Origin of the sequence: Glycomyces sp. NPDC047010, assembly GCF_040644205.1 — a bacterium.
Lineage (GTDB): Bacteria > Actinomycetota > Actinomycetes > Mycobacteriales > Micromonosporaceae > Glycomyces.
Map to the genome: position 1 here is coordinate 113743 of NZ_JBEYVY010000012.1, position 114609 is coordinate 228351.

Consider the following 114609-nt stretch of genomic DNA (forward strand, 5'->3'; position numbering starts at 1 on the left):
GGGGCGGTGAAGCCGACGGTGCGCTTCCCGATGCGGCTCTTGATGATCTCCTCGATCCCGGCGAACGCGCCGCCGCAGATGAAGAGGATGTTCGTGGTGTCGATCTGGATGTGGTCCTGCTGGGGGTGCTTGCGCCCGCCCTGCGGGGGGACCGAGGAGATCGTGCCTTCGAGGATCTTCAGGAGGGCCTGCTGGACGCCCTCGCCGGAGACGTCGCGGGTGATCGACGGGTTGTCGGCCTTGCGTCCGGCCTTGTCGATCTCGTCGATGTAGATGATGCCGGTCTCGGCGCGCTTGACGTCGAAGTCCGCGGCCTGGATGAGCTTGAGGAGGATGTTCTCCACGTCGTCGCCGACGTACCCGGCCTCGGTGAGGGCCGTGGCGTCCGCGATGGCGAACGGGACGTCGAGCATCCGGGCGAGGGTCTGCGCGAGGTGGGTCTTGCCGGAGCCGGTGGGGCCGACCATGAGGATGTTCGACTTCTGGAGCTCGACGTGGTCGCCGCCGCGGACCGAGCCGAGCTCGTCGAGCTGGACCCGCTTGTAGTGGTTGTAGACCGCGACCGCGAGCGCGCGCTTCGCGTGGTCCTGGCCGATCACCCACTGGTCGAGGAACTCGACGATCTCCTTGGGCTTCGGCAGGTCCTCCCAGACCACCTCGGCGTCCTCGGCGAACTCCTCTTCGATGATCTCGTTGCACAGGTCGATGCACTCGTCGCAGATGTACACGTTGTTCGGACCCGCGATGAGCTTGCGCACCTGCCGCTGCGACTTCGAGCAGAACGAGCACTTCAAGATCTCGCTGTCACCCAGGCGTGGGGCCATCGCGGTAACTCCCTCCCTCGGCGGCATGCGATCCAGGGCCGCCGAGCGTGCGTGCATTGCTCCGTTGATTCAGGACGAACCGGTGTCTCGATCCAGTATTTCGCATTTGCGGCCACGGCGCCAGGGCAGTCTCAGACCGTGATGGCGGGTCCGGTACCGGGCGGCGGGTGCGCCAGCGCCACGGTATCGCGGACGGGCAGGGCTCGGGGGCGATCGGCGGGAGACGGGGGTCCGGGGCCGCGGGGAGGCGCGGCGGGCCGGGCGGGCCCGCCGCGCGCTTCCTGCGGATGCGCGTCCTACGCGGCGGCTTCGGCCGGCAGGGCGTTCTTCTTGCGGTAGGTCAGGACGTTGTCGACGATGCCGTACGCGACGGCGTCCTCGGCGGTGAAGATCTTGTCGCGCTCGATGTCGCGGCGGACCTTCGTGACGTCCTGGCCGGTGTGGCGGGCGAGGATCTTCTCCAGCTGGTCGCGCATGCGCATGATCTCGCGGGCCTGGATCTCCATGTCGGACGCCTGGCCGAAGGTGCCTTCGGTGGCGGGCTGGTGGATGATCACGCGGGAGTTCGGCAGCGCGGTGCGCTTGCCGGGGGTCCCGGCGGCGAGGAGCACGGCGGCCGCGGAGGCGGCCTGGCCCATGCACACGGTCTGGATGTCCGGGCGCACGTACTGCATGGTGTCGTAGATGGCCATGAGCGCGGTGAGCGAGCCGCCGGGCGAGTTGATGTACATGATGATGTCCCGGTCGGGGTCGTTGCCCTCCAGGACGATCAGCTGGCTCATGATGTCGTTCGCCGAGGTGTCGTCCACGGGGGACCCGAGGAAGATGATGCGGTCCTCGAACATCTTGTTGTACGGGTTCATCTCCTTGATCCCGTACGAGGTCTTCTCGGTGAACGACGGGACGATGTAGCGGGCCCGCGGGTCGAACGCTCCGGACTGGGCGTGGATGTCCATCATCAGGTTCCCCTCCTGGTTGGTCTAGTTGCCCTCGGCGGGGACTTCGGAAACCCGCTGGACGACGTGGTCGATGAAGCCGTAGTCCTTCGCCTCGGCGGCGGTGAACCAGCGGTCGCGGTCGGAGTCGCGCTCGATCTCCTCGATCGTGCGGCCGGTGTGGTGGGCGACGCGCTCCTGGAACATCTGCTTGGTGTAGAGCATCTGCTCGGCGAGGATCGCCACGTCGGAGGCGGTGCCGCCGATGCCGCCGGAGGGCTGGTGCATCATGATGCGCGCGTGCGGGAGCGCGTAGCGCTTGCCCGAGGTGCCGGCGCACAGGAGCAGCTGGCCCATGGAGGCGGCCATGCCCATGGCGATGGTCTGGACGTCGTTCTTGATGAACTGCATGGTGTCGTAGATGGCCATGCCGTCGTAGACCGAGCCGCCGGGCGAGTTGATGTAGAGCTTGATGTCGCGCTCGTCGTCTTCGGCCTCCAGCAGGATGAGCTGGGCGCAGAGGCGGTTGGCGAGCTCGGAGGTGACCTCGGAGCCGAGGAAGATGATGCGCTCCTTGAGCAACCGGTCGAAGACCATGGCGTCCAGACCGGGCTCGGCGGCGCCGCCACCGCCGCGGCGGGCGATCGCGTTGACGACGTCCTTCTCCAGCTGCGAGGAGAATGGAATCGAATGCTCCATGTCTTTGCACCTTCATTCTGTCTCGGCGATATGGGCTCGGCGTTGCTGCCAATCCAGACCTTAGCCCGTCCGGGCGACGATCGGACGCGCCTGGGCTCCGTGTTCGCTTCCAGCGGAGCGCGGCGGAGGACCAGTGTGGGGCATCGATGCGAGCGGATGCGCGGACCGGGTGTCCGTCGCGGCGGAGGGCGGAAACGCGTAGGACCCGGCGCGGGGCCGGGTCCTACTGGTCGTGCGGCTAGGCGGTGACGCGGAGCAGCAGGTTCGGGCTGCCCTGGACGTCGGTGACGGCGCCGGTCGTGGCGGCGCCGGTGAGGGCGGCGGCGACTTGCGCGGGGGTGGCGGTCGGGTGGGCGGAGAGGTAGACGGCGGCGGCTCCGGCGACGTGCGGGGAGGCCATGGAGGTGCCGCTCAGGGAGGACGGGGTGCCGAGGAGGTAGGGCGAGGTGATGTCCTGGCCGGGGGCGAAGAGGTCGACGCAGGAGCCGAAGTTGGAGAAGTCGGCGCGGGCGTCGGCGTCGGTGGAGGCCGCGACGGTGATCGCGGCGGGGGTGCGGGCGGGCGAGACGCCGCAGGCGTCGGCGGTCTCGTTGCCCGCGGCGACGGCGTAGGTTACGCCGGAGGCGATGGAGGCGGCGACGGCCGCGTCGAGGGCGTCGGAGAGGCCGCCGCCGAGGCTCATGTTGGCGACGGCGGGCTTGACGGCGTTGGCGGTGACCCAGTCGACGCCTTGGACGACGCCGGCGGTGGTGCCGGAGCCGAGGCAGTTGAGGACCTGGACGGGGACGATGGTGACCTGCTTGGCGACCCCGTAGGTCGTGCCGCCGACGGTCCCGGCGACGTGGGTGCCGTGGCCGTTGCAGTCGAGGCCCTGGAGGCCGGGGAGGATCGCGGAGTAGCCGGTGGCGGTGCGGCCGGAGAAGTCGGCGGTGGCGGCCCAGATGCCGGTGTCGATGATGTAGGCGTGGACGCCCGCTCCGGCGTTGGGATAGGTGTAGGACGCGTCGAGCGGGAGGGCGGCCTGGTCGATGCGGTCGAGGCCCCAGGACGGCGGGTCCGCTTGGGTCGCTTGGGTCTCGATGACCTGGTTCTGCTCGACGTAGGCGACGTCCGGGTCGGCGGCGAGGCGTTCGGCCTCGCGCTCGGTCATGGTGGCGAGGACGGCGTCGACGGAGTCGAAGGCGGTCACGACGTCGCCGCCGAACTCGTCGACGACCTGGGCGGAGGCGCCGTCCTCGAAGGCGACGATGTAGGAGCCGGGGATGGCGTCGGGGCTGTCGGCGCCGAGGATCTCGGCGGTCTGGGCGGAGGCGGGGGCCGCGGCGAACCCGGCGGCGCCGAGGGCGGCGGCCGCGGCGGTGACGAGGAGGCGCCGGACGGGGGAATGCATCACCATGAAAGGTCACCCTTCAGGAGAAAACGGGCTATGGCATCTGTCACAAGGTACCAAAATATTGATAGATTTGGTTACCCCGTGGTAACGGATTTCCGACGATCCCTCATACGTCCCCAATGGAGTCAATTGTGTCCGGTTCCCCTACCGCCCGTTTGCGTCTGCTCGGCATCCTCTTCTGGCTGGCCGGCGGCGCGGTCCTCACCTTCGGCTGGATGGGCATGGCCGAGCTGGCCTACGTCGACGGCCAGATGCCCTTCCTCGTCTCCGGCGGCGCCGCCGGGCTCGCGCTGGTGCTCATCGGCTCGACGCTCGTCGTCATGTCCGCGCTCTTCGAGGCCGCCGAGCGCACCGCCCAGCGCACGGCCGAGCTGCTGACGCGGGCGGCCGACGAGGCCGTGGAGGCCGCCGCGGCGGCCGAGCGGGCCGCGAGGCCCGAGCCCGCGAAGGCCGCGGAGGAGGCGGTCGCCGCGAAGGGCGACTGACACCAGGGCTTTCATTCGAGTACCCAAGCGCCGCAACGATGCCCGCAGGCCCCGGAAGGACGTGTCCGGGGCCTGCAAAAGCACTGGTGGGGACCTACTGTCGCGCGCTAGTCGAAAGTCTGGTAGTTTCGGGCAAGCGCTTGACCGAGTGACCTGTGGCACTCGCATCCCCTTACTCGAAATGAGAGCTCAATGAAGAGAAGACTCGTCCTCAGCGCCGGCACCGCCGGTGCGGCGGCCCTCCCCCTCAGCGCCTGCGGGTTCATCGGCGGCGACGACGACGAAGGCGGCGCCGACAAGCTCAAGTTCTGGCTGTCGGGCGACGCCAACCAGGGCGGCGGCTTCCAGAAGATGGCCGACAAGTACTTCGAGGAGACCGGCGTCGAGATCGACATCGACGACATCCCCTACGACGACTTCGGCACCCGCCTGCGCAACGCGGCCCAGGCCGACGGCCTCCCCGACCTCGCCCGCGTCACCGCGATCGACCCGATCTGGATGAACCGGCTCGAAGACCTCTCGGACCTCGCCGCCGAGCGCGGCGTCATGGAGAGCCTCCTCGCCGAGAACGAGGACGGCGCCGTCCCGACCTTCCTCACCGACCTCACCGCCGTGGGCCTCTACGTCAACAAGAGCCTCTTCGACCAGGCCGGCGTCACCTACCCGACCACCGCGGACCAGCTGTGGACGTGGGACTCATTTCTCGCCGCGGTCAAGGAGGTGAAGGCCGCGACTGGAGCGCGCTACGGGCTCGTCATGGACCCGTCCTCGCACCGCCTGCGCTCCTTCATGTACCAGTTCGGGTCCGACGGGTTCACCCTCGGCGACGACTGCACGTACTCGACCAAGGAAGCCGAGACCACCGCGGCGCTCCAGTTCTTCGCCGACATCAACGACGACGACGTCATGCCCCGCTCCGTGTGGGTCTCCGGCGACGACGCGAACGCCCTCTTCAAGTCCGGCCAGGTCGCCGCCTACTACTCCGGGTCGTGGCAGGTCGCCGACTTCCAGGCGAACATCGCCGACTTCGAGTGGGCCTCGGCCCTCATGCCCGCCCAGACCCGCCGCGCCACCAACCTCGGCGGCGGCTACATCGTGGTCTACAGCGGCGACAGGTCCAAGGCCGCCCTGGACTTCCTGAACTGGCTGTTCGCCCCCGAGAACTACACCGAGATCTCCGAGATCTCCGGGTTCCTCCCCGTCGTCCAGGGCCTCGACATCGATTACGGCGACGCCCAGGCGAGCTTCGACCTATACAACGACGAGATCGCCAACTCCGCCGACGCCGCCGCCGCGCAGGAGCGCACCGCCCTGGAGATGGTCTACAAGGGCCAGACCTCCGGCTCCGACGCCGACCCCCTCAAGGACGAGGCCGTCAAACTCGCCAACGGGGAGCAGGACGTCGCCGCCACCATCGCGAACATCCTCGCTTCGCTCAACGAGAACATCATCTGCGAGTAGACCTTGACGGCCACCGCCATCGCGGACGAGCGCCGTACCGGACCGCGCAAGCGGCCCGGTACGGCCCCCCGCCGCCCCCGCTACCGGTCCGCGCCCCTGGTGCTCGCCGGCCTCAACATCGTCCTGTTCGGAGTGTTCTTCGTCTGGCCCGGCAGCCTGGGCCTGATCTACTCCTTCACCGACTACACCGGGATCGGGACCTACGACTTCATCGGCCTCGCCAACTACGAGAAGCTCTTCGGCGACCCCACCTTCTACCAGGCGCTCGTCAGGTCCCTGCTGTACACCGTGCTGTCCGTGCCGCTCGTGTACGCCATGTCGCTGACCGTCGCCTCGCTCCTGGTCTCCAAGTACGCCAAGGGCGGATCGGTCGCGAAGATCGTGTTCTTCTTCCCGTGGCTCATCTCCCCCATCGTCGCGGGCGTCGTGTGGCGGTGGATGTTCGGCGAGAGCTTCGGCTTCGTCAACTACGTCGTCACCGAGCTCGGCAACGACCCCCTCGCGTGGCAGACGAACGCCGACCTCGCCCTCATGGTCGTCGTCATGGCCGCCACCTGGGGCGGCACCGCGTTCAACATGCTCATCTTCATCGCGGCCCTCAAGAACGTGCCCCGCGCGTACTACGAGGCCGCCGAGATCGACGGCGCCAACGCCTGGCAGCGGTTCCGCCACATCACGCTCCCGTCCATCGCCCCCACCTCGTTCCTCGTGGTGCTCCTGTCCTCCCTCGGCGCCATGAAGGAGTTCGCGATGGTCCAGGCCCTCAACGGCGGCGGACCCGGCACCTCCAACGTCATGCTCACCCAGTACATCTACGAGACCGGCTTCAAACGGGCCGACGTCGGATACGCCAGCGCCGTGTCCATGGTCCTCATGGTCATCCTGCTGTCCATCGCGCTGCTCCAGATGTGGGTCAACCGGAGGCGAGCCGTATGAGCACCCTGACGACCGGCCGCCCGGACACCCGCCGCGCCAAGAGGACCCGCGAGCTCGGCGCCTCCGTGCCGCTGACCGCGTTCCTGTGGCTCCTCGCCGCCGTGTACGCGTTCCCGATGCTGTGGTTCCTGCTCAGCGCCTTCAAACCCGGCTCCGAGCTGTTCCAGTACCCGCTGTCGTTCCTCCCCGAGGACCCCACGGTCGCGGGGTTCGAGAAGGCGTGGGGCCGCTTCGACTTCATGCTGTACTTCTCGAACACGCTCGCCGTCGCCCTGACCACCACGGTCCTGACGGTCATGGCGAGCGCGATGTGCGGGTACGCGCTCGCGAAGTACCGGGAGCAGCGGTGGGTGCGGGTCTTCTTCATCTGCATCCTCGCGACGACGATGCTCCCCACGGAGGTCATCCTCTCGCCGACGTTCATCGTCATCCGCGACCTCGGCATGTACGACTCGTTCGCGGGCCTCGTGGTGCCCTCGATCCTCACGGCCACCGGCGTGTTCATGTTCCGGCAGTTCTTCCTGTCGGTGCCCGACGACATCGTGGAGGCCGCGCGCATCGACGGCGCCCGCGAGGCCGGGATCTTCTTCCGGATCATGCTGCCGATGTCGCGGCCGATCATCATGACGCTCGCGATCTTCTCGTTCCAGTGGCGCTGGAACGACTACGTGTGGCCGCTCATCGTCGTCGGCGACGAGCGGAAGTTCACGCTCCAGATCGCGCTGCGCAGCATCGTGGGCGCCGAGAACATCGACTGGCCGCTGCTGCTCGCCGCGTCGGTGATGTCGATCCTGCCGCTCGTGCTCATCTTCATCGTGTTCCAGAAGTACGTCATGAACGAGGACATCAATGCCGGACTCAAGGACTGACTTCGCGGCGGCCGTCACCGCGGCCGCCGACGCGCTCGCACGGGAGGTCCTCGCCGGGGCCGACGCCCTGGCGGCGTCCGACCCGCACCACCGGCAGGTCATGGGCGCCGCGCGGACCCTGGTGGCGTGCGCGGTGAACCCGGCGTCCGAGTTCTACGGATCGGCGCAGGCGCAGACGGCCGCGCTGCGGCTCGTGGAGCACCTGGCCGGGATGCAGGCGGACAACGGCCTGTTCGACGGGGAGAACTTCGCGTCCCCGCCCGACACGGCGTTCACGGTCAACGACCTGTGCGACACGTACGCGCTCTTGGCGATCGCCCCGGAGGGCCTGCCGGACCTGAAGGACGCGCTGGAGCGGATCGCGCTGGCCGCGGCCGGGCCGCTGCGCCTGGGCGGGCTCCACACGCCGAACCACCGGTGGGAGCTGTCGTCGGCACTCGCGAAGCTCAACCGGCACTGGCCCGACGGGCGGATCGCCGCGCGGATCGAGGAATGGCTGGCCGAGGGCGTCGACATCGACGCCGACGGCTGGTATTCGGAGCGGAGCCCGAACTACGCGCTGTGGGTGTCGAACCCGGCGCTCATCGCCCTCGGTGAGCACCTTGGCCGCCCGGCGCTGCTCGACCTGGTCGAGCGGAGCCTGAAGGCGGTCGCGGCGGCGGCGCTGCCGGACGGGACCGTGGAGACGGTCCACTCGCGGCGGCAGGACCAGAAGGGGACGATCCCCTTGGCGCCGTTCCTGACGCAGTTCCGGCGCTTCGCGATCCGGCGCGGCCGCGGCGACTTCGCGGCCGTCGCCGAAGGCATCGGGGGGATCGCGGACCCGGCTGCGGCGCTGACGGAGATCCTCCTCGAACCGGACCTGGCCGGGCCGCTCCCCGCGGCCGAGCCCCGGAAGGCCGGGACCGTGGTGTCCCCCGGGTCGGGCCTGGCCGTGGCGCGCGACGGGGACTTCGCGGTGACGGTGTACGGCGGTTCGGACTACGCCGCGCACGGGCGCATCCGCTCGGGGCTGGCGACGAACCCGACGTTCCTGCGGGTGTTCGCGGGCGCGGCGGTCCTGGACTCGGTGCGGCTCTCGCGGGACTTCTTCGGGCTCGGGCCGTTCCGGGCCGACGGGCTCGCCGCGGACGGCAACACGTTCCTCCTGCGGGAGAAGGCGAGTGCGGCGTACTACGGGCCGCTGCCGGACGGGTTCCGGCGGGAGGACGCGGTGTACGACCTGGCCGACGAGGGCCGGTTCTCGGCGTCGATGGACTTCGCGCACCGGCCCGCCGAACCGGTCGCCCTGGAGACCAGGATCGAGGTCACCGTGGGGGAACGTGAGGTGGCCGTGAAGATCGAGGCCGATCCGGGGCGGGTGCGGCAGGTCCTGGAGCTGGCGTTCCGCGACGGGGGCGGACTCGAAGGCGTGCGCCCCGTCGAGGGCGGTTTCGAGCCCGAGGGGACCGCGGCGGTCTACCGGCACGGGGCGGACCGGATCTCGGTCGAAGTGGACGCCAGGGGCGCCTTCACCCGCGGCTACCACCCCGGGGAGGACTACACGCACCTCGGCGGTACCGATGCGGCCCAGGGGATTCGTCTGTACGTGCCGCTCCCCCGCTCGGGCCGGTGCACGCTGGTCCTGCGGGCCGGATGACGACGACGTGAAGCGGCGCCCTCCCGGTCGGGAGGGCGCCGCTCGCGTGCTGCGGGCTCACATGAGGCCGGTCATGTAGGCGGTGGTGCCGACGACGGTCATCAGGAGCGCCGAGCCCGGGTGCATCCAGATGGAGGCGCGGATGTCGTGCTTGCCCCAGACGAACCAGACGCCCGGGAGCAGGAAGAGGATCTTCGAGGGGACCGTCCAGATCGCCCAGAAGTGGTAGATCGAGAACAGCGCGGTGTTGAACAGCGGCGCCCAGCGGCCGAGCTGCGGGAGGCGGGGCAGGAGGAAGCCGCGGAAGTAGTACTCCTCGATCAGCGGCAGGAGGAACCCGGTGAAGCCGCCGAAGATGAGCATGGTGGTGACGATGGTGCCCTTGTCGTACGCGTCGAGGTAGGTGGTGCCGGAGCTCCCGGAGCCCTCGAAGGTCACCCAGGTGAAGAAGGTGTCGTAGGTCCAGGCGTCGAGCGGCGCCAGCGAGAGCGACACGACGGTCATGTAGAGCAGGAACCCGATGCCGATCAGCGTGATCTTGCCGCGCGAGAAGGGCTTGTCGCGGTAGCGGACCACGCCGCCGCGCATCGTGTACTTGCCGGTCTTCTGCTTGCCCAGCCAGAACAGGCCGAACCAGAGCGGGAGGAGCACGACCATGAGGCCGATGGCCCAGGCCGCGAAGATCGGGAGTCCGGCGGCCCTGCTGATGGGCGCGCCGATCCAGGCGTAGGCGGCGACGATGAGGGCGCCGGGGACGAGGTGGAGGGCGATGGACAGGGGGATGGAGTGCTTGTCGGCGAGGAGCTTCGCGACGAAGCCGTTGGTCTGCTGCGCGGCGGGGGCGCTGTGCGTTTCGTTCATGACAGGAATGTTCGGGGGCGGCGCTGACACGCCCCTGACACGACGCTGACGGCGTTCTCTTTGAGATGTAACCCGTTGCGGTGCAACGGAATGTGAATCAGGTGCCGAAGTAGGCCGCTCTGACGGCGTCGTCGTTGAGGGTGTCGGCTCCGGAGCCGGAGACGGTGATGCGGCCCTGCTGCATGACGAACGCGGTGTCGGCCTGGGCGAGGACGCCGGCGTTCTGCTCGACCATGAGGACGGTGGTGCCGCGCTGGTTGATGAGCTTGACGGCGGCGAAGACCTGCTCGGTGAGCTTGGGAGAGAGGCCGAGCGACGCCTCGTCGATGAGGAGGAGACGCGGGGAGGACATCATGCCGCGTCCGATGGCGAGCATCTGCTGCTCGCCGCCGGAGAGGGTCCCGGCGAGCTGGTCGGCGCGCTCTTCGAGGCGCGGGAAGATCGCGTAGACCTCGCGGAGGTTCTCGCGCAGGCGGCGGGCGTCGCGGCGGATCGTCCAGGCGCCGAGGCGGAGGTTCTGCTTGACGGTGAGCGCCGGGAACACATGGCGCCCTTCGGGGACGAGGACGATCCCGGCCCGCACCCGCGCACCGGGCGGTCCCTTGAGGACTTCGCCGTCGTAGCGGATCTCGCCGCCGGTGACGGGCAGGAGCCCGGCGAGGGTCATGAGGGTGGTGGACTTCCCGGCGCCGTTGAGGCCCAGGAGGACCGCGTTGGAGCCCTCCTCGACGGCGAGGTCCACGCCGTGGAGGACCGGGACGGAGCCGTACCCGGCGCGCAGGTCCGCGACCTCAAGCAGTGCCATTCGACTTGCCTTCCGCCATGAGGGGCCATTCGGGGGGCTCGGAGGCGAACTGGACCGTGTCGTCCTCGGCGCCTTCGGGTTCGGCGGCCCCGCCGAGGTAGGCTGCGATCACCTCGGGGTGGCGCTGGATGGCCTCGGGCTCGCCCTCGGTGAGCAGTTCGCCGAAGTTGAGGACGTACACGTAGTCGCAGACCTCGGCGACCAGCGGCACGTGGTGCTCGATCATGAGGATGGTGAGCCGCAGGCGGTCCCGCAGCTCGCGCAGGGTGGAGGCGAGGCCGAGGGCCTCCTCGGGGCTGAGGCCGGAGGCGGGCTCGTCGAGCATGAGGAGCTTCGGGTCGGTGGCGAGGGCCATCGCCATGTCGCAGGTCTTGCGCACGCCGTACGGGAGTTCGCCGGTGCGCTCGTGGGCGACGTCGTCGAGGCCGAAGTACTCGACGATCTCGGCGGCGTCGCGGCGCAGCTCGCGCTCGCGGTGCCAGGTCCCGGCGAGGCCGAGCATCCCGGCCAGCGCGGAGTACCCGGCCCGCTGGTGCTGGGCGAGCATGACGTTCTCAGTGACCGTCAGGGAGTCGATGACGCCGAGGTTCTGCCAGGTGCGGGCCATGCCGCGGCGGGCGCGGCGGTGGGTGGGCAGGTGGGAGACGTCGCGGCCGTCGAAGTAGACGCGGCCGCCCTGGGGCTGGTAGATCCCGGTGAGGCAGTTGAAGCAGGAGGTCTTGCCGGCACCGTTGGGGCCGATGAGGCCGACGATCTGGCCTTCGCGGACGGTGAGCGAGAGGTCGTTGAGGACTTGGAGCCCGCCGAAGCGCAGGTGCAGTCCGTCCACTTTGAGGAGTTGCTTCACCGGTTGCCTCCCTTGGTGAGCCAGCGCGTGGCGGGTCTGAGGAGCTGCCCGAGGCCGCCGGGGAAGAACCGGAGGACGAGCAGGAGCATCACGACGACGATGAACGGCGGCAGCACGTGGTAGACGGCCTCGTTGAGGAACGGGGGCTGCCAGGGGAGCCCGGCGAGGAAGTTCGGGAGGGTCAGGGGCAGGAGCGCGAAGAACGCGGAGGCGAGGATGACGCCGAGGCGCGAGCGCAGGCCGCCGACGACGGTCATGAGGACCCACACGAGGGCCACTTGGAACTCGAAGTCCATGGCCTGGACGACCTGGTTCCAGTGGGCGAAGAGGCCGCCCGCGAGGCCCGCGGCGAGGCCGGAGAGGCTGAACGCGGCGAGCTTGTAGCCGATGACGTTGATGCCGAGGGTGGAGGCGATGCGCTCGTCGTTGCGGACGGCGGCGAGCGCGCGGCCCGCTTTGGTGGCGACGAGGCGCCAGTCGGCGTAGAGGACGAGGGCGAGGACGCCGAGGCACAGGAGCGCGAACGCGTGGTCGGAGGCGACGAGCGCGGGCCGGGGCGCGAAGGCGCCCGCGCCGCCGCCGGTGAACTCGCGCCAGTTGAAGATCGTGGTCTCGGCGGTGAGTCCGAACGCGAGGGTGACGAGCGCGAGGTAGAGGCCGGTGACGCGGAGGGCGACCATGCCGACGGCGGCGGCGGTGACCATCCCGGCGAGGGCCCCGGCGGCGAGGCCGAAGCCGAGGGGCGCGCCGAGGCGGGAGGCCATGAAGGCCGCGGCGAACGCGCCGATGCCGACGAACGCCTGGTGGCCGAGGGAGATCTGCCCGGCGTGGCCGGTGAGGGTGTTGATGGAGAGGCCGATGATCGCGTAGATCGCGGCGCGGCTGATCCGCTGGGCCCAGACGTCGCCGCCGAGGAGCAGCGGGAGGGCGGCGAGGGCGAGGAGCGCGATCACGATGGTGATGCGCAGGGCGAGGCCGAAGCGGCGCGCGGTCTTGACGCGCCCGAAGGTCATTGTCGCCGTTGCCATGTCAGGCTTCCTTCCCGAGGAGGCCCTGCGGGCGGATGAGGAGGACGAGCATGAGGAGCGCGAAGACGCCGAGTTCGGCGGCGCCGGGGACCTTGAGCTGCTGTCCGAGGAGGTAGATGCCGAGGTTCTGGACGACGCCGATGGCGATGCCGCCGACGAACGCGCCGGGGAGGCTGGTCATGCCGCCGAGGACGGCGGCGGCGAAGGCGGGCACGAGCATCGTGAGGGTCATGAACCCGGGCGTGAAGATCCCGACGGGCGCGTAGAGGAGTCCGGCGATGCCGCCGAGGAGCGCGGCCATGCCCCACACGAGCCGCGAGATCGCGACGGGGCTGATGCCGACGACCTGCGCGGCGCGGGTGTCCTGTGAGGACGCGAGGACGGCGAGTCCGAGGTCGGTCTTGAAGAACCAGGCCATCGCGGCCGCGAGCACGGCGAGGACGGCGAGGAGGATGAGCTGCTGCGGGAGGATGCCGGCGCCGAGGATGTTCACGCCGGTGCCCGCCATGAGGGGCGGCATGACGCGCGGGATCGGCTGTCCGAGGAGGACGATGATCGCGATCGTGAAGAGCGCGACGCCGACGAGTGCGACGAGCATGATCGTGCGGGACGCGGACTCCAGGGGCCGCACGATGACGCGCTCCACGGCGAGGCCCGTGGCGACGGCGGCGGCGAGGCCACCGACGATGCCGACCCAGTACGGGAGCCCGAGGTTGACGACGAGGTAGAAGGCCGCGAACGCCGCGACGCCGCCGAACTCGCCCTGCGCGAAGTTGAAGACGCGCTTGGCCTTGTAGACGAGGACGATGCCCACGGCGAGCAGCCCGTAGACCGCGCCCTGGAAGATCCCCAGTGCGAAGAAGGCGCCCACGTCAGAACCCGTTCACGAAGGCGAAGTCGGTCTCGTAGTGGCCGCCGCCGGAGCAGACGTTCCGCAGGACGCTCACCTGCGTGGCGCCGAAGGGCCCGTCCTTGTAGTTCAGGTCCGGGAACACGCCCGTGGAGAACGAGGAGCCCGCGACGGCGTCGAGGAAGGCGCCCCGGTCGAGGTCCTCCCCCGCCTTCTCCAGCATCTGGTGCAGGACCTTCGACTGGCCCCACATCATCCACGTGACGTCGTCGGCCTCGATCCCGGCCGCGTCGACCGCGGCGAGGAACTCGGGGTCGTACTCGCTCGCGTCGGCGAACGCCGGGGTCGGGTTGAAGAACCGGGCGCCCTCGGTGGAACTCGCCGCGCTGCAACCGGTCGAGGCGACCTGGTCGAGGCCCATGGAGACGCCGACGCCCACGAACTGGGGGCGGCAGCCGGAGGCGGCGGCCATCTCCAGGTAGAACGTGGGGCTGGTGAGCACGAAGACCGCGTCGTAGTTGCCGACGGTGCCGGTGCAGAGGTTCCCGGCGGCGGAGGAGCCGCGCTCGTTCTTGTCGGGGCGGAAGACGTCCACATCGCCGAACGCGTCGGTGAACCCCTCGACGGCGTCGTCGAAGTTCGGGGTGTTGGTGACGACCGCGGCGACCCGGGACGGGTCGGTCACGCCGAGCTCGTTCTTGATGTACTCGGCGAGCATCGGGGTCTGCTGGTGGTAGGTCATCGAGGCCGCGAAGTACGTGTCGAGGGAGCCCATGCCGGTCTCGGTGACGCCGGTGGACAGGTACGGGACGTCCTCGCTGGCGGCGTACTGGGCGCACGCCTGGATCTGGTCGGTGCCGCCCGCGCCGATGAGCGCGAACGCCTTCTGCTCCTCGGCCATGGTCTGGCAGACCTGCCGGGCCGTGGAGGGCCGGTACTGGTCGTCGGCGAACACGGTCTCGACGGTGCGGCCGAAGACCTCGACGGGCTTGCCGTCGTTCCCGTACTGCCAGTACAGGTCCTTGCCGGTCTCGAAGGAGTCCTGGCGCAGCGGGGCGGCGCCCGTGAGGGGCGCGTGGATGCCGATGGTGATGGTGGAGTCGGTGACGCCGGTGGTGTCGCCGTTCCCGGCGTTGCCGTTGTCGTTCCCGCCGCCGCCACCGCCGCCTCCTCCCCCGCCGTCGTCGGCGTCGCCGCCGGTGCCCCCGCCCGAGCCGCCGCCCGAGGAGTCCGTCCCGCCGGTGCCGTCAGTTCCGGTGCCGTCCTCGCCGCCGAGGCCGGGGTTCTCGCCGCCCGCCTCCACGAAGTCGTCGTGGACGCCGTCGTACTGGCCGCACGCGGGCAGTGCGAGGAGCGCGGCGGCCGCGAGGGCCAGCGCGATGCGCTTGCGGCTCATGGGCGTTCACCCCGCCCGGTGAGGCGCTGCCAGAGTCCTGCGGGGACGGGCAGGGCCCAGCCGCGGCGGTCGAGGTTGTGGGCGCGGATGCGGTCGATGGCGCCGCCGCCGCCCGCGGCGGCCCCGGAGGCGCCCATGACGGCGTAGAGGAGGTAGGCGGCGACGAGGCCCGCAGGGATGAGCGTCCACACGTACCAGGGGGCAACGGGCTCGAACGGCTCGTACGCGGCCGGGGCCATCTCCTCCGCGGAGGTGGCCTCGGCGGTCGGGGACTCGTCGGCGCCTTCGCTGCCGCCGCCTCCCGAGCCGCCTCCGCCGCCGGAGGACCCGCCCCCGCCGGTGGTGCCGGAGCCGTCGGTGCCGCCGTCGTCCGCGGCGTCGTCCTCGGGGGTGCCGGGGATGTAGGAGAAGGCCGCGCCGAGGCGGTAGGCGGTGGCCTCGTACTCGTCCACGGGGGTCTCGGTGTCGTCGCGCAGCGGGAGCTTGAGGTTGACCTGCCACGTGTCGATGGGGGTGGCGTCGTCCATGACGGGCATGAACATGACGCCGTAGTTCGCGAACGGGTCCTGGCCCCAGTCCTTCGCCATGGCGGTGAGGTCGAACGTCCACGTGGGCAGCGGGACCTCGACGACCTCGGGGCTCTCGCCGCCGTTCTCGACGGCCTCCTGGGCGGCGGCGAGGAGCTCTTCGGCCTCGGCGACCGCGTCGGGGTCGGGCTCCTCGCGCACGCCGGCGACGCAGCCGTCGCCCACGGGCGGCTGCACGTCCCACATCTCGGCCTCGCCGGTGGACCACGCCTCGGTGACGGGACACGCCTGGATGAGCTTGGCGAGGGGGTTGAAGGTGGGCGAGTCGCCCGCGTCGTTGCCTTCGGCCACGGTGAGGGTGAACGCGGTGACCTCGGAGCCTTCGGGGACGCCGCGCTCGGCGAGGTTGAAGGAGAGCGAGGAGACCTTGGTGTTCTCGCCGAGCTCGACTGCCACGGGCATCGTGGTGGCGGCCTGGGGGTTCGGGAGTTCGACCTGCTGGGCGAGCGGGCCGAGTTCGAGGGTCTCGTCGATCTGGCGGGTCCAGTACCAGGAGACGGCGTCGGCGCCGTAATCGAACTGGAGGTCCTCGCCTCCGGTGGCCTCCTCCTGCGCGCCGGCCGGGGCGGGCCAGGCGAGGAGGGCGGCGGCGAGCACTGCTGCGCCGAGTCTGGCCGCGATGGAACCCGATCGGGTGGGAATCATGGGGGGCACTCCCAGGGACGTTGCGTCGTTGCATCGAAGAGGTTAGATACACACCATAGGCGAAAGTGACGATCGTCTCTACCCGCGAGTAGCAAAAAATTCCGGCCAGACCCCTACCAAGCCGGTCCAATCATCCCAAAAGGACAAGGGGCCCAACGCTTTCGCGTTGGGCCCCTTGTAAAACGGGTGCGGAGGTGCAGCTAGTTGCGGTCCTCGGCGTCGCGGTCCTCGGACTCGTCCGAGTCGCCCTCGTCCGTGGTGTCAGCCTCGGCCTCGGCGGCGGCGCGGCCCGGGAAGAGGTCCTCCTCGGTCAGCTCCTTGCCGGACGCGTCGACGACCGACGCCTCCTTCACGACCTCTTCGAGGGCCAGCTGCTGGCGCAGCGACGCGGCGATCTGCTGGAGGCCGCCGTTCGTGCGCAGCTCGTCCACGAAGCGCTGGAACTGGTCCTGCGGGACGCCGCGCTGCTGGGCCTGGCGCACGACCTCGGCGGTCATGAGCTCGCCCGAGACCTCAAGCTCGCGCTCGCGCGCGATCTGGCCCAGGACGATCGACTGGCGCAGGTTCGACTCGACGTCGTCGCGCAGCTCCTGGTCGAACTCCTCGGCCGACTTGCCGGTCATCTGGAGGTACTCCTCGAAACCGCCCGCGACCTGCGCGACCTGCTCAAGCAGGTGCCCGCGGGTGTGGTCGACCTCGTCGGAGACGGTCTTCTCCGGCAGCGGCAGCTCGACGGCCTCAAGGAGGACTTCGAGGGTCTTCGCGCGGGCCTCGTTCGCCTTCGCGGTCTTGCCCTGGTTCTCCAGGCGCTCGCGGGTCGCCCCGCGCAGCTCCTCCAGGGTGTCGAACGGGCTGGCCATCTCGGCGAAGTCGTCGTCCAGGTCGGGCAGCTCGCGCTCCTTGACCTGCGTGACCTTGACCTCGACCTGGGCGTTCTCGCCCTCCTGCTCGCCGGCGAGGGTCGACTCGATGGTCTTCTCGTCGCCCGCGGACATGCCGATCAGGGCCTCGTCCAGGCCGTCGAGCAGGTTGCCCGAGCCGACCTCGTGGCTCATGCCGGTGACGGAGCCGCCCTCGACCTCTTCACCGTTCTGGGTGGCGCGCAGGTCGATCTGCACGAAGTCGCCGTCCGCGGCGGCGCGCTCGACGGCCTTCAGCGACGAGAAGCGCAGGCGCTGGGACTCGATGTCCGCGTCCACGTCCTCCTCGGAGACGTCGCCGGCCTCGACGGTCACCTTGAGCGACGCGAAGTCGGGGAGCTCGAACGCGGGGGTGACGTCGGTCTCGACGGTGAACTCGAAGGGCTTGCCCTCCTCGATCGGCTTGACCTCGGTCAGCTCGGGACGGCCCAGCGCGTTCACCTCGTTCTCGGTGACGGCCTTGTTCAGGTTCGCCTGCACGGCCGGGTCCATCGCCTGGGCGTAGACCGAGTCGCGGCCGACGCGCTGGTCGATCACCTGGCGGGGCGCCTTGCCCGGACGGAAGCCGGGGACCCGGATCTGCTGCCCGACGCTCTTGTACGCCTCGTTGATGTAAGGCGCCAGCTCCTCGAACGGCACCTCGACCGACAGCCGCACCCTGGTCGGGCTCAGGGTCTCGACAGTGCTCTTCACAGACGTACTCCTCGATCAGATCTCACTCGATTGCTTTCGCGTCGGCCGGATGCCTGATCCGGACCGGTGGGCCGCCGGCAGCGCAGCACGAACCCCCGCTCCGACCGAGTCTAGGCCGCCGAGGGGTCGGGGCCCCGCCGGGTGTGGTCGATATCGCCGCGCGTCACTGTTGAGCTGCGGCGCGGCCGGCGCCGCCACGGGAGGCCGAGATCGCCTAGACTACGGCCTGCAATCGTTCTCCCGAGGAGCTCCCATGGCCACCCCTGCATCCGCCAAGACGTTCCTGGTCTTCACGAAGACGACCGGTTTCCGGCACGACTCCATACCCGCGGGCGTCGAGGCGCTGCGCGGGATCGCCGCCGCGCTCGGCGGGAAGGTCGAGCACACCGAGGACTCGGCCGTCCACGACCCGGCCGAGCTGGCGAAGTTCGCGGCCGTCGTGTGGCTGTCCACCTCCGGGGACGTCCTCGGGGAGCTGGAGCGGGCCGCGCTCGCCGACTACGTGACCGGGGGCGGCGGCTGGCTCGGCGTCCACGGCGCGTCCACGGCCGAGCGGTCGTGGCCGTTCTACAAGGAGCTCGTGGGCGCCCGCTTCATCGGCCACCCGCCGGGGTGTACTCCCGGCGAGGTCGACGTGGTCGTGACCGACCACCCCTCGACCGCGCACCTGCCGAAGCGGTGGGCGTGGACCGACGAGTGGTACAGCTTCGACGCGCGGCCCGAGGGCGTCGAGGTGCTCCTGGAGGCCGACGAGTCGACGTACGAGGCGGGCGACCTCGCCATGGGCGCGCCGCACCCGCTGGCGTGGCACCGGCGCCTCGAAGCGGGCCGGTGCTTCTACACGGCGCTGGGGCACGACGCGGCGGCGTACGAGGACCCGGACTTCCTGGCGCACCTCACGGGCGGCCTGGGGAGCGTCGTTCACGGCGAGTGATCCGGCCCACGCGAGGGGATGCGCTACACTTGTGCCCGTTCCGCTTCGCGCGGACGCGCGGGTGTAGCTCAATGGTAGAGTCTCAGTCTTCCAAACTGATTGCGCGGGTTCGATTCCCGTCACCCGCTCCATAGTCCCGAACACCCGGTGCCCGCCCGAGAGGCGGGCATTTCTCGTATTCCGGATTCGCGCATTTGGCGCGGCTCCTCCCCTATTCACCACTTCCCGGTTCCGCCTGGTGAAGGCCCTTGCCGACGCAGTGAAACAAGACCACTCTGGATATTGAATAAGTACGGAACTTCTTGTCGCGCAGCATTTCTCAATAGGGGAAATCGGTATTCTCCGAAGAGGAGCAAGTCGCTTCAACCCTCTCTGACGGGAGTCAGTACATGCGCACCAAGTTGTTCCAGGGCCTCGTCGGCGCCGCCGCGGTCGCGGCGGTCCTCGGCGCCGGGGCGGCGCCCGCGTACGCGGAGACCGCCGCCGTCGACACCAGCGCCGTGGAGGCGGCCGCCGCCGGGACGTACTCGCAGGTCGTCGGCACGAACACCCTCACCATCGACCCCACCACCGCCGCCGGGCTCTCCGCGCTCGGCATCGAGCACTACGGCCTGTTCGCGACCAAGACCGAGGCCGCCCTCACCACCTACCAGTTCAAGGTCGTGGGCGACCCGTCCGACGGGACGGTCGAGCTGCGCGGCGGCATCGTCTTCACCGGCGACTGCGAGTACGCCGTGATCACCGGCCTGGTGATCGACAGCGCCACCGGAACGGTCAGCGGCCGCGTCAACCTCGGGGGCCGGATCGACCTGTTCCGCCTGGGCGGCACCACCGCCCAGGGCGTGGCCTGGCACTTCACCGGCGCCGGGGCGACGGCGCTCAACGACGCCCTGGGCGTCGCGGCCGTGCGCACCAGCCGCATCCTCGGGTACGACGCCACTGTCCTCGCCTAGCGAGCGCCGCACCCGAGGCGCGGGCCCCGGCGGGATCGCCGGGGCCCGCGTCCGCGTCAGAGCAGGTTGGGCAGCAGGCGGAACGCGGCCTCGTACAGGTTCCACATGACGGCGGCGAGCGCCGGGAGGCCCATGATGAGGGCTTCGCGGCGGCCGAGCCGGTGCCGCGTCCACGACATCGCGACGAGGGCGACGACGAGGGCCTGGAGCCAGAGCACGAGCGTGAACCAGCCGCCGGGGTCGGCGGCCATCGCGGTCTCGTCGGCGCCGACCGCCTCCAGGGACGCGGCCTCGGTGACGGCCCCGGCGGCGAGTTCGCGGTCGGTGAGTGTGGCGTCCACATAGATCGACTTGGTGGGCCGGAACGGGTTCCCTTCGGCGGAGACGAGGACGAGCGCGGTGTCGCCTTCGGCGCGGGCGGGGAGCGGGTCGCCGTCGCGGCGGACGCCGTCCACGGTGAACGTGAACGACCCGTCGGGGGTGACCACGCCGATCTCGTCCCCGGCGCTCAGGCCCGCGAGGTCCGCGAACGGGGCGCCGAACATCGACTGGCGGCCGTAGAGGACCGAGACGCCGGTCTGGCCGGGCAGGACGGAGTCGCGCCGGTGGCCCAGGCCGGAGTCGAGGTCGGCGGAGGTGGTGCCCTGGACGACCACGGCCCCGTCGAGGCCGAGCTCCCCGATCGTGAGCTTCGCGAGGGGCGTGCCCGCGGGGATCGACTCCAGGACGGCGCCGGGGTCGGCGATCTCGGCGCTGATCGCGTCGTCGAGGACGGCCTGCTCGCGGTGGGCCTGAACCCAGGAGAGGCCCACGGCGAACACGACGAGGCCGAGCGCGCCGACCGAGATGCGAAGCAGCGCAGGGGTGAGCGATCGGGCGACGGCGCGGACCGCGGCCTTGCGGGAGCCGGGCACTAGCGCCTCCCCGCCAGGTTCGCGCCCGCGGCGGCGAGGCGCCGTACGGGCCAGGCGGCGGCGTGGACGAGGCGGCCGAGCCGGGAGGCCGGGTCGGCGCCGATCGCGCCGGAGGCCATCGCGGCGGCGAGCGTGCCCGCGCCGAGGGCCAGCGCCCCGGGCAGCGCCCAGGTCGCCCAGCCCGCGTCCTCCGCCTGGGTGGCGGTGGTCTGGAACGCGCCGTCGCCGGAGCCCGGCGGGGCCTCGGAGGTCGGGTCGGCGCTCGGGGCGGCCCCGGGGTTCGGGACGGCACTGGACGTGGCGTCGCCGGACGGGTTCCCGGTGGGGACCGATGCGGGCGGGGTGGTGGGCGAGCCGCCGATCGGGTCGTCGTCCACGCCGGGCGGCGGGTCGAGGTCGTCGGGGTCGTCGACCGGCGGCGGGACGACGACGGCGCCGTCCTGGGTGCGGATCGACTCGGCGGCCTGGACGGATTGGACGGCGAGCTGCGGCGGCAGGGACAGGTACCCGGTGGGCAGCCTCCCCTGCGACGCGCCGGGGACCTGGCCCGCGATGACGGCGTACTCCAGGAACTCGGCGTACCCGGCGGCGGTGGCGTCGTCGAGGCCGTCGGTGGGGGCGGCGCCGTAGACGAGCATCGTGCCCGGGTAGGCGCCGCGGGCGGCGACCTCGCCGTAGTCGATGCGGATCATCCCGGAGTCCTCGTCGATGACGCCGCCCTGGACGGCTTTGAACATGTTCGCGGTGGTCGGCGCCGCGAACACGGGCGCCCCGGCATCGTCGGCGCCGCCGGTGGACAGGGCCGCGAGGTTGAGGCCGTACCGGTCGGCGGTGGCGAGGTCGACGATGCCGATCATGTTGCGGAAGCCCATGTCCTGCGGGTCGGAGCGTTTGAGGACGAGGGGCTGGCCCGCGATCTCCTGGGTGGTGCTGAAGCGGGTCACCTGGAGGGACTGGGCGATGGCGAGGACGCGGGAGGCGATCGTGCGGATGCTCGCGCTGCTCTGCGAGAGGGCCTCGGGGAGGTTCACGCCGGTATAGGGGCAGTAGTTGAGGCCGCCGCCGCAGGTCTTCATGACCGCGTCGTAGGGCTTCGTGACGTCGGCGGCGTCGGCGGCGACGGTGTAGTTGTCGCGCCATTCGAAGCCGTCGACGGGGAGGGCCCAGCCGGTGAACAGCGGGTTGACGGTCATGCCGGACTCGTCGGGGGCGCCGGCGAGGAACGCGGCCGCGTCGTGGTCGGCGAGGATCCACTGGGTGACGGCGTCGGGGACGTCGCCGAGGCTCGACGGGAGCACGAGGGACGCCATCGGGTCGCCGCGGTCGAACGTGTCGAGGCCGCGGCCGTGGTTCCCGGACCGCTTGGTGACGTGCGGGTTGAGGGCCTGGAACTCGGGGTCGGCGAGCAGGTCGGTCGGGTTGCCCTCCAGGTGGCCGCAGAGCCACGGCTCGGAGCCGGAGCAGAACGTGCCCGTGTAGCTCTGCGTCAGGAGCTTCGCGACGAGCCGCGCGTTCAGGTGCAACTGCGTGACCTGCTTGCCGTCGCTGTCGTCGAGGACGAACGCGATGCCGAACCCGGAGATCGCGGCGGGGGCGTGGACGGTGGGCCGGTCGCCGCCGTCAGCGGGGCGGGAGCCGAGCACGAAGTCCTCTTCGCCGCCGGTGTACATCTGCCGGGCCAGGTTCTCGCCGCTGGACAGGTAGGTCATCTCCAGGGGGTCGTCGGCCCGGCACATCGCGGGGATCCAGCTGTAGAGGGCCTCGGCGGTGAGTTCGCTGCCCATGACGGGCAGGCGCGACTGCCCGGTGTCCTCGCAGTAGCCGTCGGGGGGCGCGAACTGAAGGGGGACCTCGATGCGGTTGCGCCAGTGGGAGCCCATGAGCGCGGACGTGTAGTTGTGGGTGGCGAGCGAGGAGTTGGAGGTCTGGTTGCACTTGAGCCGCTCGCGGGCTGAGGCGGCGGGGTCGCAGGTCATGGGTCGGACGGGGACGATGACGAGCGAGCATTCGGAGGCGGGTTCGCCGGCGGCGGGGCTGCGCCCGCAGCCGAGGGACGCGGGGCTCTCGTCGCCGGTGCGGATGGGGAAGTCGATGGCGCCGGTGCCGTCGGCGACGGTGAGGCCGACGCGCTCGCCGTACCCGTAGGTGAGCCAGTCGCTGGGCCCGTTGCTGCCGAACACGTCGGGGTAGGAGGTGCCCTCGATGTCGGTGAACGGGAGGACCGCGGAGGCCGGTTCGGGTGCGGTGGGCCAGGATTCGGCGAGGTCGGCCTGGGGGTGGACGGTGCGGTAGGTCGCCATGCAGTTCTCGCGCTGGGCGGCTTCGCCGGGGGCGTGGGCGCATTGGAGGATGAGCACGGGGTAGCGGGTCTGGGCGAGCGCGCCGTAGGACCCGGCGATGCCGCCGGTCTGCATGGAGGGCGTGAACCCGGACCATTCGACGCGGACGATCTCGTTGCGGAGGTCCTCGGTCTTGGAGACGGTGATCTCGCCGGTCGCGCCGTCGCTGAAGGTGACGTCCCTGGTGACGGCGCTGGTGCCGTCCTGCGCTCGGGCGGGTGCGGGGTGCAGGAGCGGGATGAGGAGGACCGCGGAGGCGGCGATGGTGAACGCGATCGCGGCGGCCAGGACCCTGCGGGGGCGGGCGCCGGGGCGGGTGGGGTTCATGTCCGGACTCCGGTGGAGGTCGAGGTGGCGCGCCGGGCGGCGCGGCCGGTGAGGTAGCGGGCGGCGACCGTGGGGACGACGAGGATCGCGAGGAGCTGGACGGCGGCGAGGACGATCGCGGTGAGCGGGATGGCTTCGGCGTCGGCGGACGCGAGGTTGGTGCCGCCGAGGCCGTCGCCGTCCCCGTCGGTGCCGATGGGGAGGCCCGTGTCGGGGTCGATCTCGACGCCTGACGTGCCGTCGGTGCCGGTGCCGCCGGGCCCGACGGTGCCGTCGGCGCCCCCGGTCCCGTCGCCCGTGCCGCCGGTGCCGTCCCCGGTGCCTCCGGTGCCGTCGCCGGAGCCGTCCCCGCCGCCGTCGGTGCCGCCGGGCCCGCCGGTGCCGTTGTCGGTCTCGCCGGTGCAGGGCCCTTCGTTCACCTTGTCGCAGTCGGGGATCGCGGGGGCGATCTCGGCGAGGAGGTTCCGGTTCGGGTCGGAGCCGTCGAACGTCGGGTTGTTGCAGTTCGCGGGGTCGGTGAGCTCGTCCCCGGCGTTCCCGGGGATGCGCTCGATCTGGTCGAACCCGGCCATGACGAGGTTGAGCGGCAGCGGCGAGTACCCGAGGGGCCCGGCCCGGTTCTGGCCCTCGCACAGGAAGTACCCGGCGAAGCGGCTGAGCGTCTCGCCCTTCGCGTCGGTCATGCCGTTGGACTTGTCGGTCGGGAGGATCATGTACGAGTAGGACGACAGCGGGTACGCGCGGGGGTCGGTGTGGTTGAAGACGCCGGTGAGGTCCTGCGTCAGGTACACGGCGGGGTCGGTGTCGTCGGTCTCGATCTCCGCCCTGGTGAGGGCGACGGCGACGTTGTACTGGGTCGGGAGTGTGTAATACCCGGCCTCGTTGAGGATCTTCGCGACGGGCCAGTCCCGTTCCAGCGCATAGGAGTACTCGACGTATCCGATGGCGCCGTCGCCGTAGTCGGCGCTGATGTACCGCTGCACGCCGTCGGACCCGTTCTGCGCGACGAACCCGGAGGCGGTCGGGTAGTAGGAGGTGAGCCCGGAGCGGCCGAAGAACGGGCGCCACAGGTCCGGGTACTGCTCGTCGAGGTAGGTGGTGAACTGGGCGGTCGTCCCGGAGCCGTCGGAGCGGACCACGGGGATGATCTTCTTGTCGGGCATCTCGACGCCGTTGTTGTCGCCGGTGATCTGCGGGTCGTTCCAGCGGGTGATCTCGCCGGTGAAGATCTTCGCGAGGGTGTCGCCGGAGAGGCGCAGGCCCTCGTAGTGCTCGCCGCGGACCTGGATGTTGTACATGAACGCGGTGCCGCCCGCGACGATCGGCATGTACCCGAAGCCGCGGGAGGGCAGGTCGTCCTGGTTGCCCGCGTCGTCGCGGCCGCCCTGGTAGGGGATCTCGGTGACGCCGAAGTCGGTGGTGCCGGACCGGAAGTCGGCGCGGCCGCGGGAGGAGCCGACGGGGTTGAAGTTGACGGTGAGGCCGTTGGAGTCGACGTCGCCGATCCACGTGTTGAGCGCGTTGAAGCTCCACGTGGAGCCGGAGCCGCTGATCGGGGGGAGGCTCTGGGCGTCCGCGGGGGCCGCGCCGCCGACGAGGGTGAGCGCGGCGGCCGTGAGCACGACGATTGCTCGCGAGATCCATTGGCGCGCTGGGGCTGCGGCGGTCATGACCGCCCTCCTTTGCGGTGCGAGGCGACGATGCGGGAGACGGTGAAGAGGACGAGCACGAGTGCGAGGAGCGCGGAGGCGGCGCCGAAGGCGCGGGCGATCATCTCCTCCTCGGGGAGGCGCGCGTTGTTGTAGATGAACGGCGGCAGGGAGGTCTGCCAGCCGGAGAACGGGTTGGCGTTGACGAAGTTCGAGTACCCGGCGGTGAGGACCACCGGGGAGGTCTCGCCGACGCCGCGGGCGACGCCGATGATGAGCGCGGTGGCGAGGCCGGGGCGGGCGGTCGGGAGGACCACGTGCCAGACGGTGCGCCACTGGGACGCGCCGAGCGCGAGGCTCGCCTCCCTGAGGCCGCCGGGGACGAGGCGCAGGACCACGTCGGAGGCGCGGGTGATGATGGGCAGCATCATGACCGCCAGCGCGAGGCTCGCGGCGAAGCCGCTCTGCTCCATGCCGAGCAGGAGGATCCCGGCGATGAGGATGAAGAGCCCCGCGCAGATCGAGGGGAGCGCGGTCATGGCCTCGACGATGGTGCGCACCCACTTCGAGAGCCGTCCGCCCACTTCGGACATGAAGACGGCGCAGGCGACGCCGAGCGGGAGCGCGACGGCGATGGACAGGAGCATCATCTCCAGGGTGCCGATGACGGCGTGGAGCATGCCTCCCTGCGTCAGGTCGGAGGAGTCGTCGAAGACGAGGGGCTCGGTGTAGAAGTTCCAGTGGGACAGGGCTTCGCGGCCGCGCCAGAACGTGGAGGCGATGACGGTGAGGAGCGCGGCGCCGACGACGACGGCGCCGGAGCGGATCACGGTGGCGGCGAGGCGGTCGGCGAGGACGACGCGCCCGTGCCGCTGGAGTGTGACGAGGACGTACATCGCTAGGAACGCCGCGTACCAGCAGAGCACGAACCCGAGGAGCCCCTCGGTGGGCAGGACCCGGTAGTAGAGGACCCAGACCAGGCCCAGCGACCCTGCGGCGCAGCCGATCTGGCTGATGCGGTCGTCGGTGTCGGCGGTGGCGACGCGGCGGGGCTCGTCGGGCGCCGAAGGCTCCGCCCGCTCCTCCTCCCCCACCGTCACCGTGGTCTCGGTTTCCTTTGTAGCCAGTGCAGTCACAGGGGGTCCTCAGATCTCGGTGGCGGCGCCGCTGCGGCTGCGGGCCACGACCATGGCCGCGAGGGTGTTCACGACCAGGGTGAAGGCGAACAGGACGAAGCCCGCGAGCATGAGCGCGGACAGCTGGACCGGCGAGGACTCGCCGAACCGGTTGATGATCTGGGCGGCGATGGTGATGGTGCCGTTCTCCAGGATGCGGACCTTGAGGTCGAAGGCGGGCACGATGATGAGGGCGACGGCGATGGTCTCGCCGAGGGCACGGCCGAGGCCGAGCATGGTGCCGCCGATGACGCCGCCCTTCCCGAAGGGCAGGACCACGGACCGGACGACGCCCCAGCGGGTGCCGCCGAGCGCCAGCGCCGACTCCCGTTCGCCCGCAGGGGCCTGGGAGAAAACCTCGCGCATGACGGAGGCGACGATCGGCAGGACCATGAGGGAGACGACGACGCCCGCGATGAACGCCGAGGACGTGTACTGGTACGCCTCGTTGTTCCACAGTGTCGTGTCGGGGTTCGCGCCGGGCACGTCGAGGACCGCGATCCAGCCGAAGAAGTCGTGGATCCAGCGGGCGACGTCCACGAGCGCGGGCTGGAGGACGATGAGGCCGACGAGCCCGTAGACGACCGACGGGACGGCGGCCATGAGGTCGACCATGGCGATGAGCGTGCGCTTGGACCGCAGGGGCGCGTACTCGGTGATGTACAGGGCCGTGGCGAGCGCGAACGGCACGGCGATGACGATCGCGACCCCGGCGACGGTGATCGTCCCCAGGAGCAGCGCGGAGACGCCGAGTTCGCCGGTCTCCATGTCCCACTTGTTCTCCGTGAAGAACGCGGGCCCGAACTCGTCGAGGGCGATCCCGGACTCGGAGAGCATGAACAGGCCGATCCCGGCCATGAGGGCGAGCACGAGCAGACCGGCGCCGCGGGCGCCGCCGCGGAAGACCCGGTCGGCCGCGGAGTGGCCGTGGTGGATCCGCCGCGGCGTGTCGACGCCGACGGCGGCCTGCCCGCTAGGCGTGGCGGAGGTCAACGGGGGTCCTTTCCGGGGTTCGCGTCATCTCCGGCGGGAGGGCCGGAACACGGCCTCGTCGGCCGTGCCGGGCTTGAACTCGCCGCACAGCTCGACGAAGCGGTCGATGGCGTGGAGGCAGTCGATGCGCCGCGAGTAGGAGGCGGCGGAGCGGGCGACGGGGTCCTCGCCGTCGTAGAGCGTCCACGACCAGGTGCCGTCGTCCTCGTGGACGAGGCGGGGCCGCTGCGCGCCCGCGGCCTCGGCGGCGCGGCGGAGGCTGTCGAGGCATTCGGCGCGGTCCTCGGCGAGGTGGGCGCCGGTCGCCATGGTGCGGTTGTTGTCGCTGAGGAGTCTCCAGAGGAACCCGCCGTGGTTCGCGGGGCGGATGTCGAAGCGGACCATCGGTATCCGATTCTCTTGTGGCGGCCTCGTGGGCCGCTGCGGCGTGCGCGGCGCGGGGCCGCGTCAGGGGGTGTCGCCATGGCCGGTCAGCCGAAGCGGCCGTGGATGTAGTCGGCGGTGCGGGGGTCGCTCGGGGAGCCGAACATGGTCTCGGTGCCGGCCTGCTCGACGACGACGCCGGGCTTCCCCTCCTCGGCGAGGAAGAACGCGCTGTACTGGGAGACGCGCGCGGCCTGCTGCATGTTGTGGGTGACGATGACGATGGTGACCTCGGTGCGCAGCTCCGCGATGGTCTCCTCGATGCGGCGCGTGGAGGTCGGGTCGAGCGCCGAGCACGGCTCGTCCATGAGGAGCACGTCCGGCCGCACGGCGAGGGACCTGGCGATGCACAGCCGCTGCTGCTGGCCGCCGGAGAGCGAGGACCCGGGCTGGGCGAGCCGGTCGCGGACCTCGCGCCACAGCCCGGCCTTGGTGAGGCACCGCTCGACGAGGTCGCGCTTCTCGGCGCGGGTGCGGCGCGTCCCGGTGAGCTTGAGCCCGGCGGTGACGTTGTCCTCGATCGACATGGCGGGGAACGGGTTCGGCTTCTGGAAGACCATGCCGATGCGGCGGCGGGTCTCGGTGATGCGCTGGCCCTGGTCGTATATGTCGGCGCCGTTGAGGCGGACCTCGCCGCCGAGGCCCGCGCCGGGGACGAGCTCGTGCATCCGGTTGAGGATGCGCAGGAACGTCGACTTCCCGCACCCGGAGGGTCCGATGAGGGCGGTGACGGTGCCGGGGCGCATGGCGAGCGAGACCCGTTCGAGGACTTTGTGGCTCCCGAACCAGGCGGAGACGCGGTCCGCTTCGAGCAGGGCGCCGCGGGCGTGCTCGTCGGCGGCGGGGAGCACGGCGGTGGCGTCGGGGGTGTGCGGGAGGACCGCGGTGGCACCGGGCGGGGGCTGCCCGTTCCCGGTGCGATGCGGGTCGAGGACGTTCACGGGGGGAGGCTCCTCACGGACGGGGGTGTTCCTTCACGCACTGCGATCCAACGGGCACGCCGTGACCAAGGGCCCACAAGGGAGTGAACCGGAGGTTCACGACGCATGGCCCGTGATCTGCCTCATACACAAGACAGTGCAAAATCGACATTCTGCGGATTTCCCAGCAGGCATTTCGCCGAGACGGGCCCGATCCTCCGGGCATGCCGTGCGAGCTGGCGGTGCAACGGCTCCTTAACCGGCTGGGCATGGCCAGTTGACGCGGTCTTGGCCGTGAGGTGGTAGTTCCGGGGCGCGCGGTCCTTCAGTCTCGTAGTTGCTTCGTTCCGAAGCGCAACCACCTGACTCGAATGGAGTTCCCATGCGGATCATGGCCAGGACCGCTGCCGCCGCTGCCGGCGTCGCGCTCGCCATCACCACCGGGATCGGTGCCGCGAACGCGGACCCGTCGTTCCAGCCCGTCGGCGCCGACATCGTCGGCGTCGGCTCGGACACCACCCAGTTCGCGCTCAACGACCTCGCGGTGTCGTACAACGCCGCGTTCACCGGCGGCGACCTCGCGTCCTGGGACGCGGTCAACCCGACCACGGGCCTGCCCGGCGACAGCATCTGGGTGGTGGACCAGGACACCGACGGCGTCCAGGACGCCAACAACGAGACCGTCGTCCGCCCCAACGGCTCCTCCGCGGGCATCAACCACCTGCGCCTGGACACCGCCTGCGACGGCACCCAGGACAGCTTCGTCGACTTCGCCCGCTCCTCGCGCGCCCGCCAGGCGTCCGACAGCCTCTGCAACGGCGTCGCGGGCGGCCCGCAGGTCCTGTTCCTGCCGTTCGCGCTCGACAACATGCGCTACGCGGTCAACCGCACCAACGGCGCGATCAACACGGACTTCCCGGCCGACGCGGTCGGCACCAACGCGCCGCTCAACCTGACGGCGGGCCAGCTCGCGTCGATCTACAACTGCTCCGTCGACCAGTGGAGCGACCTGAACGCGGCGTGGTCCACCGCGCTCATCGACGCGAAGATCCCCCAGGCCGGCTCCGGCACCCGCACCGCGTTCCTCGCCGCCATCGGCGTGACCTCCCCCGGCGCCTGCGTCGACGAGGTCCAGGAGCACGACGCGACCGCCGTCGACGGCAACGCGAACGCGATCGTCCCGTTCTCGGTCGGCCGCTTCAACACCCAGGTCCCGGTCGACGGCTCCAGCGTCAAGCCGGTCCAGCTGAACACCTCCGGCTTCTTCCTGTCCCGCCCGCTCTTCAACGTCGTCGTCGACACCACCCCGCTCGACGGCCCCGCCGCCGGCGGCATCCGCACCGACCTCCGGAACCTGTTCGGCGACAACGACGTCGACTGGGGCTGGATCTGCTCGGACGACGCCAAGGACGAGATCGAGGACGCCGGCTTCATCCAGCTCGACACCCTCGACGAGGGCGAAGAGGCCAACCCCTGCGGCCTCGCCCAGTAGCACCCCAGTAGGCACTCCCCACCGATGAGGAACGCCCCGGGCGCCGATCAGGCCCGGGGCGTTCCGCCCTGCCTACCCTTTCCGGAAGGCGGCGTTGCATTCGCGCTGGAGCGCCTCGTCCTCCCACATCGCGTGCTGCGGGGCCGCGTTCGAGCACACGATCGTCCCCCACGCGCCGACCCTCACCGAATGCGCGACGGCGTCCCGGCAGATCCCGGCCCCGACCGGGCCCTCCTCGAAGCGGCCGTCCCGGGGCGTGTACCCGACCCAGCCCTCCCCGAAGTAGAAGGGCACGCCGAGAAGCTTGGCGTGGTCGGCGGCGGCGTCGATCCAGTCGCGCAGGCGGTTCGCCATGGCGATGCGGTGCTCGCCGTAGTGGTCGTACAGGTAGCGGTCGAACAGTTCGGGGTCGCACCAGTCGTGGACGTAGATCTCGGCGGGCTGCATGATCGACGCCTTGAGCTTCCACGCGTTCGCCTCGGGCAGAGCCCATTCGCTGAGGGCCGGGGCGCCGGGGCGCAGCAGGCGGGCCGCGGCGTCCTCCTGGGGGAACTCGGCGGCGGGGCGGCGGAGGCCGAACTCGGCGATGAGGTCGTCGAGGACGCCGTAGACGTAGGGGTGGAAGCCGAGCGCGGTCGCGTTGCGGGGCAGGCCGCGCATGGAGCTGACGGGGACGCCGCCGTAGTTGGGGGCGCAGGGGACGTCGGGGTGCCGGGCGAGGAATGCGGCGATCCCGCGCTCAAGCCGGTCCCGAAGCTCGACGACCGAGTCCTCGACGCCGGGCAGCCCGGCGGTGAGGTGCCCGATCTGCACCTCGTTGTGCGGCTCGACGCAGGCGACGACATGGGCGAGCCCGTGCTGCTCCAGGTAATCCACCAGGTCGGCCTGGGCCTCGGCGAGCACCGTGAGCCGGTCCTCCGGCGCCACGGCATGAAGGGCCTCGTACCAGGCCGGGTCGTCGGCGAACGCCGGACTCTGCTGGTACTCCCAGGAGGAGACGATGACCTTGACGCCGTGCCGATCCGCCGCCCGGAAGAACGCCAGCAGATGCGCCTTCGCATCGATCACCGTGGGCTCGCGCACGTCGTACCAGCGGACCCGGCCCCCGTACTCCCCGCCGAGCGGTTCCAGCCGGAGCGCGGAAGTATCGACCCCCGACCTGAACAGCAGGATCGGCATCGCGCAGATACGAACGGCGTTGTACCCCAACTCCACCGCCCGCGCGAACGCCGCATCCAGGTCCTCGAACGGCTCGCCTGGCCCGGTCCGCACATACCAGGAGAAGTCCCAGAGCGTCATAGAGAGACGTTCGGGCAGGTCAACTACGTTCGCATCATTCATGAATCCTCCTCAATGGTGAGTCGGGTCTCTTTGACCCGGATTGCTGTCACAGATTCGACGGCTACCCCGTCCTCCCTCCGACGCAGGGCCGGATCGACCCAGACCCCGGTACTGCGGACCCAGGGAAGGAATTCGAGCCGAACAGAGCCAAGGGAGGTGACATCGATGTCCCAAGGGCGGCCATGCCAGAAGTGGTCACCGACGAGTCGGCCGCCCGAATAGGCACGCGCGACATCACCGGTCCACTCGATGCGCAACAGAGTCCGATCGGCACTCGGCTCGGGCAACTCGACATGGACGACGGCAGCACCGGAATAGTCCTCAGGAGCACTGAGACGCCCCATGGGCCCGCCACACCGTGGCACAGCCGCAGGCCCATGTCCGGGACGCAAGTCGGCAAGGAGCGGCTCCGAACCGGCGCCCGGAACCATGAGCGCATAAGCGCGCCAGGAACCATCAGGCCCATAGAGGATCGCGAGGTTCACTCGCTCCCGGTCGGAGTGAACAACGAGGTCATTGCCGTCGGCGTAGACCGGGGCGTCGGCGAGGACCAGGCGGTCGCGCCCGGCGAGGCGCAAGCGGTAGAGGCGATTCGCGCTCGCTTCGTCGAGCACCAGGAGCCGCACGCCGTCTAGGTCGATGAAGCAGTCCGGCCCGGGAGATCCGGGAAGCTCGACTGGCGTGCCGTCGCCTAGGACCAGTTCGACCGGCACACCGTCGATCGCCGCGAAGACGACGAGGTCTCGCGCGCCGACGGAAACATCAGGTGCGTCGAGGGCGGGTGGGCCGCCGCCGGTCCCGGCCGGAATGTCGGTCGTGGCGGGTACCGTCGCGGCGTACGTGCCGCCTTCGGCGGTTCCGCCGCCGCTGGCGGCGGGGTTGGTGAGGGGGAATCGGGTGAGGAGTTGGGCTGTGGCGCTTCGGAGTTCGAGGGCGTCGGTGAGGGGGTAGCGGAGGGGCCAGGCGAGGGAGCGGTCCGCGGGGAGGTCGATGGGGGTGGTCGGGACCGTGATCGTGGCGTCGTCGAAATGGACCGTGAACTGCACACCGGGCTGCGCGGGGAGCCGGTGGTGGCGCGGCTGGTAGGTCGTCGCGAAGAGGTAGCCGCTGGTGCCGTCGGAGCGCACCGACCAGCGGAGCCCGCCGGGATCGTCGCCGATGTGCGGCGCCATGCGCGCGAGGCGGTGGCCGTCGGCGTCGAGCCATAGGTGCTGGCGCCGCAGGAGATGGTGGTGCGGGCGGATCTGGCCGTGTTCGCCGATCGGGGCGTGGAAGTCGTACGTCAGGAGCGGCACGTCGTTCGGGTACCCGGTCGCCTGCGACTCCTGTTCCGTCCCTTGGGGTCCGGTGCGCTGCGTACCGCCCGCGTACATGTAGTAGCCCTGCCAGGCCGAGCCGGAGCCGAGCTTCGCGAGGGCGACCGCCGCGACGTCCTCGGGTTCGACCAGCGGGCGCCGGTGGTACGCCACGTGCATGCCGCCACCCAGCTCGCAGGTCACGAACGGCACGTCGTCGCGGTCGGCGGCCGGGCCCGCCGCGACGCCGTCGAGGGCCTCGCGGAGGTCGGCGCCGACGGTGAGGTCGTCGCGGGTGGTGCTGTACCGGAAGTGGACCGGCGCGAACGCGGGCCACTCGGTCGTCGCCTCCTCCCAGAAGCCGTCGGCGTACGCACCGAACACGGGCAGGAGCGTGTCCGGGACCTGCGCGCCGCCCCACCCGGTCGCCGTCCAGATCGGCACGCGCAGGCCGAGCTCCTCGGCCATGACCCGAAGGGTCGCAAGGTGACCGGGCTGGTCGTACAGCTCGTTGTCCACCTGGGCGGCGATGATCGGCCCGCCCTCGGCGTGCGTGAGGCCGCGGAGCTGCCCGATCGTCTCCGCGTAGAGCGCGCGCACGAGCGCGAGGTACGCCGGGTCGTCGGTGCGGGCCTTCAGGTCCCGTTCCAGGAGCCAGTCGGGAAACCCGCCGTTGCGGTACTCGCCGTGCGCCCACGGCCCGAGGCGGATCACGACGTCGAGCCCGTGCCCGGCCGCGAGTTCCACGAACGCGCGGAGGTCGAGGTTCCCGGTCCAGTCGAAACGGCCCGGCTCGGGCTCGTGCGCGGCCCAGAAGACATAGGTCGCAACGGAGTCGAGGCCGCCGGCGCGGGCGTGGCCGAGGGTCTCGCTCCACCGTTCGCGCGGGAGCCGCGAATAATGGATCTCGCCGGTCCGCGGGATCCACGGGCGGCCGCCGCGTTCGATCCAGCGGCTGGTGACCTCGATGTCGCCGCCACCGAACGGCAGATGGCCGCGGGTCGGGGGCGGCGGGGCGGGGACACGGATGCTTCGGGTCATTTCGACTCCTCGTCGAGCTGCGCGAGTTGGGCGCGGAGTGCGGCCGTGCGCTTGTCATGGGCGGCTTGGAGGTCGGTGGTGAAAAGGAGCATCTCGGGGAGTGAAGTCGCGAAGTAGTCCACTGTGGCGATATCTGAGGACTGGGTCTCTATGTGGTCGGCCAGGCCGTCTCGGAGCGCCTGGGCTGCGGCGGTATCGCCTAGGCGGCGGAGGGCCGTCACCGAGGCCGCGGTGTGCTCGGAGTACGCCTGGACTCGCATCCCCTGGAAGTCGCCTTCCTGTTGCGCCGCTTCGCGCCAGGCCGCGCGGGCGGCTTCGGCCTCGCCCGCGGCGGCGAGGGCGTCGCCGAGGGCCAGGTGCAGGTCGGCGGTGTTGGCGAGCGGGTGGCGGGCCTCGCCGAGGTTCGGGGCGGGACCGAGGGCGGCGCGTGCGTGGGTCACGGCGAGCGGGGCGTCTCCAGCGGCGAGTGCCGCGCGGGCGCATGACAAGTGGGCCTCCTCCCAGGCGGCCAGGACGCGGCCTTCGCCGCCTTCCCAGGGCTGGAACGCTCGGCCAGCGAGGACGTCGAGCGCGTCGGCGGGTCGACCGGTCAAGGTCAGGAGTTCCGCGAGCTGCACGGTGAGGTCGTCGCGGGTGTCGACCAGGTCGCGGCGGTCTTCCAGGACCGCAAGGCGTTTCGCGGGATCGACGCCGCGGCGGGCGTCGAGCTGGTCGGCTTCGTAGAGGAGGCGGGCGTCGTCAGGGGCGACAGCGCGGGCGCGCGCGTACCAGTCGGCGGCGCGCTCGGGGTCGCCCTGGACGTTGTGGGCGGCGACCCCGAGGTTGCGCAGCACCACCGGGTCGCCGGTGCCCGCGGCGGCCTCCCATGCGGCGATCGCCTCGTCGCGGCGGCCCGCGGCGTACAGGCGGTGTCCCGCCAGCGCGGCGATGACGGGGTCGCCGGGGCGGTGCTGGCGCAGGCGCGCGAGGGCGTCGTCTTCGGTGTGGGTGGGGAAGCACCAGGTGCGGTCGAGGTCATGGACCTGTTGCAGCGCTTGGTCGGCGGCGGTCTCGTCGCCGCGGGTGAAGGCGAGGTCGGCGCGGTGGAGCCAGGCGATGGGGGCGATGTTGACCTGGCCGGGGGCCGGGGTGAGGGTCGCGGCGGTGGCGAGGAGGTCGGTCGCGGTGCGGTCTTCGCGGATCGCGAGGTATTCGAGGGCGACGTCGAGGGCGATCGTGGGGTCGGTGGTGGGTTGGGCGTCGAGGCCGAGGCGGGTGGCGAGGTCGCGGGCCCAGGCGTCGAGCGGGTTGTCGCGGAGGGTGTCGGCGGTGATGGCGGCGGCGCGGTCGCGGTCGCCGCGGCGGAGGGCTGCGACGGTGAGGAGGTTGCGGGCCTGGGTGTGGCGGGGGCTGCGGGTGACGAGGTCGGTGAGGGCGGGTTCGGCGTCGAGGCCGGTCGCAGGGTTGGAAGCGAGGTCGAGGCGGGCGGTGGCGAGCGCTGCGGGGTCGGTCCAGGTCTGGTCCCAGGCGGCTTTTCCGAAGGCGGCCTTGGCTTCGGCGGTGCGGCCTTGGCGGGTGAGGACGAGGCCGAGGCGGTAGTGGGCTTCGCCGTCGCGGGGGTTGGGGTTGCGGCGGGTGAGGCGTGCGACGGCGGTGCGCAGGTGGGTCTCGGCGTCGGCCAGGCGGCCGGTGCGCATGAGGCGTGCGGCGAGTGCGGTGTTGCAGCGGGCGTCGCCGGGGTCGCGGCGCAGGGCTTCGCGCCAGTAGGGCTCGGGCGGGCGGGTGGCGTGGCGGTACTGGTCGAGGTGGAGGCCGGTGAGGTAGAGCTCGTCGGTGGAGGTGATCGCTTCGGGTGCAGGGGGTTCGGTCGCGGGGTCGGCGGTGGCGGGCTCCGTGGGAGAGGGCCGGGGACGCCAGGTCGCGAGGGTCTCGCCCTCGTGTTCGACCGTCAGTTCGAGTGCGGTCGCCTCGACGGGTTCCGCCAGGTGGAATTCCCCCACGTGCGGGGTTCCGGGGGCGAGGTCGGCGACTGCTTCGTGGAGTGTCCGGTCAGCGGTCCGCAGGAGGATTCGGGCGCCGGGCCGAGGAGCGGTCACGGCCGCGGCGATCCGGACGAGCGCGCCTTCGACGTCGAGGCGGACGGCGGCGTCCAGTGTGGCCTGGTGGACGGGGCCGGTGTCCTGGATCGGGTACCAGTACTGGGAGAAGGTGCGGGTCTCGCCGGGCCGGAGGTGGGAGAAGTCGGGCTGGTTGTCGGTGTGGACCCCGGCCATGAGCTCCACGTAGGGCCCGTTGGTGTCGGTGAGGTGGGCGTCCCAGGCACAACCGAAGGGGGCGTTGCCCCAGGTCCACTGCTTCTTGCCGGGGGCGACTCGGTGGTCGGCCCAGTGAACGAATCCGGCGCGGGCGGCGTGGTCGTAGCCGCCGAAGAAGTCGTCGTCGGTGTCGAGGCACATGTAGGAGGTGGGGACGGGGATGTTGCGGTACCAGTCGAGGCGGTCGCCGCCGGGGGCGCGGGACGGGTAGTCGACGCCGTAGTAGTGGCCTTGGGCGGCAGGGAAGGTGGTGGTGGCGCGCTTGGCGTGGTCGGCGACGACGCGGACGTCGGTAGGGAAGAACGACTGGTAGTCGTCTCCGGCGGCGGCGGCGACGTTGGCCCACCACAGGAACGTCTGCATGTCGTCGGTGCGGTTGGCGAGGTGGCCGCGCAGTTCGACGAGCGCGCTCCCGGGGCGGAGTCGGATGCCGTGCATGCCCTGCATGCGGGCGAAGGGGTCGTGGTCGGAGCACCAGGCGGTGGCGGCGCCGTCGGGCTCCTCTTCGATGAGGGTCTCGACGGGGAGGTGGGTGGCGGGGCGGTGGTGCTGGGGCCAGTTGAACTCGACGCCGCCGGAGACCCAGGGCCCGGCGAGGCCGACGAGGGCGGGTTTGATGACGTCGTTGCGGTAGAAGAAGTCGTGGCCGCGGGTCTTGTCGAGTCCGATGTGGATGCGTCCGCCGAGGCCGGGGAGGATCATGAGCCGCACGTACTCGTTCTCCAGGTGGATCGCGTCCCAGTCGCGCGGGGTCTTCTCGCGCGAGACGGCGTCGATGAACGGCAGCGGGTAGACCGCCCCGGAGGAGCCCTGGTAGACGCGCTGGTCGAGGTAGGCGGGGTAGCGGTCGGGGGCGGCGGGCGCGTAGGTGTCGATCGCGACGGGTTCGCGCCAGGCGCGCACGGGGCGGTCGGCGAGGGCGGCGGGGGCCTCGGGTAGGACGATCCTCGACTCTGGTGCGGGCATGGTCTCGACCGTACGGGGCCTTGACGTGGTCGTCCATGGCCGATTCAATGAAGCGCATGGACGAATCGACGGTCGGCATCCGCGAGGGGTTCGCGGGCCAGCGGATGCTGGTGGTGCCGCGCGGGACGGTGGCGAAGGCGCTGCGGCACCCGGTGGCGGGGAAGCTGCTGGTGACCGATGCGGGCTGCTACCCGCGCGCGGCCGGGCACCGGCGCTCGCGCCCGCACGGGGCGCGCGAGCACGTGCTGCTGGTGTGCACCGACGGCGCGGGCTGGTGCCGGGTGGGCGGCGAGGAGGTCGCGGTGGCGCGGGGCGGGACGGTGCTGCTCCCGGCGGACCGGAAGCACGTGTACGGTGCGGCGCCGGAGGACCCGTGGACGCTGTGGTGGTTCCACTTCACGGGTTCGGACGCGGCGGACCTGGTGCGGGCCGCGCACGCGGCGGCGGGCGGGCCGGTGACGCACCTGCGGGACCCGGCGCCGGTGGCGAGCCTGGTCTCGCAGGTCATCGACGCACTGGACGCGGGGTTGACGACGGCGGGCCTGATGCGCGCGGCGGGCGCGGCGTGGCATGCGCTCGCGCAGGTCGCGGCGACGGGCCGCCGCGAGCCGGGGCCGAGCCTGAGCCCGCTGGAGCGGGCCGTGGAGCACCTGCGGGAGACGGCGCCGCGGCGCACGTCGGTGACGGCCCTGGCGGCGATGGTGGGGTTGAGCGCGTCCCAGTTGAGCGCGCTGTTCCGGGAGCGGCTCGGCTTGTCGCCGTTGCGGTTCCAGGTGCAGTTGCGGATGGCGCTGGCGCGGGAGCTGCTGGACGGCACGTCGCTGCCGGTGGCCGCGGTGGCGCGGGAGGCCGGGTACGACGACCCGATGTACTTCTCGCGGCAGTTCGCGCGCCAGCACGGGTTGACGCCGACGGCGTTCAGGGAGCGCGGACCGGTCGGGTAGGCGGTCCCCGGAGGCCGGGCCTCCGGGGACCGGGCGGCTAGACGCCGAGCCAGGCTTGCGGGCCGGCGTACGTGTCGAGCAGCGCGGGCAGGGAGCTGGCGCTGTCGAGGGTGTACGAGTAGTAGTCGGACGGGTTGAACGCGGAGCCGCTGGTGACGCGGTCGCCGGTGCAGTCGACGCAGATGCTCCCGGACTGGCGCAGCTGCGCGGTCGCGTCGGGGTAGTACGGGTCGTTCACGTTGTCGAAGTAGGAGTTCTCCAGGACCATCTTGGTGGAGCCGCGCGAGTAGTTGCCGTACCCGCTGATGTCCTGGAGGTAGTTGTTGTACAGGTGGGCCAGCGCGACGTTGTCGGTGCTGGGGTTGCGCTGGTTGGTGCCGTGGATCCAGTTGTGGTGGATGGTGATCCGCGAGGTGACGTTGGTGGTCCAGCCGATGCCGAAGGACTTGTTGCCGGGGCCGAGCTCGTTCCAGGACACGGTGAGGTTGGTGGTGTCCTTGCGGGAGTCGATGATGCCGTCGTTCATGTTGTAGATGCGGTTGTGGTCGATCCAGACGTTGGACGCGGTGTCCATCTGGATGCCGTCGTAGTCGTAGTCCTTGTCGTCGGGGTCGTCTTCGGGCATGAGGGTGTCGCGGATGGTGAGGTTGCGGATGATGACGTTGCTGGTGCCGGTGCCGAGGAAGAATCCGCCGCCGACGATCTGGCCGGAGGTGCCGACGCCGATGACGGTCTTGTTGGAGCCGACGCTGATCTCCTTGCCCTTGGGGCTGATGTTGATGGTGGTGGCGACGCGGATGGTGTAGGCGCCGGAGGCGGCGGCGTAGCGTTCGAGGTCGGCTTGGGTGGTGACGGTGACGGTGGTGCCGCCCTGGCCGCCGGTGACGCCTTGGCCGAAGCCTTCGAGCCGGTCGACGTTGGCGGGGCGGGAGCCGACGGGGACGAGTTTGAACTGCTGATTGGTGGCGCCGGTGGCGGCGTACTGGGAGATCCTGCCGCCCTTGGCGGTGGACCATTCCCAGACGTCGAGTGCTTTGCCGGAGGCGCGGTTGACGAAGGTGGCGTAGCCGCCGCTCTCGGTGATGGTCCACTGCTGGTTGGCGGTGCCGGCGTCGCCCCATTGCTGGATCTTGGCGCCGTCGGCGGTGGAGCCGCCGTCGACGTCGAGGACCTTGCCGGAGAGGCGGACCTGGATCTTGTAGTAGCCGCTTCCGGCGTCGAGGAAGCGGAACTGCTGGTCCTGGGAGCCGTTGGAGTCCCATTGGACGAGTTCGGCGCCGTTGTCGAGGGAGGCGGCGCGGATGCCGAGGACGAGGCCGGAGCTGCGGGACTGGAGGTTGTACCAGGTGCCGGTCTCGAAGGCTTCGGCCCTGGCGGTCTGCCAGAAGTTGAGGGACGCGGCGGCGAGGGCGGCGGCGAGGAGTGCCGTCAGGGCGAGCACGAGGCGGCGCGGGCGCGCCGTGGATATCGTCATGCGGTTGTCCTTGTCGGAGTCGGGTTCACGGCCCGCGACATGCCGGGAATCGAAGGTCGTGAGTATTTACTTTCATCAATTTACATAACCGGGGCGCGGACGCGCAAGTGCGGGCCGCGGGACGGGGCCACTGTTGTGCAGGGCATGTTGCGAGGAGCGTTCACGCTGCTCTAAGGTAAGGCTTACCTAATGCAGAGGAGCCCGCCTTGACCCCCCGTACCACCCTGCGCCCCAGGGCCGCCGCGATCCTGGCGAGCGCCGCCGGGCTGATGATGGCCGCCTCCTGCACCACCGACGCGCCCGCCGCCGAGGAGGACGCCGCCGAGCGCGAGGCCCAGGTCAGCGAGCAGTGCCAGGACGCCGTGGTCCCCGAGCTGCCCGAGCTCCCGCCCGTCGCCGAGGGCACCGGCACGCAGACCGTCGCCAGCGGGTTCGGCGACGTGGACCTGCCCGTCGCCCCCGAGGCCGCGCTCGGCATGTACACCACCGACGTCGACATCCTCGTCTGGCTGCGCTACCCCCTCGCCGCGAGCCAGCCGATCCGCGGCGACGCCGGGTACACGACGTTCCCGTGCTTCTTCCCGCAGGAGGCGCTCGCCGACGTCGCCACGTTCGCGAACTACCCCGAGTACGACTACGAGTCCGTGCTCCTCGCCGAGCCCGATTTCATCCTCAACGGCCTCGGCTACGACCCCGACGTCGTCTCCCGCCTCCCCGAGATCGCCCCGACCTACAGCGTCGACGCGTTCGACGGCCGCCCCTGGATGGAGCACTTCGAGGAGACCGCCGCCGCCCTCGGCCGCACCCAGTACTTCGAGGAGTGGAAGACCCTCTACGACGAGCGCATCGCCGAGGTCCGCGCGAAACTGGACGACCCGGCCGGGATCACCGTCGCCCCCGTCGGCTACTGGGAGGACCAGTTCCAGACCGGCTGCTACGCGGGCGTCGAATGCCAGGTCTTCGAGGACCTCGGGCTCACCGTCGCCCCGACCTCCCTCGCGAACGACCGCGAAGGCGAGGCCCTCAGCGGCGAGACTATCGGGAAGATGGACGGCATCGACTACGCGTTCATGATCCGGAACACCGGCGAGGAGGGCGACGCGCAGTTCCAGCAGCTCCTGGACGACGCCGCGCAGAACCCCCTCTGGGCCGACCTCGACTTCGTGCCGGGCGACGGCATCGTCGGCTACGAGATGGAGATGACCTTCGGCTCCCCCAGCGGGCAGCTCGCGTTCCTCTCGGTCGTCGAGCAGGCGCTCCTCGGATGAGCGGCATGAGGGTCATGCACGCCGAGGTCGTCGCCGTCGAGGACCTCTCGCCCGTGCTGCGGCGCATCGTGTTCGGCGGGCCGGGCCTCGCCGGGTACCCGACCAGCGGCGTCGGCGACGAGTACGTGCGCGTCCTGTTCCCCCTCGGCGGCGAGGAGCGGCCCCCGCTCCCCGAGGTCGACGGGGACGACATCGATTACTCCACAGTGGACGGCGATCGGCTGCGCACCTACACGGTCCGCGGCGTCGGCGAAGGCACCGTCACCATCGACTTCGTCGTCCACGACGGCGGCCTCGCCGCCGGATGGGCCCGCGCCGCGACAGTCGGGGACGTCGTCGGGATCAACACGCCCAAGCCGCTCTACGACCCGCCCGCGGGCCTCGAATGGCAGGTCCTCGCCGCCGACAACGCCGGACTCCCCGCGGCCCTGCGGATCGTGGAGCTCACGCCCCCGCACGTCGCCACCAGGCTCGTCCTCGAAGTCGCCGACGAAGCCCACAAAGTGGACGTGCCCGAGCACCCGAAGCTGGAGACCACGTGGGTCCTCGGCGGCAACGGGCACGCCCCCAGCTGCCTCGACGAGGTCGTCCGCGGCCTCCCCCGCCCCGACGGCACCGGGTACGTCTGGGTCGCCGGGGAGACCAGGGCCCTCCGCGGCGCCCGCAAGCACCTGCGCCGCGAACTCGGCCTCCCCGCCACCGCCTACAAGGCCCTCGGGTACTGGACGGTCGACGCCGAGCGGTGGCGCGAGCGGTACGCCGCCCTCGACGACGCCACCCGTGAAGAGCTGCAAGCGATGTGGGCCACCGACGAGGACCCCGAGGCCGTCGCCGACGCCTACGAGGACCGCCTCACGGCGCTGGGGCTATGACCACCACTGAAGCGACAGTCGAAGCATCGCCGCGACGGCGGCGGCGGGCCCTCGGGCTCGCCGCCGCCGCGGCCGCACTCGCCCTCCTCGTCGTCCTCAGCCTCGTGTTCGGGTCGAAGCCGCTGCCGCTCACCGACGTCGTCACCGCCCTCGGCCGCGACAACGGCGACGCCCACGTCATCGTCGTCGGCCAGCGGATCCCGCGGACGGTCCTCGCGATCGTCGTCGGCATCGCCCTCGCGGTCGCCGGGGCCCTCATGCAGGGCCTCACCAGGAACCCCCTCGCCGACCCCGGGCTCCTCGGCGTGTCCGCGGGCGCGGCGCTCGGCGTGGTCCTGGTCGTGCGGGCCGTCCCCGGCGCCGACCACCTGCTCCAGACGTGGGCGGCGTTCCTCGGGGCCGTCGTCACCGCGTGCGCGGTGTTCGTCATCGGGTCGATGGGCGGGCGCGGCCGTTCGCCCGTGACGCTCGTCCTCGGCGGGGTCGCGCTCGGCGCGGTCCTCCAAGGGATCGCGTCCACAGTGGTGCTGCTGAACCGGGACGCGTTCCTGACGATGCGGTCCTGGCAGGCCGGGTCCGTGGCCGACCTGGGCTGGCCCGCGGTGGGGACGATCGCGCCGTTCGTCGCGGCCGGGCTGCTCCTCGCGGCCGTGGCCGCGCGGGGGCTCAACGCGACCGCGCTCGGCGAGGACCTCGCGACCGCGCTGGGCGGCAACCAGTGGCTGACGCGCATCGCCGTCGTCGGCGCCGTGACGCTGCTGTGCGGGTCGGCGACCGCCGCGGTCGGCGTCGTGTGGTTCCTCGGCATGATGGTCCCCCACATCGCCAGGTGGATCACGGGGCCGGACCAGCGGTGGATCCTCGCGTACAGCGTGCTCCTCGGGCCGTGCCTCATGGTCGCGGCCGACGTCCTCGGGCGGGTCGTGGTCATGCCCGACGAGATCCCCGCGGGCGTCGTCACCGCCGTCATCGGGGCGCCCGTGCTCATCAGTATGGTGCGCAGGAAGAAAGCGAGCGGCCTGTGAGGCGCTACGTCGTGCTCCGCGCGGGCGGGGCCTACTCGTCCCGGTCGCTCCTGCGGGTCGCCGCGGTCACCGCTGCCCTTGCGGCCGTGACGATCCTGGCCGCGGTGGTCGCGCTCGGGCTCGGCGAGATGCGGGTGTCCGCAGTGGACGTGGTCCGGGCGCTCGCAGGGGACGCCGGGACCGCGGTCGAGACGGTCGTCGTCCAGTGGCGGCTGCCGCGGGTGCTCCTCGGCGTCGTCTTCGGCGCCGCGCTCGGCCTCTCCGGCGCGATCTTCCAGTCCCTCACCAGGAACCCGCTGGGGAGTCCCGACGTGATCGGGTTCGACTCCGGCGCCTACACGGGCGCGGTCGTGTCGATCATCGCCGTCGGCGGCACCGCCCTCGTCATCCCCTCCGCGCTCGCCGGGGGCATCGCCACCGCGCTCGCGGTGTACCTCCTCGCGTACCGGCGCGGCGTCCACGGGTTCCGGCTCATCGTCGTCGGCATCGCCGTCACCGCGCTCCTCGGCTCGGTCAACACGTACCTGATCCTCAAGGCGAGCCTGTGGCAGGCGCAGATGGCCGCCGTGTGGGGCGCCGGGAGCCTCAACGGCCTCGACTGGGCCGACGCCCGCATCGGCACGGCCGTGGTGCTCGCGCTGGTCGTGCCGCTCCTGTGGCTCGGGCGGCGGCTGCGGATGCTCGAACTCGGCGACGACGCCGCCGCCGCGATGGGCGTCGCGGTCGAGCCGGTGCGGCTCGCGCTCGTCGTCGTCGGCGTGTCCCTCTCCGCGGTGGTCACGGCGCTCGCGGGTCCGATCCCGTTCGTCGCGCTCGTCGCGCCGCAGCTCGCGCGCCGCCTCGCCCGCGCGCCGGGCGTGCAGCTCGTGCCCTCCGCGGTCATGGGCGCGTTCCTGCTCGTCACCTGCGACATGGTCGCGCTCAACGTCCCGCCGATCGCGCTGCCGGTGGGGCTCATGACGATCATCCTCGGCGGCGCCTACCTCGTCTGGCTGCTCGTCGCGCAGTCGCGGAAGGAATTGCGATGACCCTCGAAGCCGCGAACGTCACGTTCGGCTACCGCGACCGGCCCGTCGGCACCGGCCTCGACCTGGCAGTCGAACCGGGCTCGTTCACCGCGATCGTCGGCCCCAACGCATGCGGGAAGTCCACGCTCCTGCGCGTCCTCTCCCGGCTCCTCAAACCCACCGAGGGCGCGGTCCTGCTGGACGGCAAGGCCATCGCGCACCAGCCGTCGAAGCAGGTCGCCAAGCGGCTGGGACTGCTCCCCCAGTCCTCGATCGCACCGGACGGGATCACCGCGCAGGACCTCGTCGCCCGCGGCCGCTACCCGCACCAGACCGCCCTGCGGCAGTGGAGCCGCGCCGACGAGGCCGCCGTCCGGGAGGCCATGGCCGCCACCGGGACCCGGGACCTCGCCGACCGGCTCGTGGACGAGCTCTCCGGCGGCCAGCGCCAGCGCGTGTGGGTCGCGATGGTCCTCGCGCAGCAGACGGAGCTGCTCCTGCTCGACGAGCCGACGACGTTCCTCGACATCGCCCACCAGATCGAGCTGCTCGACATCTTCGCGGGCCTGAACGACGAGGGCCGCACCGTGATCGCGGTCCTGCACGACCTGAACCAGGCCGCGCGGTACGCGTCGCGGATCGTCGCGATGCGCGACGGCGCGGTCTACGCGGAGGGGACCCCGGCGGAGGTCATCACCGAGGCGACCGTGGAGGCCGTGTTCGACCTGCCGTGCAAGGTGGTGCCGGACCCGGTGTCGGGGACGCCGCTGGTGATCCCGCTCGGGCGGGCGCGGCGGGGCGCTTGAGCGCGCTATACCGTTGAGGGGACCCGCCTCACGCCTGCCCGGAGGACCCCCATGGACGAGCCTGCCCTCGCCGACCTGCCCGGATCGACCCGTGCGGCCGTGCTGACGCTGTCGGGGCTGTGCGGGGTCGGGCTGGTGTGCGCGTTCGTCCTCGGGTTCGCGCTGGTGGCGCTCGCGCAGGCGCGGGCGGGCGGGACGGCGGTGCCCGCGGGGGCCGGGCCGGCGCTATACCGGTTCGCGGCGGGGACGGCGGCGTTCGCGGTGTGCCGGGGCGCGCTCGCGGCGATGATCGTGCGGCGCAGCAACACTGCGCGGAAGCTCGCGGGGCTGCTGGAGGCGGCGGCGATCGCTCTGGGGTTGTTGTCGTGGTACGGCGGGCCCGGGTTCGAGGGGCCGCGGGTCGGTTCGCTGGCGGTGACCGCGGACGCGGCGTCGTGGTTCGGGGCGACCGCGGGGATCGCGGTGTCGCTGGCGGTGGTGCTGCTGCTGTGGTCGCGCGGTTCAGAGGCGTGGTGCTCGGGTCAGGGGATGATCGAGTCGACGTAGCCGCCGTCGACGCGGACGGCCGCGCCGGTGGTGGCGGACGCGAGCGGCGAGGCGAGGTAGGCGACGAGGTTCGCGATCTCCTCGGGTTCGATGAGGCGGTGCAGGAGCGACTGGGGCCGGTGGACGCGCATGAACTCGCGCTGCGCCTCGTCCCACGGCAGGTCCTTGTCGACGAGCTGGTAGACGAAGTCCTCGACGCCGCCGGTGTGCGTGGGCCCTGCGATCACGGCGTTGACGGTGGTGCCGGTCCCGGCGGCGGTCTTCGCGAAGCCGCGTGAGACGGCGAGGAGCGCGGTCTTGCTGGTGCCGTAGTGGATCATCTCCTCGGGGATGACGATCGCGGAGTCCGAGGCGATGTTGAGGACGCGGCCCCAGCCGCGGTCGGTCATGCCGGGCAGGTAGGTGCGGATGAGGCGCACCGCGGAGAGGACGTTCACCTCCCAGTAGCGGCGCCATTCGTCGTCGGTGATCGCCAGTGCGGGCTGGGCGCCGAAGATCCCGAGGTTGTTGACGAGGACGTCGACGGCGGGGAGGGACTCGGCGAGGACGGCGGCGCCGTCCTCGGTGGCGAGGTCGCCGGGGGCGGCGAAGTAGTCGCCGCCGGTCTCGGCGGCGAGGCGCGCGACGGCCTGGTCGACGGTGGCGGGGTTGCGGCCGTTGACGCCGACGCGGGCGCCCGCGGCCGCGAGCCGTATGGCGATGGCCTCCCCGATGCCCTGGGTGGAGCCGGTGACGAGTGCGGTCCTGCCGTCGAGGTCGATCGCGATCATGGCGCCGACTCTACCGGCGGGCCGGTGGCCTTGGGCCGGTTCGGAGTCAGCGGCCGGGGTCCGGGAGGCCGGGGTCGGGGAGGCCCAGGTCGCGGAGCGGGTCGCCGACCATGGTCGCGGGGTCGACGATCCGGTCGAAGTCCGCGGCGTCCACGCCGAGGCCGATCGCGGCCTCGCGGAGCGTGGAGCCCTCGTGGTCGGCCTTGTGGGCGATCGCGGCGGCCTTGTCGTACCCGATGTGGGGGCTGAGGGCGGTGACGAGCATGAGCGAGCGGTCGACGTACTCGGCGACGGCCTTCCGGTCGAGCTCGATGCCCTCGACGGAGTGGAGACGGAGCGTCCCGCACACGTCGCCGAGGATGCGCGCCGAGTGGAGCACGTTCTGGATGACGATGGGCCGCATCGTGTTCAGCTCGAAGTTCCCCTGCGCGCCCGCGGCGGCGACGATGGAGTCCTCGCCGATGACCTGGAGGGCGACCATGACGGCGGCCTCCTGCTGGGTCGGGTTGACCTTCCCGGGCATGATCGAGGAGCCCGGCTCGTTCTCGGGCAGGCGCAGCTCGTGCAGGCCCGCGCGCGGGCCGGAGGAGAGCCAGCGCATGTCGTTGGCGGCCTTCATGAGGGCGACGGCGACGCCGCGGAGCGCGGCGCTGACGGCGACCATCCCGTCGAGGGAGCCCTGGGCGGCGAACTTGTTCGGGGCGGTGACGAGCGGGAGGCCGGTGAGCTCGGCGAGCTTCGCGGCGATGGCCTCCCCGAAGTCCTCGGGGGCGTTGATGCCGGTGCCGACGGCGGTGCCGCCCGCGGCGAGTTCGCATACGGCCGTGAGGGACTGCTCCAGGCGGGCGGCGGCGGCGCGGAGCTGCGCCTCCCAGCCGGACCACTCCTGGCCGACGGTGAGGGGCGTGGCGTCCTGGAGGTGGGTGCGGCCGATCTTGACGACGTCGGCCCAGCGGCGGGCCCGGTCGCCGATGGCGGCGGCGAGCGCGAGGACCTGCGGGAGGGTGCCGTCGCGGACTTCGAGGAGCGTGGCGACGTGCATCGCGGTCGGGAACGTGTCGTTCGTGGACTGCGCGAGGTTGACGTGGTCGTTGGGGTGGACGGTCCGGTCGCGGCCGAGACCGCCTGCGAGGAGCTGGCTGGCGCGGTTGGCGACGACCTCGTTGACGTTCATGTTCGACTGGGTGCCGGACCCGGACTGCCAGACGTACAGGGGGAACTCGTCGTCGAGGGCGCCTTCGGCGACCTCCTCGCAGGCGTGGACGATCGCGGCGGCGAGGTTCGGGTCGAGGCGCCCGGCCTCGGCGTTGACGAGCGCGGCGGCCTGCTTGACGATCCCGTAGGCGCGGTAGAGGGCGACGGGCATGCGGTCGTCGCCGATCGCGAAGTGCTGGAGGGCCCGCTGGGTCTGGGCGCCCCAGTAGTGCTCGGCGGGGACGTCGACCTCGCCCATGGCGTCGGTCTCGACGCGGGTGCCGGTGGCGCCGGTGCCGATCGGGAGGTCGTGGTCGGCCTTGGGGAACGGCATCGTGCACCTCGCGCTGACGGGTCGCCGCACGGGGCCCCGCACGGGGTGCCGATCCTACCCCGCGGAGCGGCCGCCGCACGTTGTGTATCGAAGTCGGTCAATGTATCCTGTTGGGACCCTCACGGAAGTTCCACTGGAAGTTTCGGCATGAGCGGTCCCCTGTTGACGCCGGCCCCCCGGGCCGCCCCACACCGTCGATGATGGACCCGCCCCTGGTCAGACAAGGACTGGCAATGGCATCATCGATCGCGCCCGGCTCCGCGCCGCCCTCCCCCGACCCGCTCGTCCCCGATCCGCACACCCGTCGCCCGGGGCGCTCCCGGCACCGCCGCAGGCTGCGGTTCGCACTCGTCGCCCTCGCGTCGGTCGCCCTCGCCTCGGCGCTCGCGCTCTCGACCCGGTTCAGCGCGGAGGCGCAGGTGCAGGCACTGTCCGAATGGGACGGCGAGAACTGCGCCGTCACGATCCCCGGCAGCTGGGCCTCCAGCTCCCTCCTCCCCGACCCGTTCACGAAGATCGACGGCACCCGCATCACCACCCGCGACCAGTGGGAGTGCCGCCGCTCCGAGATCAAGGAGCTCGCCGAGCGCACCGTCTACGGCGACAAGCCGCAGCCCGACTCGGTCACCGGCACCGTGACCTCCTCGCGGATCACCGTCAACGTCAGCGACAACGGCCGCTCCACCAGCTTCTCCGCGACGGTGCAGCTGCCCAGCGGGACCGGGCCGTTCCCGGCCGTCATCGTCTACGGCGGCTTCGGCGCGGACACCCAGACGATCCTGTCGTCCGGGGCCGCGGTCATCAACTACGACCCGGGCGCGGTCGGCGCCGAGGGCACGCCCCGCAGCAACAAGCAGGGCGCGTTCTACACGCTCTACGGCGCCACCAGCTCCACGGGCGTGCTCATGGCGCAGGCGTGGGGCGTCAGCCGCATCATCGACGTCATCGAGCAGTCCGGCGGGTCGATCCTCAACAACTCCACCGGCGTCACCGGGTGCTCCCGGTACGGCAAGGGCGCGTTCGTCGCCGGGGCGTTCGACCAGCGCATCGACCTGACGATGCCCATCGAGTCCGGCTCGGGCGGCGTCGGGGCCATGCGGTCCATCGCCCAGGAGTCCGGTTCGCAGCCGCTCAGCAGCGCCTACGGCGAGCAGCCGTGGCTCGGCGACGCGTTCAGCGCCTACACCGGCAACCCGGCCGGGCTCCCGGTCGACACCCACGAGATCGTCGGCATGATCGCCCCGCGCGGCCTGTTCATCATGGACAACCCGCACGTCGAATGGCTCGGCGCGCGGTCGGGCGCGGTCGCGGCCCTCGGCGGCGCCGAGGTGTACAAGGCGCTCGGCGCCGGGTCGAACATCTCGTACCACTCGAACGTCGCCGACGGCACCCACTGCGCCGTCCGCAGCGAATGGCGCACCCCGCTCCAGCAGTCCATCAACGCGTTCCTCAAGGGCTCCGGCACCCCGCCCGGCGTCATCACCATGCACCCCAACAAGTCCGCGAACCTCTCCCAGTGGCGCAGCTGGACCACCCCGACGCTCGGCAACGGCAACCCGGGCTCCACGACGACCCCGGCCGAGACCACGACCCCGCCGGAGACGACCCCGCCGCCGACCGGCTCGGGCTGCACCGCCCGCGTCGAGGTGGCGAGCACCTGGAACGGCGGCTGGCAGGGCAACGTCCACGTCACCGCCGGAGGCGCCGCGATCACCGGCTGGCGACTCACGTGGACGTGGGCCGGGAGCCAGCGCATCACCAGCTCCTGGAACGCCGCGGTCACCAGTTCCGGGGCCACCGTGACGGCCGACGACGTCGGCTGGAACGGCTCCATCGCCAGCGGCCAGACCCAGAACGCCTGGGGCTTCATAGCCTCAGGCACCAGCACCACCCCGACAGTGACCTGCACGGTCACCTGACCCGACACCCACCCGGCGGGGTCCGGGGCGCAACCGCCCAGGACCCCGCCCACCCACCCGCCCCACCGGGCGATGTCGTACCCGCCGGGCACTGTTGATCCGGGGGCGCCCGGCGGCGTCACCCGATCTGAGCTGCCCTCCGGCCGCCTCCCCGGCCCCGCGGCGGCTACTTACCGGCCGACCGGCTCGAATCCGTCACATCCGGCTCCCGCGATGTGAGCCGTGATCACCACTCCTTGGTACGTTCGCGAACGTGTCCGAGCCTGCCCAGTCGACGATCAGCATGCGGCGCCTGTTCGTGCCGATCTACGGCCCGACCGTCCTGATCTCCATCGGCATGGGGGCGGTCGTCCCGCTCATCGCGCTCTACGCGCTCGACCTCGGCGCCAGCCTCACCCAGGCCGCGATCATCGTCGGCCTCATCGGCTTCGGCCAGCTCACCGGCGACCTCCCCGCCGGGTCCCTCGCGCAGCGCTTCGGCGAGAAGCCCGTGCTCCTCGCCGCCTGCGTCGTCGAGGCCGGCGCGCTCCTCGTCGCCTCGCAGACCACGTCGCTGCTGGTCGTCTCCGCGTGCGTGTTCGCCATCGGCCTCGCCTCGGCCGTGTTCGGCCTCGCCCGCCACGCCTACCTCTCCGAGGCCGTCGCGATCGCCTACCGCGCCCGCGCGCTCTCGACCCTCGGCGGGACGTTCCGCATCGGCTCGTTCATCGGCCCGTTCGTGGCCGCGGCCCTCATCGCGCAGTTCTCGATCGGCGCGGCCTTCGCGTTCGCGGCCTGCACCAGCCTCGCGGGCGGCCTGCTCAGCCTCCTCCTCCCCGAACTCCCCGGGGACGGCGCCGGGCGCAAGCCCGCACCCGAGGCCGAACCCGAAGCGCGCCTGAGCCTCTGGCAGGTCATCCGCGACCACCGCAAGGTCCTCGCGCACCTCGGCTCCGGCGTCTTCCTCATCATGATCGCCCGCGCCTCGCGCACCGCGATCATCCCGCTCTGGGCCGCCTACCAGGGCCTCGACGCCACCACCACGAGCATCATCGTCGGCATCTCCGCGGGCGTCGACATCCTGCTGTTCTACCCCGGCGGCGCGATCATGGACCGCTTCGGCCGCATGTGGGTCGCCCTCCCCGCGATGCTCGTGATGGGCATCGGGTTCCTGGTCCTGCCGCTGGCGGACACGGCGGTCCTCATCGGCGTCGTCGCCTGCGTCATGGGCCTGGGCAACGGCGTCTCCTCCGGCATCGTCCTCACCCTCGGCTCCGACGTCGCCCCCGACCGGGGACGACGCCAGTTCCTCGGCGGCTGGCGCCTCTGCGCCGACCTCGGCAACGTCGCGGGCCCCGGCCTCATCAGCCTCGTCGCCCTCGCGTTCCCCCTCGGCGCCGCCGCGGTCGCCCTCGGCCTCATCTCCTGGTTCGGCGTCGGCTGGCTCGCCAAATGGGTCCCCGTCTACGACAGGTCCCGCGACGCCGTCCCCGCGAAGGTCTGAGGCCGGAAATCCGCTTGGGCCCGATGGGAGGATCGGGGCATGCTGACCGCACGCGCCAGATCGCTCTGGCAGACCGTCGCCTCTGCGCCCGTGACGTTCCCGGCGACCGGCGTCCAGGTCGTCGCCTCCCCCGGGTCGCGGATGTGCCCGCCCGGATGGGCCGGGATCGTGGCACTGGACGGCTCGGCGATCGCGACCGTCCCGGCAGCGCACGCGGTCGCGCCCGTGCAGCACGCACTCGACGGGATCGCCGCCGCATCGCTCACCGAGCCTGCGGCCCTGCGGGCGGTGCTGCCGGTCGGAACGGTGCTCGGCCCCGCGACGCTGGCGTACGTCTCGCCGGAGACCTTCATCCCGGCCGAAACCGGCGCCGTCGAGCGGCTCGCCCCCGGCCACCCCGATCTGAAGGCGCTGCTTGAGTCGGCGAACACCGACGACGCCGACGAGAGCGGCATCGACGAGATCACCTCCGCGGCGTTCACCGTGCGGGAGCACGGGAAGGTCGTCGCGGCCGCGGGCTACCGGAGCTGGCCCGCCGCGACCGCGCACCTGTGCGTGCTCACCGCCGAGGCCGCCCGCGGCCGCGGCCTCGCGAAACTCGTCGCCAGCGCCGCAGTGGACGACGCCCTCGCCGCCTCCCTCCTGCCGCAGTGGCGCGCCCGCCCGGCGGCCTCCCGCCGCGTCGCGCGGGCGCTCGGCTTCCGGGAACTGGGGAGCCAGCTGAGCGTCGCCCTGGACCTCGACCGGCTCACGGCCCCCGACCGGGCCTAGGTCCCGCTGCCGCCCAACGGTTTCGGTGCCGGGACGGCGTCGGCGATGCGCTGCTGCGCGTGCTCACACTCGTGGAAGTCGCGCGGGCACGACAGGGCGTGCTCGATCAGGTCCTTCGCGGCCTGCGCGCGGGCGATCCGCCGCTCAAGGGCGCGCACGTGCTCGCGCAGCAGCTCGGGCCGGTCCATCGGGTTGTCCGTGGCGAGCAGCTCGCGCAGCTGGCGGAGCGTGAACCCGGCGTCCTTCGCCATGACGATGAGCGCGACCTGCGTCAGGTGCCCGGGACGGTACCGGCGCTGCCCGAGGGCGTCGCGGTCCGGCGCGAGCAGGCCCTCGGACTCCCAGTGCCGCAGCACATGCGCGGCGAGGCCGAAGCGGTCCGCCAGTTCGCCGATGGAGAGATCCGCGCTTGACTTCATGTGTACATTAAGCCCCACGCTGGCCACATGAACGAGTCAGAGAACCCCGTCGTCGCCGTCACCCGAGTCGCCAACGCCTGCACGCTCATCGAGATCGGCGGCCGCCGCATCCTCACCGACCCGTGGTTCACCGAGCGCTGGTACCTGCGCCGCGGCGAGCCCCTCGGCCTGCGCATCGAGGAGGTCCCGCCGGTCGACGCGGTCGTCGTCACCAGCTTCGCCGCCAACCACTGGGACCTGCGGGCCCTGCGCGCCTACCCGCACAAGGCGACCACGCCGGTCCTCACCGCCGCCGACTTCATGGCCCGCCGCACCCGCGGGCTCGGCTACCCGCGCGCCGAGCGGATCGACTGGGGGACGGTCCGCGAGCTCGGCGACGGGCTGAGCATCGAGGCCGCGCCCGCGGGACGGCTCATGCGGTGGCGGCACAACGCCTACGTGATCTCCGCGGGCGGGCGCCGCGTCTACTTCGGCGGCGAGATCCGCGACGTCGCGCTGCTCCGCGAGTACCGGGCGCACCGGCCCGCGGTCGACGTGGCGCTCCTGCCGACCAACGGCCTCGCACCCGTGGTCGGGCCGCCGCTGGTCATGGGCCACCGGGAGGCCGTCGAGGGCGCGAAGGCGCTGGGCGCCAAGGCGCTCGTCGCCGTCCACGACGCCCACGCGCACGACCCGATGTCGCTGGTGTTCCGGCGCCACGGGTCCGCGGCCGAGGCCGAGCGGCTGGCGGCGCCGGGGCTCGACGTGGTCGTGCTCCCGCCCGGCCGGCGCTGGACGCTCGCGTAGCGGGTCAGCCGAAGCGGGCGGCCGTCCACTCGCCGATCGACTGCTCGGTGAGCACCACGTCGAAGGCCGCTTCGGCCGCGCCGAGGAGGAACGCGTCCGGGCCGAGTGCCGAGGCGATCAGCGCGGGCGGGTCGTCGCGGCGGAAGCCCATCAAGCCCGCCTCGAACGCGGCGGCGAAGGGGCCGGGGGCCGCGCGGCGCAGCTCGGGGGCGAGGCCGCCGAAGGAGACCACCTCGGGGTCGAGGATGTTCGCGAGGCCCGCGGCGCCGTGGCCCAGCGACGCGGAGCACTGCTCCACGGCCGCACGGGAACCGGGGTCCACGAGGGCGTCGATGAGGTAGGCGCGCGGGTCGTCGGGTTCGGGGCGGCCGAGCAGGCGGGCGACCGCTCGGCCGTCGACCGCGACGTCCCAGCAGCCGGTCGCCCCGCACGGGCACGGCACCGCCGGGTCGCCGAAGGGCGCGTGCCCGAACTCGCCGCCCGCGCCCGTCGCGCCGGTCACGGCGAACGCGTGGTCGACGAACACGCCGCCGATCCCGACCTCGATCGTCAGGTACAGGACGGACTTGCCGGGGTGGGCGAGGCGTGCCTCCGCGAGCCCGGCGAGGGTCGCGTCGTTGCCGATCACCTGGGGCACACCGGGAAGCAGCGGCGCGACCTCGACGTCGCGCCAGCCGAGCACGCTGGACTGGCCGATGCGCCCGCGCCGGACCGTGGCCGCCGCCGAGACCGAGACGGCCCGGATGCGCGAGCCGTGCCGCGCCGCGATGGCCTCCACGGCCTCGCGGACGGCGGCGAACACCGGTTCGGGACGCTTGGAGCCGTGGCGGCCGGTGGCCGGTTCGCTCAGGGTCCCTTCAAGATCGGCGACGGCGACGCGCCATTCGGCCTGGCGGATGTCGACGACCGCGACGAGCGGGCCGTCCGGGTGGGCGTGGAGCGTGCTCGTGGGTCGGCCCCGGCCCGTGGGCGGGGCGGGGTGCTCGGCGATGAGGTCGAGGGCGCGCAGGCGCGAGCTGATCTCGGTCGCGGTGCCGCTGCCGACCCCGAGGACGCGGGCGGCCTCGGCGCGGGTGACGCCGGGGCGGGCGCGCACCAGGCGCAGGAGGTCGAGCGCGCCGCTCCAGCGGGCGGCCTCGGCACGTCCCACTTTGATGGGTCCGGAGTCCGGGTCCGATGATCGGGCTTGCGCCATGCCACCTCCAGCGTTTATCCTCGCGCTACGAGTTTAAATGATCCCCGGAGGGCTTCATGCGAAGCTACAGCAACCCCGCGGCCGTCCTGTTCGACATGGACGGCACCCTCGTCGACTCCGACGGCGCCGTCGTGCGCGCCTGGGCGGCCTGGGCCGCCGAGTACGGCGTCGATCCGCAGGTCGCGCTCGCCGACCCGCACGGCAACCCGAGCCCGACCACGATCGCGCGCCTGCGCCCCGACCTCGACGCCGGCGGCATCGCGCGGGCCTCCGCATGGCTCGCCGACTACGAGAACACCGACCTCGGCGGCGTGGCGGCCGCGGTCGGCGCCCACCGGCTCCTCGCGGTCCTGGAGCGCTCCAGCACCCCGTGGGCGGTCGTCACCAGCGCCGACACCCGGCTCGCGAAGACGCGCCTGGCCGCGGCGGGCATCGAAGCACCCCTGCTGGTCTCGTTCGACGACGTCGAGAACGGCAAGCCCGACCCCGAGGGCTACCTGAAGGCCGCGAAGGCCCTCGGCACCGACCCCTCCGACTGCCTCGTGGTCGAGGACTCGGCCCCCGGCCTGGCCGCGGGCCGCGCCTCCGGCGCGATGACCGCGGCGCTCCGGGGCCTCGAAGGCGATGTGTCCCTTGCGGACCTGGGCGAACTCGCGGACCTGCTGGAACTGCGGGCCCTCGATGGGGACTGAGACCGGAACGCGCGCGACGGACCGCGCGGGCGAAGACGCGCACGGCGGTGCGGTCGTCGGGCCGACCGGCAGCGCAGGCGAGCTCGGCGTGGACGGCTCGACCGCCGGCGCCGGCACATCGGACGGCGCAGGCGACGGCACCTTCGACGACCCGGCCGACAGCTCTGCCGAGCGCCGCGCGGACGGCGCAGCCACCGGCCCCGGTGGCACCGACAGCGCACCCGAAGACCTCGCCGACAGCCCCGTCGACCCCGCAGTCGGCCGCGTCGTCGCGTTCGCGCAGATCGGGCTCGGGTTCCTCGTCTCCTCGTTCGGGCCCTACCTCGCCGGGATCGCCGTCGAGCTCGACCGCCCCCGCGGCGAGCTCGTGTGGCTGACGATGATGTTCGGCGCGGGCCTCGTGCTCGCCGCCGCGATCGGCCCCGCCGTGCTGCGCACGGGCGCCGGGCTGGTCATGCGGGTCGCGTGCGGGGTCATCACCGTGGGCGCGGTGGCGATGGCCGTGACGCCGGACCTGCGCATCGCCGGGCCCGGATCGGTGCTCGTCGGCGTCGGCTGCGCGGCCATCGCGCTCGCCACGCCCTCGCTGCTGCGCGGGCCGGGCGCCGCCAAGCGGATCGCGCTCGCGGTCGGCGTCTCCAGTGCGGCCGGGGTCCTCGCGCCGCTCGCGTTCGGGGCGTTGGAGACCGCGGGCGTGGCGGGCCGGTGGGCGCTGCTCGCGGCGGTCCCGGTGCTGCTGACGGGGGTCGTGCACCGCACGGTCCGGGGCGTCGGGGAGGCCGCGGTCGAACGCGGCCACGTGCCGGTCGGCCCGGCGTCGCTCGGATGGCTGCGGATCGTCCTCAGCGTCGGCTGCGAGTTCTGCTTCGTGGTGTGGGGCGTGGCGCGGCTGGTGGACACGGGCGTGCCGCTCGGCACGGCGTCGGCGCTCGGCGCGAGCTTCGGGATCGGCATGGCCGCCGGGCGGCTCGTCGGGACCAGGTTCGTGGACCGGTCCTGGGCCGTCGGTGCGGCGGTCGCGGTCACCATGGCGGGCACCGTGGTCGTGTACCTCGGGCAGGACCCGGTGACCGTGACGGTCGGCATCGCCGTGGCCAGCCTGGGCATCGCTCCGCTGTACCCGATCATGCTCGGGAGCCTGGTGAACATCCCGGGCCTGACGTCGCGCCACTCCGCGTCCATCGGATCGCTCGCCTCCGGCACGGCGATCCTCGCCGCACCCGCGGCGCTCGGATGGCTCGACGGCCAGATCGGGCTGCGGGAGGCGTTCCTCCTGCCGATCCCACTGCTGCTCGTACTGCTGCTGCTGACGAGACGCGCCCGCTGAAACGCGGAAGGCCCCGGATCGTGCATCCTATATCCTATAGGATGCACGATCCGGGGCCGTAAGTGTCCTTACTGCTCGGGTTCCTTCTTCTTGGTCGCCGAGAGCGATCCGGCGTGCGCCTTCTCGTCGGGGTTGCCGCGGGTCTTGAGGAGGCTCGCGACCGTGACGATCACGAGCACGCCGATCACGACGCCGAGGCTGACCGGGGTGGAGATCTCGGGGATCGACGTGTTCACGTCGACGTGCGCCCAGTGCATGATCAGCTTCGCGCCGATGAACAGCAGGATGAGCGAGAGCCCCAGCGACAGGTACACGAGGCGGTCGAGCAGGCCCTTCACGAGGAAGAACAGGGCGCGCAGGCCCAGGAGCGCGAACGCGTTCGCGGTGAAGACGATGTACGCCTCCTGCGTGACGCCGAAGACCGCGGGGATCGAGTCGAGCGCGAACAGCAGGTCGACCGAGCCGATCGCGATGAGCACGATGAACAGCGGCGTGACGACGCGGCGGGCGCCCTCCTTCGCGAAGAGCTTGCCGCCGATGTAGTCCGCGGAGACCGGCAGGAACCGGCGCGCGCCGCGGACCATGAGGTTCGACTCGACGTCGGGGTCCTCGTCTCTGTGGCGGAACAGCTGGATCGCGGTGTAGACCAGCAGCAGCCCGAAGATGAGGAACATGAACGAGAACGAGTTGATGAGCGCCGAGCCGAGCGCGATGAAGATGGCGCGCATGATGAGCGCGAGCACGATCCCGAACGTGAGGACCTTGTGCTGGTGGTGGTCGGGGACCGCGAACGTCGTCATGATGATGACGAACACGAACAGGTTGTCGACCGAGAGGCTCTTCTCGATGATGTAGCCGGCGAAGTACTCCGTCCCGGCGGTGTTGCCGTACTGCATGCCGAACCAGACGCCGAACAGCACGGCGATGGCGATGTAGATCACCGACCAGGCGGTGGCCTCCTTGAACCCGACGTGGTGCGGCCGCAGCGCTGCCAACAGCAGGTCCACCGCCAGCAGAACGACGATGAGTCCGATCGTCAATGCCCAGGTGAGTGGGCTGATATCGAGCACGCTACCTCCGTCAGATTGCCATCATCACGACTGCGGGTTGACATCACGCGCAGTGCCCCGAATCCTAACGGCAAACCTTGCCATCGGCCACGACTACCCCTCACGGGATGCGATCAGACGCGGTCGGTGCGGAACTCCTCCAGGGCGGCCGTCTGCTCGGCGGAGAGCGGGAAGTTCGCGTTGCGCGAGACGGGGTGGATCTCGGCCTGGTCCCAGTAGCGGGACGGGATGCCCGTGGCGACCCCGATGCGGCGCATCTCGGAGTGGAGCGTGTCGTACAGGCCCTGGGCGTCGAAGAGGTAGACGTGCTCGATGGACCAGGGCCGGTGGGCGCCCGCGGGGCCGCCGCGCGGGCCGGTCATGACCAGGTACGTGTCGAGGTCCTCGGCGTCGGTCATGTCGAGCATGCCCTGGTTGCGGGTGTAGTGCTTGATGTTGACGCTGCGCCCGGCGAGCGGGCCGGAGCGGAAGAACCCGTCGATGGCGCGGTCGGCGGTCGGTTCGAGCGCGATGTCGAAGACCTGCGCGGCGATCCAGTCGGAGAGGTGCCCGTGCGCGGCGGGGCGCCCGACCACGTCGGCGATGCGCTCGTCGATGGCGTTGCGCGCTCTGAGCAGCATGGCGATCGCTTTGATCTCGGCTGAGGACATCGGTGCTCCTTGTGACCCGTCCTCATCGTACCGAGCGCCCGCCGGGCCCGCCCGAATGCGGCCCCGGGACGATTGCCAGCGGGCGCTTCCCCTGGCAGGCTATGGCGATGAGCGACTCCGGCGGTGCGACACCGCCGACCCCCGACGGCGCTCCGCCCCCCGACGCGCCCGCGGGCCCGGCGGACCGGGCCTGGACGCTGTACTACATGACGGACCTCGAAGGGCTGGACCTCGCCCCCGCCGGCCCCGAGCCCCCCGCGCAGGGCCTCGACCGCCTCGCCGACGAGCTGAAGGACCTGCTCACCGCGTCCACCGAGCCCCTCGACGGGCACGGGCACCTGGGCCACTTCGCGAAGGCCGCCGAGGAGGCCGCGAACGTGGCCGGGAACCCGAACCTCGTCGCCGGGACCGTCAGGTGGATCGTGACGGCCGGGTTCATGGCCGCCGGTGCGCCCCAGCCGTTCCCGCAGCTCGCCGGGTACTGCACGTTCCGCACCGCCGAGCACCTCGCCGAGGCGCTCGCCACGGACGCGGAGACCATGCGCGCCAACGCGGTCGCGGCGTTCAACGAGTCGCTGCACGTCGCCGACGCGCTCAGCTGCGCCAGCCGCGGGCTGCTGGACACGTGCGAGTCGCTGCGGGTCCTCCAGCTGCGCTACGACGACGGGCAGCTCGACGCGCTCGTCGACGGGTTCACCCCCGACGGGCCGCCGGAGATCGACCTGCCGTTCGCCCCGCACGACCCGGCCCCGGCCGAGGAGGCGCCCGCGGAGCAGCCGTGGAGCCCGTTCCAGCGGCGCGCCGACGCGCCCTCGCGCGTCGTCAGGCCCGCTGCGCCGCAACCGGAGTACCAGGCGCCGAAGGAGGAGGCGGGGTTCCTGTTCTTCCGGGACCACGAGCGCAGCCGCGGCGGGCGGCTCGCGCCCGGGTGCCTCGACCAGTGGTGGCCCGCGCCGATCCGCGTGGGCGGCAGGCGGTTCGCGACCGCCGAGCACTACATGATGTGGTCCAAGGCGAAGCTCTTCGAGGACGAGCTGGCCGCGGCGGCGATCCTCGCCGAGGACGACCCCGAGCGGGCGCGGGCCCTGGGGCGCACCGTCACCGACTTCGACCTGCACGTGTGGGAGCGGCACCGGTTCCAGATCGCGGTGCGCGGCTCCATCGCCAAGTTCGGGCAGCGCGGCGAGCTGCGGAACTTCCTGCTGTCCACAGGGGATCGCGTGCTGGTGGGGGCGAGCCCGGACGACCCGGTGTGGGGCATCGGGCTTGCGGCCGATGATCCGCGCGCGGCCGACCCCAGGACCTGGCAGGGCCAGAACCTCCTGGGGTTCGCGCTCATGACGGCCCGGCGGCACCTGCGCACGGCCGGATAGCGGAACGCCCGCTCCGATGTGGTCGGAGCGGGCGTTCCGGTCGCGCTAGACGGCGTTCCAGCCGCCGTCGCTGGCGAGGACCACGCCGTTGGTGTTGCTGGAGTCGTCGCTGAGCAGCCAGGTGATGGCGGCGGCGAGCTGCTCGGGCTGGGCCGGGTTCCCCGCGTTGACGAAGTACGGCTGGAGGCGCTCGATGCCGAGCTGGGACTTCGGGGTCGCCTCGATGTTCGTGGCGACGCCGCCGGGCGCGACGGCGTTGGAGCGGATGCCGTCCTTGCCGTAGACGACGGCGACGTGGCGGGTGAGGCCGACGACCGCGTGCTTGGAGGCGGTGTAGGCGGCGCCCGCGGCGGAGCCGCGGATGCCCGCTTCGGAGGAGACGTTGACAATGGCGCCGCCGCCGGAGGCGATCATGACCGGGAGCGCGGCGCGGATGAGGCGCAGCGGGGCGGTGAGGTTGACACCGAAGACGCGGTCCCAGGTGGCGTCGTCGACCTCGCCCGCGGGAAGGAACCCGTCCATGATGCCCGCGACGTTGGCGAGGCCGTCGATGCGGCCGTCGGCGGCGGCGACGACCTGGTCGATGACGGGGGCCGAGGTGAGGTCGCCCGCGACGGCGCGGATCTCGATCTCGGAGCCGAGCTTGTCGAGGCTCTCCTGGTTGACGTCGGCCGCGACGACCGTGGCGCCCTCTCCGGCGAGCCGCAGCGCGGTGGCGCGGCCGATGCCCGATCCGGCGCCGGTGACGATGACGGTCTTGCCGGTGAAGCGGTCTTGCGTTCCCATGAGTCCCCCTATGGTCCCTGCCGCCCGGCGGGGCGGCCCGTGTCGCAGTATTCCTCCGGGCGGGGCCCGGAGGTGGCGTTTCACTCGATCCACTGTTTTAAGTCAAGTGACTGACTTAAGGTTAGCTCGGTCAGGACAGGGGGGCGCAAAGGGGGAAAGCTATGAAATCGGTCATCCTCGCGGGGCCGGTCCTCATGGTCCTGGGCTAGACCTCCGCGGGGACGGGTTCCGAGAGCGGGGCCCGGCGGCGCCTCAGGTGCAGGTAGCCGAGGGCGAGGGCCGCGATCCCCAAGGGCAGCAGGAGGTACCAGGTCAGGGCCGTGCCGATCAGGGCCGTGCAGGCCGTCGCGAAGACGGCGCGCTGCCGGGCCCGGCCCTGGAGGAGCCGCACCGCGGCGGCGCACGCGAGGACCGTGACCGCCGCGAGGACCGCCGACGTCGCGCGCATCTGCTGGTCCAGGCCCAGCCCGAGCGCGGTCGTCGTCGCGAACGCGGTCCCGGTGAACGCCGCGAGCAGGAGCAGCGCCCGGTGCGGCGTGCGGCCCGGCTCGTGGCCCTTCGCGAGCGGCGCGGGCATCGCCCCGTCCCGCGCGAGCGCCGCCCCCAGGCGCGAGGCCCCGGCGATGAACGTGTTCATCGCGCCGAGGCTCAGCAGCGCCGCGCAGACCGCGGTGAGCGGGGCCGCGGCCGGGCCGAACGCGTACGCGAGCAGGTCGGTGAGCGGCGTGGCGGACTCGCCCGCGGAGGAGCCGAGGACGCCCGCGGTCGCGGTGGCGAGTGCCAGGTAGATCGCGGCCACGACCGCCAGCGCGAGGGCCGTGACGCGGCGCAGCTGCCGTGCGGGGTCACGGAACTCGCCGGAGAGGTGGCTGGCGGCCTCCCAGCCGGAGAACGCGTAGAACAGGACCGCCGCGGCCGAGAGGATGCCCGGGATGCCGTTGGGCGCGAACGGGGTGAGGTTCGCGGTCGCGAAGTGCGGGAGCGCGGCGGCGCAGGCGGCGGCGAGGAGCGCGGCGAGGAGTCCCATGAGGACGAGCTGCGCGCCGCCGGAGAGGCGCAGGCCGATGTGGTTGGCGGCGAACGCGGTCGCGAGGAGGACGGCGGCGATGGCGATGACGGCGGTGTGGCCGAGGCCCGCGGCGTCGGCGATGTAGGCGGCGCCGACGAGCGCGGCGGAGCTGGCGCCGACGGGGATGACGCTGAAGAACCACCAGCCGCAGACGGCGGCGGCGCGGTCGCCGAAGGCGGCGCGGGTGAAGGTGGCGACGCCGCCGGCGTCGGGGCGGCGGGCGGCGAGTTCGGCGAACGTGGCGGCGACGGGGACGGAGAGCAGGAGGAGCGCGACCCAGGCGACGATCGCGGCGGGCCCGGCCGCGGCGGCGGCGAGGCCGGGGAGGGCGAGGACGCCGGGGCCGAGGATCGCGCCGAGGTAGAGGGCGGTCCCGCGGGCGGTGCCGAGGGACCCGGTGGAACGGGTGGTCATGTGGATCAACGCTAGACGCGCGGTCGGGGATTCGGGGGCGGCGCCGAACGGGCGGCCGGAATCGGGGTCATAATCCGTGGATGGACGAACTTGACGCGTCGATCGTGCGCCTCCTCCAGTCGGATGCGCGGCTGTCGAACCGGGAGCTGGCGCGGCGCCTGGGCGTGGCCCCGTCGACGGCGCTGGAGCGGGTGCGGGCGCTCACGCGCCGCGGGGTGATCCGCGGGTACGGGGCCGACGTGGACCTGAAGGCGCTGGGGCGCAACGCGGAGGCGCTGGTGTCGGTGCAGCTGGCGCGGCACCAGCGGTCGATCTACGAGACGTTCCGGGAGACCGTGGGGGCGTGGCCGGAGGTGGTGACGCTGTTCGTGGTCTCGGGCGGGAGCGACATCATGCTGCACGTCGCGGTGCGCGACACCGAGCAGCTGCACGCGTTCCTGGTGGACCGCTTGGCGACGCGGCCCGAGGTGGCGCGCTTCAACACGACGATGGTGTTCGACCGGCACCACAACCGGGTCCTGGAGCCGCTTGCGGAAGAGTGAGCACGCCCGGTCCAGAATGTGCCCCATGAGCGATCTCCTGCCGCATGAGGACCCCGACCCCGCCCGCCCCTGGCTCGACTACCGGGGGTCCCGGGCACTCGACCCGGCGCCGCGGCGCGGGTTCCCCTCCGCGAGGGCGTACGAGCCGGACCCGGCCATGCCGGGGCACTGGGCGACCCTGCGGGACGTCGCGGCCGGGGCGCTCCGGGTCGCGGTCGAGTCGCCGGTGACCGATCCGGGGATCGCGGCGGCGATGCGGTCCTATCTGGATGGTGAGGCGGACGCGCTCGGCGCGGCGGCCGCGCTGGAGACGGCTGCGGCCGTCATGAGCCTCTACGACGTGGCGCGGCGGTACACCCAGCTCGACGCCTGGATCGACGCGCACGGCGTCGTGTTCGCGACCGAGGCGCTCATGCGGCAGTGCGAGATCCGGGTCGTGAACCAGCACGGGAAGCACTACTCGCGGGTGGCCTGGCGGAACGAGACCCCCGCGGTGGTGTGGGCGCCCGCGAAGCCGCTCGGCGCCGAGTGGGGCCGGGGCACCGAGTGCCGCCAGCTGCGGACCGCGCTGTCGGCGATGCCGGAAGCGGAGTACCGGCGCTTCCGTGACGTGCTGGAGCCGTACGGGCGCAACCACAGGCAGCGTCTGGTCCGCGCCTACCTCATGCCGACCGAGCGGGACTGGGCCGCGGAGGCGCTCGCCGAGTGGCGGGAGCGGGACTCCAAGACGTGGTCGGACCAGAACCGCCTCGCCGGGATCGCGTCCTCTCTGGACGAACTGCGTGAGGCCGGGATGCTGCCGCTGTCGAACATCGGCGGCAACGCCCCCTCCGTCGCGACCCTCGTGGAGGCGTTCGGCGCCGAGTGCGCGCCGGAGTTCGTCGCCTCCGTGGAGGCCGGGACCCGCGAGTACCAGGGCAAGGCCACGATCCACGAGGTCATCGCCGGACTCCCCCACGACGCGGCCGTCGAATACCTGCTGAAGAACCTGGTGGCCGAGCGGACCGGGCCGCTCGTCCGCGCGGCCGCCGAGCGGTTCCCGCGCCGCACCCTGCGGGTGATCGCGCGGCTCGCGGCGGACGCGGAACCGTCGCTGCGGTCGCGGTTCGCGCACGTCGTCGCGTCGGTGCCCGCGCTCGGGGCCGCCCGCGAGGTCGCCCCCGCCGACGTCAAGGACGCGGCCGACCGACTCACCGACCTCACCGACGCCCCGCCCGAAGCCGCTGCGCTGCACGAGTTCCTGGCGAGTCCGCCGTGGACTCGAAAAGCGACCAAGCGCAAAAAGCTCGTCGTCGATATATCACCCGTCGGCGAGGACGGACTGCGGTGGCGCGAAGGCGAACGGGACCGGTGGCGCGAGAGCACCGACGCGGTGCGGCGGGGCCTCGCCGAGACCGAGAATCCTGCGGAAGCGCTTGCGGCACTGGTGAAGTCCGCGAACGGGCACCGGGCACTCCCGCCGCTCGCCGGGCCCGCGGCGGCCCGCATCGCCGCCGACTGGCTCGTGCGGCTGCGGTCCACGCGCCTCAGCGTCGGCGACTGGCTCGACCGCCACGGACTCGAAGCGGCCCTTTGGGTCGCGCCCGACGCGGTCGGCAAGGCTGGGAAGCCGCGCAAGGCCGCCGAGGCGGTGCTCCGCGACGTCGCGCGCCGCTTCGGCGACGCGGCGGTCCTGGAGGCGGTCGCGCCGTACGGGGAGGCGGCGGTCGCGTCGGTCGCGGAGATCCTCGCCGTCGACCCCCTGGACCTCGACGGCCGCAAGGCCCCCAAGGTCCCCGAGTGGGCCGAGCCGGTCCTCGGCATGCCCGTGCTCCTGCGCGGCAGGCGCGAACGGCTGCCGCGAGCATCGGTCGCACACGTCGTCGCCGCCATGGCCCTCGACTCGCCCGCGATTCCGTACGCGGGCTTGGACATCGTCAAGGAGCAGTGCGACCCGGCGAGCCTGGGCGCGTTCTCGTGGGCGGTCCTCGAATCCTGGGAGATCAACGACGCGCCCGCGAAGGACGCGTGGGCGCTGACGCAGCTCGCGCGCTTCGCCGACGCCGATGCCGTGGCGCGCCTCGAAGCGCTCGTGCGCGAATGGCCCGACCGGAACCACTCGAAGCGGGCCCTGAACGGCCTCGAAGTGCTCGGCGCCGTCGAGTCCGAGCACGCCCTGCGGGCCGTCCACCGCCTCACCCGCTTCCGCGGCTCCAAGGCGGTCAAGGCCGCCGCCGTCAACCAGCTGGAACTCGTCGCCGCGGGCCTCGGCCTCGACACCGAGCAGCTCGCCGACCGCCTCGTCCCCGACACGGGGACCGCGGCGGTCGCGGCCGAGCAGGCGACGCGCCTGGAGCGGGCCATGGCCGACGGCCGGACCTGGGCGGTGGACGAGTTCCGGGAGCACCTCCTCGCCCACCCGCTCCTCGGCGAGCTGGCGAGGCGGCTGGTCTGGCAGGCGGACGGCACCGCGTTCCGGATCGCCGAGGACGACACGTTCGCGAACGCAGAGGACGACGCGGTGGAGCTCCCAGAAGGGGCCGCGATCCGCCTCGCGCACCCCGTGCTCCTCGGCGACGCACTGGACGCCTGGGTGCGGCAGCTCGCCGACTACGAGGTCCTCCAGCCGTTCGACCAGCTCGGCAGGCCCGCGCACACCGCGGCCGGGCTCGCTCCGCTCGAAGGCCGCAAGGCCAGGACCGGGCCGCTCCACGGCCTTACAAAGAGCACCTGGCACGCCGTCCGCGACGGGTCCACGACCGTGGCGATCGAGCGGCGCTTCCGCACCGGCACCGTCCGCGCCGGCTTCTCCCCCGGCTACGGCGGCGGCCCGTACTTCGACGCCGACGCCGTCCAGGTCATCGACGCGGTCCGCTTCCCCGAGGGCCTCGACGCGGTCTCGTTCAGCGAAGCGGTCGCCGACCTCGGGAGGGCCGCGAAGGCGTAGCTACTCGGCGGCCTGCGCCGCGGCGCCCGGGAGGTGCTCCAGGGCGGCGCCGAGCAGGCCGCCGACCGCCGTGATCCGGTCGGCCATCGACTCCGGGTCGAGCGGGTCCTCCCCCTCGGTCACCCACAGGTACACCATCGCCCCGAACCCGCCGGTGATGAACGCCGCCAGGTCGTCGTCGAGCCTCCCCGGCAGCACGTCCCCGAACCTGGCCCGCATCGACTCGCTCCGCAGCGGCGACAGCAGCCCGCTCACCTCCCGGTTCAGCGCGAACGCGCTCGCCGAGTTGAACATCGCCCGGTAGAACCCCCGGTGCGCCGCGAAGTGCCGCGCCAGCGCGAGCGACCTGGCCCGTCCCGTCGCCGTCTCGGGCGCGGCCCGCCACGGCTCGAACAGCTCCCGGCGCGCCAGGTCGAGCGCCGCCTCCAGCAGCAGCCGGTCCCGGTCGCCGTAGTGGAGGTACACGAGCTGGCGGCTGACGCCCGCGGCGTCGGCGATGTCGGAGACCGGCACGTTCGCAGTGCCGCGCTCACTGACCAACGCGATGGCGGCGCCCAGCAGGGCGGCGCGGGTTCGTCGCACCCGGCGGTCTTTGGCGGGCGAGGGAGGGTCGAAACTCACCCGACGAGGGTAGACACGTGTTAACAAATCGACAAGTATTCGATGATTTGAGCAGCCGCCGGCCCCCGCTGTCGGACCCCCGACGGAGGCTTGCAGCCAGGGGCGCCACCGAACCCGAGGATCACTCACCGCCTACTCGAAGCCGAGGGCGTCCACGTAGAGCCAGGTGCCGCCGAGGCGCTCGAAGGCGCTGTTCTCGGTCTGGGAGCCGGGGCCGTCGGGGTCGGTGTAGCGGGCGCGGAAGCGGACGGTGCCGGTGGTGTGGAGCGGGGTGCCGCCGGTGGTGTCGAGGATGTCGAGGCCGGTCCAGGTGCGGGCGTCGGCGGCGAGGTCGAGGCGGTCGGGGCGCGTGCCGGGGTGCCAGGTGCGCAGGAGGTACGGCTCGTCGCCGACGGCGAAGGCGCTGTAGCGCGAGCGCATGAGTGCCTCGGCGGTGGGGGCCGCGGCGGCACCGGTGTGGAAGCGGCCGCAGCACGCGGCGTAGGCGTCGCCGGAGCCGCAGGGGCACGTGGTCGGGCGGGCGGGCTTGCGGGTGCGTCGCGGCATACCGGGATTGTCCCGGAGGCGCCGGACCGGCCCGGAGGCCGGTCCGGCGGGAGGTCTAGCAGTCCTCCAGGTAGGGGGTCACGACCTCGGCGTACGCGGCCTGGCCGGCGGCGTTCGCGTGGAAGGACTCCACATTGCCGGTGTAGCCGAGGATCCACGGGTCGGTGGTGCAGACCTCGTGCCCGGCGAAGGCGTCGCGGACGTCGGCGAACGCGAAGCCGTGGTCGTCGGCCGCACCCGCGGTCGTCTCGGCGAGCAGGTCGGCGGTCTCGTTCAGGAGCGCCTGCTCCGCCGGGGTGATCGCGAGCGACCCGGCGCAGGTCGCGCCGCTGAAGAGGCGCGGGTTGCCGACGACGGTGACGTCGGCGCGCGGCGCCAGGTCCTCGACCTGCGTGTACAGGTCGTCGAGTTCGGCGGGGAGCGAGGTGGTGATGATGTTCTGCGCGTTGGCGATCGCGGCCTCGCACAGGGCCGTGTCGGTGCCGGCGCAAGCGCCGAGGACCGAGGAGAAGCCCGCGTCGTTGCCGCCCACGCCGATGGTGACCTCGCTGGTGCGCCGGGTCAGGTTGCCGAGCTGGTCGGCGATGACGTCCTCGACGCGGGCGCCGGAGCAGGCGTCGAACGAGAGCCGCGCGCCGGTCGCCTCGGCGGCGAGCACCGGGTAGGCGTTCGCGGAGCGGTAGCAGGTGGTGTCCTCGTAGTCCCCGGCGCCGACGCCGGAGACGTAGGAGTCGCCGAGGGCGACGTACCGAGGGGTCCACCAGTCGGCCGAGGCCGGGCTCGCGAGCGCGGCGGCGCCGATGCCTGCGGCCGCGGCCACCGCCGCGGCGCGGACGAGGATGCCGCGGATCGTGCTGGGAGTTGCGGACATTGGTCTCCTTCTGGGTGCCTCGCGGCGGTTCACGGGTGGGGCCCCCGCCGCTGGTGCCGCCATTCTAAGGGCCGCGGTCCATTGTGTGTGTTCACGTTGGGGCGCAACGGGAACCGGCCCGCGGGGGTCTCCCGCGGGCCGGTCCGGTGGTGCGCTCTAATAGTCGAGCAGCGGGAGGACGACGCCGGTGTAGGCGTCCTGCCCGGCGGCGTTCGGGTGGAAGGACTCGACGTTGCCGGTGTAGCCGAGGATCCACGGGTCGGCCGAGCAGACGCCGTGGCCGTCGAAGGCGGCGCGCGGGTCGGCGAAGTCGAAGCCGTGGTCGGCCGCGACGGCGGCGGTGGTCTCGGCGAGGAGGTCGGCGGCGTCGTTCAGGAGCGCCTGCTCGGCCGGGGTGATCGCGAGCGCGCCCGCGCACGCGGTCTCGTTGAACAGGCGCGGGTTGCCCACGACGACGATGTCGGCGTCGGGGGCCTTGGTCTCGACCTGGGTGTAGAGGTCGTCGAGTTCGGCGGGGAGCGAGGTGGTGATGATGTTGCGCGCGTTGGCGATCGCGGCCTCGCACAGGGCCGTGTCGGTCCCGGCGCAGGCGCCGAGGACCGAGGAGAAGCCCGCGTCGTTGCCGCCCACGCCGATCGTGACGTGCTCGGTGTTGACCGGGCGGAGGTGGTTGAGCTGGTTCGCGACGACGTCCTCGACGCGGGCGCCCGAGCACGCCTCGAACCAGAGGCGCTCGCCGAGGGCGGTGGCCGACTGGCTGGCGTAGGCGTTGGCGGAGCGGTAGCAGCCGTCGTCGGCGAGGTAGTCGCCGGCGCCGACGCCCGAGGCGTACGAGTCGCCGAGTGCCGCGTACTGCTGGATCGTGACGTCGGCCGAGGCCGGGCCCGCGAGTCCGGCGACGCCGAGACCGGCGGCCGCCGCGACGGCGGCGATGCGGCCGAGCACGCGGAGGGACTTGCCTTCCTTGAAGGACACAGGGTCTCCTTGTTGTCGACAGGGCCGGCGGGGGGCGCCGTTCGGGCGGCCCCGCCGGAGGACCGCGTCATTATAAGCAGTGAAGTCCATTGTGTCGCAATAGAAACGGTGTGTGATGTGGCGTCCGGGAGGCGCACTCCAGGTGGGGACCGGGGGTCGAAACGGTTTCCTGTCGCCGGAAACTGTTTCCGGCGGGCGGCTATCATGTCGGTACACGACATGGACGAGGTGCACCACATGAGCGATCCGGCCCGCCCGCGCGCGACGCTGTCCGAGGTCGCCGCGCGCGCCGGCGTCTCGAAGGCCACGGCCTCGAAGGTGCTCAACGCCCGCCCCGGCGTCGCCGAGGAGACGCGGCGGCTCGTGCGCGAGGCGATCACCGAGCTCGGGTACGTGCCGACCACCGGGCCGCGCGAGACGCCCGGCGGGCAGTCGATCCACGTCGTGTTCGACACCATCCTGAACATGTACGCCGTGTACGTGCTCGACGGTATCCTCAGCGGCGCAAGGGACCTCGGCGTCACGGTGGTCACCAGCTCCCTTGAGGAGGGCGGCCCGGGGCACCCGGTGCCGCTGGGCGCGGACCGCATCAAGGAGATCGCCGCGCAGGGCGCCGCGGGCCTGGTCGTGGTCACCGCGGAGCTCATGGCAGAGGAGATGACCGCGTGCGAGCAGGCCGACCTGCCGCTGGTCGTCATCGACCCGGCGAACCCCCTCGACGAGCGCGTCACCAGCCTCGGCGCGACCAACTGGGCCGGGGGCGTGCAGGCGACCAGGCATCTGCTCGACTTGGGGCACAGGAGGATCGGCTTCGCGGGCGGGCCGGTGCAGTCGGTCCCGGCGCGCGAGCGCCTGCACGGCTACCGGGAGGCCCTGGAGTCGGCCGGGATCGAACTGGACCCGGCGCTCATGGGCTCGGGCAAGTTCGAGGAGTCCACGGGCGCGGTGCTCACCGACCGGATGCTGGGCCTGGACGAGCCGCCGACGGCGATCTTCGCGGCCAGCGACAGCATCGCGGTGGGGGTGCTTCGCAGCGCCCGGCGCCACGGCCTCGCGATCCCCGGGGACCTCAGCGTCGTCGGCTTCGACGACACCTACAACGCGATGTGGATGGAGCCCCCGCTCACCACCGTCAAGCAGCCGCTGCGCCAGATGGGCCGCGTCGCCGCCCGCACCGTCATCGACCTCGCGGCGGGCAAGGTCCCGGACTCCCACCACGTCCAACTCGCGACCACCCTGGTGGTCCGCGACTCGACCGCGCCGCCGAGTGACTAGGGCGGCCCGGCCGCACCGAACCACTAAAGCGGCCCCGGCCGCACCGCCGAACCGCTGAGGCGGCCACGGCCGCACCACCGCACCGAGGCCGCGGCGAACGCCGCCTTCGTCGGCGCCCGGCCCGCGGGCGCTAGTCGCCGTAGGAGTCTTCGAGCGCCTTCTCATACGCGGCAAGGGTCTCCACGAACACGACCAGCTCCGTCGCGGTCAACGGCGCCAGCGCCTTCCGCCAGGCCGCGGCGCTCCCCGAGAGCCACGACTCGATCTCCGGGCGCATCTCGGCGGTGATCGAGACGATGCGGCGGCGCCGGTCGGCCTCGTCCTCGCGCCGCTCCAGCACGCCCTTGCGGCTGAGGTCGCCGACCATCAGGCTCACGGTCGTGGGCGCGACTTCGAGCCGCGAGGCCAGGTCGTTCACCGTGGCGGGACCGTCGAAGAGCAGCAGCGCGAGCAGCGACAGATGGCGCGGGCTCAGATCGAGCGAGCGCACGCTCTCGGGCACCGGGAGGCGCTTCGCGCGTCCGACCATCCGCGGCATGAGCAGCAGCAGTTCCCGGATCGCGTCATCGACGCCCCAACGCGCGGCCACGGTCGCACCCCCGATTTCCCCTTGACGTCAAAATATCTTTGCTTTCAAAGCAAAGATGTATTACCTTTGCTTTGAAAGCAAACAGTTCCCCACGTCATGCTACCCGAGCGCGCGCCCCGCGCTCTGCGGTCGCATGCCCGAAACCAGGAGCGACACCCATGAACGACTTCGACGGCACCGTGCTCGTCACCGGCGCCCGCGGCAACATCGGCTCGCGCGTCGCCCGCGCCCTCGCCGGTGCGGGACACGCTGTGCGGGCCTCCGGGCGCAGCATCGACGGACTCGCGGTCCCCGAAGGGGCCGAGGCGGTCGCGCTCGACCTCATCGACGCCGCGGGCGCGGCGGCCGCGCTCGACGGCGTCCGTACCGTGTTCCTCTACCCGACGTTCGGCGACATCGATGGCTTCCTCACCGCCGCCGTCGCGGCCGGGGTCGAGCACGCGGTCCTGCTCTCCTCCCCCGCCGCGTACGACCCGGTCGAGCATGCCGGACCGATCGGCGCCGCGCACCAGGCGATCGAGGGCGCGGTGCGGGACTCGGGCCTGCCGCACACCGTGCTCTACCCGTCCTGGCTGGGCAGCAACGTCTTCCGCGACTGGGCCGGGCAGGTCCGCGCCGGACGCGTCCCGATCGCGTTCCCCGAATGGCAGATCAACCCGATCCACCTCGGCGACGTCGCCGAGGTCGCCGCCGACCTGCTGACGCGCCCGCAGTTCCGCGGGCGCAGCCTCGTCCTCACCGGACCCGAGTCACTGACGCAGCGCGAAGCGATCGCGGCCGTCGCTGCCGAGCTCGGGAAGCCGGTGGTGGTCGAGGAGCTGACACGCGAGCAGGCCCTCGCCGGGCGGCCCGAGTGGTTCCCGGAGGCCATGTTCGACTCGCTCCTGGACGTCGCGGCGAACTTCGGCGACACCCCGGCGACGGTGAACAACAACGTCGAGCGGGTGCTGGGACGCCCGGCACGCACGTTCGCGCAATGGCTCCGCGACGAGCGCGCCGCCTTCGACGCGAACTGACGAGCGCCCAGGCTCGACACAACGCTGCGAGGCAGGGGCCGGGCGGACCGCGACGGGGATTGACTTCCTTCGATCGGACTCTACGATGTGGGAATGATCCTGGTCGAACGCGAGATCCGCACGGCCCCTGCCGAAGTGTGGGCCGTCATGAGCGAACTCGACCGCTGGGCGGAACTCCTGCCCACGGTCAGCGGCGTCGAGCGGCTGAGCGACCCGGGCCCGATCGCCGCGGGCGCCCGGTTCCGGGTCGCCCAGCCGGGCCTGGCGACCGCCGTCTACGAGGTCACCGAGTGGCGGCCCGGCGAGGGCTTTACATGGGTCGCCTCGTCAGGGGGCGTACGGACCGAGGCGGTCCACGAGGCGCGCGCCGACGGGGAGGGCCGCACGCGGCTGGCCCTGAGCATCACGTGGACGGGCTCCGGGGCGTGGATCGCGCGGATCCTGTTCTCCGGCAAGGCCCGCCGCTACATGAACCGGGAGGCCGAAGCATTCGCAGCGCTCGCCGAGGGACGCTGAGCACTCACACGGCAGAAGCGGGACCGTCACGGCCGCTTCAGGAACGCCCCGAGGACCACGGCCGCCACGGGGACGACGCAGAGGACGGTGAAGACCCCTTCGGGCCCGCGGGCCTCCGCGATCAGCCCGTACGCGGGCGCGAACAGCCCGCCGACGCTCATCGCCAGCCCCAGCGTCACCCCGGCGGCGGTCCCCGGCCGGGTCGGCAGGTAGTCCTGCGCGAGCTTCACGAGCACCGCGAACGGGATGTTGATCGCGACCCCCACTGCCAGCGCCACCGCCAGCGCGGCGTACTGGTCGGGCACCACGCGCAGCAGGATCAGCAGCGGGATGACGAGCACCCCGCCGATCCTGGTGGTGCGCACGGCCCCGAACCGGTCGGCCAGGCGCCCGCCCAGCAGCGTCCCCACGACGCTGCCGAGCATGAACCCGGCCAGCGCGATCCCGGCGACGACGTGCCCGGAGCCGAGGTGCCGGATCCAGTACAGCTCGATGAACGTGATGATCCCGACCCACAGCAGCGAGCGCACCACCTCGATCCCCGTGAGGACCGAGAACGGCCCCCACCGGTCGGCGCCCTCCCGCGGCGCCGCCGAGGCGGCGGCGGCACGGGTGCGCTTGCGCAGCATCACGAACGCGATGAGCACCGCGGGCGGGATGAACAGCGCGGTCGCGCCCACGCCCATCGCCATGAGCGCCGGTGTCGCGAGCACGGGCGCCAGGAAGAACCCGACGCTGCCGCCCGCGGCGAAGACGCTCATCGCGGCGGCGCTGTTCCCGGCGGTCTCGCGCGCGCCCTTCCCGGCGGCCGGGTGGAACGCGGCCACGCCGAGGCCGGACAGGAAGATCAGCGCGAGCACCAGCGGGTAGGGCCCGGCGACCCCGGCCAGCCCGATGCCGAGCCCGGCGAGCGCGACCCCGGCGGGTGCGAGCCAGTACAGGCGGCGCCGGTCCACGGCGAGGCCGATGAACGGCTGCGGGATCGAGCTGCCGAGTGCGGCGGCGAGCGTCAGCCCGGTGGCGGCGACGTACCCGTAGCCGCGGTCGAGGACGAAGTACGGCACGACCGCGGGGACGAGCCCCTGGTACATGTCGTCGACCGCGTGCGCGGTGCCCCACAGCCACATCCGGCGCAGTGGCGAAGCCGGTGCGTCTCTCGCTCGATGTTCCTTAGGCTCCTCCTCTCCGGTCGGCGTCGATGCTGGCGCGGGTGCTCCCGCGGGCGTTGACGCCGTTGTCGTGGTCGGTCCGTGCGCCGCCGGTGCCGATGGAGGTCCGTCCGCGGTCCGGTGCGGTGCGGTGCCTTCCGGCGGTCCGGCCACGGTAGCCGCGGGTACCTGAATGGGACCTGAAGGCGTGGTCTGGGTCATGTCGGTGCTCCTTGTCCGTTCGGATCAAGGATTCCGAGACCTCGGGGGCTCCGGCTAACGGTATTCTGCCGAGTTATGTCGACAGACGGCCAAGTGATCCCGAGTTCGCCGATCCGGATGCTCTCGCACCAGGAGCGCATCGACTGGCACCGGCACGACGGCCACCAGCTGATCTACCCGCGGCGCGGGGTGCTGCGGATGTTCACGGCGGCGGGGGTGTGGGTGGTGCCGCCGTCGCAGGGCGCGTGGATGCCCGCGGGCACGGTGCACTCGCACCGGGCGTTCGGGGCGACGGAGATGCGGGCGATCCTGTTCGATGCGGACGGCGGGGGGCCGTTCCCGGAGCGGCCCACGGTCCTGGCGTTCACGCCGCTGCTGCGGGAGGCGGTGACGGCTTTGACGGACGACGCCGCGATGGCGCCGGACGTGCGGGGGCGGCTGGCGCGGGTGGTCCTGGACCTGCTGCACAGTGTCGAAGCGCCGCAGCGGTTCCTGCCCGCGCTGGAGGACCCGCGGCTGCGGGAGGTCGTGGCGCTGCTGGAGGGGGACCCGGCGGACCGGCGCACGCTCGCGCAGCTGGGCGCGGCGGTGGGGGCGTCGGAGCGCACGCTGAGCCGCCTGTTCCGGGAGGAGGCGGGGACGACGTTCGCGCAGTGGCGGGGCCAGTTCCGGCTGCACCACGCGCTGGTGCTGCTGGCGGGCGGGCAGCAGGTCACGCGGATCGCGGGGGCGTGCGGGTACGCGAGTCCGAGCGCGTTCATCGGGGCGTTCCGGGCGTCGTTCGGGACGACGCCGGGCGAGTACCTGCGGCGGGAACCGGACCTGCGGATCTGAGGGGCATTGCCATGTAAGCGCTCGCACGCTATGCTGACCCGACATCATTATATCGATTCAATTCGATGTCTCGATGGCTTTGGAGACGGTCGCGGCTGCCCGGCACGCTGCGCCTCCGCCTCCAGGCACCTCCGTACGGCCTTGCGCCCCTTCACCACCGATCACGCGGAGCACACATGCGCACCATCCACATCCGACCGACCAAGCACCGCCGCCTCCGCTGGGCCGCGCTCACCACGGCCGCCCTCGCGGGCCTCGCCGCCCTCGTCGCGCTCCCCCAGGTCTCGGCCGACGCCGCGACCGTCCGCTACGAGGCCGAGACGTCCCCCGCCGTCTGCGAGGGCACGATCGACTCGAACCACACCGGGTTCTCCGGCAGCGGGTTCTGCAACTCCAGCAACGCCGTCGGCGCCGGATCGCAGTACACGGTCACCGCCTCGGCCGCCGGCACCGCCACCCTGTCCATCCGGTACGCCCACGGCGCCACCGACACCCGCTCGGCGAACATCGTCGTCAACGGGACCACGGTCCAGTCCGGCGCCGACTTCCCCGCGACGGGCGCGTGGACCACCTGGACCACCAAGACCGTGAACGTCACGCTCAACGCCGGCAGCAACACCGTCCGGCTCGCCGCCGCCACCTCGGCGGGCCTGGCGAACATCGACTACATCGAGATCACCGACGGCGCGGTCGCGCAGACCGGGCCCATCATGGAGGACCTCGGCCGCGGCGTCACCGTCGTCCCCGCCAGCGGCGGCAACCTCGTCAGCTGGCGCCTCCTCGGCACCGACACCGCGAGCACCGCGTTCAACGTGTACCGCAACGGGACCCTCCTCAACAGCTCCCCGATCACCGGCGCCACCAACTACCTCGACACCGGCGGTTCCGGGACGTACACCGTCGCACCCGTCAACGGCGGCACCGTCGGCGCGCAGGCCGGCGCCGAGGCGACCTTCAACTCCAGCGGCTACCGCGACATCCCCATCCAGGCGCCCAGCGGCGGCACCACCCCCGACGGCGTCGCGTACACCTACAGCGCCAACGACATGAGCGTCGGCGACCTCGACGGCGACGGCCAGTACGAGTACCTCGTCAAGTGGGACCCCTCGAACGCCAAGGACAACTCGCAGTCCGGGTACACCGGGAACGTCTACATCGACGCGTACGAGCTCAACGGCACCCGCCTGTGGCGCATCGACCTCGGCCGCAACATCCGCGCCGGGGCGCACTACACCCAGTTCCAGGTGTACGACTACGACTCCGACGGCGACGCCGAGATCGCCATGAAGACCGCCGACGCCACCGTCTCCGGCACCGGCCAGGTCGTCGGCACCTCCAGCGCCGACTACCGCAACTCCTCCGGGTACATCCTCAGTGGACCGGAGTACCTGACGATCTTCAACGGCGCCAACGGCGCGATCCTCGACACCATCAACTACCAGCCCGCCCGCGGCACCGTCTCCAGCTGGGGCGACAGCTACGGCAACCGGGTCGACCGCTTCCTCGCCGGAACGGCCTACCTGGACGGGCAGCACCCGAGCATGGTGTTCGCCCGCGGCTACTACACCCGCAGCGTCATCTGGACCGTCGACTTCAACGGCACCGACCTGGTGTCGCGCTGGGTCTTCGACTCCAACAGCGCCGGGAGCCAGTACACCGGCCAAGGCGCCCACAGCCTCTCGATCGCCGACCTCAACGGCGACGGGAACCAGGACATCGTCTACGGCGCCATGGCCGTCGGCTCCTCCGGGTCCGCGCTGTACACCACCGGGTTCGGGCACGGCGACGCCCTGCACGTCTCGGACTTCGTCCCCAGCCGCGCCGGGCAGGAGGTGTTCATGCCGCACGAGAGCACCTCGCAGCCCTCGTCCAGCCTGAACGGCGGCAACGGAGCCATCCTGTTCCAGACCCCCGCGTGCTGCGACAACGGCCGCGGCGTGGCGGCGAACGTCCTCGCGTCCAACGCAGGCGCCGAGTACTGGTCCTCCAGCGTCAGCGGCCTGCTCAACGCCTCCGGCGCCAACATCGGCGCCAAACCCGCCTCCACGAACTTCGTGTCCTGGTGGGACGGCGACGGCGAGCGCGAGCTGCTCGACGGCACCGCGATCACGAACTACCCGTCCGGGACGCTGCTCTCGGGCTCGGGCGTCGCGTCCAACAACGGCACCAAGGCCACGCCGGGCCTGTCCGCGGACCTGTTCGGCGACTGGCGCGAGGAGGTCGTGTGGCGCACCAGCGACAGCTCGGCCCTGCGCATCTACGCCACCCCGTACACCACCAACCTGCGCATCGCGACGCTCATGCACAACCCGCAGTACCGTGTCGCCATCGCCTGGCAGAACACCGCCTACAACCAGCCGCCGCACCCGAGCTTCTACATCGGCAGCGACGTCACCAGCTACCCGTTCCCCGCGATCAGGGTGGCGTGAGGACCCTCCTCCCCCAGAAAGCCGGGGCCCGGAACGCATGCGTTCCGGGCCCCGGCCCTGTGTCCGCCGTCTCCGCGGATCGGGCTTGCGGTTGACGTAGCGTCAAGCCGTAACTTCGAGCGGGAAGGAGGCCGGCATGCGGACCTGGACGACGACCGAGGTCACCCGGATCACCGGCGTGACCTCGCGGACGCTGCGCCACTACGACGCCATCGGCATCCTCCAACCGGTCGCGACCGGCCACGGCGGCCTGCGCCGCTACGGCCAGGCCGAGCTGCTCCGCCTCCAGCGGATCCTGCTGCTCAAGCGCCTCGGGCTGCGCCTCGACGTGATCGCCGAGATCGTCGACGGCGCCCTGTCCGAGGCCGAGGCGCTCAAGCGCCACGCCGAGCAGCTCGACGAGGAGCGCGAGCGCCTCGACCGCCTGGCCGCCACGGTCGCCGCCACCATCCGCCAACTCGAAGGAGACCAGACCATGACACCCGAGACCTGGTTCGACGGCCTCGACGCGGGCAAGCACGCCGAGTACGAGGCCGAGGCCCGCCGCCGCTGGGGCGACGCCGTCGTCGACGCGGGCGACGCCGCCGTCAAGGCCATGTCCCCGGACGAGCGTCGTGCCATCCCCGCGAAGTTCGACGAGCTCCACCACCGCCTTGCCGCCCTCCGCACCTCGGGCGCTCCCGCCGACTCCCCCGACGTTCAGGCGGTCGCCGCCGACCACTACGCGTTCATCGAGCGCCTCTGGGGCACCGCCCCCACCGCCGCCGCCTACACCGGCCTCGCCGCCCTCTACACCGACGACCCGTCCTTCAACGCCACCTACGACACCGTCGCCGAGGGCCTCGCCGCCTACCTCCGCGAAGCCATGGAGGCGTACGCGGCGGCGAACCTCTAGACCTTCCGGTGGCGGCCGTTGCCTTGGGCGCCCGGGCCCGATCGCGTTGCGCGGTAAACAGCGTGGACGGCCCGCTGCTGGCGGTCGACGAAGTCCCGCTTCGCCTTCTCGTCCTCGGTGGGCGCGAGGAGCTGGAGCGTGGCGGCGAGCTCGAAGAAGCCGGGTCCGGGCTGTCCGGTGTCGCCGTTGCGGACGAGGACCGAGATCATGAACTCCTTGCCGGTGACCTCGGCGTGCCGCCGGTTGATGGCGTCGCACAGGCGCCCGATCTGGCCGGGGAAGTTCCCCCCGTGCTTGATCGGGCTGCCGAGTTCGCGGTTCAGTTCGCCGTAGGTGAGCTGGCCGCCGTGCGCGGCGTACCGTTTCAGGACTTCGACTCCGGCGTCGATGAGGATGAGGTCGTCGTTCGACATGAGCACCCTTTCCGGGCCGCCGAGGGCCCGACGTGAGGGGAGGGATGTCCGGGCGGCAGCGCTCGGCCCGAGGCCGTTGCGCACTGCTCGCCACGTTGTCTTTTTCGGAACGTACCACAGCATCTGACCAGCCGGAAGACCCGATCCATTCGCGACCGTCGCCCCGGATCGCCCGCCTTGCGATGAATCCGGACGCGCCGCGTCGTCACCACTGGTGCAGACCGAGCGAACTGAGGAGCGAGCGCACATGACCGAACCCGGTGCCGACTTCAAGCCCGTGACCGACCTGGTGGCCGGCCTCCTTGCGGGCGTCGAGGACGTCCAGCTGGCGGCCGCCACCCCGTGCGAGGAGTACCGGGTGGGCCACTTGGTCGACCACTTCCTCGGCCTGACCCTGGCGTTCACCGCCGCGGCCCGCGGCGAGCGCGGCCCGTACAACGACGCACCGCCCGCGGCGCCCTCGGCGGCGCCTCCCGCGAACTGGCGTCCCCTGCTGGCCGAGCGGCTCCAGACCCTCGCCGACGCCTGGGCCGAGCCCTCGGCCTGGGACGGCGACGCCACCGCCGGCGGCGTCACGTTCCCCGCCGCGATCATGGGCCTCGTCGGCCTCAACGAGGTCGCCGTCCACGGCTGGGACCTCGCCAAGGCCACCGGCCAGCCCTACGACCTCGACCCCGCCGCCATCACTACCCTCACCGCCTTCGTCGCCCAAGACGCCGACGACCAGGAAGCCCGCAACGGCATCTACGCCCCACCGGTAGCACCCGCCCCCGACGCAACCCCGCAGGACCGCCTCATCGCCCTCACCGGCCGCGATCCGGGCTGGTCCAGGTAGCGGGAAGTGCGGGACGGCTTGCGCCGTCCCGCACCTCTATTGCCCTGTTAGGACGGCGTGGCGCCGGTGATGGTGAGTTCGTAGGGGAACGGGTCCCCGACGCCGGTCTGCCACATCGTGTAGTTGCGGTGCACCGACGGGGTGGCCGCGACGACGAGCATCATGTGGGTCTCGCCGCTCTGGAGCGAGAAGTTCGCGGTCTGGCCCGGGGCGTAGAACGGGCTGTAGCGGACCGAGAAGTCGGCCTTGACGGCGACGAGGCGGAAGCGCCAGTCGGCCCCCGCGAGGCTGGAGGCCCCGGTGAGGTTGACGGTGACGTTGGACGTGGTCGGGTTGAGGCGGATCATGTTGTGGCCGTACTGGTGCGGTGCGTCAGCGGCATTGATCCGGTAGCGGTTGGAGCCGAGGCTCGTCAGCGGGTCGGTGTGGAGCGGCCGGTAGCTGCCGCCGCCGCGCCACAGGTCGGAGCGCATGGCCGCGCCCTGGTCGAAGTCGTAAACGACCTGTCTGGACGTCATCTCGCCGATGAGCGTGGCGAACTCCTGCTGGTCGAGTTGCAGCACGCGCTTGATCGTGTCGATCGGGTGCTCCCCCTGCCTGGCCTCGAACCAGAGCCGGTCGACGGCCTCGGCGCCGTAGAGTTCGGCGATCGTGTCGAACATCAGCCAGTCGCCGTAGTAGGTCTCCTGTGCGAGCCAGCGGTACTGCTGCCTGTCCACGAAGTACCCGGACCCGACGACCACCTCGGGCCGCTGCATCCGCGCCATGTAGTTCGCGTGGGCCTCCCACACGGGCCCGGCGACCGGGTTGCCCGCGCCCCAGCCGCCGCCGTTCCCGTTGGCGATGTTGATGTCCACGGCGTAGGACTGGAGGATGTGGTTGAACTCGTGCGACTCGACCCAGTCGTCCCAGATCTTGTCGTACGGCAGGCAGATGTGGCCCACCCCGATGTCGTCCGGCCCGGCCCAGTTCGCGGGCGGCAGGAAGCCGTTCGACCAGGTACCGCAGAGGTACAGGTTGATCCGGTAGCGCGACCCGACACTGTGGTCGGCCGGGTCCACGAAGCCGACCTGGTCGACGTAGTAGTCGTAGATCTCCTCCATGTGGTCCGCGACCCACTGCGGGTAGTTCGCGTAGCCGCGCGACTGTCCCCATGCGACGGCGTCGATCGCGTCGCCCCAGCGGACCGTGAAGTTCGCCGACTCGACGTAGTTGTCGGTCTCCGCCCCGGCCTCGATGAGGAACGCGGGCGTGCGGGTCTGCTTCTGCTGCTGCGGGTTCCCGGTCGGCGTCTCGGTCGGTTCACCGGCCGTCGGTGTCTGCGTGGGCGTCGAGGTCCCGCCGCACGCGATCCCGTTGACCTTGAACCCGGTCGGGATCGTCCCGGTCCCGGTGACGGTCATCCCGAACACCTCGCGGGTCTGCCCGGCCGAGATCTGCGCGTTCCAGCCGACGTCGTCGCCGGTGAAGTGCGCCCCGGACTGCGTGTAGTCCACGTTCCACGCGTTCTGCACGGATGAACCGCTCGGCAGGTCGAACTCGACCTTCCAGCCGTTCAGCCCGTCCGAACCGGCCTTGATGGAGACCGAGGCGTTGTGCCCGGTCCCCCACTGCGACGTGATCGCGTACTGCACGGCGTCGCAGGCGGCGGCCGATGCCGGGCCGGCCGTCACGAACGCCAGCGACGCGGCCAGCAGCGCCCCGCACGCCGCGATCACCGCGGCGGCCCTTCGCCGCAGCCGCACGCGCGCGCGACCGTCCTTGGGTATGACTTCCATCGGTTGAGCTCCTAAAACCTAGGGGGCTCAGCCGTCCCCGGTTGTCGAGGACCCGAACCCCCGCAACCGGAGGGCTCGTACGGACGACTGCCCAAACATTCAAGTAGATCGATGTTAAGGCAAACATCCACCCGAAGCAACCCGAACCGGCCGTCGAATACCGACCGGCCGAAACCGGACTACTCGACGCCCGCGGCCTCCTTCAGGAACCGCTCCGTGAATCCCTTTGTCCGGGCGAGGGCGCTCAGCCGCTGCTTGGTCGACTCCGCGTCGGTCATCCGCTCCAGCCGCCCCACCATCAGGCTGACCAGCCGCTCGACCTCATCGCGGTCCCAGATCTGCGCCAGCAGCCCTTCGCAGTAGCGTTCCGCCTTGGCACGGCCCGGCGGGAGCTTCGCCCCGCCCGCGAACTTCGCCACTACCGCGGCCATCAGCATGAACCGCGCCGGGCGCCACTTCGCCTCGACCCGGTTGTTCCGGAACAGCCATTCGACCTGGTACCAGGCGGCGGCCGCGGTGTAGTACGCGATCGCGTGGCCCTCGGGATGGAAGATCCGCACGCCGGGGTCGCGGCGCAGCTTCGCCGTCCGCGTCGCCTCGAAGGCGTACCCGCGGAACACCGAGGCGTACGCCTGGACGAGCTGGTTCTGCTTCACCACCCTCGTCATCGTCACCGAGCGCGCGTCGTACTGGCCGCTGCGGCGCTCGTAGTAGAGGTCGCGGGGCGCCTTCCGCGTCAGGAAGAAGTCCTCGATCTCGCGGTGGATCTGCCGGTTCGCGCGCAAGTCCTCCGCGGGGATCTGCGTCTGGCGGTTCGTGGCGACCGTGATCGTGTCGGACATGACCTCGTCCTCGGTCTCGATCACGGTCAGTTTCAAGTGGACGTCGTCGGTGAGCTGGTCGCGGTGCTCGAAGAGTACATGCCCGGTCTGACATCCGTTGACGATCTGGAAGTCGCTCATGTGGCACTCGGAGCCCGAGATGTCGAAGCTCCGCGCGATCACCGTGATCCCGTTGTTGAGCACCACGAAGCGCTTGCGTTTGACCGGATCTGCGAGCGTCTCGGCGATCCCGCTGTTGACCTCGTTGGACTCCCCTTGGAAGTCCCGGATGTTGTCCTCGAACAGGAACTTCCGGATGCTGCCGCCGTTGTCGACCAGGAGCCGCTCCACGAACACCGACGCCGGAATCGTCCCCATCCACGCCTCCTTGACACCGGCGATGGCGGGGATCGCGACCTTGCTGGGCCACTCGAACGCGACGTTGATCTTCCGCCGGGACCGCTGGTACAGCTGGTTCAACCGCCGCCATCCGACCGCCTCGAACCGGACCGAGTGGAACCGCCCCAGCCCGTCGAGCGCGGCCTCGGCCGACCGGCACTTGCCCTCCAGGTCGTCGTTGGCCTCGTCTCCGCAATGGACGTACCGGACTTCGAGCCGCGGGCTGTGGTCGGGGAGCTTCTGGTGGTTGTCGTAGATCAGGCCGAGCGCCTCGTGCAGCTCCTGGACCTCCGGCGAAGCCGTGTAGGCGATCGGGGCCCGGCCGCAGATCTGAAGCAGATTGTCGGCCAGGTCGGACACGACCTTGCCTTCGTACGTCTGACTCTGCTTGGCCTGCAACACGATCACGACCACGTTCATCTCGCGGCTCGACTCGACCGCGCCCTTCACGCCGTCGAGATCGCTGAAGAGGTCGCCGTTGATGACGATGCCCCAGGCGTCCACGCCGAGGTCGTTCCCGCCGCCGGTCCGATGCTGCTCGGCGTTGAACTCGTCCTCGTGGAACTGGTGCAGCACGCAGTGCGCGGCGAACGCCTCGAACAGCTTCGCATCGTCCAGATCGGGCAGTTCCGCCTTCTCTCGGAACGCGGCGACCCGCTCCCGAATGATCTCGTTCACTCGCCCGGCTCCTCACCGGTCCGCCCGACCGCCGCCAGGATCTCCTCCGCGGTCGGCGCGGTCGACGGGTGGTACGTAAGGCACATCGGCACGTCCACGCGGTCGGTCGGAGTTCCGTCCGCGGCCATGTAGAACTGACCCGCGGAGAGCCGGGCGAGGTCGACCGAGGTCCCGGCCTTGTCCTGCGCCACCCCCACTGCCGCCGCGATCTGCGCCGGGGCGTTGATCCGCCCGTACCAGTGGGTGCCGCAGTTGCCCACTATCTTGTTGTGGATCCCCTTGGGCGCCTGAGTGGCGAACAGCATCCCAAGGCCGTACTTGCGGGCCTGCGACGCCAACGCAAGCGTCGACGCCAGGCAGATCGTGGTCCCCGAGGAGGGCGCCAGCGTCTGCGCCTCGTCGAGGACGAGCAGCCCGGACAGCGGCCGGTCTCGCGCCGGATTCCGCTTGGCCCAGGAGAAGAGCGCCATTTCGAGCAGGTTCACGAACCCCTGCTGCTGCTCCTCTGTGGGCAGCCCAATGAAGTTGACGACCGAGATCCGTGCCCGCTTGCCCGGTGTGGGCGTGAGCAGCACGCTCGGATCCAGCGACGGGCCGACGCCGCCGAACACGCGGTCGTTGATCTTGGCCGCGCGGAGCGTGGAGGCGATGCGCACCGCGATTTCGGGCGCCTTGATGATCGAGCTGGCATCGTCGGGCAGGTTCTCGAGGAACAGCAGGAAGCCCTCGAAGTCGGAGCTGCCGTCGCGCGCGTAGGCCACGAGCGCCTCCTTCAGTACGGCCTTCGCGTGGTCGTCCTTCGGTGTGGCCCTGCCGATCCGCGCCCGCGGTACGAGGGAGTCCACGGCGGTGACCACCGCAGCTTCAAACTCGTCCGAGTCGTCGAGTACAGCCGCGAAATCCGGCAGCGGCTTGAAGCTCAGGGGTCGCCCCTTGATGCGTCCCGGGGTCCATACGACGGTCTCGACGGTCTCGTGGTACCGCTCGGCCCAGGCCGCGTCGCCGTCGAGCCAGTGCTCGGGCGGTTCGGGCCAGGCCAGGCCGAGCCGGGACAGGTCGTTGTTCGGGTCGAGGACGATCGAGGAGACGCCTTGGAGCGCAGCCGCTTCGATCATCCGTCGTAGTAGGACGGTCTTGCCCGAGCCGGAGCCTGCGAAGACTGCGGTGTGCTTGGCCATGGCCTTGAGGTCGGCGTACACACTGCCGCCGTCGAGCCGGCGCCCGATGGCGGGAGCCTTCGGGGCAGGGAGCTGGTACTTCAGCACCTCGGCCATGCCGACCTGGCCGACCGCGGAGTTCCCGATGGAGCCCACCCTGCTGGTGGCGCCCTCGCCCATCGCCCCGACGTTGATACTGCCGCCGGTCGCGGTCGCGCGGGCGTGGGCCGTCGGGAGCGGGATGGTGAGGAACCGGTGGTCCCCGGCAGAGCTGGTCTGCGTCTCGCTCGTGCCCCGGACGATGGAGACGCCCTGCGACGCCACCGGTGCGGCCACCGGGATCTCGACCGGGTCGCCGAACACCGCTCTGAGCAGGTATGTGCCCGAGGCGGGTCGGCGTCGCTGGAGCCAGTCCCCGAAGCCCGGGATGCGCAGTGCTTCCATCCGGTGCAGCGCGAAGAACACCTTGAGGTCGTTCTCGGAGGCCAGGATCTCGGTGCCGTGGCGTCCGAAGCGGTCGACCAGCTCAAGGACCTGGGAACCGGATGACCAGCGCCTCCAGCTGTCGGCGGGCGCGGTGACCCACAGGATGCCCCGCGCGTCCTCGACGGGATCGGCCTCGCCAAGCTTGGCCCAGGCGTACAGGCCGCGGACGCGCGAGAGCACGGCGTTGCCGTTGCCGGTGGCGAGGGCGCGGAAGGACCAGCGCCGGGGGCGCGCCTCGGTCTTGTCGTGGACCTCGACGTGGAACCCTTGCCGCTCCCCTACCGACTGGATCACCTTGAACTGCTCGGGGTCTCGTCCCGACTCGGTCCTGTAGGCGTTCAGTCCCGCGAGCAGCCAGGGGCGCAGCAGGTGGAACTCGGCGCTGGAATCGGTGACCTTCGTCAGGTCGGCCTCGGCTTGGAACCGCTCGAACTCGTTGTCGAGGTCGACCAGTGGGAGCTCGATGATCCTCGGCCCGGGACTGACCGGCGCCGCGTCCTCCAACTGCTCGATCTCGGTCACCGCACCGGCGGCGACGCAGGAGCGCAGGTGCGCATTGACGGTTCGAAGCAGTTGGCGCGGGTTGAAAGTGACCGCGTTGCCGAGGCTCTGCTCCGGGAACGGGAAGCTGGGGTACGGCGGTACGAATCCGGCATCGTCGTAGACGGGCGTCAGGATCGCCGCGATGAGTGCGGCCGCGGTCGTTTCGTTCGGCAGATAGTGGTCGAGCGGGACGACGGGTTCGAATCTCTGGGTCACCGTGGCGACGGTCGAACGTTCGAACTCCTGCCAGGTGCTTTCGAGACACGCGAGGATCACGGTGGTACGCCGGGTCTCGTCGCGGACGTCCACCAGGTTGACGCCGAGCATGTCGAGGAGTTGGCTGGCGCCTTCGCGGTGCCGCTCGTCGGTGCTCGATTTCGACGCCCTGACGATGTCGTCGACCTGGTCCACCGCGATCACGGTGGCGCCGCATCGCGACATGAGGTGGGAGAGGTCGCGGACGACTTCCTTCGGAGGCTTCGGGTTCGAGCGGGTGATGCCGAGGTCGGGATCGACGTCCACTTCTCCGCCGGTGAGGTACTCCTCGCCGAGGTCCGAGGCATGCTCGTCGCGCGAGTGCAGGAGGAGCAGGCCCCGCAGGGTCTTCCGGGTGCCGCCGAGGGTCGAGTCCATCTCCCTGACCGCTTCGATGAACCGGCTGACCGACTCGACGTCGGGCTGCCGGTCGTTCAGGATGCGCCGCATGACCTTTTCGGACACGTTCGCCTGCTCGCCCAGCGACTGGATGAGGTGGGCGAGACCCGTGGTCGACTTGCGGTGGGGCATGTTGAGCGCGTATAGGTAGCTGCCGACGAGGTTCGGCCAGAACTTCTCGAAGTGGAGGATGTTCAGCCGTACGAAGAACCCTCCGTGCTCCTGTACGGCGATGCGGGCCTGGCCGAGCAGGTGGCTCTTGCCCCGGCCGCCCTCACCGACGATGGGCAGTCCGTAGACGCTCGACTTGGCGCTCCGCTCCGCCAGCTCGATCTGCGCTTCGATTGCGCGCATGGCGGTCTCGTTGATGCCCTGCACGTGGGGGCGGGCGTGGTCGTCCCAGATGTCGTCGGGCGTGACCGCGAAATCGCCAGGCGCCCTTCGCAGGGCTTCGAGTGCGTCGCTCATCGCACCTCGATCCCTATGAGGTGGCGGTACTCGCCGCCGACCCAGACCGCGGCGGCGCGGTCGGCATCGGTGAGGGTCTTCTGGTTGGCCTCGGGGATGAGTTGGATCTTCCGGGCGATGAGAAGCTCCTGGAGGGACTTGTCGACCTCGGAGTGCTCCTCTCCGTCGAGGTGCTTGCGGAGCGCGGCCAGCGGGATCCAGCTCGCCTGCTCGCCGGACAGCTCGCGGTAGGATGCGACGATCCGCTCGCCGAGCGACTGCGGCTCGGCGTCGGCCTCATCGGTATCGACCGTCTCGTCCGTCTCGACCTCGACTGCTTCGACCTCGGCGGCCTCGTCCGCGTAGATGTCGGCGAGCTCGATTCCGGTCTTGCCCATGTGCACTGCGATGTCGCGGATCACGGCCCAGAGGATCCGGGCGGTGCGGTTGCTGAGGCCGGTCTGACCGGGTTCGGAGAGGGCCTCCCGGGCGGCCCTCCAGCCTGCGTCGGTGAGTTCGTACTGGTAGGGCCGCACGCCCTTGTCGACCGTGATGAGGCCCTTCTTCACCAGTGGATCGCGCATGTTGCCCTCGACCTTGTCGTAGCCGAAGGCGACTCTGAAGACGCCGGTGTCACCCGCTCCGCGCAGGTGGACGAGTGAGAGCAGCAGGTTGATCTCGGGGACACTGAATGCATTGTCGGACATAGAAGATGTTCCGTTTCAGGCGCAAGCGAGGGTGGGAGGAATACAGGCACACTACCGTCCATTCCTCCATTTGTCAGCCCCAGAAGTTGATCTTGACCTGCGGTAAGATCCCTATTCGACAATAATCGAACGCATGTATGACCATGCGCCGCATGCATCCAGTGGGACCCGATCCCGACAATTCGGCTCAGGCCCACAATAGAGGTGAAATCATGGTGCATGGATTGATCGATCCATGCACCCTGACTCACTCATTCAATCGCTATCGAATTCGGTGCCGGGACTCCTGGTAGGCGGATATGGCGCGGTCTGCAGTATGGAAGCGATTGCGGAAGCCGTTGTCGCGGATGGATTCACTGAGTTCCCGCAGGGAGATCCCGCGGCGGGCGAGGGACTGGGCGAGCCAGAGCTGCCAGTCGTCGGTGGCTTCGATGCGTCCGACCGTGCGGGCACTCCAGAGCGGCATCGGGCTGCGGCCCTTCACGTGCGGGTTCGAGTAGTGCTGCTCGGGCCGGGGCAGGAAGTCGCGGATGGCGGACTCGGTCCAGCCGCGGGTCTTGAGGATCGGCTTGGTGATCCACACGGTCGACTGTGGGCGGCCGTTGGGGCGCTCGGGTCGGGTCTTGCGGTGCTGGATCTCGGTTTCGTCCAGCACGACTCGGGTTCGGTTCTGCGGCTTGCACATGGTGTCCCCCGTTCAGGTGTTTCCTGCGGGAGAGATTAGTTACCGATGAGTAGATCTTGGGGGAGACACGCCGGGGTCAGTTGACTCGGTCGGGATGCGTGTAGAGGTTCATGGTGTCACCGCGGACGAAGCCCGCGAGGGTGAGGCCCGATTCGTCGGCGAGGTCGGCGGCGAGGGAGGAGGGGGCGGAGACCGCGGCGAGGATTGGGATGCCGGCCATGACGGCCTTCTGGACGAGTTCGAAGGAGGCGCGGCCGGAGACGGCGAGGACGTTGCCGCGCAAGGGGACGAGTCCCTGCTGGAGAGCATGGCCGATGACCTTGTCGACGGCGTTGTGGCGGCCGACGTCCTCTTTGGCGGTGACGAGTTCGCCGTCGGCGGTGAAGAGGGCGGCGGCGTGGAGGCCGCCGGTCTTGTCGAAGATCTTCTGGGACTTGCGCAGTCGCGCGGGGAGGTCGGCGAGGATGTCGGCGTCGACGACGGTGGCGTCCTCGGCGAGGTCCCAGACGGCCTTGATGCGCACGTCTTCGAGGCTGTCCTTGCCGCAGACGCCGCACGCGGAGGTGACGGTGAAGTTGCGCTTGGCGGACTTCGCGGGCGGCTCGACGCCTTGGGCGAGGGCGATGTCGAGGAGGTTGTAGGTCTGCTCGCCGTCGGCGTCGACGCCCGCGCAGTAGCGCATGGTCAGGATGTCGGCGGGCTTGGTGATGACGCCTTCGGACAGGAGGAAGCCGGTGGCGAGGTCGAAGTCGTCGCCGGGGGTGCGCATGGTGACCTGGAGGGATTCGCCGCCGACGCGCAGTTCGAGGGGCTCCTCGACGACGAGCGTGTCGATGCGCCCGGTGCGTTCGCCCCCGGCGAGGCGGGTGGTCTTGCGGCGGACGGTCACGCGGCCCATGGTCGTTCCTTAAATAGCCTTCAGGCGGCTTCAGCTCGGATTCAGGTGGTCGGTGCTTCTCTTGCCTGCATAGCTCGACGGGGGCCGGGGCCGCAAGGGCCGCGGTCGAAGGTCACGGCGGAGAGGGGGCGGTCGCGTCGGCGGAGCTGTCGGGCTCGAAGCGGACGACGATGGACTTGGAAGTGGGGGTGTTGCTGAACTCGGCCACGGAGTCGAGCGGGACCAGTACGTTCGTCTCGGGGTAGTACGCGGCGGCGCAGCCGCGGGCGGTCGGGTAGTGGACGATCTTGAAGTGCGGGGCGCGGCGGTCCCCGTCGGACCATTCGCTGACGAGGTCGCAGTAGTCGCCGTCGGTCAGGCCGAGTTCGGCGGCGTCGTCGGGGTTGACGAGCACGACGCGGCGGCCGTCGTGGATGCCGCGGTAGCGGTCGTTGAGCCCGTAGATGGTGGTGTTGAACTGGTCGTGGCTGCGCAGGGTCTGGAGCAGCAGTCGGCCGGGGCCGGCCTCGGGCGAGGTCACCGGGTTGACGGTGAAGTTGGCTCTGCCGGTGGCCGTCGGGAAGACGCGTTCGTCGCGCGGCGCGTGCGGGAGGGCGAACCCGCCGGGGACGCGGGCGCGGGCGTTGTAGTCGGTGAAGCCGGGGACGACCCGTTCGATGCGGGCGCGGACGCGGTCGTAGTCGGCGGTGAAGTCCTCCCAGGGCGTGTCGTCGGTGTCGCCGAGGACGGCGCGGGCGAGACCGGCGACGATGGCGACCTCGCTGCGCATGTGCGGGCTGAGCGGGGCGACGCGGCCGTGGGACGAGTGGACGATGCCCATCGAGTCCTCGACGGTCACGAACTGCTCGCGGCCTCCGGGCGCGTCGACGTCGGTGCGGCCGAGGGCCGGGAGGATCAGCGCGCGGGCGCCGGTGACGACGTGCGAGCGGTTGAGCTTCGTGGAGACGTGCACGGTGAGGCGGCAGCCGCGCATGGCGTCCTCGGTGGTGGCCGTGTCCGGGCTGGCGGAGACGAAGTTGCCGCCCATGGCGAAGAAGACCTTGACGCGGCCGTCGCGCATCGCGCGGATCGTGTCGACCGTGTCGAGGCCGTGGTCGCGGGGCGGCTCGAAGCCGAACTCGGCGCCGAGGGCGTCGAGGAAGCGGTCGGGCATCCGCTCCCAGATGCCCATGGTGCGGTCGCCTTGGACGTTGGAGTGGCCGCGCACGGGGCAGACGCCCGCGCCGGGGCGGCCGATGTTCCCGCGCAGGAGGAGGAAGGAGACGATCTCGCGGATCGTGGGGACCGCGTGCTTGTGCTGGGTCAGGCCCATCGCCCAGCAGACGACGATCTTGTCGGCGGCCAGGACCATGGCGAGGAGGCGTTCGATCTCGACCGGTGACAGGCCGGTGCGGCGGACGGTCTCGGCCAGGACGGCTTCGTCGTCGCCGTCCGCGTGGTGGGCGGCGAAGGCGTCGAAGCCGTGCGTGTACCGGTCGATGAAGTCGCGGTCGAGCACTCCGGGAGCCTCGGCCTCGGCCCGCAGGAGCATCCGGTTGAGGTGGCTGAACAGGGCGAGGTCGCCGCCGACCTTGATCTGGAGGAACAGGTCGGTGAGGTCGGTGCCGCGCCCGGCGAGCCCGCGGGCGGTCTGCGGGTTCTTGAAGCGCTGGAGCCCGGCCTCGGGCAGGGGGTTGACGGTGGCGATCTTCGCCCCGGCGCGCTTGGCCTTCTCCAGGGCCGTGAGCATCCGCGGGTGGTTGGTGCCGGGGTTCTGGCCCGCGACGATGATCAGGTCGGCCTGGTACAGGTCGTCGAGGAGGACGCTGCCCTTGCCGATGCCGATGGTCTCGGCCAGCGCCGACCCCGAGGACTCGTGGCACATGTTGCTGCAGTCCGGCAGGTTGTTCGTGCCGAGTTTGCGGGCGAAGAGCTGGTAGAGGAACGCGGCCTCGTTGCTGGTGCGCCCGGAGGTGTAGAACGCGGCTTCGTCGGGGCTGTCGAGGGCGGTGAGCTCACCGGCGATGAGCGAGAAGGCGTCGTCCCAGGTGACGGGCGTGTAGTGGGTGGCGCCTTCGGCGAGGTAGACGGGTTCGGTGAGGCGGCCCTGCTGGCCGAGCCAGTAGCCGGACTTGTCGGCGAGGTCGGCGACGGGGTGGGCGGCGAAGAAGTCGGGGCCGACGCGCAGGCGGGTGCCTTCTTCGGCGACGGCTTTAGCGCCGTTTTCGCAGAACTCGGCGGGGTGGCGGTGGAGGGGTTCGGGCCAGGCGCAGCCGGGGCAGTCGAAGCCGTCGGTCTGGTTGACCTTGTGCAGGAGCGGGAGTCCGCGTTTGATCCCGGCCGCGGAGCCGACGTACCGGACGGAGTTGAGGACGGCGGGCAGGCCGACGGCGTGGTCCTTCGGCGGGTGGACGGTGGGCGCGTCCTGCGCCGGGTCGGTTTCGCGAGCCTTGCTCATCGGGCCAGTGTAGGCCGGGCGGTTGCGGAGCATGGCGGAACGAGGTCGCGGCGGGGTCTGCGGGGGCCGCGGCGTGCGGGGGCGCGCCGCGGGCGCGCCGTCGCTCGGAAGGGTGGTGACGAATCGTCACGAGTGCGGATGAAGTCCCAGTTCATCGGGTATCGGGGCGAATCATCGCGGACCGTTCGGGCACTTGTGTGCAGGTAGGCTGAGCCGTGCGGATCGACGCGCGTCCTCTACTGCGGACCCGCGAGGGCGTCCTCATTGGAAGGCGGTCGGATGCACAGGTCGGAAGCGGAACCCCCGGGTCGCGGGCGCCTGCACGGGCGGCTGCTCCAGATCCTGGGGGCGTTCTCGGGCGTGGTCGCGCTGATCGCCATGTGGCAGCTCGGGGTGTTCGGCGGGGGTTCGGACCGCGAGCCGGTGAGCGCCGTGGACGGGCCGACGACGGAGTGGCCGTCGGCGGCGGCCGAGGAGAGTTCGAGCGCGGCGGCGGTCGCGGAGACGGCGAGCTCGGCGTTGGAGACGCCGTCGGAGTCGGTGTCGGAGGAGGGGCCGTCCGAGTCGTCTTCGGAGGCGCCGACGACGGCCGCGGCGCCGTCGGACACCGAAGCGCCGCAGGAGGAAGAGGGGACCGTGGAGGGCGCCGCGTGCGTCGCGTACCTCTCGGTGGACGAGTCGTGGCAGGACTCGATCGACGTCTCGGTCGAGGTGGTGAACGTCGGGGACGAGCGGCTGGCGTCGTGGGCGATCGACCTCGATTTGGACGATGTGGACATCTACCACTACTGGAACATGGACGACCTGGGGCGCGGCTGGTTCGGGTCGAAGAACTGGAACGGGAAGCTCGACCCCGGCGAGGACGCGGTGACCGGTTTCCAGGCGGAGATCGACGGCCGCTACGACCTGCCCGATTCGGTGTCCTGCACGGCGTACGAATAGTTTCCCGCCGGGCCGCTCCGGGCGATACCCTCGTGCAAAGCGGTTTGGAGGCGGCTATGACCGAGTTCGAGCACGTCCAGGTGGTCACGACCACCGATTCTGCCGAGTCCGCGACCTTGTTGGCGCGCACCGCCATCGAGGCCCGGCTGGCCGCCTGCGCGCAGGTCTTCGGGCCCCTGTGCAGCATCTACTGGTGGGAGGGGAAGGTGGACACCGCGCAGGAGTGGCGGGTGGTCCTCAAGACGACCGCCGCCGCCTACCCCGACCTGGAGGCCCATCTCAAGGCCGGTCACGGATACGAGGTCCCCGAGGTCGTCATGCTCCCCATCACCGCCGGGAACCCCGAGTACCTGGAGTGGATCGACGCCGAGACCGCCGGCCGCGCCTGAACTGTCGGACCCCGCGGGCACACTTGCCGCGACCGGTGGAAGCCGAGGCCGTGCCGCCGCCATGCGCCGGGCGGCGGCACGGACGAAGGTCAGGCGGTCTGGAGTCCGAAGCCGAACACGAAGAGGGGGTCGTAGCCGGGGTCGCCCACGTTGAGCGGCTCGTCGTCGGTCCGGTGGGGCCAGGTCACGGGGAGGCGCCCGCCGTAGGGGGTCGCGCCGAAGAGCGGGTCCGCCACACCGGCGCCTTCACTGCCTGGGAGCCAGGCGGCGACGAGTGCGTCGACGCCGTCGAGGTGCGGTTCGATCTCGATGGGGCGTCCTGAGACGACGATGACGACGCAGTCGACGGCGCCGCAGACGGCCGCGATGGCGGCGGCGTCCGCTTCGGAGACGGCCATGTCGTGGTCCCCCGCGCCCGCGTCGCCGACGCCTTCCGCGTAGGGGTCCTCGGCGACGACGACGATGCCGACGTCGGCGCCTTCTATGGGCTCGGAGGCGTCCTCGCTGAAGGTGACCGCGGCGTCGGGGGCGACCTCCTGGATGCCCGCGAGGATCGTGGTGCCTTCGGTGGGCGGGTTGAGCGACCCCTGCCAGGAGGCGGTCCAGCCGCCGGTCTGGCGGCCGATCGAGTCGGCGCCGGAGCCGGCGACGTAGATCGACTCCTGCCCCGTGAGCGGGAGGAGGTCGCCGTCGTTGCGCAGCAGGGTCTGCGAGGCGGCCGCGGCTTCGCGGGCGACCTCGCGGTGCGCGTCGGAGCCGATGTCGGCGGCGCCGCTAGTGTCGGCGTCGGGGTGCTCGAAGAGGCCGAGGGCGAACTTCTGGGCGAGGATGCGGGAGACGGCGTCGTCGATGCGCTCGACACTCACGCCGCCGGACTCCACTTCGGCGAGGAGCGCGGTGATGAACGCCTTGTACTCGAAGGGGACCATGACCATGTCGACCCCGGCGTTGATCGCGGTGCGGACCGCTTCGTCGTAGTCGGTGCTGAGCTGGTCGAGGGCCTGCCAGTCGGAGACGACGAACCCGTCGAAGCCGAGCTCTCCCTTGAGGACTTCGGTGATGAGGTACTCGTCGGCGTGGGCTTTGACGGGGCCGCCGCCGAGGTCGGTGGAGGAGAACGAGGCCATGACGGAGCCGACTCCGGCGTCCACGGCGGCTTGGAAGGGCGCCAGGTGGATCGAGCGGAGCTCGTCCTCGGTGAGGGTGGTGACGCCCTGGTCGAGGAGGTAGCCCTCGGTGGTGGAGGAGCCGTAGGCGGTGCCGCCGTCGCCGACGTAGTGCTTGGCGGTGGCGAGGACGCTGGTGTTGGCGGCGAGGTCGTCGCCCTGGTAGCCGTGGACGACGGGCCCGGCGTACTCGAAGGCGAGGCCGGGGTCCTCGCCGTAGGACTCGTAGGTGCGGCCCCAGCGGCTGTCGCGGGCGACGCACACGCACGGCGCGAACGTCCAGTGGATGCCGGCGGCGCGGGTCTCGGCGGCGGTGACGGCGGCGGCGCGACCGGCGAGGTCGGGGTCGTGGGCGGCGCCGAGGCCGATGTTGTGGGGGAAGACGACGGCGCCGGGGATCGCGGTGTTGCCGTGGACGGCGTCGATGCCGTACATGAGCGGGATGCCGAGGCGGGTGTCGAGGGCCTGGGCCTGGTGGCCGTCGATCATCGCGGCCCATTCCTCGGCGGTGGAGAAGAGGGCTTCGGAGCCGCCGTTGAGGAGGGAGCCGATGCCGTACTCGGCGACGTCGGTCGGGTAGGGATCGACCGCGCCGACGGTCACCTGGGTCATCTGGCCGACCTTCTCCTCGATCGTCATGCGGGAGAGGAGGTCGTCGACGCGTTCGTCTATGGGGAGGCTCGCGTCGAGGTAGTCGCCGTTGCCGTCGGCGGGTCCGTCGTCGGTGCCGGGGACGACGAGGAGGACCGTGACGACGGCGGCCGCGAGCGCGGCGGCGAGCACCGACCAGAGGATCGCGGGACGGCGGAAGAGTGTGGGCAGGCTCGCGCCCATGTGTCGGCTCCTAGAGGGGTGAGCGGGTGGACAAGTCCCAACCGTGTTCCACAGTAACGGAAGAGCGCTCCCACGTCTATGGGCCGTCGATCCGGGGTGTTGCCCTGGGTGGGCGGGGCTGTTATGTTGGGTGTCCCAACTAACCCCTCGGGATCTGGCGGGCCCGGCGGGCCCGGGGTTCCGGCGACCCCTTGAGGAGCACCTGTGCGACGACGCACTTTTGCCGCTTCGCTCGGCGCGGCTGCAGTGGCCGCTGCGGCCGTTCCCGGCACTGCCGCAGCGAAAGCGGGCGGGCGATGCGAGGACCGCTATGCCTGGCGCAACGCCGTGGTCAACGGCGGCGGCTACGTCCCCGGCATCGTCTTCAACGAGACCGAGGCCGGACTCATCTACGCGCGGACCGACATCGGCGGCCTGTACCGCTGGCAGGAGGCGTCCCAGACCTGGAAGCCCCTGCTCGACTGGGTCGGCTGGAGCAACTGGGGGTACACCGGGGTCGTGTCCGTGGCGACCGACCCGGTGGAGCCGCGGCGGGTCTACGCGGCCGTCGGGACTTACACGAACGACTGGGACCCGGGCAGCGGCGCCGTCCTCTACTCGGAGGACTACGGGGAGACCTGGGGCGTGGCAGAACTCCCGTTCAAGCAGGGCGGCAACATGCCCGGCCGCGGCATGGGCGAGCGCCTCGCGATCGACCCGAGCGACAACTCCACCCTGTACCTCGGCACGCCGAACGGGAACGGGCTGTGGCGGTCCGTCGACTTCGGGCGCACCTGGGCGGCGGTCGAGGCGTTCCCGAACGCCGGGAACTTCGTGCAGGACCCGTCGAGCGACTACTCCGACGACAACCAGGGCGTCATCTGGATCGACTTCGACACGGCCGGGGACCGGGTATTCGTCGGCGTCGCCGACCCGGACGACCCGCTGTACGCCTCCGCGGACCGGGGCGCGACCTGGCAGGCCGTCGACGGCGCGGCGGCCGCGCTGGGGCGGGCCGACGGGAACCGGACCATCCCGAAGCAGGCGTCGTTCGACCACGAGAACGGGTACCTGTTCGTGGTCACCGGATGGGACCCCGGGCCGTACAACGGGGCGCCGTCGGCCGGGCGCGGCGGGTCGGTGCAGCGGTTGTCGCTGGCGACCGGCGAATGGACCGACGTGACCCCCGCGTACAACCCGATCGGCACGATCCCCGGCTTCGGCGGGCTCACCGTGGACCGGCGGACCCCGGGCACGCTCATGGTGGCGACGCAGAACAACTGGTGGCCCGATGAGATCCTGTACCGCTCCACCGACTCCGGCGCGACGTGGGAGACCAGCTGGGACTACGTGTGGGACGCGAACTGGTCGTGGCCGCCGGCGCGGACCGACCGGTTCGACATGGACAGCACCGGCAGCGCCTGGTTGAACTTCGGCAACAGCGACGACGGGCCCGCGTACGCCGTCAAGCACGGCTGGATGATCGACGCGCTCGCGATCGACCCGCACGACTCGGACCGGATCATGTGGGGCACCGGCGCCACCGTCTGGGGCACCGAGTCGCTGACGCAGTGGGACGCGCAGGGCGCGCTCGTCGGGTGGGACTCCGAAGCGGGGCACCAGATCGCGCTGCCGGTGGAGCCGTTCACCGTGGCGGTGCGGGTCGAGGGCCTGGAGGAGACCGCGGTGCAGGACATCGCGGCGCTCGGCGGGACCGTCGTCTCGGCGATGGGCGACCTGGGCGGGTTCGTGCAGACGGACTTGGACGCGGCCGGAGTGCAGATCCGGCGGCCCAACTGGACGTCGGGGCGGAGCGTCGACTTCGCGGCGCTGAACCCCGACGTCGTGGTCGGGTCGGGCGATGTGGAGGGCGACGTCGACGGGCACGTCGGGGTGTCCACCGACGGCGGCGCGACCTGGTCGACCACCGTGCGAGTCGAAGGCGTCGCAGGCGGCGGCAACGGCGGGACGGTCGCGGTCGGGGCCGACGGGGCGGTGATCGTCTGGTCCCCCGGGAACGGGACGACCCTGCCGGTGTTCAGCACCGACCTGGGGCAGACGTGGACTCCGGTGGAGGGGCTGCCCGCGGGGGCCGTCGTCCGGGCGGACCGGGCCGACGCGAACCGGTTCTACGCGTTCGCATCCGGGGTGTTCTACCTGTCGACCAACGGCGGGCTCCGGTTCGCCGCCACCGGGGCTTCGGGCCTGCCCGCCGCGGGTGCGGTCGATTTCCGGGCCGTGCCCGGCAAGCGGGGGCACCTGTGGCTCGTCGGCGGCGAGGCCGACGGCGTGTACGGGATGTGGCGCAGCACCGACGGCGGGCGGCGCTGGACCCGGGTGCGGGACTTCGCGGAGGCCGACGCGGTCGGGTTCGGGAAGGCGCGGAACCGGCACGGGTACCCGACGATCTTCGCCTCGGCGAAGGCCGGGAGGGTGCGGGGCATCTGGCGGTCGACCGACGAGGGCCGGAACTGGGTCCGCGTCAACGACGACGCCCACCAGTGGGGCTGGACCGGGAAGGCCGTCACCGGCGACCCGGACGTCTACGGGAGGGTCTACATCGCCACGAACGGCCGCGGCCTGGTCTACGGCGACATCGAGGGCTGAGGGTGAGGACGGGTCGCGGGGCCGGATCGGCTCCGCGGCCCTTTTCATGCGGCGCTTCATCGTCGGCGCCTGACTCGGGCGAGGAGGCCGAACACCGCCGCCGCGAGGAGCACGTAGACCAGGACGAGGACCGCGGCGTCGGGGGCGGGCTCGACCTGCCAGCCGGTGTCGCGGTCGGCGTTGGCGAAGACCAGGCGGTTCACGGTGAGGAACGTCAGGTGCAGCGCGATGCAGGTCCACAGTGAACCGGTGGCGGCGCGGGCGGCGAGGAGCGCCGTGCCGAAGCAGGCGAGCAGCACGATGTAGGTGACCGGGTCCGTGCCCGCAGGTGCGAGGAGGAGGCCGTCCGACTCCTCCCCCAGCAGGGCGGCGGTCGCCGAGGCCGCGGCCGAGGTCGGGAGCATGATGAGGCAGAACAGGACGGTCGTGCCCAGGCCCGCGGCGAACCGGCCGCCGCGGCGGCGCAGCGCGGTGAAGATGTAGCCGCGGAAGACCAGCTCCTCCGGGAGGGCTTCGAGGCCGAACGCGATGAGCGCGTTCAGGGCCAGGAACGCGAGCAGTGACCCCCACTCGACCGCGCCGAAGCCGATCCACCCGGCCGCCGCCGCGGGGATGACGACGAGGCCCGCGGCGCCGCCGGTGATGACGACGCCCATGGTGAACCCGCGGGCGGCGTCGCCCGCCGGGCCGAGGCCGAGGGCGGCGAGGGAGCGCCGGTCGGCTTTCCCGTTGAGCCACAAGATGAACGCGGTGACCGCGAGGCCGACGATCAGTGCGGCGAGGGCCTGCCTGCCGGTGCGGCCGAAACCCCACTGCTGTGCGAGCGCAGTAGAGACGGGTCCGGCGGCGCCGAGCGCGAGTCCCATCGCGGCCCAGGCGGCGAGGGCGCGGAAGGCGATCGATCGTCGGGTCGGGGGCGGTGGCTGGGGCTTCGCTGCCCTGGTCGCGGTCATGGGGTCCACATTCGCACGGCCGTGAGCGGGCCGCATCGGCAGGAAGTCTGAACCTCTCTGCGACGAAGGTCGGGGTTGGAGCGGGGTCCACCCCTGACGAAGGTCAGGGGTCAGGCGCGCAGGCCGTCGAGGACGATCTCCAGGTAGCGGGCGGTCGCGTCGCGGCTGGCCTCGGCCGTGAGTTCGGGCATGCGGCAGGACACGAGGCTGATGAGGTTGAGGAGTTCCGCGCCGCCGATGTCGGCGCGCATCGCGCCCTCGTCCTGGGCGCGGCGGACGGTCCGCTCGAAGCGGTCGAGCCAGGTCATCGTGAGGTCGCGCAGCTCCTCGTCGGCGTCGCGGTGCTCGGCGAGCCAGGGCCGCAAGGCGGAGGCGAGCGCGCCGAGTTCGGGTTCGCCGCAGAAGCGGACGAGGCGCACGAGCGCGTCCCACCCCGTGAGGTCGCCGGGGTCGGCCTCGGCGAGGGCGATGCCGCGGCGGAACATGTCGGCCGCCAGCGCGCGGACGAGGGTGTGCCGGTCGGGGAAGCGGCGGTAGAGGGTGCCGACGCCGACGCCCGCGTGCTGGGCGATCTCCTCCATGGGCACGTCGGGGCCGCGGGCGCTGATGAGGGCGGCGGCGCCCGCGAGGAGGCGTTCGCGGTTGCGGCGGGCGTCGGCGCGCAGTGGTGCTTCTGGGTTCGCGGTCACCCCTCGATGGTACTGGACGATTTTCTTCCGCTTATGCTAGCGTCAATAAACGGATGATATTCTTCCACTTGCATTGGAGACGGCACATGATCCTCGTGACCGGAGCGACGGGCTCCACCGGCAGGCACCTTGTCGCGCAACTGAAAGCGAAAAGCGCGCCGGTCAGGGCGCTCGTGCGGGACTCGGCCAGGGGCGAGGCCCTCGGCGTGGATTGCGCGGTCGGCGACTTCGACGACCCCGCGTCGCTGTCGGCGGCCATGGACGGCGTCGAGCGGATGTTCCTCGCTTCACCTGGGGCGCAGCCGGAGACGGAGGACGGCGAACAGCCGATGGTCCGCTGGGAGCGGAACGCGATCGATGCGGCGAAGGGCGCGGGCGTGCGGTACGTGGTCAAGCTGTCGGTGCTCAATGCGCGCGTCGGGGGCCGGATGTCCGAGGGCGGGCACGGCGAGGCGGAGACGCACCTGAAAGCGTCGGGTCTGGAGTGGACGATGCTCCGGCCGGGCGGGTTCATGCAGAACTTCCTCAGTCCCGCAACGGTCCTGTGGGACGAGCAGGGCGGCCTCATCGGCCCCGACGGGCCGGGGCGGATGGCGTTCATCGACTGCCACGACATCGCCGCTTGCGCCGCGGCCCTGCTCACGGCTGCGCCGGAACCTGGTGCGACGCTTCAGATCACCGGGCCCGAAGCGCTGTCGTACGAGGCGATCGCGGCGCACCTCAGCCGCGGTTGGGGCCGCCCGGTCGGGTTCGACCCGCATTCGGAGGAGGCCGTCGCGGCGCGGCTCCTGGGCTTCGGCCTGGCGCCGCAGCAGGCCGCGGAGCTGGCGTCCCTCTACGGCTCGATGGGCAGCGGGGACTTCCAGGAGGTCACCGGCGAGGTCGAGCGCCTCACCGGGCGGCGGCCGCGCACGTTCACCGAGTTCATGGCCGCGAACCCGGAGGACTTCCCGGGTCTGGAGAAGTAAGGTGAGCGGCCCCGTCGCCGGGGCCGCTCAGCGGGTCACTAGTAGACGCTCGATCCGATCCAGTCGTCGTGGCCGTAGCCGACCGGGTTGGGGTAGTTGCGGGTGGCGGAGGTGATCGCACTGGCCGTCGTACCGCAGGTGGTGAGGATCAGGGACGATTCCCTCGCGGTGCCGTTGAAGCCGATGCAGAGGTTGGAGTGGCCGGCGGGGTGGATGCCGTTCGAGCCGAAGACGAACTCCTGGTTGAGGCCGCCGTGGCAGTCCCAGAGGACGAGCGGGGTGCCCGCCTGCATGCGGCCGCCTTCGACGTCGATGCAGCGGTCGTGGGAGAGCTCGACGTGGAGTGAGCGCTCCTCAGCGTCGTACCAGAAGCCCTGGTTGCGGCCGCCGTGGCAGGTCCAGGAGACCAGGTCGGTGCCGTTGCGGGAGTCGTAGCCCTCGGCATCGACGCACAGGCCCGTGGAGGTGTTCTTCAGGTCCTTGAACTCGAAGAGGCCCTCGTAGAGGACGGCGTTGTTCGTGCTCCCCGGGTCGACGCAGCTCGAGGTCTCCCAGTCGGGGTGCTCGTAGAACTCGGTGATGCACTCCGCGAAGGCGCCGTGCCCGAGGTAGTTGGGGTGCAAGGACTGCCGGAACGCGTTCTCGGAGGGCAGGACCCCGACCTCGACGTACACGCCGCGCGCCCAGGGCTGGGCCTCGCACACGCCGTGGCCGTCGAAGAGGCGCTGCGCGTTGAGGTACCGCGCGCCCTTGCCGAGGGCCGCGTCGCGGACGCCGTCCTCGAAGAGCGGCACGGCCTTGTTGCGCGCGAAGGCCGCGTCGGCGAGGTAGAGGAGGCAGCCGCCTGAGTACCAGCCGGGGAAGTCCGGGTTGTCCTCGACGTCGGGGCCGCCGGGGCTGGGGTAGGACATGACGACCAGGTCGTAGTCCGTGCCGAGGTACCCGGCGTCGGTCATGGTCTGGCGCACCGCGTCGATCGCGGTCTCGACGCCGTCCTGGGTGACCTCGACGCGCGCGGCCCAGTCGTCGGTGTGCTCGTCCCAGCACGGGCCGAGGAAGAGGATGCGGTTCGTGACGCACTCGGTGGCGGTGGGGCCGAACTCGATGCCGCCCTCGTCGTTGGCGCCCACGACGATCCACACGAGTTCGACCTTGGTGTTGCGGGCCTTGATCGCGAGGTTGTCGCCCTGGTTGAGCTCGTCCCACTGGTGCTCGCCGGAGCCCTCGACGAGGTGCGGGGAGGCGCCGCCGGAGCAGGAGACGTTGTACTGGACGTCGCTCTCGATGCCGGTGCGGAAGAGCGCCTGGTCGTAGGAGCGGTCGCACCAGTTGCCTTCGCGGTGCGTGTTCGGGTCGTAGTTGCCGACGCCCTCGCCGGAGATCTCGCTGTCCCCCATGGAGACCAGGGAGGTCTGGCGCTGGTCGAGGGGGCGGATGCCGGGGGTGCCGTAGAGGGCGGTGGCCTCGGAGGCGCGGATCGCTTCGAGGTTCGCGGGGAGCGGGACGATGTCGGGGCGTTCCTGGGCTTGGGCGGGAACGGCCGCGGCGGACAGGGTGAGGGTGGTCAGCGCCGCAGCGAGGATCGCTGCGGCCCAACGTCTCCGGGGAGTGGACATGGCGGTCTCCGGTTCAGAGGCATGGCCTAAACATGGATGGACGTCAATGGCCCGTAGTCAGGAGACTACCGTTACCCACCGGTAATGTGAAGCTTGTCTGCGTTGTCATAAGTACGTGTTGTCAGAAATGCGTGCCGCCGGATGTCCCCGGGGGTCAGTTCCGGACGGCCGCGGCCATCCGCTCGACCGCCTCGGTGAGGATCTCCGGGGACGTGCCGTAGTTCAGGCGCACATGGCCCTTGCCGCCGGTCCCGAACGGGAGCCCCGAGTTGAGCGCGACGCGCCCGCGCTCCAGGAACGCCGCGGCCGGGTCGTCGCCGAGGCCGAGGGCCCGGCAGTCGAGCCACGCGAGGTACGTGCCCGGCTGCGGGCGGTACCGCACGGCGGGAAGGTGCTCCGCCAGGAGGCGGGCGAGCAGGCGGCGGTTCTCCGCGAGGCCCGCGAGGAGCGCGTCGAGCCACGGCCCGCCCTCGCGGAACGCCGCGGTGTGCGCGATCGAGCCGAGGTGGCTGATGCTGCTCGACATCTTCTCGGGCATCCGCTCCAGGTCGGCGACGGCCGCGGTCCCGGCGATCGCGACGGCGCCGCGCAGCCCGGGGAGGTTCCAGCCCTTGGCGGCCGAGGTCAGCGCCAGGCCGGTCTCGCCGCCCTCCGCGGTCAGGTACGGCACGAAGACCGTGCCGGGGCCGACGAGCGGCCCGTGGGCCTCGTCGGAGACGACGCGCACGCCGTAGTCGGCGGCGAGGCGCGCCACCCGCTCCAGTTCGTCTCTGGTGTGGACGGTCCCGGTCGGGTTGTGCGGGTTGCACAGCAGGTACGCGGCCTTCCCGCCGCGCCCGAGCGCCAGCTCGAAGGCCGCCGCGAGGGCCGCGAAGTCGATGCGGTGGTCGGGGCCGAGGGGCGCCTCGATCACCTTGCGGTCGTTGAAGACCGGGAACGCGTGGAACGGCGGGTACACGGGGCTGTTGACGACGATCGCGTCGCCGGGCCCGGTGACCGCCTTGAGCATCTCGACCACGCCGAGCATGATGTCCGGCACCGTGCGGATGCGGTCGCGGTCCAGGTCGGTCCAGTGCCAGCGCTCGGCGGCGAAGGCCGCGACGGCGTCGGCGTAGCCGGTGCCGGAGGGGTAGCCGGTGTCGCCCGCGGCTACGGCGTCGGTGACGGCCTTGGCGATGGGTTCGGCCAGGTGGACGTCGAGCTCGGCGACCCACAGGGGCAGCACGTCGGGGTCGTAGTGCCGCCACTTCTCGCTGGTGCGCTGGCGGAGCTGATCGAGGGTGAGCTGCCGGAGCGGGTCGCCGGGCAGGTCGGTGGAGGCATTGGTGGTCGCGCTCATGCACAGACGGTATCGGAGTTCTGGCGTCGTGTCACCTTGTGCGGCAGGGATCTCCGCCGGTGGCCGGGGTCACGCGCAGCCTCCTTGTAGTTCGTACTGCGAACTATTATGGTTCGTAGTACGAACTACTTTTCGGAAGAGGCGGGATCATGACCGAGCAAGGCAGGACCGTGGCGGTCGTCGGCGGCGGGTACGGCGGCGCGGCCGTCGTGAAGGCACTGGACGAGCACGCCGACGTGGTGCTCATCGAGCCCAAGGACGCGTTCGTCCACGCCGCGGGCGCGCTCCGCGCCCTCACCCGGCCCGAGGAGTGGGCCGAGCAGATCTTCTTCCCCTACGACGGGGTCCTCAAGCGCGGCAGCCACCTCCGCGAGTACGCCGCTGGGGTAGACGCGCAGGGCGTCACCCTCGCCTCGGGCGGGCGCGTCGACGCCGACTACATCGTGCTCGCGACCGGCTCGGCCTACCCGTACCCGGCGAAGACGCGGACCGATTCGACCGCGGAGGCGCTGGCCCACTTCAAGGAGACCCACGCGGAGCTGGCCGGGGCCGGGCGGGTGCTCATCGCCGGGGCCGGGCCGGTGGGCCTGGAGCTGGCCGGGGAGATCCGGGACGTGTGGCCCGCCAAGCGGATCACCGTCGTGGACCCCGGCGCCGAACTCGTCCCCGGGTACGCCGGGGAGTTCCGCGCGGAGCTGGTGCGCCAGCTCGCGGAACTCGAAGTGGAGGTGCGCCTGGGCGCGGCCTTCGACGCGGAGCCGGACGTGGAGCCCGGCCGGGCCGGGGACGTGCACGTGACGGTGGGCGGCGAGCGCGTGGAGGCCGACATCTGGTTCCGCGCCTACGGTGCGAGCACCAACTCCGGGTACCTCGGCGACGGCCTCGCGCCGCTCAACGGGCGCGGCCAGGTCCCGGTCACGGCGAAGCTCAATGTGGACGGCCACGCGAACGTGTACGCGGTCGGCGACCTCACCGACGTGGCCGAGGAGAAGCGGGCCGGGGCCGCCTCGCGGCACGCGGAGGTGGTGGCCGCCAACATCATCGCGCAGGTCAATGGGGAGGAGCCGGTCGAGGAGTACCGGCCGAACCCGATCCGGGTGATGCTGCTGCCGCTCGGGCCCGAGCACGGCGTGGGGCAGGTGCCCTCGGAGGAGGGGCCGGTCCTCATGCCGGTCGAGCAGGTCGCGCAGTGGAAGGGCCGGGACCTGATGAACGGTCGGTTCGCGGACATGTTCGGCGGGGCCTGAGGCTCGGCTGATCCGCCCCCCGTCGCCGCTGCGCGGCGGGGGCGCCGCCGTGCCGGGGCTAGGCGGAGGGGCACTCGCCGAGGTCCTCGGCGGGCGGGACGCTGTTGCCGGTGACGACCCGCGCGAGCAGGCCGAAGAGGGTGTCGCGCTCGGGCCCGGTCAGGCCCGCCGTCAGCTCGGCGGTGCGGCGCAGGATCACCTCGTGGAGCTCCTCGGCGAGCTGGGCGCCCTTCGGGGTCAGCGCGACGAGCGAGGCGCGGCCGTCGCCGGGGACGGCCTCGCGGCGCACCAGGTCGCGCTTCTCGCAGCGGTCCACGAGGCCGGTGATGCTCGACTTGGCGAGGCCGAGGGTCTTCGCCAGCTCGAACATGCCGAAGGGCCGCGGGATGACGATGCACAGCAGCTGGGACTGCGCCGTGGTGAGGTCGAACTCGCGGGCGGCGTCGGCGTAGACGGCGTCCACGAGGAAGGCCGTGCGCACCAGCGCGGCGCCGACCCCCGCCGGCTCCTCCGCGTGATCCTCCATCCCCCAAGCATACTGCGAGGCCAGGGCCGTTGCGGGTGCGCTCGGCCACCCTACGCCGGGGCTCCGACAGCCTCACGTTCCCGAGTGCGGCGGCGGCTCCGGGCATAGCGGGTCGTTCCAGGTCGGAGGGGGTCCGATCGTCAACGACCCCTTGGGGAGCGTCCCTCGTGACCGCCGAAGTGATGGCGTAGGCTTTAGCCAGCCACGTCCCGCACCGGCGGCGGGACCGTCGGGGCCGGGTGTCGACCGGCCTCACCGGATGCACCGCGCCCTGCCCGCCGCGACGCCCCGGTCCCCCTGTGAACTGCCCATTCATCGCCGATTGGATTGCCGTGAACGATGCAGCCCCCGAATGGCCTCCCCAGGGGATCGATCCCGACGTGCCCTCGACCGCCCGGGTCTACGACGCGATCCTCGGCGGTAGGGACAACTTCAAGTCCGACCGCGAGGCCGCCGAGGTCTTCCTGCGGCACATCCCCCAGGCCCGCGAGTGCGCGCTGCTGAACCGGGCGGCCCTGGTGCGCGGCGTCCAGTACATGGTGCGCGAGGCCGGGATCGACCAGCTCCTCGACATCGGCTGCGGCCTGCCCACCAAGCAGAACACGCACGAGGCGGCGCAGGAGATCAATCCCGACGCGCACGTCGTCTACGTCGACAACGACCCGATGGTGCTGTCGCACGGGCGGGCGCTGCTCGCCGACGACCGGACCACGACTGTGGTCACGGCGGACCTGCGCGACCCGGCGGGAATCCTCGCCAATCCCGAAGTGCGCGAGGCGATCGACTTCGACCGGCCGGTGGGGCTCATGCTCATCGGGATGATCATGCAGATCGCGGAGGACGAGCGGCCCGACGAGATCATCGCGTCCCTCATGGAGCCGCTCGCGTCCGGTTCGCACCTGTTCATCACGACCTGGCCCGACACCGGCGACCCGGCGCAGCTCGCGCTCTCGCGCGCGTGCCTGGAGACCCTCGGGAACGGCTGGTGCCGTCCCGTGGAGAGGATCGAGCGGCACTTCCTCGGGATGCCGCTGGTCGCGCCGGGGCTGGAGTACGTCCCGCGGTGGTTCCCGGAGGATCCCGGGCGCGCCGTCCCCGAGGTCGCGGACATGGAGCCGTTCGAGCGGACCCAGATCGCGGCCATCGCCGTCAAGCCCTGAAACACGCCTGAAACGCTGGGGCGCAACCCGAACCGACTCTTGACCTGGGTCACGCAGCCACCTTCGCCCCGGTTCGGCCCCGCCGCGTAGGCTCGATGCGGACCGCCGGCGCACCACACGCTCCACCCGCTTGCAGCGTGTTCGAGAAGAGAAGAGACCGCCCATGCCCATGCTCGAGATCCGACGGCACAGCAAGCGCAACGGCGACGAGGCCGTCCACCTCTCGCAGGAGGGGGTCGAGCTGGCGCGCTGGTCCGGGACCCTCATGGGGCCCTTCGAGACCGTGGCGACGAGCGTGGCGCCGCGGGCGCGGGAGACGGCCATCGCGATGGGCTTCGCGGTCACCGTGGAACTCCCGACCCTCCACAATGTCAACGCGTTCCTCAACGAGTCGCAGGCGGCCAACCACGACGTCGGCGCCCCGTTCACCCGCCTCGCGCGCCTGGTCGGGCGCCGCGGCGGCGCCGTCAGCGACTACTCGCACTCGCTCGCCAGGCAGTGGTCCGAGCTCCTCGCCCCGCTCGGCCCCGGGGACGCGGCCCTGGTCATCGGGCACGGCGGCCACATCGAGTGCGGTCTCGTGGCGCTGTTCCCCGAAGCGGAGCACGACGACTGGGGCCCGCTCTTCGGGTACATGGAGGGCGCGCGGCTCCACTACGACACGGCGGCGGGCCGCTTCCACGACATCGAGTTCGTCCGGAACTAGACGCGGCGGACGGAGCGGGGGCCGAGGCAAGTCGGCCCCCGTTCCGCGTCTCTACCCGCGGCCGGTGCGGATCGCCAGGCGCGGCAGGTACCAGAGCGCGAACGCGACCGCCGCGACCGCGTAGGCGGCGAGGAGCGGCAGCGGGAACCCGTAGGTGATGCCGGTGTGCTCCAGGTCGAGGTTCGCGAGCGCGTAGGTCATCACGCCGGAGCTGAGCATGTCCTGGAACGTCAGCTGCGTCCAGAACAGGTCCTGCACGTGGACCAGGAGCAGCACGAGCCCGGCGAGGAGTGCGAAGGGCAACGCGGCCTTGACGAACGCGCCGTTGGCGGTCCCCCGCGCGTGGCCTTGCGCGATGAGCGCCCGGCGGCGGTCCTCCAGGCCCCAGCACAGGGCCGTGAACAGGAACAGCAGTGGGATCGCGATCCAGGCCCGCGGCGGGAACGACCCGATCGCGACCCATTCGCCCTCGCCCGCGACGGCTTCGAGGTTCGCGGCGGCGAGGGGACCGGTCCCGACGAGCAGCCAGGGCGCGAACGGCAGCAGCAGCCACCGGGAGGCGTCGCCGAGCGGCCGCAGCGCCCCGATCGCGAACCCGCCGACCGCGGCGGCGACCAGCGCGATCCCGGTGGTCACCAGCGGCGGCCCCCAGGTGCGCCGGATGACGAACCACAGGTCCTGCGCTTCGGACCCGCCTTCGGCGATGCGGGAGGCCCACGGCGCCAGGTAGTAGCCGACGGCTCCGAGGGCGACGACGAGGACGAGCAGCGCGACGACGACGGCGCCCCCGGTGGGTTTGTCCGGCCCGGCGCCGACCGGCGTGCCCGGGTCGGACCCGAACTGCCCGGTGTCTCCGGGCGCGCCTTGGCGCGGCACGGCGAACCCCGGCTCGACGGCCCCCTGCCCGAACTGCCGGGGCACGGCCGCCCCTGACGGCGCCGATCCCGGCCCGCCCTGGCGCGGCACCGCAGCACCCGATACTGCGGACTCCGGTGCGGCCGAACGGAACGCAGTCGACCCGGGCACCACGGGCCCGGACGGCCCGAACCCGGGCCCCGCCCCCGGCACGCCCGGCCGCGACCCGGTCGCCTCAGATCCCGGCAGCGACCCTGGCGCACCCGGCCCCGGCACTCCCAGTGTTCCCGGCCGCTGTCCGGTCGAGCCCGGCACCGCCGTTCCCGCCGCATCAGCGTCCGATGCCACCGCCCTCGGAAGGACGTCGATCCGGACCCGGGCGGCGACGAAGAGGACCGCGGCCCCGACGCCGAGCACGGCGAGGACCGCCAGGAGCAGCATCGACTTCGCGGTCGCGCCGCCCACGTCGAGCCCGGCCCTGACGCCGTCGTAGATCTGGCGCAGGGGCATGGGCGCGTCGGCGGGCAGGCCGCTGATCGTGCCGTAGGCGAACGTCTGGAGCCCGGCGGCGGTCAGGCCGATCGCGGTCAGGCCCGCGGTCGTGAGCACGGCGCCGGCGTGCTTGCCGTCGCCGCGCAGGGCCGCGAGCCCGGCGAGCACGCCCGTGCCGACGACGACGCCGGACACCAGCAGCGGCCAGTCGTACACGGTCGCATCCGAACCGCGGCCGTCGACGACGCCTGCGACGAGCCAGGCGACCGTCAGGGCCGCGGGCGCGAACGTGACCGCGGCAAGGGCCCACGCGACGCGCGAGACCGCGCGGACCTTCGCGCCGGCGCGGTGGACGAGCAGCGCCAGCAGCGGTGCGACGACGGCCCCGCCGAGCACCAGCAGCGCGGTCGGGCCGATCAGGTGCGCCATGCCGTTCCAGAACGCGCCTTCGTCGACCACCCGATCGTAGTTCGCACCCCCGACATCTCCGGGGTCGCCGAATCCGAGGCCGCCGAGGCGGCTGAACTCGAACGTGCGGATCGTCGGCAGCACGTACGCGACGACCAGCGCCGCGACGGGGACGGCCAGGAGCGCGAACCCGCCGACGACGCGGGCCGCGTCGCTGCGCGGCTGCACCTGCGGCGGCGGGAACCCGGTCCAGGGAGGAGCGGGCAGGGGCCAGCGCGGCTGGAGGCGCTGGATCGAGAGGGTCGGGTCGTCTGGGGGCGGTGTCCCCGCCCCGGGCGGAAGGACCATGTGGGCTCCTGCGTTGGATGAGGGATGTAGGGGAACTCTGTACCACGCGGGCCTCCGCTGTGGACACGCGGTCATGTGACGCCGGAGGCGTCCGTGCGCTGAGGGTCACGAGCAGCGGGAGAGGCGTCGGTTCGGCATCGGCCCGGTCGCGGCCGGGAATCGGGTTGCCGGGGCCGCGCCGCCGGTGCTTTGATCGGACCATGTCGGATACCGCGCACTTCCTGGCGTTCATCGCCGCCTCGCTCATCCTGATCCTCATCCCGGGACCGTCGGTCATGTTCACCGTGAGCCGGGCGCTGATCTACGGACGGCGACAGGCGGTGCTGACGGCCTGGGGGAACGCCGCGGGCACGTTCTGCGCCTCGGCCCTCGCGGCGGTCGGGCTGGGGGCGCTCATCCAGGAGTCGGCGCTGGCGTTCGCGATCGTCAAGTACGCCGGGGCGGCGTACCTGATCTACTTGGGCGTCAAGGCGTTCCGCGACCGCAAGGGCCTGATGGCGACCCCGGACGAGGAGACGGCGACGCCGAAGCGGGCGCTCGCGACCCTCGCGGAGGGCTTCATGGTGGGCCTGCTGAACCCGAAGACCATCCTGTTCTTCCTGGCGATCCTGCCGCAGTTCGTGGACCGCACCGCGGGCTCGGCGACCATGCAGATGCTGATCCTGGGCGGCACGTTCGCGATGCTCGCGGCCCTGTGCGACACGGTCTGGGGCCTGATCGCCTCGGCGGTCCGCGACGTCTTCAAGCGCCCCAAGCCCAAGCTCGTCCTCGCCCGCACGGGCGGCACGGCGATGATCGGCCTGGGCATCGCCGCAGCGGCGGGCGAGCGCGCCTGATCCACCGGACCCGGGCCGCCCGGCGCATGCGCCGGGCGGCTTCTCCGTGCCCGCTTGGGAGCGCTTGCATATTGACGGGTGTGGATATATAGTGTGTGGACCCTCACCGCGATCCTCATTGTTTTCCTCCGGCTCGCGCGGCCCGCTCCGAGGGCCGCAACGGCGCCCCCGGCAGCGTCCAGAGAGGTCTCCATGTCCACAATCCCATTCCCCCGCATGCGCAGAGGACTGATGGCGGCCGCGGCCGCCGTCTTCGTCGCGGCGGCCGCGCTCATCGCGGTCCTGGTGCCCAGGCCCGCCAGCGCGGCGAGCCTCACCGAGATCACGAACTTCGGGACGAACCCGAGCGCCCTCCAGATGTACCTGTACGTCCCCGACAACGTCGATCCCGAACCGGCCCTGGTGGTCGCGATCCACTACTGCACCGGGTCGGGCCCGGCCATGTACAGCGGCACCGAGTGGGCGCAGCTGGCCGACCAGTACGGGTTCATCGTGCTGTACCCGTCGGTGACGCGGTCGAGCAAGTGCTGGGACGTGTCGTCCGCGGCGTCGCTCGCGGGCACCGGCAGCGACACCGTCGGCGTGAAGTCCATGATGGACTGGGTCGACGCGCGGTACAACGTGGACCCGGACCAGGTCTACTCGACCGGGATCTCCTCGGGCGCCATGATGACCAACGTGATGCTGGCGGTCTACCCCGAGGTCTTCGCGGCGGGCGCGTCGTTCTCGGGCGTGCCGTACACGTGCTTCGCCACGACGAACGGCTCGGAGTGGAACTCGGAGTGCTCGGGCGGGACGATCAACCGCACGCCGCAGCAGTGGGGCGACGCCGTCAGGAGCGCCAACCCCGGGTACACGGGGCCGTGGCCGCGGATGCAGGTCTGGCACGGCACGGCCGACGACACGCTGCGGTACCCGAACTTCCAGGAGCAGATCGACCAGTGGACGAACGTCCACGGCACCGACCAGACCCCGGACTACTCCGATGTGCCGCAGGCGAACTGGAACCGGACCCGCTACGGCGGCACCGGGGCGCAGCCCGCGGTCGAGGCGATCAGCCTCCAGGGGGTCGGGCACAACCTGTACTCGTGGGGCATGGCGTCGAAGGCGCTGGAGTTCTTCGGGTACGACACCGACGTGGACCCGACGACCTCGCCGACCGACCCGGTCACGACCCCCACGGGCGGCCCGGCGGGCGGGTGCTCGGCGGCGATCAAGGTCGTGAGCTCGTGGAACTCCGGCTGGCAGGCGAACGTGGACGTCACGGCCGGGTCTGCGGCGATCACCGGGTGGCGCCTGACCTGGACGTGGGCCGGCGGGCAGACGATCTCCTCCAGCTGGAACGCGACGGTGACGACCAGCGGGACGTCGGTGACCGCCACCGACGTGGACTGGAACGGCTCGGTCGCCGCGGGCCAGACGAAGACCTCCGCTTGGGGCTTCATCGGCACGGGCGCCCCGGCGACACCGGCGGTGACCTGCACCCCGATCTGATCCCCCACCCCCGGCGCGTTCGGGGTCCGGGCGGTTGACGCGGCCCGGACCCCGAACGCGCCCCACTGAACGCGCCTCGCGTCGGCCGGAATGTCGGACCCCCGGGGCACCCTTGTACCGGGGGCCCACCGGTCGCCTCGGCATCCGGGTGCCCTCGGGACGGACCGAATCGGTCGGCCCGATTGTCGGACCCGTCGGGCACAGTTGATCCGGGGGTGCCCGAGCACTCGCCGGCATCGGCGTGCCCGGCGGACGACCGGGCGGGGCGGCTTGCTGCGCGGCTTAGACTGGCGGGGCGTCCCGGCCGCGACGGTGCGGCCGGGCCGACGTCCGATTGGAGCCGCCCGACATGACCGAATTCCCGCCCGAGGTCCTCGACCGGTTCGCCGGTGCGGGGATGGACCTCCAGCAGCTGTTCTCCGCCGGGGAACTGGGCGCCCGCATGGGCATCGACATCCTGGAGGCCGCGCCCGAGCGCGTCGTCGCGAGCATGGGCGTCGAGGGGAACCGGCAGCCGTACGGGCTGCTGCACGGCGGCGCGTCGGCGGTCCTGGCCGAGACGCTCGGGTCGATCGGCTCGATGCTCCACGCCGGGCCCGGGAAGATCGCGGTCGGCGTGGACCTGAACGTGACGCACCACCGGGCGGTCCGCTCGGGCACCGTCACCGGCGTGGCCGTGCCGATCCACCGCGGCCGTTCGACGGCCACGTACGAGATCGTCGTCAGCGACGAGGACGACCGGCGCATCTGCACCGGCCGCCTCACCTGCATGATCCGCGACGCGCCCGGCGCTTGAGCCGGGAGCGTCGCGGCGGTTCTGCACATTTCGGACACTCGGAGCCGCCCCCGGTTCGATAGTGCCCGAACCCACCGACACTGCGCACCGAGCGGCGCCGAGCGGCGTCTAAGGACGGTCGAGGAGGGTCTGCATCGTCGCGAAGTCGATGCCGCCTTCGACCGCGTCGTAGGAGTCGGACTCCAGAAGGGACACCGTCGCTCGGCGGGCCGCCGCGTAGGCGGCCGAGGCGAGCTGGGGGCCGAGGCTGATGCGGGCCACGCCGAGGCTCGCCAGCGCGGAGGGCGCGGGGGCGCCGGGGCCCGCCATCACGTTGAGGGGCAGCAGGATCGACTGGACGAGGACGGCGATCGTGTCGGGGTCGGCGACCCCCGGGACGAAGATGCCGTTCGCCCCCGCGGCCGTGTAGGCCGCGGCGCGTTCGATCACGGCCTCCAGGCGCGTCTCCGGGTCGCCGATGCCCGCGAGGTAGGTGTCGATGCGGGCGTTGATGAACAGGTCCGGGCCCGCGCCTTCGCGCGCGGCTGCGAGGCGTTCGGCCTGGTCGGCGATGGGGCGGAGCACGCCGGGGGTCGCGGTGTCGGCGTCCTCGATGTTGACGCCGACCGCGCCCGCCGCGGCGACGGCCGCGAGGGTCTCGGCGACGTCCTTCGCGGTGGCGCCGAAACCGGACTCGATGTCGGCGGTGACCGGCAGGTCGACGGCGTGCGCGACCCGCTCGACGAGTGCGACGGCGGCGTCCCGGTCGAGGCGGTCGCCGTCGGGGCGGCCGAGGCTCCAGGCGACGCCCGCGCTGGTGGTGGCGATGGCGGCGGCGCCCGCGTCGGCGATGACCGCGGCGCTGGCGGCGTCCCAGCAGTTCGGGAGGAGCAGGGGCGGGGTGTTGGTGTGGAGGGCGCGGAAGCGCGCGGCCTTCTCGTTCGTCATGCGGCAATCAAAGCAGCCGTGTCGCCTCGTGTCTGGCCGAAAAACGACATGACCGTCGGGGGGAGGGGTCAACCGATCGGTTGACCGGGCGGATCAACCGCGGTCTCCGCTGCGCGGGCGATGGCGGCGGGCCGCGGTCCTGCGAGGGTTGTCCCTACACCGAGCAGGGAGGATCCCATGGCGATCATCGAAGTCGAAGACCTGGTCAAGCATTACGGCGACCAGCGCGCCGCCGACGGCGTCTCGTTCACAGTGGAGGAAGGGGAGGTCTTCGGCATCCTCGGCCCCAACGGGGCGGGCAAGACCACCACCGTCGAGTGCGTCGAGGGCCTGCGCGACCGGGACGCGGGCCGCGTCTCGGTCATGGGCCTGGACCCGGCGAAGGACGCGGCCGAGCTGCGGCAGGTCCTCGGCATCCAGCTCCAGGAGAGCCGCCTGCCCGACCGGCTGCGCGTCGGCGAGGCCCTGGATCTGTACCGCTCGTTCTACCGCGCCCCCGCCGACCCCGAGCGGCTCATCGAGTCGCTGGGCCTGGGCGCCAAGCGGAAGACCCCGTTCGGGAAGCTCTCGGGCGGGCAGCAGCAGCGGCTGTCGATCGCGCTGGCGCTCATCGGGAACCCGCGCGTGGCGGTCCTCGACGAGCTGACGACCGGGCTGGACCCGCAGGCGCGGCGCGACACGTGGGACCTCATCGAGCAGGTCCGCGACTCGGGCGTCACGATCATCCTGGTCACGCACTTCATGGACGAGGCCGAGCGGCTGTGCGACCGGCTCGCCGTCATCGACGCGGGGAAGGTCGTCGCCGTGGACACCCCGGCCGGGCTCACCGCGCGCGTCAGCGCCGAGCAGCGGGTGCGGTTCCGGCCCTCCGCGGACTTCCCCGACGCGCTCCTGCTGGACCTGCCGGAGGTCGTCAAGGTCGAGCGGAACGGCCCGCAGGTCGTGGTCTCGGGGTCCGGGAACCTGCTCCAGGCCGTCGCGTCGGTCCTGGCCCGCGCCCACATCGTCGCCGCGGACCTGCGCGTGGAGCAGGTCAGCCTGGACGACGCGTTCGTCGCGCTCACCGGCAAGCCCGCCCAGCCCTGAACCCGCTCCCCCGCAACGGAAGAGGAATCCCCTGATGTCGTCTCTCTTGAAGCTCATCGCCGTCGAGGCGCGGCTGTTCGTCCGCGACCCGCTGTCGTTCGCCCTCGGCCTGCTCCTGCCCACCGCCGTGCTCCTGGGGCTCGGCGCGATCCCGATCCTGCGCGAGCCGTCCGAGGACATGGGCGGGGCCCGGTTCATCGACTACTTCGCGCCGTCGGTCATCGTCATGTCCGTGGCCGTCATCGGCCTCACCAACCTGCCGGCCGTGATGGCCGGGTACCGCGAGCACGGGGTGCTGCGGCGGATGCGGACCACGCCGGTGCACCCGGCGAAGCTCCTGACGGCGCAGCTCGTCGTGAACCTGCTCGCGTCCCTCGTCGCGGTCGCGCTCGTGATGGCCGTGGGGCGCCTGGCGTTCGGCGTGCCGCTGCCGGGGAACCCGCTCGGGTTCGCGGGCGCGTTCGTCCTCGGCATCACCGCGGTCTTCGCCCTGGGTATGCTGGTGGCCGCCGTGGCCCCCACCGCCCGCGCGGCCTCCGGGATCGCGACCGTGCTGTTCATGTCGGTCATGTTCTTCGGCGGCGTGTACCTCCCCCGGTTCATGCTCCCCGACGCGGTGGCGCGCATCGGCGACTACGTGCCCCCGGGCGTGCAGTCGCTGCTCGACACCTGGAACGGCGACGCCCCGGACGGGGTGCAGCTCCTGGTGATGGCCGCGGTCGCCGTGGCCGCGGGTGCGGCCGCGGCCCGGATGTTCAAGTGGGAGTGACGGCCATGGGACCGACGCGGACGGCACTGGAGCGGGTCGAGGCCGGCCAGTCCACTGTCGACGGCGTCTACGCGAAGGTCCTCGACTTCCTCCCGTACGCGACGCTGGCGCTCGCCACGGGCCTGAGCATGGCGTTCTCCGACCTCTCCGGGGCCGACCGGACCGCAGTCGCGGTCCTGTCGGCCTCGGCCGCCGTCTGGGTGTGCTTCATGTTCACCGTGGTCCCCGCGGTCGCGCCGCTCCCGCGGGCCCGGATGACCGTGTACTTCATCGGGCTCAGCGCCTTCGGCGCGGTGCTCATGCACTACGACATGCTGTTCTTCATCTTCGTGGTGACCGGGTTCTTCCACGCCGGGCTGCTGCGCCCGCGGTGGATGATCGTCCTCGGCATCGGCGTGAGCTCCCTGGTCGTGAACTCCACGATCATCGAGGAGCCGAGCGTCGCGGGCTACACGCTCTTCGCCGTGGTCGTGGGCGTCCAGACCTCCGCGATCAGCTTCGGCATCCTCCTCAACGAGCGCATGGAGCGCCTGCGCGCCGAGCGCATCGAGGCGTACGAGGCCCGCGAGGCCGCCATGGAGGAGAACGCGGGCCTCCACATGCAGCTCATGACGCAGGCCCGCGAGGCCGGCGTCCTCGACGAGCGCCAGCGCATGGCCCGCGAGATCCACGACACCGTCGCGCAGGGCCTCGCGGGGATCATCGCGCAGCTCCAGGCCGTGGACGCCGCCGACGACGAGCACCGGCGCCGCCGCCACCTCGACAGCGCCGTGGAGCTGGCCCGCGACAGCCTCGCGGAGGCGCGGCGCACCGTGCAGGCGATCGGCCCGCCGACGCTCGACGAGGCGCAGCTCCCGGAGGCGCTCGCCGAGGTCTCGGCGAAGTGGTCGGCGGCGCACGGGGTCCCGGTGGAGCTGGTGACGACCGGGGACGCCAGGCCGATGCACCCCGAGGTGGAGGTGACGCTGCTGCGGGTCGTGCAGGAGGCGCTCACCAACGCCGCCAAGCACGCCGGGGCGGGCCGCGTCGGCATCACGCTGTCGTACATGGAGGACGAGTTGGCACTGGACGTGCGCGACGACGGGGCCGGGTTCGCGCCCGGCCGGACCGAGGCGGGCGCGAGGGGCGGGTACGGGCTGTCGGCGATGCGCCAGCGCGTCGGCCGGATCGCCGGGAGCCTGTCGATCGAGTCGGAGCCGGGCCGGGGCACCGTGGTCTCGGCGATCGTCCCGGCGCTCGCGGCGGTGCCCGATGGCGCCTGAGCCGATCCGGGTGCTCATCGCCGACGACCACCCGGTGGTGCGGGACGGGCTGCGCGGGATGTTCGCGCGCGGCGGGGACATCGAGGTGGTCGGCGAGGCCGCGGACGGGCGCGAGGCGGTGGACCGGGCGCTGGCGCTGGAGCCGGACGTGGTGCTCATGGACCTGCGGATGCCGGGCACGGACGGGGTGGCGGCGATCCGGGAGCTGGGCGCGCGGGGCGCGGCGGCGCGGGTCCTGGTGCTGACGACGTACGACACGGACTCGGACGTGCTGCCCGCGATCGAGGCGGGGGCGGCCGGGTACCTGCTGAAGGACGCGTCGCCGGAGGAGCTGCGGCGGGCGATCCGGGCCGCGCACGAGGGCGGGACGGTGCTGGCGCCGTCGGTGGCGTCGGTGCTCATGGCGCGGGTGCGGCGGCCGGGGCCCGCGGCGGCGGGGCCGCTGAGCGAGCGGGAGCTGGAGGTGCTGGCGCTGATCGCGAAGGGCCGCAGCAACAGGGAGGCGGCGCGGGCGCTGTTCATCAGCGAGGCGACGGTGAAGACGCACCTGGTGCACGTGTACGCGAAGCTGGAGGTCAACGACCGGGCGGCGGCGGTGGCGGCCGCGTACGAGCGGGGGCTGCTGACGCCGAAGGGGCGGTGACCCCGCCGCGGCCGGGGCGACCCGCGCACGGTCAGAGAGCGCCGACGTCACGGTCGCGAGCGAAGCCGACGGCCCGGCCGGGGGGCGTAGGCACAGACCAAACATG

The 114609-nt window shown here is 71.7% G+C and carries 99 protein-coding genes and 1 tRNA gene (1 of these 100 only partly in view); 46 read left to right on the forward strand and 54 right to left on the reverse strand.

The window, feature by feature from the left end:
* From clpX to AB0A65_RS22715, 4 genes are all read right to left on the reverse strand, one after another.
* On the reverse strand, positions 1-824 hold the 5' portion of the coding sequence (gene clpX, locus AB0A65_RS22700; RefSeq protein WP_359954129.1) for an ATP-dependent Clp protease ATP-binding subunit ClpX. 475 nt of this gene lie to the left of the window's left edge; the window shows 824 of its 1299 coding nt (coding positions 1-824); it begins with the start codon at positions 822-824; the stop codon falls past the left edge of the window.
* Positions 825-1120: 296 nt separating this feature from the next.
* Positions 1121-1783, reverse strand: coding sequence for an ATP-dependent Clp protease proteolytic subunit (locus AB0A65_RS22705; protein ID WP_359954131.1), 663 nt, complete (start codon positions 1781-1783; stop codon positions 1121-1123).
* 21 nt (positions 1784-1804) lie between these two features.
* On the reverse strand, positions 1805-2356 hold the full coding sequence (locus AB0A65_RS22710; protein ID WP_359954325.1) for an ATP-dependent Clp protease proteolytic subunit: 552 nt from the start codon (positions 2354-2356) through the stop codon (positions 1805-1807).
* Positions 2357-2696: 340 nt separating this feature from the next.
* Positions 2697-3854 carry a S8 family serine peptidase gene (locus AB0A65_RS22715; protein WP_359954133.1) on the reverse strand — a complete coding sequence of 386 codons (1158 nt, stop codon included), beginning with the start codon at positions 3852-3854 and terminating at the stop codon, positions 2697-2699.
* A gap of 128 nt (positions 3855-3982) precedes the next feature.
* Between AB0A65_RS22715 and AB0A65_RS22720 the strand changes: the two genes are divergently transcribed.
* The 5 genes from AB0A65_RS22720 (at position 3983) to AB0A65_RS22740 (ending at position 9241) form a co-directional block, all read left to right on the forward strand.
* Complete coding sequence (locus tag AB0A65_RS22720) at positions 3983-4336, forward strand: hypothetical protein (protein ID WP_359954135.1); 354 nt, start codon at positions 3983-3985, stop codon at positions 4334-4336.
* A 192-nt stretch (positions 4337-4528) separates the two neighbouring features.
* A complete protein-coding gene (locus AB0A65_RS22725; protein WP_359954137.1) occupies positions 4529-5797 on the forward strand; it encodes an extracellular solute-binding protein in 1269 nt (422 codons plus the stop codon).
* 96 nt (positions 5798-5893) lie between these two features.
* A complete protein-coding gene (locus tag AB0A65_RS22730) occupies positions 5894-6733 on the forward strand; it encodes a sugar ABC transporter permease (RefSeq protein WP_359954327.1) in 840 nt (279 codons plus the stop codon).
* 116 nt (positions 6734-6849) lie between these two features.
* Entirely contained in the window at positions 6850-7602 is a 753-nt protein-coding gene (locus AB0A65_RS22735; protein WP_359954329.1) for a carbohydrate ABC transporter permease, read from the forward strand.
* Positions 7583-9241, forward strand: coding sequence for a hypothetical protein (locus tag AB0A65_RS22740; RefSeq protein ID WP_359954139.1), 1659 nt, complete (start codon positions 7583-7585; stop codon positions 9239-9241). Before AB0A65_RS22735 ends, AB0A65_RS22740 begins: the two co-directional genes overlap by 20 nt.
* A 57-nt stretch (positions 9242-9298) precedes the next feature.
* On the opposite strand, the gene AB0A65_RS22745 is transcribed toward AB0A65_RS22740, so the two are convergent.
* The 8 genes from AB0A65_RS22745 to tig all read right to left on the reverse strand — a co-directional run bounded on the left by AB0A65_RS22745 (position 9299) and on the right by tig (position 17873).
* Positions 9299-10102, reverse strand: a complete 804-nt coding sequence (locus tag AB0A65_RS22745) for a CPBP family intramembrane glutamic endopeptidase (protein WP_359954141.1) — start codon at positions 10100-10102, stop codon at positions 9299-9301.
* Between the two features lie 97 nt (positions 10103-10199).
* On the reverse strand, positions 10200-10907 hold the full coding sequence (locus AB0A65_RS22750) for an ABC transporter ATP-binding protein (protein WP_359954143.1): 708 nt from the start codon (positions 10905-10907) through the stop codon (positions 10200-10202).
* Positions 10894-11754 carry an ABC transporter ATP-binding protein gene (locus tag AB0A65_RS22755; protein ID WP_359954145.1) on the reverse strand — a complete coding sequence of 287 codons (861 nt, stop codon included), beginning with the start codon at positions 11752-11754 and terminating at the stop codon, positions 10894-10896. Before AB0A65_RS22755 ends, AB0A65_RS22750 begins: the two co-directional genes overlap by 14 nt.
* Positions 11751-12782 (reverse strand): branched-chain amino acid ABC transporter permease, encoded by a 1032-nt coding sequence (locus AB0A65_RS22760; RefSeq protein WP_359954147.1) that lies wholly within the window; start codon positions 12780-12782, stop codon positions 11751-11753. The genes AB0A65_RS22755 and AB0A65_RS22760 overlap by 4 nt, the downstream gene beginning before the upstream one ends.
* Position 12783: 1 nt before the next feature.
* On the reverse strand, positions 12784-13653 hold the full coding sequence (locus AB0A65_RS22765) for a branched-chain amino acid ABC transporter permease (protein ID WP_359954149.1): 870 nt from the start codon (positions 13651-13653) through the stop codon (positions 12784-12786).
* A 1-nt stretch (position 13654) separates the two neighbouring features.
* Positions 13655-15028: an ABC transporter substrate-binding protein gene (locus AB0A65_RS22770; RefSeq protein ID WP_359954151.1), complete on the reverse strand. Its 1374-nt coding sequence runs from the start codon at positions 15026-15028 to the stop codon at positions 13655-13657.
* Complete coding sequence (locus AB0A65_RS22775; RefSeq protein WP_359954153.1) at positions 15025-16260, reverse strand: hypothetical protein; 1236 nt, start codon at positions 16258-16260, stop codon at positions 15025-15027. Before AB0A65_RS22775 ends, AB0A65_RS22770 begins: the two co-directional genes overlap by 4 nt.
* Before the next feature lie 200 nt (positions 16261-16460).
* On the reverse strand, positions 16461-17873 hold the full coding sequence (tig, locus tag AB0A65_RS22780) for a trigger factor (RefSeq protein ID WP_359954155.1): 1413 nt from the start codon (positions 17871-17873) through the stop codon (positions 16461-16463).
* Between the two features lie 253 nt (positions 17874-18126).
* On the opposite strand from tig, the gene AB0A65_RS22785 reads away from it, so the two are divergent.
* The 3 genes from AB0A65_RS22785 (at position 18127) to AB0A65_RS22795 (ending at position 19760) form a co-directional block, all read left to right on the forward strand.
* Complete coding sequence (locus tag AB0A65_RS22785) at positions 18127-18807, forward strand: ThuA domain-containing protein (protein WP_359954157.1); 681 nt, start codon at positions 18127-18129, stop codon at positions 18805-18807.
* Between the two features lie 57 nt (positions 18808-18864).
* A tRNA-Gly gene (locus AB0A65_RS22790) sits at positions 18865-18938 on the forward strand.
* A 258-nt stretch (positions 18939-19196) separates the two neighbouring features.
* Entirely contained in the window at positions 19197-19760 is a 564-nt protein-coding gene (locus AB0A65_RS22795; protein ID WP_359954159.1) for a hypothetical protein, read from the forward strand.
* 56 nt (positions 19761-19816) lie between these two features.
* On the opposite strand, the gene AB0A65_RS22800 is transcribed toward AB0A65_RS22795, so the two are convergent.
* The 7 genes from AB0A65_RS22800 to AB0A65_RS22830 form a co-directional block, all read right to left on the reverse strand.
* Positions 19817-20674 (reverse strand): sortase, encoded by an 858-nt coding sequence (locus AB0A65_RS22800; protein WP_359954161.1) that lies wholly within the window; start codon positions 20672-20674, stop codon positions 19817-19819.
* Positions 20674-23340 (reverse strand): hypothetical protein, encoded by a 2667-nt coding sequence (locus tag AB0A65_RS22805; RefSeq protein WP_359954163.1) that lies wholly within the window; start codon positions 23338-23340, stop codon positions 20674-20676. Before AB0A65_RS22805 ends, AB0A65_RS22800 begins: the two co-directional genes overlap by 1 nt.
* Positions 23337-25010: a phosphate ABC transporter substrate-binding protein PstS gene (gene pstS, locus AB0A65_RS22810; RefSeq protein WP_359954165.1), complete on the reverse strand. Its 1674-nt coding sequence runs from the start codon at positions 25008-25010 to the stop codon at positions 23337-23339. Before pstS ends, AB0A65_RS22805 begins: the two co-directional genes overlap by 4 nt.
* On the reverse strand, positions 25007-26125 hold the full coding sequence (gene pstA, locus AB0A65_RS22815) for a phosphate ABC transporter permease PstA (RefSeq protein WP_359954167.1): 1119 nt from the start codon (positions 26123-26125) through the stop codon (positions 25007-25009). Before pstA ends, pstS begins: the two co-directional genes overlap by 4 nt.
* Positions 26126-26134: 9 nt before the next feature.
* Positions 26135-27157: a phosphate ABC transporter permease subunit PstC gene (gene pstC / locus AB0A65_RS22820; protein ID WP_359954169.1), complete on the reverse strand. Its 1023-nt coding sequence runs from the start codon at positions 27155-27157 to the stop codon at positions 26135-26137.
* Between the two features lie 24 nt (positions 27158-27181).
* The gene (locus tag AB0A65_RS22825; RefSeq protein ID WP_359954171.1) at positions 27182-27541 is read right to left on the reverse strand and encodes a hypothetical protein; all 360 of its coding nucleotides are present in this window, start codon (positions 27539-27541) and stop codon (positions 27182-27184) included.
* 86 nt (positions 27542-27627) lie between these two features.
* Positions 27628-28431: a phosphate ABC transporter ATP-binding protein gene (locus tag AB0A65_RS22830; RefSeq protein WP_359954331.1), complete on the reverse strand. Its 804-nt coding sequence runs from the start codon at positions 28429-28431 to the stop codon at positions 27628-27630.
* 460 nt (positions 28432-28891) lie between these two features.
* On the opposite strand from AB0A65_RS22830, the gene AB0A65_RS22835 reads away from it, so the two are divergent.
* Complete coding sequence (locus tag AB0A65_RS22835) at positions 28892-29992, forward strand: substrate-binding domain-containing protein (protein ID WP_359954173.1); 1101 nt, start codon at positions 28892-28894, stop codon at positions 29990-29992.
* Positions 29993-30064: 72 nt separating this feature from the next.
* Here AB0A65_RS22835 and AB0A65_RS22840 read toward each other — a convergent pair whose 3' ends face one another.
* The 3 genes from AB0A65_RS22840 to AB0A65_RS22850 are packed head-to-tail and all read right to left on the reverse strand — an operon-like array spanning position 30065 to position 36929.
* Entirely contained in the window at positions 30065-31291 is a 1227-nt protein-coding gene (locus AB0A65_RS22840) for a cellulase-like family protein (RefSeq protein WP_359954175.1), read from the reverse strand.
* A gap of 38 nt (positions 31292-31329) precedes the next feature.
* On the reverse strand, positions 31330-33669 hold the full coding sequence (locus tag AB0A65_RS22845) for a beta-galactosidase (RefSeq protein ID WP_359954177.1): 2340 nt from the start codon (positions 33667-33669) through the stop codon (positions 31330-31332).
* The gene (locus AB0A65_RS22850) at positions 33666-36929 is read right to left on the reverse strand and encodes a DUF5107 domain-containing protein (RefSeq protein WP_359954179.1); all 3264 of its coding nucleotides are present in this window, start codon (positions 36927-36929) and stop codon (positions 33666-33668) included. The genes AB0A65_RS22845 and AB0A65_RS22850 overlap by 4 nt, the downstream gene beginning before the upstream one ends.
* Before the next feature lie 56 nt (positions 36930-36985).
* Here AB0A65_RS22850 and AB0A65_RS22855 point away from each other — a divergent pair, with 56 nt between their 5' ends.
* Positions 36986-37873, forward strand: a complete 888-nt coding sequence (locus AB0A65_RS22855; protein WP_359954181.1) for an AraC family transcriptional regulator — start codon at positions 36986-36988, stop codon at positions 37871-37873.
* 37 nt (positions 37874-37910) lie between these two features.
* Here the strand turns inward: AB0A65_RS22855 and AB0A65_RS22860 are convergent, their stop codons facing one another.
* Entirely contained in the window at positions 37911-39347 is a 1437-nt protein-coding gene (locus AB0A65_RS22860; protein ID WP_359954183.1) for an RICIN domain-containing protein, read from the reverse strand.
* A 206-nt stretch (positions 39348-39553) separates the two neighbouring features.
* Here AB0A65_RS22860 and AB0A65_RS22865 point away from each other — a divergent pair, with 206 nt between their 5' ends.
* Genes AB0A65_RS22865 through AB0A65_RS22890 form a run of 6 tightly spaced genes read left to right on the forward strand, consistent with a single transcriptional unit; the run spans position 39554 to position 44871 of the window.
* Positions 39554-40615: an ABC transporter substrate-binding protein gene (locus AB0A65_RS22865; protein WP_359954185.1), complete on the forward strand. Its 1062-nt coding sequence runs from the start codon at positions 39554-39556 to the stop codon at positions 40613-40615.
* Positions 40612-41487, forward strand: coding sequence for a siderophore-interacting protein (locus tag AB0A65_RS22870; protein WP_359954187.1), 876 nt, complete (start codon positions 40612-40614; stop codon positions 41485-41487). Before AB0A65_RS22865 ends, AB0A65_RS22870 begins: the two co-directional genes overlap by 4 nt.
* On the forward strand, positions 41484-42512 hold the full coding sequence (locus tag AB0A65_RS22875; protein WP_359954189.1) for an iron chelate uptake ABC transporter family permease subunit: 1029 nt from the start codon (positions 41484-41486) through the stop codon (positions 42510-42512). The genes AB0A65_RS22870 and AB0A65_RS22875 overlap by 4 nt, the downstream gene beginning before the upstream one ends.
* Positions 42509-43540, forward strand: coding sequence for an iron chelate uptake ABC transporter family permease subunit (locus AB0A65_RS22880; protein ID WP_359954191.1), 1032 nt, complete (start codon positions 42509-42511; stop codon positions 43538-43540). Before AB0A65_RS22875 ends, AB0A65_RS22880 begins: the two co-directional genes overlap by 4 nt.
* On the forward strand, positions 43537-44325 hold the full coding sequence (locus tag AB0A65_RS22885) for an ABC transporter ATP-binding protein (protein WP_359954193.1): 789 nt from the start codon (positions 43537-43539) through the stop codon (positions 44323-44325). The genes AB0A65_RS22880 and AB0A65_RS22885 overlap by 4 nt, the downstream gene beginning before the upstream one ends.
* 51 nt (positions 44326-44376) lie before the next feature.
* Positions 44377-44871: a hypothetical protein gene (locus AB0A65_RS22890; RefSeq protein WP_359954195.1), complete on the forward strand. Its 495-nt coding sequence runs from the start codon at positions 44377-44379 to the stop codon at positions 44869-44871.
* Here AB0A65_RS22890 and AB0A65_RS22895 read toward each other — a convergent pair.
* On the reverse strand, positions 44847-45638 hold the full coding sequence (locus AB0A65_RS22895; RefSeq protein ID WP_359954333.1) for an SDR family oxidoreductase: 792 nt from the start codon (positions 45636-45638) through the stop codon (positions 44847-44849). The two genes, AB0A65_RS22890 and AB0A65_RS22895, sit on opposite strands and share 25 nt — an antisense overlap.
* A 49-nt stretch (positions 45639-45687) precedes the next feature.
* Positions 45688-47169 (reverse strand): class II fumarate hydratase, encoded by a 1482-nt coding sequence (locus AB0A65_RS22900; RefSeq protein WP_359954197.1) that lies wholly within the window; start codon positions 47167-47169, stop codon positions 45688-45690.
* A 233-nt stretch (positions 47170-47402) separates the two neighbouring features.
* Here AB0A65_RS22900 and AB0A65_RS22905 point away from each other — a divergent pair, with 233 nt between their 5' ends.
* The 3 genes from AB0A65_RS22905 to AB0A65_RS22915 all read left to right on the forward strand — a co-directional run bounded on the left by AB0A65_RS22905 (position 47403) and on the right by AB0A65_RS22915 (position 51342).
* Positions 47403-49088 (forward strand): cellulose binding domain-containing protein, encoded by a 1686-nt coding sequence (locus AB0A65_RS22905; RefSeq protein ID WP_359954199.1) that lies wholly within the window; start codon positions 47403-47405, stop codon positions 49086-49088.
* A gap of 253 nt (positions 49089-49341) precedes the next feature.
* Positions 49342-50571, forward strand: a complete 1230-nt coding sequence (locus AB0A65_RS22910; RefSeq protein ID WP_359954201.1) for an MFS transporter — start codon at positions 49342-49344, stop codon at positions 50569-50571.
* Between the two features lie 39 nt (positions 50572-50610).
* Positions 50611-51342 (forward strand): GNAT family N-acetyltransferase, encoded by a 732-nt coding sequence (locus AB0A65_RS22915; RefSeq protein ID WP_359954203.1) that lies wholly within the window; start codon positions 50611-50613, stop codon positions 51340-51342.
* Here the strand turns inward: AB0A65_RS22915 and AB0A65_RS22920 are convergent.
* Positions 51339-51761, reverse strand: coding sequence for a MerR family transcriptional regulator (locus tag AB0A65_RS22920; RefSeq protein WP_359954205.1), 423 nt, complete (start codon positions 51759-51761; stop codon positions 51339-51341). The genes AB0A65_RS22915 and AB0A65_RS22920 overlap by 4 nt on opposite strands.
* Before the next feature lie 27 nt (positions 51762-51788).
* On the opposite strand from AB0A65_RS22920, the gene AB0A65_RS22925 reads away from it, so the two are divergent.
* Positions 51789-52547, forward strand: coding sequence for an MBL fold metallo-hydrolase (locus tag AB0A65_RS22925; RefSeq protein ID WP_359954207.1), 759 nt, complete (start codon positions 51789-51791; stop codon positions 52545-52547).
* A 4-nt stretch (positions 52548-52551) separates the two neighbouring features.
* Here AB0A65_RS22925 and AB0A65_RS22930 read toward each other — a convergent pair whose 3' ends face one another.
* Positions 52552-53742, reverse strand: a complete 1191-nt coding sequence (locus tag AB0A65_RS22930; protein ID WP_359954209.1) for an ROK family protein — start codon at positions 53740-53742, stop codon at positions 52552-52554.
* A 56-nt stretch (positions 53743-53798) separates the two neighbouring features.
* On the opposite strand from AB0A65_RS22930, the gene AB0A65_RS22935 reads away from it, so the two are divergent.
* Together AB0A65_RS22935 and AB0A65_RS22940 are read left to right on the forward strand one after the other, a co-directional pair.
* The gene (locus AB0A65_RS22935) at positions 53799-54434 is read left to right on the forward strand and encodes an HAD-IA family hydrolase (protein WP_359954211.1); all 636 of its coding nucleotides are present in this window, start codon (positions 53799-53801) and stop codon (positions 54432-54434) included.
* Positions 54424-55761, forward strand: coding sequence for an MFS transporter (locus tag AB0A65_RS22940; protein WP_359954213.1), 1338 nt, complete (start codon positions 54424-54426; stop codon positions 55759-55761). Before AB0A65_RS22935 ends, AB0A65_RS22940 begins: the two co-directional genes overlap by 11 nt.
* 68 nt (positions 55762-55829) lie before the next feature.
* Here the strand turns inward: AB0A65_RS22940 and AB0A65_RS22945 are convergent, their stop codons facing one another.
* Both AB0A65_RS22945 and AB0A65_RS22950 read right to left on the reverse strand, forming a co-directional pair.
* Positions 55830-56831, reverse strand: a complete 1002-nt coding sequence (locus AB0A65_RS22945; protein ID WP_359954215.1) for a TerC/Alx family metal homeostasis membrane protein — start codon at positions 56829-56831, stop codon at positions 55830-55832.
* Between the two features lie 113 nt (positions 56832-56944).
* A complete protein-coding gene (locus AB0A65_RS22950) occupies positions 56945-57481 on the reverse strand; it encodes a hypothetical protein (protein WP_359954217.1) in 537 nt (178 codons plus the stop codon).
* 107 nt (positions 57482-57588) lie between these two features.
* Here AB0A65_RS22950 and AB0A65_RS22955 point away from each other — a divergent pair, with 107 nt between their 5' ends.
* Positions 57589-58854: an NADAR family protein gene (locus AB0A65_RS22955; protein ID WP_359954219.1), complete on the forward strand. Its 1266-nt coding sequence runs from the start codon at positions 57589-57591 to the stop codon at positions 58852-58854.
* 45 nt (positions 58855-58899) lie between these two features.
* On the opposite strand, the gene AB0A65_RS22960 is transcribed toward AB0A65_RS22955, so the two are convergent.
* A complete protein-coding gene (locus AB0A65_RS22960) occupies positions 58900-59640 on the reverse strand; it encodes an SDR family NAD(P)-dependent oxidoreductase (RefSeq protein WP_359954221.1) in 741 nt (246 codons plus the stop codon).
* Between the two features lie 205 nt (positions 59641-59845).
* Entirely contained in the window at positions 59846-61123 is a 1278-nt protein-coding gene (locus tag AB0A65_RS22965) for an amino acid permease (protein WP_359954223.1), read from the reverse strand.
* An 80-nt stretch (positions 61124-61203) separates the two neighbouring features.
* On the opposite strand from AB0A65_RS22965, the gene AB0A65_RS22970 reads away from it, so the two are divergent.
* Positions 61204-61665: an Lrp/AsnC family transcriptional regulator gene (locus AB0A65_RS22970; protein ID WP_359954225.1), complete on the forward strand. Its 462-nt coding sequence runs from the start codon at positions 61204-61206 to the stop codon at positions 61663-61665.
* Between the two features lie 25 nt (positions 61666-61690).
* Positions 61691-64591: a DUF4132 domain-containing protein gene (locus tag AB0A65_RS22975; protein ID WP_359954228.1), complete on the forward strand. Its 2901-nt coding sequence runs from the start codon at positions 61691-61693 to the stop codon at positions 64589-64591.
* Here AB0A65_RS22975 and AB0A65_RS22980 read toward each other — a convergent pair whose 3' ends face one another.
* The 4 genes from AB0A65_RS22980 to AB0A65_RS22995 form a co-directional block, all read right to left on the reverse strand.
* Complete coding sequence (locus AB0A65_RS22980) at positions 64592-65173, reverse strand: TetR family transcriptional regulator (RefSeq protein WP_359954230.1); 582 nt, start codon at positions 65171-65173, stop codon at positions 64592-64594.
* A 171-nt stretch (positions 65174-65344) separates the two neighbouring features.
* Positions 65345-65758, reverse strand: a complete 414-nt coding sequence (locus AB0A65_RS22985; protein WP_359954232.1) for a YchJ family metal-binding protein — start codon at positions 65756-65758, stop codon at positions 65345-65347.
* A 55-nt stretch (positions 65759-65813) separates the two neighbouring features.
* On the reverse strand, positions 65814-66629 hold the full coding sequence (locus AB0A65_RS22990; RefSeq protein ID WP_359954234.1) for an SGNH/GDSL hydrolase family protein: 816 nt from the start codon (positions 66627-66629) through the stop codon (positions 65814-65816).
* A gap of 156 nt (positions 66630-66785) precedes the next feature.
* A complete protein-coding gene (locus AB0A65_RS22995) occupies positions 66786-67604 on the reverse strand; it encodes an SGNH/GDSL hydrolase family protein (RefSeq protein WP_359954236.1) in 819 nt (272 codons plus the stop codon).
* Positions 67605-67823: 219 nt separating this feature from the next.
* On the opposite strand from AB0A65_RS22995, the gene AB0A65_RS23000 reads away from it, so the two are divergent.
* Positions 67824-68879, forward strand: coding sequence for a LacI family DNA-binding transcriptional regulator (locus AB0A65_RS23000; RefSeq protein ID WP_359954238.1), 1056 nt, complete (start codon positions 67824-67826; stop codon positions 68877-68879).
* Positions 68880-69009: 130 nt separating this feature from the next.
* Here AB0A65_RS23000 and AB0A65_RS23005 read toward each other — a convergent pair whose 3' ends face one another.
* Positions 69010-69417, reverse strand: a complete 408-nt coding sequence (locus AB0A65_RS23005) for a MarR family transcriptional regulator (RefSeq protein ID WP_359954335.1) — start codon at positions 69415-69417, stop codon at positions 69010-69012.
* 209 nt (positions 69418-69626) lie between these two features.
* Here AB0A65_RS23005 and AB0A65_RS23010 point away from each other — a divergent pair, with 209 nt between their 5' ends.
* Positions 69627-70484, forward strand: coding sequence for an NAD(P)H-binding protein (locus AB0A65_RS23010; protein WP_359954240.1), 858 nt, complete (start codon positions 69627-69629; stop codon positions 70482-70484).
* Between the two features lie 93 nt (positions 70485-70577).
* Positions 70578-71000 (forward strand): SRPBCC family protein, encoded by a 423-nt coding sequence (locus tag AB0A65_RS23015; RefSeq protein WP_359954242.1) that lies wholly within the window; start codon positions 70578-70580, stop codon positions 70998-71000.
* Between the two features lie 26 nt (positions 71001-71026).
* Here AB0A65_RS23015 and AB0A65_RS23020 read toward each other — a convergent pair whose 3' ends face one another.
* Positions 71027-72127, reverse strand: coding sequence for an MFS transporter (locus tag AB0A65_RS23020; RefSeq protein ID WP_359954244.1), 1101 nt, complete (start codon positions 72125-72127; stop codon positions 71027-71029).
* A 336-nt stretch (positions 72128-72463) separates the two neighbouring features.
* Here AB0A65_RS23020 and AB0A65_RS23025 point away from each other — a divergent pair, with 336 nt between their 5' ends.
* The 3 genes from AB0A65_RS23025 to AB0A65_RS23035 all read left to right on the forward strand — a co-directional run bounded on the left by AB0A65_RS23025 (position 72464) and on the right by AB0A65_RS23035 (position 76528).
* Positions 72464-73204, forward strand: a complete 741-nt coding sequence (locus AB0A65_RS23025; protein ID WP_359954246.1) for a helix-turn-helix transcriptional regulator — start codon at positions 72464-72466, stop codon at positions 73202-73204.
* Between the two features lie 176 nt (positions 73205-73380).
* Complete coding sequence (locus tag AB0A65_RS23030) at positions 73381-75633, forward strand: carbohydrate-binding protein (RefSeq protein WP_359954248.1); 2253 nt, start codon at positions 73381-73383, stop codon at positions 75631-75633.
* 136 nt (positions 75634-75769) lie between these two features.
* A complete protein-coding gene (locus tag AB0A65_RS23035) occupies positions 75770-76528 on the forward strand; it encodes a TipAS antibiotic-recognition domain-containing protein (protein ID WP_359954250.1) in 759 nt (252 codons plus the stop codon).
* On the opposite strand, the gene AB0A65_RS23040 is transcribed toward AB0A65_RS23035, so the two are convergent.
* Complete coding sequence (locus AB0A65_RS23040; RefSeq protein ID WP_359954252.1) at positions 76525-76941, reverse strand: hypothetical protein; 417 nt, start codon at positions 76939-76941, stop codon at positions 76525-76527. The genes AB0A65_RS23035 and AB0A65_RS23040 overlap by 4 nt on opposite strands.
* Before the next feature lie 247 nt (positions 76942-77188).
* Between AB0A65_RS23040 and AB0A65_RS23045 the strand changes: the two genes are divergently transcribed.
* Positions 77189-77776: a TIGR03086 family metal-binding protein gene (locus AB0A65_RS23045; protein ID WP_359954254.1), complete on the forward strand. Its 588-nt coding sequence runs from the start codon at positions 77189-77191 to the stop codon at positions 77774-77776.
* A gap of 47 nt (positions 77777-77823) precedes the next feature.
* Here AB0A65_RS23045 and AB0A65_RS23050 read toward each other — a convergent pair whose 3' ends face one another.
* The 8 genes from AB0A65_RS23050 to AB0A65_RS23085 form a co-directional block, all read right to left on the reverse strand.
* Positions 77824-79554, reverse strand: a complete 1731-nt coding sequence (locus tag AB0A65_RS23050; RefSeq protein ID WP_359954256.1) for a DUF6055 domain-containing protein — start codon at positions 79552-79554, stop codon at positions 77824-77826.
* 179 nt (positions 79555-79733) lie between these two features.
* Complete coding sequence (locus tag AB0A65_RS23055; protein ID WP_359954258.1) at positions 79734-81452, reverse strand: AIPR family protein; 1719 nt, start codon at positions 81450-81452, stop codon at positions 79734-79736.
* Complete coding sequence (locus AB0A65_RS23060; protein WP_359954260.1) at positions 81449-84760, reverse strand: DUF87 domain-containing protein; 3312 nt, start codon at positions 84758-84760, stop codon at positions 81449-81451. Before AB0A65_RS23060 ends, AB0A65_RS23055 begins: the two co-directional genes overlap by 4 nt.
* Complete coding sequence (locus AB0A65_RS23065) at positions 84757-85446, reverse strand: hypothetical protein (RefSeq protein WP_359954262.1); 690 nt, start codon at positions 85444-85446, stop codon at positions 84757-84759. Before AB0A65_RS23065 ends, AB0A65_RS23060 begins: the two co-directional genes overlap by 4 nt.
* A gap of 262 nt (positions 85447-85708) precedes the next feature.
* Complete coding sequence (locus AB0A65_RS23070) at positions 85709-86101, reverse strand: hypothetical protein (RefSeq protein ID WP_359954264.1); 393 nt, start codon at positions 86099-86101, stop codon at positions 85709-85711.
* A gap of 106 nt (positions 86102-86207) precedes the next feature.
* Positions 86208-87029, reverse strand: a complete 822-nt coding sequence (fdhD, locus tag AB0A65_RS23075) for a formate dehydrogenase accessory sulfurtransferase FdhD (RefSeq protein ID WP_359954266.1) — start codon at positions 87027-87029, stop codon at positions 86208-86210.
* Positions 87030-87141: 112 nt separating this feature from the next.
* Positions 87142-89466, reverse strand: coding sequence for an FdhF/YdeP family oxidoreductase (locus AB0A65_RS23080; RefSeq protein WP_359954268.1), 2325 nt, complete (start codon positions 89464-89466; stop codon positions 87142-87144).
* A 236-nt stretch (positions 89467-89702) separates the two neighbouring features.
* Positions 89703-90074: a hypothetical protein gene (locus tag AB0A65_RS23085; RefSeq protein WP_359954270.1), complete on the reverse strand. Its 372-nt coding sequence runs from the start codon at positions 90072-90074 to the stop codon at positions 89703-89705.
* A 28-nt stretch (positions 90075-90102) separates the two neighbouring features.
* Between AB0A65_RS23085 and AB0A65_RS23090 the strand changes: the two genes are divergently transcribed.
* Together AB0A65_RS23090 and cutA are read left to right on the forward strand one after the other, a co-directional pair.
* Positions 90103-90408: a cellulose binding domain-containing protein gene (locus AB0A65_RS23090; protein WP_359954272.1), complete on the forward strand. Its 306-nt coding sequence runs from the start codon at positions 90103-90105 to the stop codon at positions 90406-90408.
* A 56-nt stretch (positions 90409-90464) separates the two neighbouring features.
* Positions 90465-90797 (forward strand): divalent-cation tolerance protein CutA, encoded by a 333-nt coding sequence (cutA, locus tag AB0A65_RS23095; protein ID WP_359954274.1) that lies wholly within the window; start codon positions 90465-90467, stop codon positions 90795-90797.
* Between the two features lie 89 nt (positions 90798-90886).
* Here cutA and AB0A65_RS23100 read toward each other — a convergent pair whose 3' ends face one another.
* The gene (locus AB0A65_RS23100) at positions 90887-92797 is read right to left on the reverse strand and encodes a glycoside hydrolase family 3 protein (RefSeq protein WP_359954276.1); all 1911 of its coding nucleotides are present in this window, start codon (positions 92795-92797) and stop codon (positions 90887-90889) included.
* A gap of 204 nt (positions 92798-93001) precedes the next feature.
* Between AB0A65_RS23100 and AB0A65_RS23105 the strand changes: the two genes are divergently transcribed.
* The gene (locus AB0A65_RS23105) at positions 93002-95383 is read left to right on the forward strand and encodes a xyloglucanase (protein ID WP_359954278.1); all 2382 of its coding nucleotides are present in this window, start codon (positions 93002-93004) and stop codon (positions 95381-95383) included.
* Between the two features lie 56 nt (positions 95384-95439).
* On the opposite strand, the gene AB0A65_RS23110 is transcribed toward AB0A65_RS23105, so the two are convergent.
* Together AB0A65_RS23110 and AB0A65_RS23115 are read right to left on the reverse strand one after the other, a co-directional pair.
* On the reverse strand, positions 95440-96336 hold the full coding sequence (locus AB0A65_RS23110; protein ID WP_359954280.1) for a CPBP family intramembrane glutamic endopeptidase: 897 nt from the start codon (positions 96334-96336) through the stop codon (positions 95440-95442).
* Between the two features lie 110 nt (positions 96337-96446).
* Entirely contained in the window at positions 96447-97025 is a 579-nt protein-coding gene (locus AB0A65_RS23115; protein ID WP_359954282.1) for a helix-turn-helix domain-containing protein, read from the reverse strand.
* An 86-nt stretch (positions 97026-97111) separates the two neighbouring features.
* On the opposite strand from AB0A65_RS23115, the gene AB0A65_RS23120 reads away from it, so the two are divergent.
* Entirely contained in the window at positions 97112-97993 is an 882-nt protein-coding gene (locus AB0A65_RS23120; RefSeq protein ID WP_359954284.1) for an NAD(P)H-binding protein, read from the forward strand.
* Positions 97994-98031: 38 nt separating this feature from the next.
* Here AB0A65_RS23120 and AB0A65_RS23125 read toward each other — a convergent pair whose 3' ends face one another.
* Both AB0A65_RS23125 and AB0A65_RS23130 read right to left on the reverse strand, forming a co-directional pair.
* Positions 98032-99609 carry a ricin-type beta-trefoil lectin domain protein gene (locus AB0A65_RS23125; protein ID WP_359954286.1) on the reverse strand — a complete coding sequence of 526 codons (1578 nt, stop codon included), beginning with the start codon at positions 99607-99609 and terminating at the stop codon, positions 98032-98034.
* A gap of 154 nt (positions 99610-99763) precedes the next feature.
* On the reverse strand, positions 99764-100948 hold the full coding sequence (locus tag AB0A65_RS23130; RefSeq protein WP_359954288.1) for an aminotransferase class I/II-fold pyridoxal phosphate-dependent enzyme: 1185 nt from the start codon (positions 100946-100948) through the stop codon (positions 99764-99766).
* Between the two features lie 149 nt (positions 100949-101097).
* Here AB0A65_RS23130 and AB0A65_RS23135 point away from each other — a divergent pair, with 149 nt between their 5' ends.
* A complete protein-coding gene (locus AB0A65_RS23135; protein ID WP_359954290.1) occupies positions 101098-102195 on the forward strand; it encodes an FAD-dependent oxidoreductase in 1098 nt (365 codons plus the stop codon).
* A 58-nt stretch (positions 102196-102253) separates the two neighbouring features.
* Here AB0A65_RS23135 and AB0A65_RS23140 read toward each other — a convergent pair whose 3' ends face one another.
* Positions 102254-102721 (reverse strand): MarR family transcriptional regulator, encoded by a 468-nt coding sequence (locus tag AB0A65_RS23140; protein WP_359954292.1) that lies wholly within the window; start codon positions 102719-102721, stop codon positions 102254-102256.
* 332 nt (positions 102722-103053) lie between these two features.
* Between AB0A65_RS23140 and AB0A65_RS23145 the strand changes: the two genes are divergently transcribed.
* Positions 103054-103881, forward strand: coding sequence for an SAM-dependent methyltransferase (locus tag AB0A65_RS23145; protein WP_359954294.1), 828 nt, complete (start codon positions 103054-103056; stop codon positions 103879-103881).
* A 163-nt stretch (positions 103882-104044) separates the two neighbouring features.
* On the forward strand, positions 104045-104587 hold the full coding sequence (locus tag AB0A65_RS23150; protein WP_359954296.1) for a hypothetical protein: 543 nt from the start codon (positions 104045-104047) through the stop codon (positions 104585-104587).
* A 51-nt stretch (positions 104588-104638) separates the two neighbouring features.
* On the opposite strand, the gene AB0A65_RS23155 is transcribed toward AB0A65_RS23150, so the two are convergent.
* Complete coding sequence (locus AB0A65_RS23155; protein WP_359954298.1) at positions 104639-106690, reverse strand: hypothetical protein; 2052 nt, start codon at positions 106688-106690, stop codon at positions 104639-104641.
* Between the two features lie 200 nt (positions 106691-106890).
* Here AB0A65_RS23155 and AB0A65_RS23160 point away from each other — a divergent pair, with 200 nt between their 5' ends.
* The 3 genes from AB0A65_RS23160 (at position 106891) to AB0A65_RS23170 (ending at position 109816) form a co-directional block, all read left to right on the forward strand.
* Positions 106891-107526, forward strand: coding sequence for a LysE family translocator (locus AB0A65_RS23160; protein ID WP_359954300.1), 636 nt, complete (start codon positions 106891-106893; stop codon positions 107524-107526).
* A gap of 216 nt (positions 107527-107742) precedes the next feature.
* The gene (locus tag AB0A65_RS23165) at positions 107743-109020 is read left to right on the forward strand and encodes a PHB depolymerase family esterase (RefSeq protein WP_359954302.1); all 1278 of its coding nucleotides are present in this window, start codon (positions 107743-107745) and stop codon (positions 109018-109020) included.
* Between the two features lie 349 nt (positions 109021-109369).
* Entirely contained in the window at positions 109370-109816 is a 447-nt protein-coding gene (locus AB0A65_RS23170) for a hotdog fold thioesterase (RefSeq protein WP_359954304.1), read from the forward strand.
* 108 nt (positions 109817-109924) lie between these two features.
* Here the strand turns inward: AB0A65_RS23170 and AB0A65_RS23175 are convergent, their stop codons facing one another.
* A complete protein-coding gene (locus AB0A65_RS23175; protein ID WP_359954306.1) occupies positions 109925-110743 on the reverse strand; it encodes an isocitrate lyase/phosphoenolpyruvate mutase family protein in 819 nt (272 codons plus the stop codon).
* 177 nt (positions 110744-110920) lie between these two features.
* Here AB0A65_RS23175 and AB0A65_RS23180 point away from each other — a divergent pair, with 177 nt between their 5' ends.
* From AB0A65_RS23180 to AB0A65_RS23195, 4 genes are read left to right on the forward strand one after another with little or no spacing between them, the layout of a single operon-like run.
* Positions 110921-111829, forward strand: a complete 909-nt coding sequence (locus tag AB0A65_RS23180) for an ABC transporter ATP-binding protein (protein ID WP_359954308.1) — start codon at positions 110921-110923, stop codon at positions 111827-111829.
* 34 nt (positions 111830-111863) lie between these two features.
* A complete protein-coding gene (locus tag AB0A65_RS23185; protein WP_359954310.1) occupies positions 111864-112598 on the forward strand; it encodes an ABC transporter permease in 735 nt (244 codons plus the stop codon).
* 5 nt (positions 112599-112603) lie between these two features.
* A complete protein-coding gene (locus AB0A65_RS23190) occupies positions 112604-113860 on the forward strand; it encodes a sensor histidine kinase (RefSeq protein WP_359954312.1) in 1257 nt (418 codons plus the stop codon).
* Positions 113850-114503 carry a response regulator transcription factor gene (locus AB0A65_RS23195; protein ID WP_359954315.1) on the forward strand — a complete coding sequence of 218 codons (654 nt, stop codon included), beginning with the start codon at positions 113850-113852 and terminating at the stop codon, positions 114501-114503. The genes AB0A65_RS23190 and AB0A65_RS23195 overlap by 11 nt, the downstream gene beginning before the upstream one ends.
* The last annotated feature ends 106 nt before the right edge of the window (positions 114504-114609 follow it).

Bases quoted from the DNA above. Each gene is read 5' to 3' on its own strand.
- AB0A65_RS22705 (WP_359954131.1), bottom strand. From the start codon at position 1,783: ATGATGGACATCCACGCCCAGTCCGGAGCGTTCGACCCGCGGGCCCGC.
- AB0A65_RS22710 (WP_359954325.1), bottom strand. From the start codon at position 2,356: ATGGTCTTCGACCGGTTGCTCAAGGAGCGCATCATCTTCCTCGGCTCC.
- AB0A65_RS22715 (WP_359954133.1), bottom strand. From the start codon at position 3,854: ATGGTGATGCATTCCCCCGTCCGGCGCCTCCTCGTCACCGCCGCGGCC.
- AB0A65_RS22725 (WP_359954137.1), top strand. From the start codon at position 4,529: ATGAAGAGAAGACTCGTCCTCAGCGCCGGCACCGCCGGTGCGGCGGCC.
- AB0A65_RS22735 (WP_359954329.1), top strand. From the start codon at position 6,850: ATGCTGTGGTTCCTGCTCAGCGCCTTCAAACCCGGCTCCGAGCTGTTC.
- AB0A65_RS22740 (WP_359954139.1), top strand. From the start codon at position 7,583: ATGCCGGACTCAAGGACTGACTTCGCGGCGGCCGTCACCGCGGCCGCC.
- AB0A65_RS22745 (WP_359954141.1), bottom strand. From the start codon at position 10,102: ATGAACGAAACGCACAGCGCCCCCGCCGCGCAGCAGACCAACGGCTTC.
- AB0A65_RS22750 (WP_359954143.1), bottom strand. From the start codon at position 10,907: ATGGCACTGCTTGAGGTCGCGGACCTGCGCGCCGGGTACGGCTCCGTC.
- AB0A65_RS22760 (WP_359954147.1), bottom strand. From the start codon at position 12,782: ATGGCAACGGCGACAATGACCTTCGGGCGCGTCAAGACCGCGCGCCGC.
- AB0A65_RS22770 (WP_359954151.1), bottom strand. From the start codon at position 15,028: ATGAGCCGCAAGCGCATCGCGCTGGCCCTCGCGGCCGCCGCGCTCCTC.
- AB0A65_RS22775 (WP_359954153.1), bottom strand. From the start codon at position 16,260: ATGATTCCCACCCGATCGGGTTCCATCGCGGCCAGACTCGGCGCAGCA.
- AB0A65_RS22785 (WP_359954157.1), top strand. From the start codon at position 18,127: ATGGCCACCCCTGCATCCGCCAAGACGTTCCTGGTCTTCACGAAGACG.
- AB0A65_RS22795 (WP_359954159.1), top strand. From the start codon at position 19,197: ATGCGCACCAAGTTGTTCCAGGGCCTCGTCGGCGCCGCCGCGGTCGCG.
- AB0A65_RS22805 (WP_359954163.1), bottom strand. From the start codon at position 23,340: ATGAACCCCACCCGCCCCGGCGCCCGCCCCCGCAGGGTCCTGGCCGCC.
- pstS (WP_359954165.1), bottom strand. From the start codon at position 25,010: ATGACCGCCGCAGCCCCAGCGCGCCAATGGATCTCGCGAGCAATCGTC.
- AB0A65_RS22825 (WP_359954171.1), bottom strand. From the start codon at position 27,541: ATGGTCCGCTTCGACATCCGCCCCGCGAACCACGGCGGGTTCCTCTGG.
- AB0A65_RS22835 (WP_359954173.1), top strand. From the start codon at position 28,892: ATGGCCAGGACCGCTGCCGCCGCTGCCGGCGTCGCGCTCGCCATCACC.
- AB0A65_RS22840 (WP_359954175.1), bottom strand. From the start codon at position 31,291: ATGACGCTCTGGGACTTCTCCTGGTATGTGCGGACCGGGCCAGGCGAG.
- AB0A65_RS22845 (WP_359954177.1), bottom strand. From the start codon at position 33,669: ATGACCCGAAGCATCCGTGTCCCCGCCCCGCCGCCCCCGACCCGCGGC.
- AB0A65_RS22850 (WP_359954179.1), bottom strand. From the start codon at position 36,929: ATGCCCGCACCAGAGTCGAGGATCGTCCTACCCGAGGCCCCCGCCGCC.
- AB0A65_RS22855 (WP_359954181.1), top strand. From the start codon at position 36,986: ATGGACGAATCGACGGTCGGCATCCGCGAGGGGTTCGCGGGCCAGCGG.
- AB0A65_RS22860 (WP_359954183.1), bottom strand. From the start codon at position 39,347: ATGACGATATCCACGGCGCGCCCGCGCCGCCTCGTGCTCGCCCTGACG.
- AB0A65_RS22870 (WP_359954187.1), top strand. From the start codon at position 40,612: ATGAGCGGCATGAGGGTCATGCACGCCGAGGTCGTCGCCGTCGAGGAC.
- AB0A65_RS22875 (WP_359954189.1), top strand. From the start codon at position 41,484: ATGACCACCACTGAAGCGACAGTCGAAGCATCGCCGCGACGGCGGCGG.
- AB0A65_RS22885 (WP_359954193.1), top strand. From the start codon at position 43,537: ATGACCCTCGAAGCCGCGAACGTCACGTTCGGCTACCGCGACCGGCCC.
- AB0A65_RS22890 (WP_359954195.1), top strand. From the start codon at position 44,377: ATGGACGAGCCTGCCCTCGCCGACCTGCCCGGATCGACCCGTGCGGCC.
- AB0A65_RS22900 (WP_359954197.1), bottom strand. From the start codon at position 47,169: ATGCCGTTCCCCAAGGCCGACCACGACCTCCCGATCGGCACCGGCGCC.
- AB0A65_RS22905 (WP_359954199.1), top strand. From the start codon at position 47,403: ATGGCATCATCGATCGCGCCCGGCTCCGCGCCGCCCTCCCCCGACCCG.
- AB0A65_RS22915 (WP_359954203.1), top strand. From the start codon at position 50,611: ATGCTGACCGCACGCGCCAGATCGCTCTGGCAGACCGTCGCCTCTGCG.
- AB0A65_RS22920 (WP_359954205.1), bottom strand. From the start codon at position 51,761: ATGAAGTCAAGCGCGGATCTCTCCATCGGCGAACTGGCGGACCGCTTC.
- AB0A65_RS22925 (WP_359954207.1), top strand. From the start codon at position 51,789: ATGAACGAGTCAGAGAACCCCGTCGTCGCCGTCACCCGAGTCGCCAAC.
- AB0A65_RS22930 (WP_359954209.1), bottom strand. From the start codon at position 53,742: ATGGCGCAAGCCCGATCATCGGACCCGGACTCCGGACCCATCAAAGTG.
- AB0A65_RS22935 (WP_359954211.1), top strand. From the start codon at position 53,799: ATGCGAAGCTACAGCAACCCCGCGGCCGTCCTGTTCGACATGGACGGC.
- AB0A65_RS22940 (WP_359954213.1), top strand. From the start codon at position 54,424: ATGGGGACTGAGACCGGAACGCGCGCGACGGACCGCGCGGGCGAAGAC.
- AB0A65_RS22950 (WP_359954217.1), bottom strand. From the start codon at position 57,481: ATGTCCTCAGCCGAGATCAAAGCGATCGCCATGCTGCTCAGAGCGCGC.
- AB0A65_RS22955 (WP_359954219.1), top strand. From the start codon at position 57,589: ATGAGCGACTCCGGCGGTGCGACACCGCCGACCCCCGACGGCGCTCCG.
- AB0A65_RS22960 (WP_359954221.1), bottom strand. From the start codon at position 59,640: ATGGGAACGCAAGACCGCTTCACCGGCAAGACCGTCATCGTCACCGGC.
- AB0A65_RS22965 (WP_359954223.1), bottom strand. From the start codon at position 61,123: ATGACCACCCGTTCCACCGGGTCCCTCGGCACCGCCCGCGGGACCGCC.
- AB0A65_RS22970 (WP_359954225.1), top strand. From the start codon at position 61,204: ATGGACGAACTTGACGCGTCGATCGTGCGCCTCCTCCAGTCGGATGCG.
- AB0A65_RS22975 (WP_359954228.1), top strand. From the start codon at position 61,691: ATGAGCGATCTCCTGCCGCATGAGGACCCCGACCCCGCCCGCCCCTGG.
- AB0A65_RS22985 (WP_359954232.1), bottom strand. From the start codon at position 65,758: ATGCCGCGACGCACCCGCAAGCCCGCCCGCCCGACCACGTGCCCCTGC.
- AB0A65_RS22990 (WP_359954234.1), bottom strand. From the start codon at position 66,629: ATGTCCGCAACTCCCAGCACGATCCGCGGCATCCTCGTCCGCGCCGCG.
- AB0A65_RS23000 (WP_359954238.1), top strand. From the start codon at position 67,824: ATGGACGAGGTGCACCACATGAGCGATCCGGCCCGCCCGCGCGCGACG.
- AB0A65_RS23005 (WP_359954335.1), bottom strand. From the start codon at position 69,417: ATGCCGCGGATGGTCGGACGCGCGAAGCGCCTCCCGGTGCCCGAGAGC.
- AB0A65_RS23010 (WP_359954240.1), top strand. From the start codon at position 69,627: ATGAACGACTTCGACGGCACCGTGCTCGTCACCGGCGCCCGCGGCAAC.
- AB0A65_RS23015 (WP_359954242.1), top strand. From the start codon at position 70,578: ATGATCCTGGTCGAACGCGAGATCCGCACGGCCCCTGCCGAAGTGTGG.
- AB0A65_RS23020 (WP_359954244.1), bottom strand. From the start codon at position 72,127: ATGTGGCTGTGGGGCACCGCGCACGCGGTCGACGACATGTACCAGGGG.
- AB0A65_RS23030 (WP_359954248.1), top strand. From the start codon at position 73,381: ATGCGCACCATCCACATCCGACCGACCAAGCACCGCCGCCTCCGCTGG.
- AB0A65_RS23035 (WP_359954250.1), top strand. From the start codon at position 75,770: ATGCGGACCTGGACGACGACCGAGGTCACCCGGATCACCGGCGTGACC.
- AB0A65_RS23040 (WP_359954252.1), bottom strand. From the start codon at position 76,941: ATGTCGAACGACGACCTCATCCTCATCGACGCCGGAGTCGAAGTCCTG.
- AB0A65_RS23045 (WP_359954254.1), top strand. From the start codon at position 77,189: ATGACCGAACCCGGTGCCGACTTCAAGCCCGTGACCGACCTGGTGGCC.
- AB0A65_RS23050 (WP_359954256.1), bottom strand. From the start codon at position 79,554: ATGGAAGTCATACCCAAGGACGGTCGCGCGCGCGTGCGGCTGCGGCGA.
- AB0A65_RS23060 (WP_359954260.1), bottom strand. From the start codon at position 84,760: ATGAGCGACGCACTCGAAGCCCTGCGAAGGGCGCCTGGCGATTTCGCG.
- AB0A65_RS23065 (WP_359954262.1), bottom strand. From the start codon at position 85,446: ATGTCCGACAATGCATTCAGTGTCCCCGAGATCAACCTGCTGCTCTCA.
- fdhD (WP_359954266.1), bottom strand. From the start codon at position 87,029: ATGGGCCGCGTGACCGTCCGCCGCAAGACCACCCGCCTCGCCGGGGGC.
- AB0A65_RS23080 (WP_359954268.1), bottom strand. From the start codon at position 89,466: ATGAGCAAGGCTCGCGAAACCGACCCGGCGCAGGACGCGCCCACCGTC.
- cutA (WP_359954274.1), top strand. From the start codon at position 90,465: ATGACCGAGTTCGAGCACGTCCAGGTGGTCACGACCACCGATTCTGCC.
- AB0A65_RS23100 (WP_359954276.1), bottom strand. From the start codon at position 92,797: ATGGGCGCGAGCCTGCCCACACTCTTCCGCCGTCCCGCGATCCTCTGG.
- AB0A65_RS23110 (WP_359954280.1), bottom strand. From the start codon at position 96,336: ATGACCGCGACCAGGGCAGCGAAGCCCCAGCCACCGCCCCCGACCCGA.
- AB0A65_RS23120 (WP_359954284.1), top strand. From the start codon at position 97,112: ATGATCCTCGTGACCGGAGCGACGGGCTCCACCGGCAGGCACCTTGTC.
- AB0A65_RS23125 (WP_359954286.1), bottom strand. From the start codon at position 99,609: ATGTCCACTCCCCGGAGACGTTGGGCCGCAGCGATCCTCGCTGCGGCG.
- AB0A65_RS23130 (WP_359954288.1), bottom strand. From the start codon at position 100,948: ATGAGCGCGACCACCAATGCCTCCACCGACCTGCCCGGCGACCCGCTC.
- AB0A65_RS23135 (WP_359954290.1), top strand. From the start codon at position 101,098: ATGACCGAGCAAGGCAGGACCGTGGCGGTCGTCGGCGGCGGGTACGGC.
- AB0A65_RS23140 (WP_359954292.1), bottom strand. From the start codon at position 102,721: ATGGAGGATCACGCGGAGGAGCCGGCGGGGGTCGGCGCCGCGCTGGTG.
- AB0A65_RS23150 (WP_359954296.1), top strand. From the start codon at position 104,045: ATGCCCATGCTCGAGATCCGACGGCACAGCAAGCGCAACGGCGACGAG.
- AB0A65_RS23155 (WP_359954298.1), bottom strand. From the start codon at position 106,690: ATGGTCCTTCCGCCCGGGGCGGGGACACCGCCCCCAGACGACCCGACC.
- AB0A65_RS23160 (WP_359954300.1), top strand. From the start codon at position 106,891: ATGTCGGATACCGCGCACTTCCTGGCGTTCATCGCCGCCTCGCTCATC.
- AB0A65_RS23165 (WP_359954302.1), top strand. From the start codon at position 107,743: ATGCGCAGAGGACTGATGGCGGCCGCGGCCGCCGTCTTCGTCGCGGCG.
- AB0A65_RS23170 (WP_359954304.1), top strand. From the start codon at position 109,370: ATGACCGAATTCCCGCCCGAGGTCCTCGACCGGTTCGCCGGTGCGGGG.
- AB0A65_RS23175 (WP_359954306.1), bottom strand. From the start codon at position 110,743: ATGACGAACGAGAAGGCCGCGCGCTTCCGCGCCCTCCACACCAACACC.
- AB0A65_RS23180 (WP_359954308.1), top strand. From the start codon at position 110,921: ATGGCGATCATCGAAGTCGAAGACCTGGTCAAGCATTACGGCGACCAG.
- AB0A65_RS23185 (WP_359954310.1), top strand. From the start codon at position 111,864: ATGTCGTCTCTCTTGAAGCTCATCGCCGTCGAGGCGCGGCTGTTCGTC.
- AB0A65_RS23190 (WP_359954312.1), top strand. From the start codon at position 112,604: ATGGGACCGACGCGGACGGCACTGGAGCGGGTCGAGGCCGGCCAGTCC.
- AB0A65_RS23195 (WP_359954315.1), top strand. From the start codon at position 113,850: ATGGCGCCTGAGCCGATCCGGGTGCTCATCGCCGACGACCACCCGGTG.